Consider the following 115,343-nt stretch of genomic DNA (forward strand, 5'->3'; position numbering starts at 1 on the left):
GGTAATTACGAAAGAAGAAGGTATGCTTAAGAGGGGTGCCGGAGGAGAAGCATTACGACCGGTATTTTCTATTTTAAATCCTGAATTAACAAAGACGCTTCCGGCTTATCAGACAGCCTGCGGCGCAACGGATATTATGGCACATGTATTTGAACGTTATTTTACCAATACGAAAGAAGTAGAAGTGACGGACCGGTTGTGTGAGGCAGTTTTATTAACCATGATCAAAGAAGTGCCCAAAGTAATAGCTGACCCCAATGATTATGAAGCAAGAGCCAATATCATGTGGGCAGGGATGGTAGCCCATAACAATTTAGTTGGTGTCGGACGGGAGCAGGATTGGTCAAGTCATAATATTGAACATGAGCTGTCTGCTTTATATGATTGTGCCCATGGTGCAGGTCTGGCGGTCGTTTTTCCTGCCTGGATGACTTATGTTATGAAACATGATATTAATCGATTTGCCCAGGTCGCTGTAAGAGTATGGGGATGTCATATGGATTTTACTCATCCTGAGGAAACGGCTATGGAGGGGATTCATTGCTTAAAACAATTTTTAACCTCTATTGGAATGCCTGTAACGTTTAAAGAGCTGGGTGCTAAGGAGGAGGATATTCCTGCTTTGGCAGAGAAAATTGGTTTGGAAAAAGACGAGACAATGGGTAGTTTTGTAAAATTAACCACAAAAGATGTTGAAAATATATTATATCTTGCTTTATAGATAAAGATAATCTTTCGATGCCTTTCCCTTAAGCGCTTTATTTTGCACCGGTATTTATTCAAAGAAATGGAGATAAAATGATAAAAAAACAAATGACAGTGGTATTTATCTGTCTTTTTGCCGGGAGTCTGCTGTTTACGGCCTGCCGGAAAGAGGATAAGAATAACCAGGAAAATACAACGGAAGAGACAATTACTGAGACGGTAGCTACAGCGGAACAATCAGAAGAAACGATAGATAACAGTATAGGAGCTGATACAAAAGAGACGGAGGAAGAAACAGAACCCGGAACGGAATCTGAAACAGAAGAGTCTATCAGTGAAAAGGATGCCTTAAAGTACATTCAGGATAAGATAGGGGACAGAGGATACTATTTCGAAGTAGTAGATGATAATTTAGTGTTAGAAGACAAGAACTATTATGTTTACCAAATCAGTGACAGTGATGGGCCGATTGAACCAGACGTATTGGTGAATAAACGGACCGGTGAGCTTTCCTGTTATTACTCAGACGGAAGTACGGCAGCTTTTTCCGAGTATCCTTTATATGTCAAACCGGATACGGATACGGATTCAGATTCAGTTTCATCGGGAGAAATTTCACAGAATGAGGCATTGTCCAAGTTAGGGAAAGTTTCAGCCAAAGACTTAGGTCTTCCGGCAGAGTTATCAGAATATTCTATTATTTTTGATGACTGGACCACAAATATAAACGGTAAAGAGTGTTATGGTATAAACGCTTATGCGAAAGACAAGGAGCGGATGATCAGTATGGGACTATTTTACGTGACCATAGATGGAAGCACCATGTATAAATTTGACAGTTTACTGGATGATTTTGTAGAATTAAAAGAGAAATAAAAAAGCTGCTGAATATTTAAACCGGTGAAACACGCGTTAAGTGTTCCACCACCTTAAATATCCGGCAGCTTTTCAATTTATATCCTGTAGTTTCCATAACGTCAATTCAAATAGATTGTGTTATTATCTATTTTCCAAAAGCCTGATTTAAATCATAGATTATATCATCGATATGTTCAATACCAATAGATAAGCGGATGGTATTTGGTTTGATACCGGAGGCAAGTAATTCTTCTTCTGTCATTTGAGAGTGAGTTGTACTTGCAGGATGAATTACTAAGGATTTAACATCAGCAACATTGGCAAGTAAAGAGAATATCTCTAATCTGTCAATAAAATCCTGTGCATCTTTTGCTCCGCCTTTGATTTCAAATGTAAAGATGGAACCGCCGCCATTGGGAAAATATTTATTGTATAAAGTATGATATGGATTATCCGGTAAGGACGGATGATTTACATATTCTACCTGAGGGTGTGATTTCAGAAAATCTACCACTTTTAATGTATTTTCCACATGACGTTCCACACGAAGGGATAAAGTTTCCAAGCCTTGCAGGAATAGGAAAGAATTGAAAGGACTTAGAGTAGCACCGGTATCCCTAAGAAGAGTAACACGGGCTTTTATAATATAAGCGGCTGCTCCAACAGCACCTGTAAAGCTGATTCCGTGATAACTTGGATTTGGTTCCGTAAGGTATGGGAATTTACCGGAAGCAGCCCAGTCAAATTTACCGGAATCTATAATAACGCCGCCAATGCTTGTTCCATGCCCGCCAATAAATTTCGTAGCGGAATGAACGATAATATCCGCACCGTATTCAATTGGGCGAAAAAGGTATGGTGTTGCAAATGTATTATCAACGATTAATGGAATGCCGTTTTTATGTGCGATATCCGCAACAACCTCGATATCAATAATACTGGAATTAGGATTTCCAAGGCTTTCAATAAAGATTGCTTTCGTATTCGGTAAAATAGCTGCCTCAAAGCTTCCCTCTTCATCTGCATTAACAAAGGTAGTGGCGATTCCGAAATCTTTTAAGGTATGGGCAAATAAATTATAAGTTCCGCCATATATGGTATTGGCTGAAACGATATGATCCCCTGCGTGGGCTATATTCTGGATTGCATATGTAATAGCAGCGGAACCGGAAGCAGTAGCTAATGCTGCGATACCCCCTTCTAAGGCAGCGATACGTTGCTCAAATGCATCAGAGGTAGGATTCATAATACGGGAATAGATATTACCACCCTCCGATAAGTTAAATCGTCCTGCGGCCTGTGCTGAATTTGCAAATACATAAGAAGAAGTCTGATAAATCGGCACGCAGCGGGCATCTGTGGCGGAATCCGGTTTCTCCTGACCTACATGAAGTTGCAGTGTTTCAAATTTTAGATTACGTTTTTCCATAAAAAATACCACCTTTCAGATAATATATAAAACCTATTGGAAAACTATGAAATGAAGTATAATAGAAAATCTTGCCAATGTCAAGAAAAATATGTTAATTTACTTTAATATTTTTCCTGTCATTGGCAAGATTAATTTTTATACAGTCAACCCACCGCTTACGCTACCCTAAGAATGGGGGGACTTACTTGTAAGGTTAAATTACGTAATCATTTCCTGTCAGACTATTTTGTTTATCAACCAGATCTGCTAAAGTTATATTATCCACTACATTATTAATAGCATCATTTAATTTCATCCAGACATCCAAAGTAGCACATTGACTGCTGCGGGTACAAAGATTTGTTTCATCCTCTAAACAGGCAACCGGGGCAAGGCTTCCTTCAATTAAGCGAAGAATTGCGCCAACGGTATATTCTTCCGGGGCTTTTGCAAGACGATAACCGCCTTGCGCACCACGGATGCTTTTTACATATCCGGCCTTACTAAGTTGTGTAATGATCTGTTCCAAATATTTATCAGAAATTTCCTGCCTAGCTGAAATACTTTTAATGGTTATATATTCACCGGTATTATGCATTGCAAGATCTAACATTAACCTTAGGGCATAACGTCCTTTTGTTGAAATCTTCATAAAGACCTCCTTATTAAATAGTATTGGTTAATATTTATATTACCATGGGAATACTATGTTTACAAGTACTAATGCCGAGTTTTACAGTAAAATCACTTATTAGGTAATTGCGAAACTCTAAAGTTTTTTGGATATACCATACAATTAATACAATTTCATAGCTTCAGTTGCCTTTAGGGGCAAAATTCAGCTCTGAAATTGTATTAATTGCATGGCATATAAATACAATAATCTAGTTTCGCAATTACCTGAAATCATTTATATTTGAGAGGGAAAAACCAGCAAGATGTCATGCTATTATTAAAATTTAATGCTAAAAACCAATGTGATTTATTGTATCTTACCTTTTTGTATGATAAAATAGTCCTGTGTTATAATAAAATTAACAGGAGAACATGATAAGAAAGAGCATTATGCCGAGGGAGGCAAAATGAAAAAACTAGTTAAAACAATTCTAATTCTATTATACGTTTCTTCTCTGCTCGGCTGTCAATATAAGGATCGGGATTCCGGGTCTGGTTCTGATCAGACAGAGACGGCTGAAACTGTCGATAATAATGCAATTCCTAAAGATAAAACTCAGGACGTAAAAGAGGAATCAGTCACCGGTGGGACATCGGACGAACCTGCAGATTATAAACCGGTTACCGGAGATAATCTTACTGTTGCTTCCGAATTTGCGAAGGATTTACTGGATGAGAATTTCCCGAAATTGAAACAGGCCTATCAATATGATGAAAAGATGAAAACGGCAATAACTGATGAAGATACAAAAAGACCGTACTATTCTATAATTCTGAATACGGTAAAATGGAAAAAATAAAGGAACCATATTCCTTGTCGGTTGGTGCTTATCAATATATCATGGTACCGGTTACATGTACTATCGGTAATTTTAATTACCAAATCGCTTTTGATGGTAATCACAACATCGTAGGATTTTCATATGAAGAGTATGCTGCAAAAGAACCAATAGAAGATAATTCCATACCGGAAGAAGTTACGGAGACAGAATACAGCTTTAGCAACGATGGATTTGTGATTCCGGGTACTTTTACCACACCCAAAGAGGGCAGCAATTACCCGGTAGTAATTCTGGTACAGGGGTTCGGAGCTTCGGACAGAGATGAAAGTATTTATGAAAATAAACCTTTTCGTGATATTGCATGGGATTTGGCAAAACAGGGTATCGCCAGTTACCGATATGATAAGAGAAGTTACTTGTATAGTGAGCGGATGGCTAAGGACAAAACTGCTACGATAAAGGATGAAATCATTGATGATACAGTTGCAGCAACCCAAATGGTTAAAAAGCTGGAAGAGGTGGATAACTCCCGTATATATATACTGGGACATAGTCTGGGTGGATATGTAATACCCAGGATTGCACAGGAGTTACCGGAGGTTTCCGGTTACATTTTCATGGCTGCACCGGCTGAACATGTAAAGAATTATATATTGGATCAATATAATTACCTTGCTTATCGGGATGAAAATCTGACAAAAGAGGAACAGGAAGAGCAAAAAACACTGCGGAATGATATTGATCTGCTGGATAAACCGAAAGATATTCCGCAAGATAAAATGATATTAGGGGCTTATAAAGACTATTGGATTGATCTGGCTGATTATTATCCGATTAAAGCTGCTAAGAAAATTAAAGTTCCGGTATTGGTTCTTCAAGGTGAAAGAGATTATCAGGTTACAATGAAGCAATATAATAAATGGAAAGATAATTTTGAAGATTCAGATAATTGGATTTTTCATTCTTATGTTGCGTTAAATCATTTTATGATTGCTGGTGCCGGTGAACCAAAATCTGAAGAATACAGGGCAAGGGCACATGTTGATACAAAAGTAACTCAGGATATTACTCAATTCATTAAGGATAGTAAAGAAAAGGATTTAAAATAATATACGACTAAATAAGTTTGTCCAAAATGATTGAATATGAGGTATGAAAATGAATATATGTACTATGTTCTCCTACAAACGCAGTAAATAGTGTATTTTTATATCACATAAAATAAATTTTAGATAAGCTTTTTTAGCATATACAACAGAATGTTATTACAATTAAAGGGCTGTTGTAAAAACTGTTTTAATTAAAATGGTTTTTACAACGGCCCTTTAATTCTTTCTTATGGTTACAGCTTGATTTTGGTCCATTTACCGTTAGAGAATCTAATAAAATTTAAAATTAAACGTAAAAATTGATCTCCGCATAATGCTATCCAGGCACCATACAAACCGAATGAAAGAGGAAAACATAACAGCCAGGTGAGTGTCGGACGTAACAGTGCAACACTGATCATGGAGGTAATGGCAACAAAGACGGTATCTCCTGCACCTCTGAGACAACCGGAGATGATTACCTGGGAAGTCTGGGCATGGGTGGTGAAAGCAATAATCAGCATAATACCCGCACCTAAGGTTATAATAGCTGGATCATTCGTAAATAATGAAACTAAAAAATCCCTGCCGGTGATGAAAAATATAAAGAGAATGGATGATATCAGAAATGCCAGCCGTTGACCCGCCTTTCCATAAATAATTGCCATATCCGGGCGTTTGGCACCAAGGCTTTGCCCTACTAAGGAAGAAGCAGCTACGGAAAAACCATCACCAAAGCAAAAAGACAAATTAAGAATATTTATGCAGATTAAGTGGGCCTCGTATGAAGTTGTTCCTAATTTAGCAACAATTATCGCATAGGCAAAGAAACCGATACGCATAAAAACCTGTTCCACAAATGCGCTTCCGCTTACCTTTGTAATCGGTTCTAATACACGATGGTTAATTCTCCAGGATGCTTTGCTGCGAAGACTTAAAAAAGCACCACCTTTTAGAAGGGTTGTAACTGACATAATGCATGCGGCAATAGCGCCAAGACATGTGGCAATAGCAGCACCTTTTACCCCCAAAGCAGGAAAGAAACCGATACCGTTTATTAATAGGTAATTAAAAGTTATATTTACTATATTAGCAACAATATTCGTCCGCATTGAAATTTTAGTGTTTCCACTTCCACGCTGCGCAGCATTTATTGTAAGATTTAATGCGGTAAAAAATATACTTACCATTAGAACTCGAAAATAATCCAGTGCATCTTTCAGATAGGAAGCTTCAGCACCTGCGAACTTTAAGATAGGAACTGCAAAAATAAAACCCAGAATTGACATAGTAAGGGAAAGAAGTGCACTTAGTATCATGCCGGCTCTTAAAGTGTGATTTGCACCCTCCCGGTCCTGTTGGCCTTTTCTTCGTGCTACAATTGCCGTAATTCCTACATTAAGCGAAAAGATTACTGCTAAAAGAATAAATTTTGGCTGATTGGTTATACCAACAGCAGCAATAGCCCCTTTGCCCAAAGTTCCTACCATCATCGTGTCAACAGAACCAATTAAACCAACTAACAGGGATTCAATCGCAGATGGCCATGCCACGTTAAAGAATTTATGATAGACAATTTTGGATGGAGGAAGGTCACCGGTAACTAATTGGGGTTTAATCATGCCTTTTACTGTGAAAAAATTGATTGTTTGATTAATAAGTTTCATAATAAACCTCTGTCCTATGTATTTATTTTCATCATTTAACCTTACAAGTCAAGTGGACCTAAACATAAATACTAGTATACCATAGAAAAGAAAAGAAACAATGTATTTACTTATACTATTCAATTTTTTTCCATTCTGTGATAAAATATATTTGTTAAATAATTAATATACTATATGTGAACACTTTAAAAGAAAAAGGAGCCTAGGTGTATGAATACTGAGAGTAATCATGTTGAAACGAATGAGCTGGTTTGCAGAAAGCAGGGAGAATTAATTCAAAACATACGCGGAGAAAAACCGGTAAGTGGCTTAAAAGAGGATACATGCAGGCAATTAATCCGGGAAGCTATTCATAGTCTAAAGTTTTCTTATTCTCCTTACTCCGGTTTTAAGGTGGGTGCTGCATTGTTGACAAAGGACTTAAAAATATATACCGGATGTAATATAGAAAATGCGGCTTATTCTCCAACAAACTGTGCCGAACGTACTGCATTCTTTAAAGCCGTAAGTGAGGGAAAAAAGGATTTCCAGGCGATAGCAATCGTTGGAGGTAAAGACGGAATTATTACCGATTATTGTCCGCCTTGCGGAGTATGCCGCCAGGTTATGATGGAGTTTTGTGAGCCGAAGAATTTCTTTGTGATTTTAGCAAAATCAGAGGCAGACTATTGGATCTATAATTTAGAGGATATGATTCCGATGGGATTTGGACCTGGCAATTTAGCACAGGAATAAATGATTCCAACGCGTACGGGAACCGGAGAAACCCGCAAAGCGTGTTTCTTCCGGTTTATATCTTTATTCAATTATTATGATAAAATATAATGCACATTCTAAAATAGGATTATTTTATTAAATACTAAAACAACCGATAAAAAGTACTTGACAAATTAGTCTTTCATAAATATAATGATAAAGTACCTGTTGAAAAGCAGTACGATAATGGGATCTTAGCTCAGCTGGGAGAGCATCTGCCTTACAAGCAGAGGGTCATAGGTTCGAGCCCTATAGGTCCCATTTTTACGAAAAATAATAATAGTTTTCGAAAAAGATATTAATATACCTGGCGAAGTAGCTCAGTTGGCTAGAGCACGCGGTTCATACCCGCGGTGTCGGCGGTTCAAATCCGTCCTTCGCTATCTCAAAAAGATTGTCTACGGCAATCTTTTTTTATCTTAGAAGATATTACATTCCATAAGATATTGCGTCCTATTCGAACCGGAAGAAACACGCTTTGCGGGTTTCTCCGGTTCGCGTGCGCGTTCAAATATTGCAAGCAAGCTTACTAATTCTCACTTTGCTTTCGCCAAAATAAAATCCTCCGAAACTAACATATATAATTATATCTTAATTAGACGAAGCGTATTTTTCATTATGAATTTCTAATATACATCAAAATACGGAGAAGAATAGATCTACTTAGTAAATGATAAAAATTATTGTTTCCTATCTAGATTATTTAAGTTATTATAGTATATAATAGTTTTAACCTATAGTCACTTAATTTTCTCAAATAGGAAAAAGGTAAATTATTTAGGAAAGGATTCCATACTATGATTCTTTTAAGTTTTTATGGTATGGCAATACCGTAATCAAATTTGCGGTATGTAATGGGTATCAATATGAGAATTGGATCAGGATATGATGTGCACCGCCTGGTTAGCGGGCGTGATTTAATCATTGGCGGAGTTAATATACCATATGAAAAGGGCCTTTTAGGACATTCCGATGCGGATGTACTTCTCCACGCAATCATGGATGGATTATTGGGAGCCGCAGCTCTGGGTGATATCGGTAAACATTTTCCCGATACGGAGGAAGCCTATAAGGGAATTTCCAGTATCGAGTTATTAAAAAAAGTCAGAATACTTCTGGAAGACAGGTTTTATATAATAGAGAATATTGACGCTACTATTATTGCGCAAAAACCAAAGATGGCACCTTACATACCTATGATGGTTACAAATATAGCAGCAGCATTAGGTATAGAAGAAAATCAGGTTAATATTAAAGCTACCACGGAGGAGGGGTTGGGATTTACCGGAGAAGGCTTAGGTATCTCGTCTAATGCGGTGTGCTTGCTTACTACGGTTGATAACTACAGGTACGATGATGGTGCAGGCAACATAAGTACCAACAGAGGTTGTGACAGCTGTTCGGGATGCGCCGGCTGTTCGAAAAAGTAATTGCTACGGGAGATAGTATGGAGCAAACATTAGTTAATACTGAATATACAATATTTAATACAATAGATGAAATACAAATATCAGGGAAAAGTTCAGAAGAGATCAGAGAAGACCTACACCGTTTATGGCGGGATTGCTTCGGGGATACAATAGATTATACCAATTTTTATTTCGATTGGAAAGTAAAAGATAATCGTGTTCTGACAGTATATAAGCAGAACAGTATAAGCGCTATGCTGCATCTTAACCCATATACGGTTATGGTAAATAGTAAACCGACACCGTTAAATTATATTGTAGGGGTTGCTACCAGAAAAGAAGACAGACGGCAGGGGTTAATGAAACTGCTGTTGGAAGCTTCTCTTAACCAGATGTATGAAGAACAGATGCCGTTTACTTATTTGATGCCTGCTGCCGAGGCTATTTACCTGCCCTTTGGATTTCGGATTGTATATGAACAGGAACCCTGGAAGGAAAAGCTTATTGAAGCCGCACAAAAGAGAAATACCGGATTGAATTTAAATGAAGCAGAAAAAGATGAATTAAAGGTAGTTAATGTAAAAAGTAATGAGGAAGAAAAAATTTCGGCTCTGACGGAATTTACTAATAGCTTTTTAGCGGGGCATTATAGCATTTATGCAAAACGTTCGCCTTATTATTACAAACGTTTAATCCAGGAGATGAAAAGTGGAAAGGGAAATGTTTTAGTTTGCTTGCTTAAAGATGAAATAATCGGTTATATTGCTTATATGACCGATGGAGGTATTGGAATAGCCGAATGCATTTATGAGAAAGATAAAAAAGAGATATTTATGAAAGCTATTTCATCCGAAATTATAAACAAAAATGATACTGCTGCGACTTCTGAAAATTACTCCAATCCAACTATTATGGCAAGAATCGTAAATTGGAATAATTTTATTAAAAGGATTACGGCAAAAGAAGAATTTACCGTTTATATTAAAGTTGAAGATACCATAATAACAGATAATAACGGTACGTATCAGCTGCAATTTACACCTTGGGGTTGTAATGTTGATTTAACTGACCAACAGCCGGAGCTGACGGCTGATATATCGGACTTAACGAGATTGTTTTTTGGCAGAATGAAAGAAAATGATATTGCGAAACTAAATATTAACGGAGAGCCATTTGAGATTATAAATAAACTTACGAAGATTAACGGATATAAAGATGTTTTTATCAATGATGTTGTGTAAGGGTATTATTTTGAGGTTTGATTACAGGTTCAACCACAAGGCTGAACTGTAATATGACAAAATGAACGGCTGGAAAAATTACTTTACTTCAAGGTTGACATTTTCTTAATTTTGCATAGAATAGATACAGTATTATAAATAAATATAAGAAAAGCGTTGAACAAAAAAGTAGTTCATATGTAAGGCAGCAGAGATAGAATGTCACCGGCTGAAAGCATTCTTTGCCAGAATATAAACGAAGTGCATTTGGGAGCTGATTAGGTGAGGTATTAACTTAGCTTAATCCGGACACAGCCGTTATCTGACATAAGACTGTATAAGGTATTAAAAACCTGATACAAAATAGAGTGGAACCACGGATGAACTTCGTCTCTTACCTGTAAGAGACGGAGTTTTTTTAGCTGTTAAACCATAGGAGGTTGTATTCATGGGCTTTATCGGGTATATTAAAGAAGAAATGCAAATAATAAAAGAAAGAGATCCTGCAATAAAAACACCCTTTGAAGTATTTTTATATCCAAGCTTTCATGCGATTATCAGGTACAGAATTGCACATAAATTATATTTACAAAAGCACTATTTCCTGGCCAGATGGTTTTCACAAAGGACGGTAAGAAAAACCGGAATAGAAATTCATCCGGGAGCAACCATTGGAAAAGGCTTATTTATAGATCATGGACACGGAGTTGTAATTGGTGAGACTGCTATTGTAGGTGATAACGTAACATTATATCAAGGCGTTACGTTAGGAGGAACCGGTAAGGAAAGCGGAAAAAGGCATCCTACCATAGGCAATAACGTGATGATAAGTGCAGGTGCTAAAATATTAGGATCTTTTACGGTAGGTGAAAATTCCAAAATCGGAGCCGGCTCCGTAGTATTATCGGAGGTTCCTCCCAACTCTACGGTTGTAGGTGTACCGGGACGTGTGGTGAAAAGGGATAATGTTAAAATACCGAGGGAAGATATGGATCAGGTACATCTTCCGGATCCGGTTTATAATGATTTGACCGTATTGCAACTGGAAAATAAGAGATTAAAGCATGAATTAAAGCAGGTCTGTGAAAGGCTGCACAAATTAGAAAAATAAGTATTTTTCATACAAACAAGGGACTCAAAGAACAAATGTCTTAGTAGGCAGTAAATCATCTGCCGGCAGATGATTTATACAATGGGAACTAGGTTGAAAGAAAATATAAAAGGAAAGGATGCCATATGCAGATTCTTTCGACCTGTGAAACTTGTTTCACATTTTATTATATGGCAGTAACACAGCTGGCTGCAGATGTGTTATGCAATGGATGTTAAAATGAAAATCTATAATACTTTAAAGAAAAAGAAAGAAGAATTTATACCAATTGAAGAAGGTAAGGTTCGTATGTATGTCTGCGGGCCAACCGTATATAATTATATCCATATAGGAAATGCGAGACCGATTATAGTATTTGATACTGTTAGAAGATATCTTGAATATAAGGGTTATGAGGTTAATTTTGTATCGAATTTTACTGATGTGGATGATAAAATCATTAAAAAAGCCAATGACGAAGGAGTATCTGCTACAGAGATATCCGAACGGTTTATTGATGAATGCCGTAAGGATCAGGATGGCCTAAATGTAAAACCTGCTACTACCAATCCCAAAGCTACGGAAGAAATCGACGGCATGATTGAGATGATAGAGGCTCTGATCCAAAAAGGCAATGCTTATGAGAAAAACGGTACGGTATATTTTAGAACCAGAAGTTTTAAAGATTACGGAAAGTTATCCAAGAAAAATATTGACGATCTGGAAGCAGGAATCAGAATTGCAGTCAGTGATGAAAAAGAAGATCCTATGGATTTCGTTCTTTGGAAACCGAAAAAAGAAGGAGAGCCTTACTGGACCTCACCCTGGAGTGACGGTAGACCAGGCTGGCATATTGAATGTTCCGTCATGAGTAAAAAATATCTTGGAGACCAGATTGACATCCATGCCGGTGGTGAGGATTTAGTATTCCCTCATCATGAAAATGAAATAGCACAAAGTGAAGCCTGCAACGGAAAAGAATTTGCAAGATACTGGATGCATAATGCTTTCTTAAATATTGATAATAAGAAAATGTCAAAATCAGAAGGTAACTTTTTTACCGTAAGGGAAGTCAGCGAAAAATATCCCCTGCAGGTACTTCGTTTCTTCATGTTAAGTGCTCATTACAGAAGTCCTCTTAACTTCAGTAAGGAATTAATGGAAGCTTCTAAGAACGGTTTGGAAAGAATTCTTACCGCTACCTATAATCTGGGCCATCTTCTGGAATCCGCAGAACCCAAAGAATTAGCAGAGGATGAGAAAAATATTCTTGCAGAAGTTGAGAGTTTAAATGATAAATTTGATATGGCGATGGATGATGATTTTAATACGGCCGATGCCATTGCAGCTATATTTGAGATAGTTAAGGCAGCCAATTCAAAAATTACATCGGATAATTCAAAAGAGCTGATTCAAAAAGTTTTAGATAAGATTTTAACGCTAAGTGATATTTTAGGCATTCATGCGAAGAAAAATGAAGAATTGCTGGATGATGAAATTGAGCAGTTAATACAGGACAGACAGAATGCGAGAAAAAGTAAAGATTTTGCGAAAGCCGATGAAATCCGTAACCTTTTATTAGAGAAAGGTATTATTCTGGAAGATACGAGAGAAGGCGTAAGATGGAAAAGAGCTTAGTTGAAAATACATCTGTTCAGGCGGAGAGTAAGGAACCGTTAGCTTTGATCCAGTATATTAAGTCGTACCTGGATTTACCGGATACGGATTTAAAGACCTATTCCCCGCTTACCCTTGCATTTATCGGCGACGTGGTTTATGATTTAATCATACGTACTTTAGTTGTGGAGAATGGTAATGCTCCTGTTAATAAATTGCATAAAAAGTGAGTAATTTGGTAAAAGCTCCCGCTCAAATGGAGCTGTTTCACCATATTGAGGACAAGCTTACCGAAGAAGAGTTAGCTGTATATAAAAGAGGACGTAATGCCAAATCTTTTACTTCTGCCAAAAATGCCAGTATAACTGAATACCGGATTGCTACCGGTTTTGAAGCTTTAATCGGATATCTTTACCTTAATAATGAATTTACACGAATTCTGGAGATAATAAAATCAGGATTAAAATAATTTTGTTTCCCATATGGAGGTTAATTTGGAATGAGATATGAAGAATTTACAATAGAAGGCAGAAATGCAGTACTGGAGGCTTTTCGTTCCGGAAAAACCATAGACAGGCTGTTTATCTTAGATGGATGTCAGGATGGACCAATCAAATCCATAACAAGAGAAGCAAGAAAAGGTGATACGATCATTACTTTCGTAAAAAAGAAAGACTGGATCAGTTGTCCGAATCCGGAAAGCATCAGGGTGTAATAGCATATGCTGCAGCGTATGAATATGCAGAAATAGATGATATGTTAGAAGCAGCCAAAGAAAAGGGAGAACCCCCTTTCTTAATTTTATTAGATAATATAGAAGATCCACATAATCTGGGAGCGATTATCAGGACTGCAAATCAGGCAGGAGCCCACGGGGTAATCATTCCTAAAAGGCGAGCGGTCGGATTAACTGCAACCGTTGCAAAAACATCAGCAGGAGCGATTAATTATACTCCGGTTGCCAAGGTAACCAATTTAGCTGCAACGATAGAAGAACTGAAAGAAAAAGGGCTTTGGTTTGTCTGCGCAGATATGGATGGCGAAATCATGTATAAACTAGGTCTACGTGGTCCTATCGGACTGGTAATTGGAAGCGAAGGAGAAGGGGTTGGCAGATTAATTAAGGAAAAGTGTGATTTTACCGCTAAAATCCCTATGTTTGGCAATATTGATTCCCTGAATGCTTCCGTAGCTGCGGGGGTTTTGGCATATGAAATTGTAAGGCAAAGAATGGGTTGATTTTAACTTAAGAATAACTTACTAGTATAAACAAATAAAGAAAAGAAGCTGTTCAAATAGGTATATATTACGGTGTATGACTTACTACTTAACAGCTTCTTTTTTTTGCGAAAGTAAAGTGAGAATCAGCAAGCTTGCTTGCAATAATTGGATCGCCTAATTTTTATTTTCATTACCGAATTTTTTTAATAAATATCTCTTTTTGTATTTTAATTTGCTGTATTTTCCTACTTTCTGAATTACATTGTAGTTAACAATTCCGCCTACCGCACCAACAATCGGTATACCCTGAATAAACTTGGCAGTTAATAACGAATTGGATAAAACGGAGGAGGTTAATTTCATTTGTTCTTCCAAATCCATATTAGTGCAAATCTGGTGATCCGTTTTATAACCGAAAGAATCGATTTCCTTATTCACTTCTTTTTGTTTCTCTTCTTTGGACAAAGCTCCCCGGATAAGCATTAAGATATACGTTTTTTCAGTCGGAGTATTATAATCAAAGCCATAGCTTAAGGCAACCTCATTAATGGTTTTAATGATTAAAGAGATAAGAATCGGAATATCAGGTAATCCGATTCCAAGAGCACCTAAAACACTGCCCTCCAGCACGGAAAAGGAAGTATTGATAACATTGGAATAATTAGAGGGTTTATCAAGGCGTTTAACGGATTTATTATTGAATTTCCTCTGTATGGCATAATCATTTATTTCAAATTCAAACTGTTTGTTTTCTTTATTATATGTTTTCTCAATATACTCATTCCCTTTTTCAAAAAATAATTTAAAGCTCTTATAGAAAGCCGTTTCTAGGGTATTATTTAATTTCTCCGGTACCTTTTCCTGAATTTTATCTACAAAAGGTAATATTTTATTTTTTAGGAAAGGGATATCCTTAGGGTTTAATATAGTATCTTCTTTCCTATCTAATTTTTTCATTTGTTTCACAAACATTCGGTCCATATCTATGTCCTTTCTAAATCAGATTATTACAATGATTGAAGATATAATTTTATCTTTATGATATTATATACCAATTAAAGCATTTTGTATAACATATATCCCTTTTATGGTATTATAAATTTCATGATCGCCAATTTTAAAACTCTATATAATATGATTCCAGAAAGGATAGTTGATGCAGATATTTTTCAAAGGAATAAAGAAAAGGCCCTATGCATTTGGTGGGCGCACAGGGCAAATTTTGGGATGTTATACTGGGGAAATATAACATCTAAATAATAGCAGAATGTATTTTTATTTGCAATGTGAATATTTACCAGGTGTTATCAAGTTGCAATCAAAGTCGCAGTTCCTGTTGGTGCAGGAGCGGTTATTAACATTTTGACACTTTAGTACAAAAATAAGTCACTGTAGTGGAAGAACTATTTTTGGGTGTATCTATTTCTTAATTGCAGGCTATCAATACAGTAACATCATCAGTTTTTGGATAGGCAGTATCACACGGTAGCTGCCTTTACCATGCAGTAACTTTATTATCGATAACCCCCAAATATACCCCACAGCATCAAAAAAGCACTCATTTCTGAGTGCTAAAATTTTTAATAATCGCCGTAACCCTTGATTTATCTATCTTTTTAACTAAGCTGCCAACGGGAATCGAACCCGTGACCTCCACCTTACCAAGGTGACGCTCTACCGACTGAGCCATGGCAGCACAAACATATGGGTGAATTAAACGAACGATAATAGAATTACCATATGAAGATTAAACAATACATTTATCAACAATGAAAAATAGTATTTAATACAATTCTTTTAAAACTTTGTTTAATTTCAGTTTAATTCTCTGCAGGGCATTATCAATTGACTTTGGCTCTTTTTTTAACTTGTCCGCTATCTGTAAATAAGAGAAGTCAAATAAATATAAATCTAAAACATCTTTTTCAAATTGACTTAAATGCCTTACGAGTTCATATTCTAACATATTAGTACTCTCTTTGTCAATAACTAATTCTTCCGGATTTGAAATTTTATTTTCATACATCAAATCCACTAAGGATTCTTTTTCCTCAAAGTCAGTATTTTCATTGTATGCAGGGGTATATAGAGACACATAAGTATTAAGAGGCAGATTTTTTTTACGGTTGGATGCCTTAATAGCACTGTATATTTGTCTGGAGATGCAAAGATCGGCGAAATTATGAAAAGAATTATCCTTGCCCGGATTATAATCTCTTATGGCTTTATATAGACCGATCATGCCTTCCTGTATTAAATCATCTTTATCACCGCCGATTAAGTAGAGAGCTTTTGCTTTTTTTCTCACCAGATTCTTATAACGGTTTAACATATAATCCATAGCATCCGAGTCGTTGCTGCGAATTAATTCAATAATATCCTCATCAGATAAAGCATCCATTTTTTCCTCAAGCATTGTATCCCACCTTCTATAATTATTTCAGCATGAATATTAACTTTTTAATTACACCTATTTGAAGAGTCATTATACCGTAACCGCCGAGTATACCGGTAATCAAACGGCGGTGATTGGTAGATGATTTGATTTTACAGGCTTGGATAACCCAATCTGTTATCATACATATACAACTGAAAATGGAAAAGACACTGTGAAAACCAAATATTATATAACCGGGGACTGCCAGGAGGTACCCGATTAGCACACCGGTGCATCTTGCACAAATAGGCATCTGATAACCTTTATAAAAGAAACTGCGCTCCGGCATCTGATGGCATCCGGTTCGTTCTCCCAGAGCCATACACTTACACCATAATTGATAACTTTTCTGTGATTGAATGGAATGGTCTGTCTTATTCATAAATTACTTATACCCTGAATTTCCGGCCGCAATGGTTACATATCCAGAATGCTTTTTTGGAAGTATGGCTTTCGCCCATGCCGCATAAGCCGCATAACCATCCGATAGGGCCAAGAATTAAATAACCGCAGCAGCCTTTAAAAAAACCGAACCCTTTTTGGCGGGATTCCACCTCTTCGATAATATGACAATTATCAGAACCACACGAAGGACATCTCATGTTAACACCTTTCTCTTTATAAGAAATTTTCTGCAGGAATACATCGATTAACTACAGTAATCTCTTGTATTATTAAGATATAAATACTATTATATACAGTTTAACATAGGAAACTTTGATTTTCAATAAAGTCACCATTTTATTTTTGAATTCGAAAGGAATAAGTTATAAGTGATTCATATTTTACCATTTTTTATTAATTTAATTAATGAAAACACAAATTTAGATATATATTCATCTAAAATTTAATAAAAATTAAATTTATATTGATTTAATACAGAAATAATGTACAATTATAGTATGAATTTTTAATAAATTTACATAAAAGCCGATAAAGTATTATAAAATAGAAAAATGAGTAATTAAAAAATTAATAAAAATTATTAAATTATTTATGGGAAATTTACACATATACAGGAGAATATGATATGGGGATTAAAGTTAAAGATTTGGCTCATATTTTAAATTTATCATCATCGACAGTATCTTTAGTATTAAATAATAAACCTGGCATTAGTGAAGAAACAAGGGCACGTGTTTTTCAAGCGATTAAAGATTTAGGGTTCGAAGAACTATATGCATCAGAAATAGCGGATAAGAAAAGTTACCTTTTTATGATATATCAGAAAAGTGTAATAGAACCAGGCGGTGATTCCTGTCTATCATCCGGGTTTTCAGAAATTATGGAAGGGGTCCAAAGCCAGATGAAAGCCAGAGGGTTTAATTTGATGATATCTTATATCAATGAAGAATCCATCTTTGCGGAACTGAATAAGGTAAGAAAAGAAAATCTGGAAGGAATTTTGATTCTTGCTACGGATATGTCGGAAAAGCAGATTACTTTTCTGGAGGAGATAAAAATACCGGTTGTTATGATTGATAACTATATGGAACATAAAAAATTTAGCTGTATTACCGTTAATAACGAAAAAGGTGTTTATGAAGCTGTGAAGTACCTGAAAGATATGGGACATAAGAGAATCGGATACTTACATATTAACAACCGCACCATGAATTTTTCAGAACGGTTTTATGGATATTTGAGAGCAATGGAGCTATGCGGGTTATACATAGATCGTGAGGACATTTTTAAGGTAACTGCTTATGGTGAAGAATGGGCTTATCAGGAACTTAAAAATATGTTGAAAAACAGGGAACTGCCAACTGCATTTTTTGCAGATAATGATATTCTGGCAGTATGTGCAATAAGGGTACTGCGGGAATTGGGTTATAAAATACCGGAGGACATCTCAATAGTGGGCTTTGAAAATACGGCACTATCTGAATTAACAGATCCGCCGCTTACCACCATTCACATACCTCAGAATTTAATTGGTATCATTGCTGCTAATACGGTTATAGACACTGGGAAAGAACTGAAAGGCTTGTTAAAAATTGAAGTTGGAACAAGTTTAATTATTCGTAATAGTGTTAAACGATTAAATTTACTTCACGATTAAAGGAGTACTGATTGAATGGATTTATTGAAAAAGTTGAAAATAAAGGACCAGATATTGTTGGCGATGATTATAGGATCGCTGTTATCCAGTGCCGTACTGGGTGTGGCAATCTTTAATATCTCAAAAATTACGATAGAAAATAATTATAAGAATTCTCATACTTATAATCTTCAGGTGTCCAGTAATATTATTGACATCCAGTTAAAAAGCATAATTGAATTGGGAAGAAGTGTTTTAAACAACGACTCCTTTAAAAAAGCCCTGACCGGTGAAGAAAATAATAAAAACGGCAGATATTTTTCCAGCATAAACAGCCTGACGATCAGCCGGACGGTCAGCGAGATTGCTTCCCATGATGTTTTAATAGATGGCATCACAATAATCAATGAAAATGGGAATTTACTCTTTTTCTCGAAGAGAAGTATTCCCAGCGGTTATTATAAATATTATTATTCCAAAGATAATTTCCTGGAAAATGCTTGGATTCAAAAAGCCAGAGAAGCAAAAGGAAAAGAAGTTTTTTACGGCTATAATGTATTAATCCCGGACCAGGAAGGAGATACCATTTCTTATGTGAAAAATCTTATCAATCCCAGAAACGGAAGTTCCATGGGTTTTATGGTTGTAAATATAAGAAAAAAATTATTGGACAAGGCTTTTGGCACATTAAATGAAGGGTATTCCACAAACCGGTACATGATTATTGATGAGAACAGTATTTATCCCAGTGTGTATTTTAACGGGGACCAGTCAGCTAAAAACATCATTCTGGAAGACTATTTAAAGAAAAATACAAGAGGAAAATATTTATTCAGCAGTTACTTAAATGATTCCACAGGCTGGATGGCCGTAAACGTTATTGAAAAAGAAGAGTTAAAACGTGACAGTGCTTATATTGGGGAAGTTATTCTTGTAGTGGTATTTATGTTAATTTTATTAAGTATTTATATATCCAGAATCATATCCAACCAAATCAGCAAACCTTTAAATGTTCTGGAAAGAACCATCGAAGCAGTTGGAGAGGGCCACAGGCATATTGAAGATGAATTTGATAATAGTGAAATTGGTATAATCGGCAATAAATTTAAGGAAATGGTTAACAATAACCTGGAATTAAGGGAACGGCTGTTAAATGCCCAGATAAATGAAAGGGAAGCGGAACTATTACTGCTTCAGGCTCAGATAAATCCCCACTTTTTATATAATACACTGGATTCCCTGTATTTTATGGCGATCATAAAACACGATGATGACATTGCCAAGATGGTACTTGCCCTTTCCAATACCTTTAAGCTGAGTCTGAATAAGGGGGATAAATTTATCTCGGTGCGGGATGAAGTAAGCAGGATAAAAGAATATATGACAATTCAGAATATGCGTTACAATGACAGATTTGAATTGATTCTTGATATTGAGGAAATAAGGGACTATAAAATCATTAATTTTATTCTGCAGCCATTTGTTGAAAATGCCATGTATCATGGTTTGGAAGCGAAAATCGGCAAAGGTTTCATAAAAATTGAAGGAAGACATGAGGAGGGTAATCTGTACTTTAAGATAATAGATAATGGTGTGGGTATGGAAGACCTTTCGGTACTTGATAATGGGTATGGCGTTAAAAATGTAAAAGAACGTATTAAATTATTTTATGGAGACGAATACGGAGTCTCTTTTACCAGTGAACCAAATGTTGGTACAACCGTATCAATTGTGATACGGGCCAGGAATTAGGGGGTAAGACATGTATAAACTAGTGGTAATTGATGATGAATTTATTGTTGTAGAAGGCATCAAAGCTATGATAGCCAGAATGAAGCTTGGGTTTGAAGTTGCTGGTTTTGCCTATGATGGGATTAAGGCGTTGGAAGTGGTTCGGGAAACCAAACCGGACATCGTCATAACAGATATCCGGATTCCAGGTTTGGATGGGCTCTCATTAATTGAAGAAGCAAAAGAATTTCTGCCTAATACCGCATTTATTGTTATCAGCGGCTATACGGAATTTGAATATGCCAGAAGAGCTTTGACCTTGGGAGTAAAGGGATATATTGATAAGCCGATCACCATGGAAAAGATAACGGGGATTTTAGCTTCCATAGAAAAAGAATTTGAGGGCCAAAAGCAGGCTATAAAGGAAGAACAGGAAAAACAAACCTTAAAACAGGCGTTAAATAAACATATGGACCAGTTAATCCATGGAATTATTAAAGAAAGTGCAGATATTGTGAAAGAAGAGGCTGAAAATGTTCTCGGTGATCTGCAAAATCAGAATAATAACATGGATGAATACAAAAATGAATGCTATAAATTTCTCTGTGTATCTTTAGGAGTATTTTTGGAGCAAAAAAAGCAATATGAGCGGGAAACCTTGATATCTTATAAAGATATAGAAGAATTGGCATCTTTTGAGGAAATTAACAGATATGTAAGGGATATTATTTTAAGAATTACAGAAAGGTTGGAAGTTAGTAAATCGGGAAGCGGCCACAGGATCATAAATCAATTACTGGATTATATTAAGCAGCACTATAATAAAGATATCGGATTGAATGAGCTGGCCGACATGGTTAATATGAATCCGGCTTATTTAAGTGTATTATTTAAAGATGAAGTAGGTATGTCTTATATAAAATATTTAACAAAGCAACGCCTTGACCATGCCAAAGAATTATTATTGGATGGTCATAAAGTTATGGAAGTCAGTGAACTGGTTGGATACAATGACTATCACTATTTCTGTAATATTTTTAAAAAGAATTTCGGGCAAAAACCCAATGAATTCAAAGGATGTATAAGAAAAAAGTAATTTACTCGAAAAGTTTTCCGGGAGGATGTTGTGAGTAAAAGTTAGTTATTACTGGCGAGGCGGCATTCGGAATATAAAACGGTCTAGCCCTCGTTAGCAGGAATTCAGGAATTTGATAAGGGCTTGACCGATTCACTGAAAATCTAAAAAAATTATACATTTTACAAAAAATGATGGACTAACAAAAGTTATATAGCTGTGATATTGTATATGTATAGAAAATATTCCGGAAGATTCTATAACAAATAACCAAAAAATATGAAGAAGGATTTTAAGACACAGGGGTCCAAATATGAAGAAACGCTTATTATCAATATTTTTAATTGTGGCTATGGTTGCAGTTATGATTACTGGATGTGGTAAAAAAACAGAGACATCCACAAATGAAACAAACACGAATACTGGAACAGATACCGCAGCTGCAGATACTTCGGCGGAAACTGCCGGCACAACAGACAGCGGTGATAAACAGGTAGCTAAAAAAATCAAAATTTTATCTATCTGGGCAGAGGATAAAGATAATGGTAAATTAATTACCGATTTAACAAAAAAATATATAGCGGAAGTAAATCCGAACTTTGAATATGAATTTGAATTAGTTTCAGCTGATAATTTAAAGCAAAAAATCTCAACTTTAGTTGCTTCTGATGATTTGCCTGACGTATTTGTTTATGAATCAGGTAAACCAATCGTAGAACTTATTGAAGCAGGTAAATTATTAGATGTCGGTAAAGCTCTTGAAGATTTAGGTGTAGCCGATATGTTAGACGAAGGTGCCGTATCCTTACTTAAAACATTATCCGGTACGGATGAATTATATGACTTACCACTTGGTATGAATGTAGAAGGTTTCTGGTATAACAAAGCACTTTTTGAACAAGCAGGCGTAGAAGTTCCTGCTACCTGGGAGGATTTCGAAGCTGCATGTGCAAAATTACAGGCAGCAGGTATCCAGCCTTTAACAGCGGGTGGTGCTGATAAATGGCCGCTTACCCGTTTAATCAATGCTTATGTTATGAGAAGCATGGGAGTTGATGCAATGCAAAAAGCAGCAAATGGGGAAGCTAAATACACAGATCCCGGTTATGTTGCAGCAGCTCAGAAACTTCAGGATTTAGCAGCAAAAGGATATTTTGGTGAGGGTGTAACTACCGTTGATCAGAATACGGCAGGTAATATGTTATTATCCGGCGAAGCAGCAATGTTCTATAACGGAAGCTGGTTTACGGAAGCTCTTACAGCTGATACAAATCCTGCAGGTGCAGATGGAATTGGTTTCTTTAATATCCCGGTTGTAGATGAAACGAAGGGTACAATTACGGAATACTCTATGAACTGTGGTAATATCCTTGCATTAGATAAGGCTAAATACGATGAAGGTACTGCAGGCTGGTTAAAATACATGGTTGAAAATCTTGGTAATGAAGCCATGACACAATTCGGTGCAGTAAAAGGTTATAAATATGATGTAACCGGTGAACTCAGCACATATTCACAAATCGTAGCTGATGAATTAGGAAAAGTTACAAAAGCAAGTACCTGGTTTGAAGCAGCTATGAACAGTGAAACTTCAACAGTAGCACAGGATAATGTCCAGACATTAGTAAACGGAGACAGTTCAGCACAGGATTATATGCAATCCATTCAGGATGCATATGACGGAAGCCAGTATTAATATTAGTCACAAAAACGGAGCAATAGATAAATAAAATGGCTATTGCTCCCATTTTTAAAATGAGCCAAACGGGAAGAAAATCATTCCGAGTTTAAGCAGAAAAGTGGGTAGATAAATGAAAAAAGTATTAGGTAACAAAAAAGCAATTATGTTATTTGTCGTACCGGCGCTGATTTTATATACCGTAATCGTAATTTTACCGGTATTATGGTCAGTATATTATTCCCTGTATGAGGGCACCCCGGGTCTTAAATGGCATTTTGCAGGATTAAAAAATTATGCCAGATTATTTAAGGATAAGAATTTCATTGACGCATTGGTAGTAAATTTAAAATATATAGCAATTGTTATGATAGGACAGGTTGGTTTAGGTTTAGCTTTGGCTTTATTCTTCCGGTTCTGGTTAAAGAATTTTAAAAATGTGGTTCGTACCCTGGTGTTTTTCCCGGTTGTACTTCCTACCGTAGCCGTTGGTCAGTTATTTGTAAAAATATATGAAATTCAACCAAATTACGGTTTATTAAATAGTATCTTGTCTAATATTGGACTTCAGAAATGGGTACAGCCCTGGATTGGTCAGGCCTCCACCGCGCTTGGAGCTTTAAGTGCCATGGATATCTGGGTTGCCATGGGATTTTATTCCGTAATTTTCTACGGAGCACTTCTTGATATTCCTGGCGAAATCATTGAAGCCGCTAAAATTGACGGATGTAACGCAATAAACATGTTTAAGCGTATATTAGCACCATTACTGCGGCCCATTATTCTTACCTGCCTGGTTTTCAGCTTTACCGGTACGGTAAAAATGTTCGAATCTGCATTGGCACTTACCAAAGGCGGCCCGGGTAATGCTACAAGATCTTTATCCATGTATATGTATAATGTTTCCTTTACCTATAGTAAAGTCGGTTATGGAAGTGTAATTGCAGTATTTATATTCTTATTATGTATTATGGGTTCCGGAATCATAAACAGATTTGATAAGAAAGACTAAGAAAACATGGAATTAGTTAAAACATAAGTTTTATAACTATGTATTATTGGAAGAATTTAATCTATGATTGAATATCCGGGAAAGAGGTTTAAATGAAAAAAGGTAAGATAAATATCAAATCCATATTGATTTCTTTATTTACACTGGTTCTTGTAATAATTGAAGTCTACCCCATCTTTTGGATGCTTACTGCTTCTTTAAAGCAGCCTGCAGAATTCGTAAGCAAACCTGCATATGCATTAAATGATGGTTTTTATATTAAAAACTATATAGATGCCTGGACCAGGGGTAATATGGCGGTTTTCTTTAAGAACAGTTTGATTAACACTCTTGTAGCGTTATTATTTATAGTTATATTTTCAGTAACGGTAGGATTTGCCGTAACAAAAATGGATTGGAAATATAAAGATCAAGTTGCAAAATATTTTGGAATGGGTATTATGGTTCCGGTTGCTACGGCCCTGATTCCGCTGTTTCAGATTTATAATAAAATGCATTTAATTAATACCAGAAGCAGCTTAATTATCGCCTACGTAGCTTTTGGATTGTCACTCTCCATATATCTGGTTACCGGTTTCTTAAGGTCATTGCCGGATGAAATATTGGAGGCAGCAGTTGTTGATGGCTGCGGTATTTATAAATTAATGTGGACCATCGTAGTTCCTTTAATGAAAAATGCCATAGTTACCGTATTAGTGCTTCAGTTTTTCTTTAAATGGAATGACTTAATCTTTTCCATGACTTTTATTAATGATACTAAATTAAAAACAATACAAACCGGTTTGTTATATTTCCAGGATGAATTCGGAGCGAAGAACTGGGGAGCGATTTTTGCCTCCGTATCCATGAGTGTTATACCTATGCTGATTGTTTATATGATTTTAAATAAAGCAGTTATTGAGGGTATGACAGCGGGTGCTGTGAAAGGCTGATACTTTAGCTTATAGTTTAATCTGGTTAAGGGAAAATATTAGAAAAGGTAAGCCACACTTCTTCCTTTAACCATTTGCGGGTGGTAGTAAACCATTCGTATAGGATGTGGCTGCATAGGTATAGTTATGAAAGAATATCAAGAAAATATCAGAAAATTTATCAATGATACTATTCCCATGGTATTAAAACATCCGGTAAGCTTTATTAAATACCCGTTCATCGATCCGGGGTCGGTTTATGACGGTAACGTATGGGATTGGGATACATACTGGTCTGTATATGGATTGCTGAATTTAATGGACAACGAATCCGACCCATGCCTGAGGGAGAAAATAATTGAACATGCAAAGGGAAATATTTATAACTTTTTAGATCATCAGCTGGAAGACGGTTATATTCCTATGATGATAGAAGTTGGAAAATGGAAAGAACCTTACTTGAATATGAAACACAAAGAAGGGGTTCTTATGAATATGCATAAACCGTTTCTTTGCAACCAGATCTGCTTAATCAGTGATTATATCAAAGATTATGGCTGGATAAAGAAAAGTATAAGTAAATTGGAAAAATATTTTGAATGTTATTATAAGAATTATTTCTTTACAAACTGCGGACTTTTTGTATGGTGTGATGACATTATGATCGGTATGGATAATGACCCGGCTTCCTTTGGCAGACCCAAGTTCTCCACTGCCAACATATTCTTAAACAGTTTTATGGTAACGGAATTAAAAGCTATGGCAAAGATATTAAAGTCCCAAGGTGCTGAGAAATGTAAAGTACTTGAATATCAAAAGAAAGCAGAAGAACTTGTGAAAGCGATTCAGGAGGAATGCTGGGATAAAAGAGATCAGTTTTTTTATTCCGTGGATGTGGATATTAAAACCAGAAAATTTGACTGGTTCCATGAGGGATTGGGGTATTCTGGAAAACCCTTCCTATTAAAATACGTGTCTGGTCCGGATTTCTTCCCATGTGGGCAGGATTTGCAACAAAAGAGCAGGCAGAGGTTTTAGTAAAACATATATTTGATGAAGCTACTTTTAATAGTGAATACGGAGTTGCAACTCTTGCTAAAGACGAGAAAATGTTTGATCTATCCGTAACCAACAATCCCTCCAATTGGTTAGGACCTATTTGGCTGGTAGCAAATTATATTGTTTTCAGAGGATTATTAAATTACGGCTATGAAAAAGAAGCGAGATTACTTTGCGATAGAACTCTTACTCTTCTGGGAAAGGATTTAGAAAAAACAGGAAGCCTTCATGAATACTATAATCCTTATACGGGAGAGCCAATCATGAACAGCGGATTTATAAATTGGAATATACTTGTCCTTAATATGATAGATGAATTAAATGGAAAAAGGCCGATGAAAGAGACAATTGAAAAATAATCATATAAAAATTAAGGGCTGCATGTTATAGGAAGCAGCCCGATTTTGTGGCAGGAATATTAAGTAAAGATAATTGCGAAATGAGATCATTGAAATTATATGGTATATTCAGAAAATTATATCGTTTCGCAATAATGTTTTATTTGAAAAGGAAGTGAAAATAATGGAGCAAGTAATTAAAAAAGAAGTTGAAAAATGGGGTGTATTTGAAATTTCTCTAAAAGGGAATTCTGAAGGAAACCCATTTACAGATTATAACATCGGTGGAACTTTTACAAACGATAATGAAACGAAAACAGTTGACGGCTTTTATGACGGAGACAGTACTTATATCGTAAGATTTATGCCGTCTTTTGAGGGGAATACAAGTTTACCATTAAAGGAACTTTTTCTAAGGAAATATATCGGGGAAGTTTTACCGTGACTCCTCCTGAGGCAGAAAACCACGGACCGGTTCGCGTTGCCGCCAAGTACCATTTTACCTACGAGGACGGAACTCCTTATTATTCTATCGGCACTACCTGTTATGCATGGACTCATCAGCCACTCCCTATGCAGGAACAAACCCTGGAAACCTTAAAGGCAAGCCCTTTTAATAAAATCCGGTTCTGCATTTTCCCGAAACATTACGATTATAACCTGTATGAACCATTAACTTATCCCTATGAGGGAACACCGTGTGATATCTCTGAATTATCCAAAGATAATTTCATGGAGTATAAACCGGATAACAATGGAAATAAATGGGATTTTAAAAGGTTTAACCCTGAACATTTCCAGATTATAGAGAACAGAATAAAAGATTTGATGAAACTTGGAATCGAAGCGGATCTAATCTTGATGCATCCTTATGACAGGTGGGGATTTTCAGAAATGGAGACGGAAAGTAGTGCTTTGTATATAAAATATGTTGTGGCGCGGTTTTCCGCTTACCGTAATGTATGGTGGTCCCTGGCAAATGAGTACGATCTGTGTGAGAAAAAGAGCATAAAAGACTGGGAGGATTATGCCCATATTATATGTGAAAAAGATCCTTATCACAGACTACGTTCCATTCATAACTGTAAAGCTATTTATGATTTTACAAGGCCCTGGGTAACCCACTGCAGTATACAAAGGACGGAAATCTATCTTTCTGCTGTTAATACCAAAGCCTGGAGAGAGCAATACGGCAAACCGGTGGTGTTAGATGAAGTAGGATACGAAGGAGATATTAATTATTCCTGGGGTAATCTTACCGCCGAAGAGCTGGTAAGGCAATTCTGGACAGCCACAGTGCGAGGCGGTTACTGCGGCCATGGGGAAACCTACATGAATTCAAATGATAAATTATGGTGGTCTCACGGTGGAGTTCTTTACGGAGAAGCTGCCTCAAGACTTAAATTCCTCCATGATATCCTGTGCCAGGTGCCGGGTCTTGGTCTGGAACCCGCAGATATTAAAAAATGGGAGGAAAATAGTGCTACGGCAGCACATCCCGGATTCCGGAATAAATATTATTTATTCTATACCGGACATACCCGTCCCAGCTTTAAAGAATTTGAATTTGAACCAGGTAAGAGCTACAAGGTAGAAGTAATCGACACCTGGAATATGACTATAGAGGATAGAGGAGTTTATGCCGGAAAGTTCCGTATCTTTCTCCCAAGCCGTGAATATATGGCACTTCGTATTCAGGAGATATCGGTTTAGGTATTGTATGAACTATTACATATGATTCCGTAAAGCGGTGTTATATTGGGAAGAGTGAAAGAAAATTTGGAAAAGAAGGATGCCACATGTGTATTCTTTCACTCATTTATATAAGTGGCAATATCGCAGACAGCCTGTGATATGCGATGGGTTTAAATATGATAAAAGAATTTCAAAATCCCTCCAATCAATTCCGGCCCATTCCTTTCTGGTCCTGGAATGACAAATTGGAAAAGGAAGAGCTGCAATATCAGATAGAGGAAATGAAAAAAGCCGGTTTGGGCGGATATTTTATGCATGCCAGATCCGGTTTAAAAGTGGAGTATTTAAGTGAAGAATGGTTTGAGTGTATTAAGACCGGTATAGATAAAGGAAAAGAAGTTGGGCTTGATGTATGGGTCTATGATGAAGAGGGATGGCCTAGCGGTTTTGCCGGAGGTATCGTTCCCGCCCTTTCCTCTGATTATCACGCAAAGTTTATGACAATGGAAAGTCATAATACTACCGAAACCATAGAAAAAGAAGCTATGATTGCCCTGTATCTCTATGATACCAAGTATAATTCCTATAAAAGAATGGATTTAAATGAGAATTATATCTGCCAGGCGGGAGAAGAATTATTAGCTATCCGAAGACATACCAATCCCTATTATATCGATACCATGAATAAAAGGGCAGTGGAGGCTTTCTTAAAATGTACTCATGATGTATATTACGAAAGATTCGGTGAAGATTTTGGCAGTTACATCAAAGGTTTTTTTACCGATGAACCCAGACTTACCTGTAATAATTTCGGTGATCTTGCCTGGTCCGATGACATGAACAGCGAATTTATTAAAAAATATGGTTATGATATACGGGATCATATTCCGGCATTATACAAGAAATTTACGAATTATGAAAAATACCGTTATGACTTCTGGGAATTAGTCAGCGAAATGTTTGTACAGAATTATATGAAAACAATATACGACTGGTGTGAGGAGCACAGGTGTAAAGCAACAGGGCATATTATGATGGAAGAGAGCATTTTCAGCCAGATGACCAGTACCGCCGGAGTTATGCCGTTTTATGAATATCTTCATGTACCCGGAATCGACTGGTTAAGAAGAACCATATCTTCCCCTGTCATCGGCAAACAGGTTGGCTCCGTAGCCTGCCAGCTTGGAAAGAAACAGGTTTTGACCGAATCCTTTGCTTTATGTGGATGGAATGTATCTTTTGAAGAATTAAAGTGGATAGCAGAGTGGCAGTTTGTAAATGGAGTAAATCAGATCTGCCAGCATTTGCAGGCGTATACCATAAAAGGTTCCCGTAAGAGGGATTATCCGCCGTCTTTATTCATACAGCAGACCTGGTGGAAAGAATATAAGCAGTTTAATGACTATCTGGCAAGGTTATGTGTTGCCTTATCGGAAGGAAACCAGACTGCGGATGTTGTATTGTTACATCCTATGCGCAGCGGTTACATTGCATTTGACGGTACCAGAACCGAAGAAATCATAGCACTGGATAACGCTTTTACCCAAGTTTCTGAAATTTTATCGGGAAATCATATCAGTTATCATTATGGTGATGAAACCATAATGAAAAGGCATGGAAAAGTGGAGAAAGACCGCTTTGTTATTGGAGATACCTCCTACCGGACCGTCATTTTACCCCATATGTACGCCATTGATGCCAACACGGTAAAATTACTTCTTACCTTTATAAAAAACGGAGGAACCGTATTCAGTCTGGGTGCTTTCCCAACCTTTACCAATGGTAAACCGGAAGAATTGGTTTTATTAGAGGCTAAAATAAGAAAAGCTTCCATAGATAATATCCGTGATCTGATGATACAGGAAAACCTGGTGACTCTCAGTATTACGGAAAAGGAAAAGGAAGTACAAAGTATAACCTACCAACAGCGTGAAACGGAAAACGGAACCTTACTGTTTATGGTAAATCATAACCAGGCGGATTCGTATCACACGAATATTACGGTATTCGGGAAAAACGCCAAAGTAACAAGGTTAATTGCAGAATCCGGTGAAACGGAAGAAGTTACGCATCATACCATAGATGGAAATACCTGCTTTTCCCTTACGTTCCAGCCGATGCAGTCCTATCTTATCACTCTTACGGAGGATACGAAAGACCTGGAAAATGAACTGGAATATATTAAAGAAGAAAAGGACGTCCAATTAGTGAATTTAGGCAGTTTTTGGGACGTAGACCGGATGGATTTAAACTCCATGACCTTAGACTGTTGTACTTACCGCATAGACGGCGGGGAATTAAACGGACCGGTTCCGGTAATTAAATTGCAGAATATAGTAATGGACTTACAGAGGCCCTGTGATGTGGAATTGTATTTTCATTTTAACTTAAACATGGATTTAAATAAAAATAAAGAGTTTTATGCCGTAGTCGAGGATGCTTCTATTTACTCCATTCAGGTTAACGGAAAGTCCATAGTATATGAAGTTATCGGTTATTGGAAAGACAAGACTTTCAAAAAGATAAACATTAAACCGGCTATTAAAAATGGAAAAAATGAAATAGTATTAAAAACTACTTTTAAGCAGCCGCAGAAAGTTTATGATGTACTTTACGGCAAAAACGTTTATGAGACAGAAAAGAATAAAATAACCTATGATATTGAACTGGAAAGTATCTATTTATTAGGTGATTTTGGCGTAATAAGTGAATCTACTTATAAGCCGCTTGAAAGAAATGCCATGATTACCGACGGGCCTTTTACTATCATAGATCAGCCGGTAAGTTTTGAAACAAATGAATTCACCAAAAGCGGCCTGACTTTCTTTGCGGGCGAATTAGAATTAAGCCAATGGATTTCTATCGCTTTCCAAAAGGGTAAAAGAACCGTGTTAAACTTTCCCAAGCAAAAAGCACCTCTTATCCAAATCTACATAAATGATAAGTTAGTGAAACATTCCTTATGGGCACCTTACAAAGCCGACATTACTGATTACGTTATAGAGGGGAAAAATAAGATTGTATTAAAATTATTTGCTTCCAACCGTAATCTGCTGGGACCACATCACCACATAGACGGAGAGTGCTATAATGTAGGACCGGAAAGTTTTACCGGTAAATGGAGCTGGGTAGAACGTAAGTCGGAAGCGGATGCAACGGAGATATTAGACAGGACCAAAAATTATTGGACGGATTCCTACTGTTTCGTAGAATTTGGCTTTGGCAGGTAATTGCGAAATGTTTTCTGAATGCATTCTGCAATTAATACGAATTCGAAAGCTTCAGTGGCTTTTAGGGCCAGATCCAGCTTTAGAATTGTGTTAATTGCATGGTATATAAATAACAATAATCCTGCTTCGCAATTACTTAATAAAAAAGGAGGAAGCGAAATGGAATACATATTACTGAAAGAGATGATACATAAATATGAAAATCCAAAATATGAGGCTGTACAGATTAAAAAATTACTGGCGAAAGAGATAACAAAGTTTAATAAAAAATTATTGTTTTGGACGATGACCCTACCGGAGTTCAAACGGTTCATGATACTTATGTTTTTACCGATTGGTCCGTGGACAGCATTCGTAAAGGGTTTGAGGCACCAAAACCCGTATTCTATCTTTTAACCAATTCAAGAAGCTTAACAGAAAGCCAGACCATAAAAGTCCATATGGAAATTGCAGATAATATCATGACTGTTTCGGGGGAGACCGGACAGGAATTTCTTATTATCAGCCGTGGAGATTCCACCCTTCGGGGGCATTTCCCTTTAGAAACCCAGGTACTAAAAGACCGGATTGAAGAGAAAACGGGAAAGAAAACAGATGGGGAAATACTATTTCCATTTTTCAAAGAAGGCGGCCGGTTTACCATAGACGACATTCATTATGTTAATTACGAGGGCAAGCTGGTACCGGCAGGTGAAACAGAGTTTGCGAAAGATAAAACCTTTGGATATACGAAATCTGACTTAAGTGAATATGTTGAGGAGAAAACCGGGGGAAATTATAAGGCCGTCTCAGTGGTAAGTATAAGTCTTCAAAGCCTTAGAAACCTGGAAATTGAATATATTGTACAACAGCTTTTAGCGGTAAAAGATTTTAATAAGGTTATCGTAAACGCCCTGGACTATCAGGATGTGGAAGTTTTCTGCATTGCTCTCTACAGAGTGCTGAATATGGGTAAGAATTTTATGTTTCGAACAGCTGCTTCTTTTATAAAAGTAATGGGCGGTTTTACGGAGAAACCGTTTTTAACCGGAAGAGATATGATAAAAAACGAAGTGAAACACGGCGGAATTATCGTTGTAGGATCCCATACGTCAAAAACCACGGAACAGCTGAATGAATTAAGAGGGTTGGAAGCCATAACTTTTATTGAATTCGATTCCGATTTGGTACTTCAGGATAAATTAGAGGAAGAAGTAGACCGCGTTGTACAAAAGGCTGAATTACTGATTAAAGATGGTAAAACCGCAGTTGTTTATACAAAACGTACCTTACTTGTTTTGGAGAATGATACACCTAAGGAAGCACTGCTTCGCTCTGTTAAAATTTCGGAAGCTGTCCAGGCTCTTGTGGGAAGATTATCGGTACAACCAAGTTTTGTAATTGCAAAAGGAGGAATTACTTCCAGCGATATCGGAGTTAAAGCTTTGCTGGTAAAAAAAGCTCTCGTATTAGGACAGGTTAAACCAGGCATCCCGGTCTGGGAAACAGACGCAACCAGTAAATTTCCGGGTATTCCGTATATTATTTTCCCGGGAAATGTAGGCAATAAGGAGACACTGAAAGAAGTGGTACAAACATTGGGAATAGTCTGGCAAAAACATGCTAGCCATTAGAAGAAAGGAGTTTTTATGAAATTATGTACTTTGCATACCACGGATAAATTTATGGAATTAATGTCCGATCCGTTTACCAAACCGTTTTTAAAAGAACATCCTGAGATTGAACAAATGGATATTACGGACAGTTCTCTCATTAAGGAAACCCAGTCAGCAGGATATGCCACACCGGCAGTAGCAAGAAGAATGTACCAATATATGATGTGTGCCGCAGATGCCGGCGCCGATGTTATTCTGGTGACCTGCACTTCCGTCAACACGGTTACGAAAACAATTAGAAATATGATTCCCATTCCGGTTATCAGTATTGAAGAACCGGTGGCTGAAATGGCAGTAAAATCCGGTGGAAAAATCGGCATCCTCTCCTCTCTTGCAACCAGCGCTGAGCCGGTGAAGCAGACCATACTAGAGAAAGCAGCTTTGGCCGGCGTGGAAGCAGAGGTAAAGATCCAGGTGGCGGATGGTGCTTTTGAAGCCTTAATGGATGGTAACCGTGCACTCCATGATGATAAGGTTAGGGAAGCACTGGATAAGTTGGTAAATGAAGTGGATGTGGTTGTATTTGCTCAGATATCCATGGCTTTGGTGGAGCATCCGGAATATAAAATACCGGTGCTGAAATTCGGACGTTTAAGTTATGAAGCTGCAAGAGAAGCTATGTTACAATCAAAATAGATGCAGATAACAGGTTGAGAAATGAATTTGTTAACTGTTAAACGAGTATCATAACGAAAATTTGATATTCAGGAAAGAGGTTTATTATGAGAAAAGTTATTATTTCTTTAGCACCTATTCCGGGACCTGCTGCACCGGTTCATATAGAAGCGATTGCAGAGGATGTAGCAAAGAGTATCGATGCAGGTGCGGGAATGTGCCATATACATTGTAAGGACATGGAGGGTGTACTTACACCGGATATCGCAGTTATTACAGAATTGTTTGAATCCATTACCCGTAAAAGGGATGTGGTAGTCCAAGCCTCTACCGGCGGCATTTCCAATATGACTATTAAGGAGAGATGTAATCCTTTAAATTATCGTAAGGTAGAAAGCGCATCCTTAAACGGGGGTACCACGAATTTAGGGGAAGCAGTTTATATCAATTCCTTTGATGATATCCGCTACCTCGCCAAGGTGTGTTATGAAAAAAATATATTGCCTGAGATTGAAGTATTTGATATCGGAATGATAAATAACGTCAATCTGGTGAGACAGGGAACTCCGTTCCATGATCCTGTACTTTTTAATCTGGTATTTGGGCATATGGGAGGAATGCAGCCCACAATAGAAGCGCTGACTGCTTTTCGTTCCTTTGTACCTCAGGATTGTTTATGGGGGGTTACTCATTTTGGCAGGGATAATTGGACATTTCTTGCAGCAGCGATTGCCATGGGAGCAACAGTGGTAAGGATTGGTTTTGAAGACAGTCCTTATCTGGATGAGAATACCGATGCAGAATATAATTATCAGGTAGTGGAGAAACTGGTACATCTGATACGGGTTATGGGCTTAGAACCTGCTACTCCAAAAGAAACCAGAGATATATTGCGTATTGCACCCATAGAATCATTATCCTAAAGCACCCGCTTCAACTATGAGCAGTACCCCCGGCCAGGCCGCAGTTAAATAAAATTGGACACAAAATTGAATCTAGATTCACCGTATTCATCAGTTATTATTTGAGAGCCTTTTGATACTCGAATCCTATTAGATAAAGATATAGGTAATTGGGAAACTATATAGTTTTTTGAATATACCATACAAATTGATACTTGTTTCATAGCTTCAGTTGCCCTCTGGGACAGATTTGGCTCTGAAATTATATTAATTGCATGGTGTATAGATATAATAGTGAAGTTTCGCAATTACTTAAGATAAAGATAGAAAAGGAGAGAAAATAAATTATGCCGATCAATAAGAATAAAAATGTTCCGGATACCCTTGATTTAGCTGGGAGAGCGGGAATCGCCTTAAATGCAATGATAGGTGTTGCCGATGAGGATAAAGGATATATTCCGTTTTTCAGCGGATTCTTCGCATCTGATCCTGCATGGATGAGCCATGGTAACTGGGATTATGGTTCCAGCCATGGACGTTTGGTAGATTCCATGACCCTGGTCAGAGCTATGACAGGGACAGAAGAAGGAAGAGAAATCGAAAATCATTATAAGGAAAACCTGCTTTCTTTCTTTCGTAAAGATGGCTTAAGTTATCGTTATAATAATTTTTCTGAAGAATTTGTGAAGTCATGTGATGCTGAATTTGAAGACAGTGCTTCCATGATCGACCAGAGAGCCGTATTGCTAGGGCTTACAACCTGGTTCATCGATACGGAAGAAGAAGCTATAAAACATCGTGCGGACCAGCATGTTGCGGCATTAAAGAGAATAGCACGAAAAGAAAGAACCTCCTGGTATTACCCTGCGTCGGAGTATACGGAACACGGGTGGCCATCCTTTGATGCCGTGGTTACCAGACTCTGCCCGGACCCTTGCGCTATGTGGGGAAGACAGGTAAATCCCTTAATTCGTTATCACCAGATAACAGGAAATCAGGATGCGCTGGAATTATGCGAAAACTTTGTATCCAATATCGTTTACAGAAGCGGTGCATTTGGCGAAGACGGTAGTTGGAATGCAGGGCTTGGATACCGTAACGGACATTTTCATACCCGTATGGGAACCATTGCTTCTTTAGCCAGATATGCGGAATTTACTCATGATGCATTTTTAATGAACTGGGTAAAACGCTGTTACGACTGGGGGCTGTCAAAATGCACGTCATTTGGCTGGACACCCGGTGATTTAGAGGATCAGGGATACGAACATGAAACCTGTACTTTAGTAGACGCAATCGGTACAGCCATTACCCTGGCGAAAAACGGATATCCGGAATATTGGGGCAAGGCAGAGAGATTTTTACGTAATCAGCTTACCGAAGCCCAGCTCCTTGATACAAGCTGGATTAAGCAGTCTGACACGAAAGAGAATGATATTTTACAGGAAAAAACTTATTACAAAGTGGCAGACAGATTAAGGGGTGCTTTTGCCGGTTATTCCGCACCAAATGATTTTGTTTACAGCGGGTTAAAAGGCCGTGGCCATATTATGGATGTTCAGGTTTGCTGTGTTGCTTCCGGTGCCAGAGGACTTTATAACGGCTGGAATAATATCGTTACGGAAGAAAGAGGCAGAGTAAGTGTGAATATGCTTCTAAATAAAGCCTCCAAATGGGTGGATGTATACAGTTATCTTCCTCATGAAGGTAAAGTTGAACTTACAGCCAAAACAGATATGAAAGAATTATGTATAAGAATTCCGGAGTATGTGCCTTACGGAGCAGTTACCGTAAAGAGAAGTACAGGCGGCGAAGAAAAGAGTATAAATGCCAGACAACTCCCATGGGTTAAAAACTGCTTCATAAAACTTCAAGATGTAAGACAGGATGAAGAAATTGAGGTGCAGTTCCCGGTTATTATGAGAAAGACAATCGAAACAGCTGTGGATGATGTATATGAAACGAATTGGGCAGGAGATAATGTAATCAGCATATCGCCAAGCGGAGTATATTATCCTCTTTATAAAGATATTAAACTTCTGGATAAAGTACCAAAAAGAAAAGTCCCTCTCTATATGGGAAGTACAAAGGATTTTGATTAGTATTACCGGGGTTGCCCTTAGATAAGGAATATGGGCTATTGCAAGATATTTTATAATTTTGCAATAGCCTTTTATATTAGAACAATTAAATCAATTTTAAGGCAGATTTGATTTTAGTTTAACTGATTTACCATATTTACATATTACCCTGAGACTCCCTGTTGGTTTTGGAATAAACACAACCGCAGTAATCCTGACGGTAAAGCTGATATTCTCTGGAAAGTTCAATGGAACGTTTATAACCGTTTTTTTTCTTAAAATCAGCAATCAGGTAAGGGGTATCATATTTCTGAGCCAATTTCTCGCCAATCTCATTCAATTTGGCCGCATTTTTATGAGGACTGATGGAAAGGGTAGTGGTGAAATAATCATAAGCCTTATTTTTGGCCAGTTTGGCTGTTTCTGTGAGGCGAAGTTCATAACAACGAAAACACCGTTCACTGCCTTCCGGGGATGTTTCTAAATCTTTTGCTATTTTATAGAAACGTTCAGGTTCGTAGTTGCCCTGAAGAAAATCAATAGGATTTTTAACCGGTAATTCGCGGATCAGGCGCTGTTGTTCTTCAATACGCCTTTGATACTCTTCTTCAAATGATATATTTGGATTATAATAATATATGGTAATATGAAAGAACTGGGACAAATATTCCAATACATAACTGCTGCAGGGAGCACAGCAGCTGTGTAATAACAGCCTGGGGGTTTTATTATCTTTAACCAGTTCAGAAATAAGCTTATCCAATTCTTTTTGATAATTTCTCTGTATATCCATAACGGACCTCCATGTTGGTTGTATAAAAACAGGTAACTATATAAATATAATTTTTTCAAGTAATTTTTCAAATATTTTATAAAATTAAAAATTTTACTTGATTTTTGTCTCAGAATATTATATTATATATCTACTGTGAAAATCAACAGATATTTCGCAGGGTAACAATCGAGGCGTGGCTCAGCTTGGCTAGAGCGCTGTGTTAGGGACGCAGAGGTCGCAAGTTCAAATCTTGTCGCCTCGATTTTTTATGTAAAGAGATAAGCAGAGAGCGACAGGGCAGATTAGAACCCGTTCAAATCTTGTCGCCTCGATTTTTTATGTAAAGAAATAATCAGAGAGCGACAGGGCAGATTAGAACGATAGAATTATTTTAATTCTGTCGTTTTTTTTATGTAAGAGAGCTTGTATGAATAGAATCAAAATATTAGGCATATAAACTAGTACAACGTTCTGGAATTAAAGCAGGTATTTAGCAAATGTTGTTACTATTATTTTAGACTATTCATGGAAGCTTTCTTTTATATTATATAAATAATATAACGTTGGGAACTTATAACCTTGTAACTATTGGAACTAACCGGAAATCCGGTTAATACAGTAATTCCCAATAATGTTCCGTAACATGATACCGTAGGTTACACTGCAGCCTTCTATTTTGAATAATTGCCATACAGGAATAGACAATTACGGGAAGACCGGCAAAATGATCCTCCTTTGACGAGAGAATGCTTTCTATTTTAATATTATTATCATCACCGTACAGGTCTTTATATTGGAAATATAATGGTTTAATTTTTCCTGCAGGATTAAATGCAGCGATAACTCCAGTTTCCAGTTTGGAGTAAAGAATGCCGCTTTGTGAATTAGCAGATGGAAAATCAACGGAATACGAAGTATTAAACATAACGATTATCCCTCAATTCTAAAAAAAGAACATTTGTTCGAAAGTTTCAAAATCATTATACCGAAACTATAAAAGCAAGTCAAGGGGGAATCAAAGTGAAATTAAAAATAATTTTCAAGAAAATGGTTTGCTAAAATTGAAAACAATATTCAACAAGAGTTGACATTGTAAGGCCAGGGAGTTATAATAAACTCAAAAGGAAATGATAATTATTCTCAATAAGAAATTATTGGAAAGGTGAACAGTTTATGACTCTTAAAGATGGACAGATTGGACATAGTTATGTTGTAAAAGATTTAAAATTAGATACACAGGTAAGACGAAGACTGGAAGCATTAGGGTTAATAGGCGGCACCAGAATACAGCTTTTGAATCAGAATACGGACGGTGCAGTTGTATTCAAAGTCAGAGGAACCAGGCTGGCAATTGGGAATAAGATTGCGGAAGCCATCTTTATCGAGGAGGCAGCCGGATGAAAGAAGAATTACAGGTGGGATTTGTAGGAAACCCAAATTGCGGAAAAACCACTCTTTTTAATGCTTATACCGGAGCCAAGCTTAAAGTAGCGAATTGGCCAGGGGTAACAGTTGAGAAAAAAGAAGGTGTTTTTCGATTTCATAATCATAAATATAAACTGGTAGATCTGCCCGGTACTTATAGTTTAACCTCTTATACCATGGAAGAAAAGCTGACGAGACAATATATCTTAGGTAATGATGTAGATGTTATTATTGATGTTGCGGATGCTTCCAGCTTAGAGAGAAATTTATATTTAACCCTGCAATTAATAGAATTAGGGAAACCTGTAGTATTAGCTTTAAATATGATGGACATTGTAGAGGAGCGGGGAATGGAAATTGACCTCCACCGGCTGCCTGAAATGTTAGGAATACCGGTTATTCCTGTTTCCGCCAGAAAGAAAACCGGTCTTGATATCTTAATGCATGCAGTTGCTCATCATGTATCAAAAGAAAAAGATAATAATCTGGAACATCATCATGGTAAACGGATAACAGAACAAGATTCTCCCGCAAATAAAAAGCATAAAGAATTGACCGTTGTTTATTCGGATGAGCTAGAATATAAAATTTATAAAATTTGTAAAATATTAAAAGAAAAATACCCCAATATGAATAACGTAAGATGGCATGCCATTAAGTTCTTAGAGCAGGATACAGAGATTATGAAACAGTACCCGGTGAATTTGGGCAGACTTGTGGAGCGTAGTTATGAAACGGATATCATTAACCAGAAATATGATTTTATAGAGGAAATCATTGAAGAAGTTCTGGTAAATAAAAATAAAAAAGTGGAAGCAACAGATAAGGCAGATAAAATACTTACCAATAAATATCTCGGAATGCCAATTTTTCTTTTTATTATGGCAATGGTCTTTTTTTTAACATTCACAATAGGGGATGCGTTAAAAGGCATATTTGAAATAGTATTAAATGGATTCTCCGATATAGTACTTAGATTCTTAACGGTAACCGGAACAGGTGATGTGCTGACTTCTCTGATTGTTGATGGAATTATAGCGGGAGTAGGCGGTATTTTAACCTTTTTGCCTAATATCTTTATTTTATTTCTGGCTTTGGCATTTTTAGAAGACAGTGGTTATATGTCCCGGGTTGCCTATGTCATGAATAGCCTGATGGGTAAAATCGGTTTATCCGGAAGAGCCTTTATTCCTATGCTGCTTGGATTTGGATGTACGGTGCCGGCAGTAATGGCTTCCCGTACTTTAGAAAATGTAAAGGACAGAAGACGTACCATCATGATTACGCCCTTTATGTCCTGTAGTGCTAAGATACCTATTTATGTGTTAATATCCAGTATGTTTTTTGAAAAATATGCTACCCTTGCTGCATTTTCCATGTATATAATCGGGTTAATTCTTGGTATTCTTACTGCTTATCTAATGAATAAATTGGATAGTAACAAAAATCAGGATAAGGTCATAAATACATTACTGATTGAATTACCTGAGTATAAAGCACCCAACGGAAGAACCATATTAATCTATGTATGGGATAAAGTAAAAGACTATCTTACAAAGGCTGGGACCACTATATTTCTTGCTTCCATTATAATATGGTTTATTCTGAATTTTGGTTTTCATGGCATGGTAGAGGATATGTCGGAAAGTTTTGGAGCTATACTCGGCAGGTATTTAGTCCCTGTGTTACGCCCGGCAGGTTTGGGTTTGTGGCAGGTAGCAGTGGCCTTAATATCAGGCCTTGCGGCAAAGGAAGTTGTTGTATCCAGTTTCAGTGTGCTGTTTGGCATTACCAATATTAATTCGGCAGAGGGGATGAATAGTTTGGTACAGATACTAAAACCAGCCGGTTTCGGAGCATTAAATGCCTATGCTTTAATGATTTTCAGTTTATTATATACACCTTGTGCGGCGGCCATGGGTGTAATTGCAAGAGAATTAAAGTCAGTAAAATGGACCTTGTTCACAATATTTTTCCAGCTGATTATTGCATGGCTGGCAGCGGTTCTGGTCTTTCAGGTAGGAAGTCTGTTGTTGTAGAAAGGAGCAGAGTATGCCATATATTATAGGTGGATTAATTGTAATCTATGCGGGTTACGTTATTTATAAGAAAGTAAAAGCGGTAAAAGCAGGAAAGTTTTGCAGCTGCGGCTGCGGCGACTGCCCTTCTAAAATAAAATGTATGGATGAAAAATAAACGTAAAGTGCAGGTACTTCTATGAATTTTAAAGATAAAGTAGTTGTAATTACAGGCGGTGCAGGTGGAATCGGAAAAAGGATGACAGAAGAATTTATGGCAGCAGGATCTAAAGTTGCTGTTATTGACTTAGCTGCTGATGGTGTAAATCCGGACTTTTTTTATCAGGGTGACATAGCTGACGAGGCTGTTCTTACCCGTTTTGTTTCAGCGGTTATTAATAAGTATGGTAAAATTGATTATCTGATTAATAATGCCTGCTTAAGCCGTAAAGGAATACTTTCCGGATGTAGTTTTGATGACTTTAATTATGTGTTAAGAGTTGGGGTGACAGCTCCATATATATTGACGAAACTCTTTTTAGATTATTTTAAAGAAAAGGGTGCTGTTGTAAATATATCCTCGTCCAGAGCTTTCATGTCCCAGGCGGATACGGAAAGTTACACAGCTGCCAAAGGTGGAATTTCGGCGTTAACCCATGCTTTAGCTGTAAGTCTTGCAGGAAGAGTACGGGTTAATTCCATCGCGCCGGGATGGATTGATACAACAGAGAGCAAATGGAGTGAGGAAGACGAAAAACAGCATCCGGTAAAACGGATCGGTAATCCTTTAGATATTGTAAAAACAGTTATGTTTCTTTGCAGTGAAGACAGTGGTTTTATAGACGGAGAAAATATAACCGTTGATGGGGGAATGACCAAACTTATGATTTATCATAATGAGAACGGCTGGAAATATGAAGAATTTTGAGTCGGGGGAATATCTGCAAGTACCAGTTTCATAGCTTAACCGTTTAAAGAATCAATTAGGTATCCATATCACCTGAATTTAACAGCATAGATGATTAAAAATGGCCGAAGTCCGGAATTATCGGGCTTACGGCCTTAACTTTTTCTTGGAAATCCTTAAGTGCTTATAACCGAATAGATAATAATTATGCTGCAGGCGGCTGTATTCGGTTTTACTTAAACTTAAGGCATCTGTTTTATACTGTATTTTTACATTCACTTCTAACTATCCTGCTATGATCAGAGCGACGACCAGTAATTTTATTAAACTTCTAAGTTACATATCAATATACTCCTTTAAAAAGCAATAGATTCGGGCCATATCAAAGCATAGGTATCAGCCTGTGGAAAATAAAATAATTTATTTTAACAAACTATGTGAATTTATCACATAAAATTGAGTAATTATGACACCGATATCATAATTAAATCATCTAAATATCAGAATTTATCCAAATATTAGGAACTTTGAAGTAAAAATTAATAAATACTCCATGTTTTCCCTTGACAAATTGGAAAATATTACATATAATTACCATATATTTATGACATCGATATCACAAGGAGGATAAATTTATGTACGACGGTCTATCAAATAACATTGGTAATTTACATTTGCTTTCAAATGCGTTAACACGTTCAATCAGTCCAGAGAATTTTATGGGGGAAAAAGGTAAGGGCGGAATGTGTGAACTTAAAGATGGTTCAGCAAAACACGCTGCCCGTGACCTTGGAAAGGCATGGAAAGTTAATCCGTATATTAGTATTAAAGCGGGTGAGATTTTTGAAATTGCGAATATTGACGGACCAGGTGCAATCCAACATATATGGATGACACCGACAGGAAAGTGGAGGAATACAATTATTCGTTTTTATTGGGACAACTTAGAGAAACCATCGGTAGAATGCCCGGTGGGCGATTTCTTCTGCAGTGGCTGGCAAAATTATTTTCCTGTTTCGACACTTGCTGTTTGTGTTAATCCGGGCAGTGCATTCAACTGCTATTGGACAATGCCTTTCAGAGAAAATTGCCGTATAACGCTTGAGAACAGAGCTGAAGAAGATGTAGTTTACTACTATCAAATTGACTACACCCTCACAGAGGTACCGGAGGATGCAGCTTATTTTCATGCACAGTTCAGACGTGTTAATCCATTGCCGTACAAGGATGTTTATACAATTCTTGACGGTGTAAAAGGAAAAGGCCACTATGTTGGAACATATATGGCATGGGGCGTGAATAATAACGGATGGTGGGGCGAAGGCGAAATTAAATTCTTTATGGATGGAGACACCGAATACCCAACAATCTGCGGAACAGGTACAGAGGATTATTTCTGTGGCTCCTATGATTTTGAGGATCCGTATACACATGATAAATACTTGGATTTTACAACACCTTACGGTGGTTTCTATGAGGTCGGAAGAGACGAACTCTATAAGAGTCAGAAAAGATTTGGAATGTACAGATTCCACATCACAGACCCTATCCGCTTTAATAATGACTTAAAAGTAACAATTCAGGCATTGGGCTGGAGAGAAGGAGGCAGATATCTTCCGCTTCAGGATGATATTTCTTCTGTTGCTTTCTGGTATCAAACAATTCCTGCAGCAACATTCCCTCCAATTGGAGATAAAGATTTTCTAGAGATAGTATAACTTATCGGAAATTGTTTTTCAAATTTCCGATAAAAGGCGCTGTTTTTGCGCCGTGCATCCGACTATAGGAACACGATTTTGTTCCTATAGTATAACTTATCGGAAATTGTCTTTCAAATTTCCGATAAAAGGGGCTGTTTTTGCGCCGTGCATCCGACTATAGGAACACGTTCTTGTTCCTATAGTATAACTTATCGGAAATTGTTTTTCAAATTTCCGATAAAAGGCGCCGTTTTTGCGCCGTGCATCCGACTATAGGAACACGTTCTTGTTCCTATAGTATAACTTATCGGAAATTGTTTTTCAAATTTCCGATAAAAGGCGCTGTTATTGCGCCGTGCATCCGACTATAGGAACACGTTCTTGTTCCTATAGTATAACTTATCGGAAATTGTTTTTCAAATTTCCGATAAAAGGCGCTGTTTTTGCGCCGTGCATCCGACTATAGGAACACGTTCTTGTTCCTATAGTATAACTTATCGGAAATTGTTTTTCAAATTTCCGATAAAAGGCGCTGTTTTTGCGCCGTGCATCCGACTATAGGAACACGTTCTTGTTCCTATAGTATAACTTCGAATATTGCCGCCCTGGTTAAAACTGGCATCGATTGCAGAAAAACTATGGTTGATAAAAATACTCCATCTGCTGTGGAAATGTTTAAATGGAAATCGGCAAAAAAGAAAATCCGGAACCGTATAATTGTTGCGGCCGGATAATATAACGATTACCGGGGAAGCGCTTGGCTTCCTGGAAACAGAAATCCCAGCCCGGTAACAATACATAAAGTGGTATTCAGGCGGAACACCTGGAAAGTTGCGAGATTATGAAAAATAAACATCGTTTATTCAACTGTGTTATTTATGTTAGTGTTTTTGTTTTAATTATACTGATACTATTTGTTGGTGACTTTTGGTTACACGGTAAGGTTAAAATCGATTGCTTTGTATATGATCCATGCGGAGGGTGTTTTGCGGATAACATTCCATGCAAACCCTGTAAAGTTGTGTTGGAGATGGAACAATTTCTTTATAACAAGGTTGATGAGCTTGGGTTGAGAGAAGTATCTGATATAAATGTATATAATACAATGAATGACACCCAAAAGAACTTGCTTAACGGGAGAGTCCAAACGGAACCTGAGGTGGAATACCCTGTGCTGTTTGTTAACGATACGGCATTGTTTGGATGGAACCAGATCAATACGGGCATTGATAAACTGTTGTTAAAAACAGCAAGAGTAAAACCCTCTTTTTTTGTTAAAGCAGACAATTCAAGCAATGAATCTTTTCTTCAGGAGCAAACAAAAAAACCGCTTGCCGTTTATTTTAAGATGGAAGACTGCAGATCTTGTAAAAAGACAGAAGAATATTTAGCTGGGAAGGACAATTTTAATGGATTATGTGAGATAGTGACATACAATCTTGATAGTGCGGATACGATGAGGTTATTTGAAGAGTACTGTAAAAAATATGGTGTGAATTCAAAAACTGCAGGCGCTCCCATAATATTTATTGGAGATGCTGCTTTAGAGGGATTTGAAGAAATAGATACTTTTTTGGAAGTTTATATTGAGAATGGTTATGGTTCAAAAACATGTATTATTAAAGCGAAAAACGAGAAATAATTGATAATTGTGTTGCCGGTATCAAAGTGTTTCTTTGCCGAACTATGCATTTTCTGAAATAGTTTGTAGTGCATAAGCGTTTACATACATAGTTCATTAGAACCGCAGTCACAAAATAGCCACGTTCATTGGAAACAAACAGTTGTTTCTTAAAAATATATCATAGTATGGAATGAAGATCCATGTTATATGTATGAAAGCTGGGGATAACTGGAGGTTTCTTGAAAATAAATCTATTATCAAAAATATGAGGAGGAACGGTTATGAAAAAGAGTATACTAAAAAAAGCCCAGTCTGCACTTTTGATTTTCTGCATGTTATTCAGCTTAACAGCCTGCGGCGGCGCGGAAAGTACTTCATCGGAATCAGGTAAGAGCGAGGCATCTGACAGCGATTCCAAACCGGTATCAACGGATGGAAAAATGACAGATGTCGGAACCCCAAGAAGTGAGACATTGATTGTTGATATTCTCAGCGGCCGTATAGCCAATCCGGATTTGTACAATCCATATGTCCCCGGCAACGTACCGATGGATGCGGGCGTGCATCAGTTAATACATGGATATTTATGGGAAATTGACACGGTAAAGGGTGAGCAGTATCCTGACCTGGCTGCTACTATGCCTGAGCAGGTTGAAGGCAAGGAGAATACCTATACATTTAAGATGAAAGAAAATCTTAAATGGTCGGATGGTGAGGCTCTTGACGCTCACGATGTAGCATTTACATTTAATATGCTTCTGGAGAGCAAAGAGTTAGCTTTTGGTGCAGTTGTAAGAGAAACAGTTGTATCTTGTCAGGCTCTCGACGATTTAACGGTTGAAATTGTAACGCATAATCCGGAACCCAAGCTCTCTCAGAAATTCGGTGTTACTATTTTTGGTAACGGTCTCTGCATTGTTCCCGAGCATGTTTGGAAGAATGAGAATCCTGCGACATTTACAGATTCCAATCCTTTAAGCTCAGGCCCATACATTCTTAAGGATAAGGATCCTCAGGGATATTGGTTCCTCTATGAAAAGAGAGAGGATTGGAAGAATACGGCAGTTGGTCAAACGGTTGGTGAGCCTGGACCGAAATATATTCTCTTTAAGAGCTTCGGTACGGAAGAAAAGAGAATTATGGCTGCTATTTCAAATGAAATTGATGTTCTTCAGGATATTACACCTGAGAGCTGGGAGATTTTGAGAAAGAAGAACACAGAGAGCATGGCATGGTATTCGGGATTCCCCTATGCTGATACTAACGACCCATGCGAGCGTGGGATTGGCTTTAACTGCTCAGACCCGATTTATGGAAACGTTAATGTACGTTGGGCACTTGCGCTTGCAACAGATATTAAGAGTGTTTCTCTTGCTACTTTCAGCGGCATGCTCAGAGTATCACCTTTACAGTTGCCTCCTACGGATGTTCTTATGGATACCTACCATAAGCCGATGGTAGACTGGCTCAAAGCATTCACACTTGAAGATGGTTACAAGCCATTTGATGATAGCTACGCTAAGGAAATTGTTGAGGTTTTGAAGCAACAAGGTATGGAAGGCTTACCTGAGACGGAACAAGATATTATTGATGTGTTCGGAGTTGGCTGGTGGAAGTATGATGTTGAACAGGCAGCAAAAATGCTTAACAAAGAAGGTTTCACAAAGAAAGATGACACTTGGTATAAGCCGGACGGAAGCGTTTGGGAAATGTCCATTTTAGCACCGGCTGATTTTGAAATCCAGTCTATGAGACTTGCCTTTGCAGTTGCCGATTCATGGAATAAGTTTGGTATTAAGGTTACAGTTGTTCAGCAAGATGCAGCCACATTCTGGAATAATGAGGCGACAGGTAATTTTGAGGCCGGTTCCTATTGGCCGGCTTGTGGAATTATGCCTGATAGCTCTGTAAACATGGAGCACTGGAACAGCAAGTATATAGTTCCGACAGGTGAGCAGGCTCCGGGTAACCGTTACCGTTGGGGCGGCGAGACGAATGATAAAGTTACAGAAAAACTTAACGAACTCATGCAACTGCCTTCTGATGACCCAAAGGTTATTGACGGCGTTACAGAGATTTGCAAGCTTTTTGTAGAAGAATTACCATTCATTCCTATGTTCGGAACCTCTAAATTCGTACCGGTTACAACACATTATTGGACTGGGTTCCAAACTGCAGAAAACGACTTTGAAGGACCTTGGTGGTGGTGGTCACAGTTTAAATATTATACCCCACATTTGAAACCAACAGGTAATTAAGTGAAAGTCCGCCAGGGTGGCTGTACTGGCGGACTGTTTTATCTTATCTCTTAGGAAAGTTCGTCCTATGAGCTAAAAATACTCCGCGGGATGCGCGTGTACACACATAAGGATAATATCCTTTGGGAAATTGTCACTTAAGTGACAGCGCGTCAGCGCCAGAGTCTGGCAAGCCAGACTCTTTCTTATAGGAAATTGTGTGATTGGAGGCTGTTTATGAAATTTTTAAAATTTTTATGCTCCCGGTTAGTTACATTTATATTTGTAATAATATTGGGAATGACAGCAGTGTTTTTAATTCCCAGGTTTATGCCGTCTGATCCTGTTGAAGCTATGCTAGGTCAAATGACAAGTAAATCAAACTCTATGGACATGGCGGCTATTGATGCAATGCGTAAGACCTTGAATGAAAATTTCGGACTTGAGGGTACCCTGGGTGAACAGTATTTGGGATATATGAAAAGAGTTATTTTTACTCAGGATTTCGGTCCTTCCCTTACAATGTATCCGGTTCCGGTCAAAGATTTAATTGCGAATTCTTTGCCATGGACACTGGGTCTTTTGGGAATTTCAACAATTATATCGTGGTTGATCGGTAATAGTATTGGATTACTTGCAGGGATTAGAAAGGATAAAACATACTCTAAAATACTTGAGGGGATAGCTATATGTATATATCCGATTCCTTACTACATATTTGCTTTAACACTTATAATGCTGTTCGCCTATATTTTCCCTATATTCCCGTTAAGTGCTAATTTCAATGTATCAGGCTTTTCATGGGAAAATGTAAAGACCATTATTTGGAATTCCTTGCTTCCTGCACTTTCTCTTATATTAACAGGTACCGGCTGGTGGGTTATATCCATGACCACACTTTCCCGTAATACCAATGAAGAGGATTTTGTTGCATTTGCAAGAATGAAAGGATTAAGCGAGAGAAAAGTTATCGGAAGATATGTTTTGCCAAACACAATTCTTCCGCAAATTACCATGCTTGCATTACAAATTGGGACAATTTTTAACGGCGCATTGATAACAGAGATTCTATTTAACTATCCTGGCATAGGTTCTCTTATTTACAGAGGAATTTTACAGGCCGATTATAACCTGATTATGGGAACGATTACTATTTCAATTTTTGCGGTTACAACTACAACATTGATTGTTGACCTGCTGTATCCGTTTATTGATCCCAGAGTCAGGTACAATTAGGAGGGGTAGTATGAAAAATTGGAATTTCAGATTGAAACTAGGTGTGGGTTTACTGAGTATGTTTTTGGTTATTGGCTTCGTTTTTCCGCTTTTTTATTCGGGAGATGTGACAGATTGGAATGCATATCCAACTAATCTTAAACCAAGTATGGAACATTTTTTAGGTACTAACAGCTTGGGTCAAGACATTTTCTGGCTGTTATGCAGATCTATTCAGAATTCATTTCTGATTGGTTTGTTTGTTGCATTTTTTTCAACTCTTATTGGTGTTCTTATGGGACTTGCTGCCGGATTTAAGGGAGGAATTATAGATAGAATAGTTATGTTGATTGCCGATACCTTTATTGTTATCCCGTCGCTGCCAATTCTTATTTTGCTGGGAAGCTTAACAAAAGGCAGTGCATCCTTGTTCCTTATAGGCGGCGTTCTTATTGTTTTTAACTGGCCCTGGCCGGCACGGCAAGTGCGCTCCATGGGATTAAGCTTAAGGGAAAGGGATTACATCAGTACAGCAAAATTTTCCGGAGAAAGCACGATCCGTATATTGGTTAAAGAAATATTTCCGTTTGTTAAGGATTGGTCGATTGGTAACTTTATCAATACGATTCTCGTCGCTATTGCTTCTGAATCCGGACTCGCAGTGATCGGAATGTCAAGTAACAGCAATGCAACATTAGGCACAATGATTTACTGGGCAAACCAGCATCAAGCGATGCTTGGCGGTAAGTGGATCTGGATTGGCGCACCTGTTGTTGCTATTTGCTTTATTTTTATCGGCCTGTTCCTGTTCATGACAGGACAGCAGCAATATTCCGCATTAAGGAGGGGCAAATAATGTTGGAACTTAATCATGTCAGTGCACGCTATAATATGCTTACCAGCTTTGTTAATGCAGTTGATGATGTAAATTTTAAAGTTGAAAATGATGAAATATTTGGAATAGCAGGAGAATCCGGTTGTGGTAAATCTACATTGCTTAAGGTTATGTATGACTTGTTGAATTATCCTCTTGAAATTTCCGGCGGCTTTGTAAGGCTTTATAAAGGTAATTCCGAAACAGATTATGTGGAAAGCGGAAAACTTAAGGACTGTTGGTGGAAAGAAATTTCCTATGTTCCCCAAGGCGCAATGCACGTTATGAATCCGGTTGCTAACATTGAAAATCAGTTCTTTGATACTGTAAGCCGCGGGTACCATGTAAAAATGACTAAAAAGCAGATAAGAGAAAAAGTTGCAGCTTATTTGGAAGATCTGGAACTTTCACCGGATGTGCTGAAAGCTTATCCTCATCAGCTTTCCGGAGGCATGCGCCAACGTGTTTTAATTGCACTTGCTACATTCTTAAATCCCGGTGTAATATTGGCGGATGAACCAACAACTGCGTTGGATGTTGTTGTTCAAAAGGACATTCTTACAATGCTTATGTCGGTACAAAAAAGAATGATGAACTCTATGGTGATAGTTTCACACGATATGGGTGTTCATTATCAGGTTACAAAGCGTATGGGCATTATGTATGCCGGACAGATGATTGAAATTGGACCTACGGATGAAATATTTGGTAACCCGAAGCATCCTTATACAAAAATGTTAATAGGTGCACTTCCTAAGGTTGGTGATAACAGCCAAAAGGAAGGTATACCGGGAACTCCGCCAAGCCTTAAAAATCCTCCGGATGGATGTCGTTTTGCCGACAGATGTAAGTATGCTGCCAATGAATGCCGCAATATCAGACCTCGGACGGTTCAAGTAGGGGAAAAGCATTTTGCCGCATGTTTATTACTGGAACAAGCTTCGGGAGGTAGTGAATAATGGAAACTAAAAATATACTTGAAATAAGCCATCTTAACCGTGAATTCCGGATTGGTGGTATGATTTTGGGAAATAAAATTATGGCAGTTGATGATGTTTCATTAAAAATGCCATCTGATGAATCCTGGATTATGAGTATCGTTGGTGAGTCAGGAAGCGGTAAGACAACTCTTGCAAAAATGATATTAGGTCTGCTGGATATCTCCGGCGGGAATATTATTTTGGATGGAAAAAGCATCAACTATCACATGAAGCATAAAAAAGAGTTTTATCGGATTGTTCAGCCTATTTTTCAAAATCCGTTTACTAATTTTAGTATGAAGCGGACAGTAGACTGCTATCTATATGAAACAGCGTTGAATATGGATATGGCAAAAAACAAAGATGATGCGAAAGAGGTTATTACTGATACCTTAAAAAAAGTTGGATTGAGCTATGATCAGGTTAAGAATAAGTACCCGAACCAATTCTCCGGTGGTGAGTTGCAACGTATTTCTATTGCCCGTGCACTTATCACGAAGCCGAAAATTATAGTTGCGGATGAGCCGGTTGCCATGATAGATGCATCATTACGAATGAATATAGTTAATATATTTAAAAATCTGAAAGAGGAGTACGGTGTCAGCTTTATATATATTACACATGATCTTTCAACAGCATATTACGTTAGTGATTATATTGCCACAATGTATAAGGGCAGCATGATTGAATTCGGAAAAGCCAGAGAGGTTTTGGAGAATCCTGGTCATCCATATACGGAGCTTCTTCTTGAGTCTATCCCTAAGGTTGGAGCAAAGTGGAGCGGCAAGGACAGACCTCACATGGAGGATGCGGAAAATAAAATAATGAATGGTGTGGGTTGTAAATTTGCTAAAAGATGCCCTTATGCAAAAGATGTATGCTTTCAAAAATCTCTGTCGATGGTAAAATTGAACGAAAGTCATAAAACTTTATGCATTAAGCAGAACAATTATAAAGTTGATTGATAAAAAAGGCAGGGAGACAGGATGAAAATAGAAGTATATTTAAAAAAGATTGTTAGAATTAGTGTTCTGTGTATAGTCATATTAACAGTTACTTTCTTAGTTGTTTTGGCACATAAACCAAGTACAAGAAAGACAAATGGGGTGAAACTCCTGAATTTCTCTACCGGTGAAAAATTACAAGGATATACGGTGTGGGATTCACAGGGAAAGGAGATTGATATTTCTGATATTACAGGGAAAGAAACTCTTGTGGTCTTTGCGATGAAGGGATGTAAAGATTGTATTGCCGATTTTGACGCCTATCGCATTCTCTTCTCTCTTTATAACAGTGAAAATTTTTCCGTTGTGTTTGTGTGGGATGATAAAATTCCGCAGGAGCAGCTTGATAAGATGAATATTCCTCCGGAAGATTCATTTTCCGCAAAAGGAAAATATAAATTTACAGATTGGGTGCCAAGCTATTATTTTATAGATGAAAACGCTATGATTACGGCACAAACCACTAAGATTTCTGAGGTTGCAGAGCTTTTGCCCCAAACAACTGTAAATGCTGATAACATGATGTCTTTGTCCGGCGGTGTTCCAATTCTGTTGGGTGTGAGCGGTTGCGGAGCGTGTAAAAAGGCAACGGAGACGCTGGAACAAGATGGAACCGACTATTTATATTTTCTGCAAGGCGAAAAGTTGAATGAAGATACTGATGAAAATATATTTATTGATACAGAGAAGCTGATATCAAAAGCTTTTAATATTAAAGAATATCCTGTATACATTTATGTGGATTCTGCTGGGAATGTGGTAATTGAGGAAAAATAACTGCAGACAGAGTACTACAGCCTGTGTAATGTCAATTTCCAATTACTTGTGAAGTCTGCGCAGGAATACCATAGTATTGCAGGTTTTTTAACCTTACAAGTAAGTCCCCACGCTTCTTAGCGTATCGGACCAGAATATTGGCTTTGACTTAATATTGCCCAACCCATAGATTCTAAAGATGGGATTTGGGCATTTTTTATCTCATAAAAAAGTTCGTCTTATGAGATAAAACCCTCAGAGGAATGTGTATGGATGTGTACCTCGCTAAAAGACAGTATATTGCTACGAGGTATGTTCTGACGCGATAGTGTCGGCGAGCCGGCACTTTGTTTTATCATTTAAATACCCGGGTATGGACAAGCGTGTTATAATATAAAGTATTAGGTGTGTTGCCAGATATTTTAGAAAAGTCAGAAAAAATGGAAGGGGTGTTGTGTATTGACCACTATTTATGATATTGCAGATAAAACAGGGTTGTCCGCTTCCACTGTTGCCAGAGCATTGAATGGAAGTGGGTATTGTAGCGATAAAGCTAAAAAAAAGGTGTTTGCTGCAGCGGAAGAATTAGGTTACGTTCCTTATCAGGCAGCTAAAACCCTTAAAAGTAGTATAACGAATAAGATTATGTTTTGTATTCCTGATATCATGAATCCATATTACTTTGATATGATTAAAGGAGTAACACAGACATTGGAAGATTACAACTACAATATTCTTCTGGCTTATACTATGCATAGTCCTGAAAAAGAATTGGAGATTCTCAATTCGTTAAAAGGGCGTTATGTGGATGGTCTGATTTTTGGTTCGTTTGACTACAATCCTACGTTGATCGAAGCGATTAAAGATACGGGATTGCCTACCGCTATAACGAGTTTCTATGAGAATTCGGAATATCATAATTATTATGATTGCATCTATGCGAATCAATCGCGTGCGGCTTGGATTGCAACACATCATTGCATTGAGAATGGCCATACCCGAATTGCATTTTTGGGAGGCGACCCTAAAGAACAAAATACGAAAGAACGTTTTGAGGGTTATTGCAGGGCACTGGAAGAATCCGGGATTCCTGTCGATAACACTCTGATTATTAATGCGAATTTTACAAGGGAGCTTGCCTTGCAAAAATTCCAGCAATTTATTAGAAATGATGGTAAATGTACCGCAGTTGTGGCTTGTAATGACTTGATGGGTATAGGATGCATGAATGCTTGCAGTATGCTTGGGCTTAAAGTGCCGGATGATATTTCTATTGTATCTTTGGATAATACCGAATATTGCTTATGTACCAATCCGCCAATGACATCGGTTGATATGATGCAGGGTAAAGTTGGAACTGAGGCAGCAAGGCTTGTAATGGATAGAATTTTAAATAAGCGTAGTTACCGAACAGATATCGTATTTTCTCCGGAAATTATAAAACGGGAATCCGTTAAAAAAATAACATTATGATCTTTTTATCCAAGTGCTCCGGCGAGTGAATTACTTACTCCTGAATAATGTGGAATATTGGAGTGTAGTTTCCGCTTTCTGGAACATCAGGAAGATTTAAAACTTGTTATTCCTTTCATTTCATTGGTTCTTATATAAGTAATTCCAACTTTTTCTTGCATTCTGCCTCGTAATGATTTGATTCTGTTTTCCATTTCCCGCATGGTTTCTGACAGACTATTGAATATCTTTCAATGCTTTTTTATCTACCCTTCTAAGATTATCAGAAAAGATAAAGAAAATTTAAAAATAAAAAAGGAAATATGCAGGTTTGGTAGAATATTAATAATATAGGGTTTATTTTATACGGAAAGGGGAATGAAAAAGATGAATATTCAAAGTGAATTGGTTAATTTTCAGAAAAAGATCAATATGCGCCAAAAGCTGGAACAAAGAGAACATGAATATTTAAGCCCTTATGCTGCATTCAGTGACAGTTCCAGTGGAAGAGATATTTATGAGGAACCCTGTGATATTCGCCCCATTTACCAGAGAGACCGGGACAGAATCCTCCATTCCAAATCTTTTCGCAGATTAAAACATAAAACCCAGGTATTTTTAGCTCCTGAGGGAGATCATTACCGTACAAGATTAACGCATACGCTGGAAGTATCCCAGAATGCAAGAACCATCGCAAGAGCCTTACGTCTAAATGAGGATCTGGCAGAGGCTATTGCATTGGGACATGATTTGGGACACACCCCTTTTGGACATGCTGGAGAACGTGCCCTGAACCATATCTGCCCGGAGGGATTTGAACATCATATTCAAAGCATTAGGATAGTGGAATTATTGGAAAATCACGGGAAAGGTTTAAACCTTACCAAAGAAGTCAGGGATGGCATACTAAACCATCAAACGAAAGGTTGCCCGAGTACACTGGAAGGAAAGATAGTCCGACTGTCGGATAAAATTGCTTATATCAATCATGATATTGATGATGCCATCCGGGGTCACATCATTACGGAGGAAGACATTCCAAATGAATATACGGATATTTTGGGTCACAGCCCAAGAGAAAGACTGAATACCATCATACACGATATCGTAAGTCATAGTGAAGATACCGATGAGATTACCATGTCACCTGAGATAGAAGAGGCGATGTTTGAGATGCGAAAATATATGTTTCGTAGTGTATATACCAATCCTGTAGCAAAAGGAGAGGAACAGAAAGCAGAAGCAATGCTGATACACCTGTTTGAGTATTATATTAAGAATTTAGAGCTTCTTCCGGAGGAGTATCTGTATATGATGGAGAGCAAAGGGGAGACGGCAACCAGGGTGGTATGTGATTATATAGCCGGTATGACGGACCGCTATGCGGTGGCAAAATTTACGGAATTATCCATACCCAGATCCTGGAGTATTTATTAAGGTTTCTGAATATATTCGCCGGTAACAAAACCATATTTGTATAGACGTTTAGATATTTAAATATATAGGGGGGATTATTTGTGTTTGAAAAGGAAGAAATACTTCACGGAGGTAATGTCAATAATGTTGTGAGGATCGGAAATACCGTTCACCGTTCTGTAAACTGGAGCCCGTATGTGCATGAACTGCTTCTATATTTAGAAAAACAAGGTTTTGACGGGGCACCCAAGTTTATCGGTATTGATGAGAAAGGCTGTGAAATATTATCTTATATTGAGGGAGAGGTTTCTGGAAATGATTATCCTGATTTTAAGCCTTATATATGGTCTGAAGACTCACTTATAAGATGTGCACAACTATTACGGCGATATCATGATGCAGTTCAGGGGTTTATTGGAATTTCGGACTATTATACAAATGAAGAACACAATGCTGTACCTGGGAAATGGGAGAATGAAGTAGTCTGCCATAATGATGCTGCACTTTATAACATCGTTTTTAAAGATGAAGTACCGGTAGCTCTCATCGATTTTGACCTGGCCAAACCAGGCCCGCGTATTTGGGATATCGTATATATGCTTTATACATCAGTACCTCTAGCGAGTTTTGCCATCGATTACAATACTGGTAAATCAATTCCTTATAACCCGGAATTACACGCAGCGGACCGAACTCGCAGGATTTCCCTTTTCATGGATGCTTACGGTATAAAAATACCTCATAATATCAAGGAATGGACCATAAGCCGTATTAAGGCTTTATGTGATACTCTTACAATTGGCGCTGCAAATGGTAACGAAGCTTACCGGAAGATGATTGATGAGGGGCATTTGGCACACTATAAGTGGGAAATAATTTTCTTAAAAGAACATTTTAAAGATTGGATGGAATAAAATATGCAAAATTGTAAAATTATTTTAATTTTAATTTTTTAAAATATCTTATAAAAATACAAAAGTTTCAGTGACCTTTGGGATCGGATTTAGCTTTTGTATTTTGTCAATTTTGCATGGTATATAGATACAATATTGGAGTTTCAGCAATTACTTATATAGAAAAATACAAGAAAGGAGAGTTCCATTGTTTTATCCTGAAGAATTAGTAGAAGAAATCAGAATGAAAAATGACATTGTGGACGTTATCGGTTCCTATGTCAAGCTTCAGAAAAAAGGCGGCAGCCATATGGGGCTCTGCCCGTTTCATAATGAGAAATCTCCATCTTTTGCCGTCAGCGGTGCAAAACAGATGTATCATTGTTTTGGCTGCGGCGTGGGTGGAAATGTATTTACATTTATTATGGAATATGAAAATTATACTTTTGTGGAAGCTTTAAAGTTTTTAGCAGGCAGGGTGGGGGTAAACCTTCCCGAAGCAGAGTATAGTGAAGAAGCAAAAAAGCAGGCAGGGCTAAAGAACAGACTGCTTGAAATCAATAAAGAAGCTGCCAAGTATTTTTATTATCAATTGAAATCGGAACGTGGACAAGCAGCTTACGGGTATTTAACAAACAGGGAAATCTCCGATGATACCATAAAACAATTTGGGTTAGGGTATTCCAATAAAACCGGAGATGACTTATATCAATACCTAAAACACTTAGGATATGAGGACAGTATTTTAAGGGAATCCGGTTTGATCAGTTTTGATGAAAAGAAAAAAGTATATGATAAATTCTGGAACCGGGTAATGTATCCGATTATGGATGTAAATAACCGGGTAATCGGTTTCGGCGGACGTGTTATGGGTGAGGGAACACCGAAATACCTTAACTCACCGGAGACAAAACTTTTTGATAAAAGCCGGAATTTGTACGGACTTAATTTTGCAAGGGTTTCCAGAAAACCGAACATGATAATCTGTGAGGGTTATATGGATGTGATCGCTTTGCATCAGGCAGGATTTACCAATGCCGTAGCTTCTCTGGGAACGGCGTTCACAGGACTTCAGGCTAACCTGTTAAAGAGATATACCAATGAAGTATTATTAACCTACGATAGTGATGATGCGGGAATAAAAGCGGCGTTAAGGGCAATTCCCATCTTAAAGGAAGCCGGTTTGACTGCCAAGGTTGTTGATATGAAACCTTATAAGGATCCGGATGAATTTATCAAAGCACTGGGTGCGGAAGAATTTAAGAAACGAATGGAAACTGCCAGGAATGCTTTCTTATTTGAAATAGAGATTTTAGAACGGGATTATGATTTGAGTGATCCGGAGCAGAAAACCAGGTTTTTTAACGAAACGGCTAAGAAAATGCTGGTGTTTACGGAAGAAATAGAAAGGAATAACTATATTGAAGCAGTGGCTTCCAAGTATTTGGTAGGTTTTGAAAATCTGAAAAAATTAGTTAATCGTTATGGTGCACAGATAGTGGTAGGGCAGAATGACCAGCCTAAGGAACGAAGAACGGATGGGGGAAGACAAAAAAACGTTCCTGAGGATGGAATCCGGCAGTCCCAGAAAATACTCCTTACCTGGTTAATAGAAGATACGAAAATATTTGATAAGATAAAAGGTATTATAAGTCCTGATGATTTTACAGAGCAATTATATCAGCAGGTAGCCGGGATGTTGTTTGAACAATATGAAACAGAACATGTTGTGACACCGGCTAAAATAATCAACCGTTTTGAAAGCAAAGAAGAACAGAATGAAGCAGCCTCCCTTTTTAATATGGAGATGCGGGGAGAAATGAGTGAGTCTGAGCGGAAAAAAGCATTGGAAGAAACCGTAATGCGTATCAAGAAGAACAGTTTGGATGCACAGAGTAAAAAAGCCATAGAAAATAATGATATTCAGGCACTTCAGATTATTATCAGGGAACAGGCAGACTTACAGAAATTGCATATTTCTTTTAATGATGGTTAGAATACTAGTATCTATTTAACGGTTAATTCTAAAGGAGGATGGATAAATAATGGATGAGAGCATGGTTAAATTTTCGGAAAAACTAAAAGAGCTTTTGGTTTTTGCCAAGAAAAAAAAGAACGTCCTTGAATTTCAGGAAATAAATGATTTCTTTGTCGATTTTGATATGGACCCTACTATGGTTGAGAGAATATATGAATTTCTTGAGGCTAATAATGTGGATGTACTTCGAATAACAGATGAAGAAGATGATATCATATTAGAGGATGATGAAGACTTAGAAGAAATTGATTTCTCCATACCGGAGGGAATCAGTATTGATGACCCTGTAAGAATGTATTTAAAAGAAATCGGAAAAGTACCGCTGCTTAGTGCAGACGATGAGATTGAACTGGCAAGAAGAATGAAAGTCGGAGATGCAGATGCCAAAAAACGGTTAGCTGAAGCAAACCTTCGTCTGGTTGTCAGTATAGCAAAGCGTTATGTAGGCAGGGGTATGATGTTTTTGGATCTTATACAGGAAGGTAACTTAGGTCTGATTAAGGCTGTTGAAAAATTTGATTATACAAAAGGTTTTAAGTTCAGTACTTATGCTACCTGGTGGATCAGACAGGCCATAACCAGAGCGATTGCCGATCAGGCAAGAACTATTCGTATTCCGGTGCATATGGTAGAAACCATCAATAAATTAATCCGTGTTCAAAGACAGCTCCTTCAGGAATTAGGCAGGGAACCATCTCCGGAAGAAGTGGCGGTTGAAATGAATATACCGGTGGAAAGGGTAAGAGAAATTCAAAAGATTTCCCAGGAACCGGTTTCGTTGGAAACACCTATCGGTGAAGAAGAAGACAGTCACTTGGGTGATTTTATACAGGATGATAATGTTCCGGTACCGGCGGATGCGGCTGCATTTACCTTGTTAAAAGAGCAACTAATTGATGTACTGGGTACTTTAACGGACAGGGAACAGAAAGTTCTAAGGCTCCGTTTCGGTTTAGATGATGGACGAGCCCGTACCTTGGAAGAAGTGGGTAAGGAATTTAACGTAACAAGGGAACGAATCCGCCAAATTGAAGCGAAGGCATTGCGTAAGTTAAGACATCCAAGCCGAAGCCGTAAGTTAAAGGATTATTTGGAATAACTTTGCATAAAATGAACAGAAGAAAGAGGATATCATGCAATTATCAAAGCGTTTAAAGGCAGTTGCAGATACTGTTACGATAGGAAACAGGGTTGCTGATGTAGGATGCGACCATGCCTACATATCCATATATCTCATCAAAAATAACATAGCTCCGAATGTAATTGCAATGGATATAAACAAAGGTCCCTTGCAACGGGCTAAAGAGAATATTACAAACCTTGGATTTAATAAAAATATTCAGACCCGACTATCAGACGGATTACAAAAACTGGAACCGGGAGAAGCAGACACCATACTGATAGCCGGAATGGGCGGAGCCCTTATGATTAAAATATTGGATGAAGGCATGAAAGCAGTAGAAAAAAGTACCGAGTTGATTCTACAACCCCAATCGGAAATTAATCTGGTTCGTAAGTTTTTACACCGTATTGGTTATGATATAAAAAAAGAACAAATGGTAAAAGAGGACGGAAAGTATTATTTTATCCTAAAAGCAGTGCCTGAACCCCATATAACCGATTATAAACGGGAAGTATTTTACCAATACGGCAAATTATTATTGGAACAACAAGAACCGCTTATGATGGAATATTTAGAACGGGAAAATAGAATCCGTGGCGATGTAAAGACGGAACTATTACTTAACCCAACCGAAAAAGCTCTGGAACGTTTAGGTGAGGTTAATCAGGAGATTGCATATATTGAAGAAGCATTAACTTATTTTAAATAATCTCTGGAGGTCTTTTTATGCAGGAAATGATTCAGGCAGAAATAAACGGTAACATTAAGGAATATCCGAAAGGCACTTCCTTGCTTGAAATCAGTAAGGAGTATCAAAAGGATTTTAAGAATGATATCATATTGGCTTTTGTAAATGGCCGGTTAAGAGAATTGCAGAAAACGGTAGAGAAAGGATGCAAAATCCGTTTTGTAACTACTGCGGAAGACGCAGGACATAAAACATATAACAGGGGATTAACATTAGTTATGTTAAAGGCGATTTACAGTGTAATTGGCTCCCCCAATATCCGAAAAATATCCATAGAGTATTCTGTGGGAAACGGACTTTACTGCCAGACAGATACAAAAGAACCCATTTCAAAAGAACAGTGTCTTGCAATTAAAGAGAAGATGAAATCCTTAATTGACAAGGATCTTCCGATTACCAAAAAGTCAATTGGTACGGCGGATGCCATTGAATTATTTAAGCAATATGGAATGTATGATAAAGAAAAATTATTCCGGTACCGCAGGGTGTCCAAAGCCAATATCTACAATTTAGAGGGCTTTGAAGATTATTATTATGGTTTTATGCCTCCAAGTACAGGATATTTAAAATATTTTGACCTTTTTCCATATGATGACGGCCTTATGCTCATATTACCGGAAAAAAGCAATCCCAGCATATTGGAGCCTTTTAAAACCCAGGATAAGCTATTTCGAACATTAAAGGAGTCAAACCGCTGGTCCCAGGCCATGGGAATTGATACGGTAGGGGCATTAAATGATGCGATTGTTGATGGAAAAATAAATGATATTATTCTGACCCAGGAAGCATTACAGGAGATGAAAATCGGTGAGATAGCGGAAATGATTAAAACATCAGGGAAGAAACTGGTTATGATCGCCGGTCCGTCTTCTTCCGGTAAAACTACATTCTCTTACCGTTTATCCATACAGCTTAAAACTCATGGTTTAAATCCCCATCCAATAGCAGTGGACGATTATTTTGTAGAAAGAGAAAATACACCCTTGGACGAGGAAGGAAAACCTAATTATGAATCCCTGGATGCGATTGATCTGGAAGCATTTAATAAAAACATGACGGATCTATTGCAGGGAAAAACAGTGGAACTGCCGAGTTTTAACTTTAAAACCGGACACCGGGAATATAAAGGCAACTATAAAACCTTAGGTCCGAATGATATATTAGTGATTGAAGGAATTCATGGTTTAAATGATAAGCTTTCCTACAGCCTTCCGAGAGAGAAAAAATTCAAAATTTATATCAGTGCCTTAACCTCCCTTAATATCGATGAGCATAATCGGATTCCGACGACGGATTTAAGGTTACTCAGAAGAATGGTCCGGGATTCCAGAACCAGAGGTGCCTCCGGTCAGAAAACCATTAGTATGTGGCCTTCTGTTAGGCGTGGCGAGGAGCAGAATATCTTCCCATTCCAGGAAGATGCAGATGTATTTTTTAATTCCGCTTTAATTTATGAACTTGCTGTTTTAAAACAATATGCCGAACCTGTTTTATTTGGTATCGACAGGGAATCCGAAGAGTATGTGGAAGCGAAAAGGCTGCTTAAATTTCTGGATTATTTTTTGGGAGTTAACAGTGAAACCGTTCCGCAGAATTCAATCTTAAAAGAATTTATCGGCGGAAGCTGTTTTAAAGTTTAATATGAAAATATTTCTTTCTACCTTAGTATTTACTTTCATAGTTTTTCATGTTAAAATGTCATTCTGTGAGTAGCACAGATGATCGCGCCTATTAGCTGCCGAAAGGCCTTAGGTGAGGAAAGTCCGAGCTTCATAGGGCAGAGTGCCGGATAACGTCCGGTAGAGGCGACTCTAAGGATAGTGCAACAGAAATATACCGCCTGTTTTCTATTATGGATGCAGGTAAGGTTGGAAGGGTGGAGTAAGAGACCACCGCCTGGTTGGTAACAACCAGGGCATATGTAAACCCCACTCGAAGCAAGACCGAATTTAAAGCGATACGGCTGCCCGTCGTGCTTTAGGGTAGGTCGCGATTTGCATAAAAGGTTATCTGCCCTGGCAGATGACTTAAGCAAATGAGCCATATGGCAACATGTGGCAAAGATAGATGATCATTTAATACAGAACTCGGCTTATAGTGCTGCTCATTTAAAAAGGTTTAAACACTGCTCTTTCGGGTAGTGTTTTTTTTATGTAACAGGAATTCAGTAAATTTCCTGTAAAAAGCAATCCGTGCAGGATGCGTAGGGATACGCAAGAGGATAATACCCTTTGGGAAGATTGTCACTGAAGTGACAGCACGTGGGCGCTAGTGTCCTGCAAGCCGGATGCTGGTATGTAATCCGTTTGAAATTGTCAGAATACTGATAGGGAATAACAAGGTTTTGTAAGAAAAAAGTAAAGATTTTTATAAATAGATATGCTAGTATGAAATTAGTTAAAATAATACAGAAAATCAGGATATAAATTCCTATTTATAAGATATCTGATTTAAGATTTCTGCCTTGTTTTTGTAGAATTATCATTGATAGATATTATCAAATCAGATACAATATAAGTGAAAAAACGACAAAACCGTTCTTATATAAATGATAGAAAGGATGACAGGTATTATGGAACAGACCAGTATATTGGTAGTAGATGATGACAGGGAGATAGCTGAACTTGTTGAGATACATTTGGTCAGTGACGGATATAAGGTATTTAAGGCTTTTAATGCAAAAGAAGGTTTTGAAATACTGGAAAAGGAAGATATTAAATTAATTATTTTAGACATTATGATGCCGGGCATTGACGGTTTAAATATGTGCAAAACCATTCGTAATACCAGCACCATTCCCATTATAATGTTAAGTGCCAAATCAGCAGATATTGATAAGATCATAGGACTTAGCACCGGTGCCGATGATTATGTAATTAAGCCTTTTAATCCGCTGGAATTAACGGCACGCGTGAAATCCCAGCTGAGGCGTTATACCAAGTTTAATCCCAATTCCCATGAAGATAAAGCCGATAAAGAAATCATTGTAAATCATTTGGTCATTAATAAAGATGACCACCGTGTAACCGCCTATGAAAAAGAAGTAAAATTAACCCCCATAGAATTTGACATCCTCTACCTGCTCGCCAGTAATCCCGGCAGAGTATTCAGTACGGATGAGATATTTGAGAGAGTATGGAATGAGAAGATGTATGAAGCCAATAATACGGTTATGGTTCATATCCGCAGATTGCGTGAGAAAATTGAGATGGATTCCCGCAATGCACAAATCATAAAAACTGTTTGGGGAGTTGGATACAAAATTGAAAAATAGTATATTTAAAAGCTTCCGTTTTGAAATAGTTTTATATAGCCTTCTGAGTCTGGTATACACCATCCTTTCGGAAGCGGCCTTATTTTTTTGCATATATCTGGTTTATCATACCCTGGGCGGCGGTGAAACAAAGCTGCTGAATGGTCAGGTTGGTAACAGTGTGAATAATAATCTTATGGATAACGGAGTCTCCTTAAACCGTTATCAGTTAAATGATATGCAGAACTCTGCCATGAATCAGTCTCTTCCGGTGGGAAAAGGGTTTATTTTTGTCGTGGTAAGTATAGCCTTAATTGCAGGTGTGGTATTATTTACTACTTATTTTTTGCTGCTCACCCGAAAGTTTGGTACCTATCTTGAAAAGATAGCCGGAGGTATATCCGTTATATCATCCGGAGATTTCGACACCCAGATAGATATTAATAATGATGATGAGTTTGGGTTTATAGCATCTAAATTAAACCAGATGGCAGAAGATATTAAGCTGTTAATTGAAAATGAAAGGAAAAGTGAATATACCAAAAATGAATTAATCACCAGCGTCGCCCATGACCTGAGAACTCCGCTGACCTCTATTATTGGGTATCTGGAACTGGTTTCCGATAAAGATAAATTAACACCTGAAGTGAAGCAGCATTATGTGGAAATTGCATACAGTAAATCCAAAAGGCTGGAAAAGCTTATTGAAGATTTATTTGCCTATACGAATTTCAGCTTCGGAGAGGTTACTTTGGAGCTATCTGAGATTGATATGGTCAAATTCATCAATCAATTGCTGGACGAGTTTTATCCCAGCTTTCAGGAATATGAACTGGAGTATGAATTTAACACCAATCTAACCACCGCAAGTGTTATTGCAGACGGCAATCTGCTGGCCAGGGCATTTGCAAACCTGATCAGTAATGCAATTAAATACGGCAAGGACGGAAAAAGTGTTAAGTTAAAATTAACTAAAGTTGATAATAAGATTATTGTATCCGTGACGAATTACGGTAAACTAATTCCACAGAAAGATTTACAGAATATATTTGAACGTTTTTACCGGGTAGAGGGTTCCAGATCCAGCGAAACAGGAGGAACCGGTTTAGGACTTGCTATAGCAAAAAGTATTATCGGAATGCACGGAGGGACCATTAACGTCAGAAGTGATTTTGAGGGGACTGTTTTTGAAGTGGCATTGGATGAGAAGAAGGAAGGCATGGAAAGATGAAGAATGGCTTGCACAATAACGGTATAAAACAAAATCTTAAGTCTTATAGTAAGAGAATTAAGCCATTAATAGCGGTAATATTGTTGTTGCTTATTTTTAAATATATTTTTAGTATACAGATGTTACTGCCGTCTAACCTGGCTGTATGGATGAATGCCAATAAGATTCCTGTTGCCGCCGCTGCAGTGAATAAGGATTCCGACACTTCAGGCAGTTCAAAAATGGCCATGGAGGTGAAATACGGATATAATCAGTATGTAAAGTATGGCCGTTATATGAATGTAACAGTTACGATAGCGAATCATGGGAAAGATTTTGAAGGATGGTTGCAGGTTATTGTACCAAAAGCAAAAAATAATGCGGCATACCGCAAAGAAGTGATTGTTCCAGCACAAAAATCTGAAGAATTATCGGTAGCTCTTCCGGTAATGGATGATACAGGTTTATTGCAAGTAAAAATCTTAGATAAAAGTAACAATACAGTTGTAGAAAATGAGTATGATTTAAAAATCGGGAATTATGAAAAACTGGCTTATATCGGTATTTTAAGTGATGCGGAAGATGAGCTGGAATACATGAATCTGTTTGGTACAAGAACGTTTTATCTGAATGAAAATAACTTATCGGATGATTATCTTGGACTTGATTTGCTTGATGTTTTGATAATAAATCATTATGATACCAGCCGATTGCGGGATATGCAAATTAAAGCCATTAAAAAATGGGTCATGAACGGAGGCACCTTAGTTGTTGGTACCGGTGAATATGCCAATGAAACCTTGACAAAATTAAGCCCGATCTGTTCTGTGGAAAGTAATGGTAACGAAATAGATAAGGAGATAAGCTTTGGTATGGACCGGTTATCTCTTCAGGAATTAAAACAGGATATCATGGATTATGAGGAGGAAAGAAAGGTTTTTCTGGAGATGATCAAAGATCGGAATGATATGCTCACGGCATACGGCAGCAAACCCATACCTATTGATAATTCTGTTTTTGAGAGATGGACAAAGGATGATATGAAACAACTTCAATTAGAAACAATCAGGAAGCATATCATGAATGTGTCCATGACCGGCAGTTCCACCATTATATCGGAAGACAATATAAAACTAATGCAAAGCAGTGCATTAGGATTGGGTAAAATACAGTTGTTTAGTTTTGATTTGGGGCTGAAAAAAGGAAAGCAGACATTAGGACTTTCGATACTCAATGAAATATATAAGAATATGAGTAATTCCAAACTGACTCAGTTAGATGAAGAATACTATGGTTCGTATTCTAATTATGGGATTTTGAACAGTATGTCCTTTGCGGATGTGAAAAAGATACCTAAGGCCGGCAGATACATGGTTATTTTAGGTATTTATATCTTGATCATCGGACCTGTGACTTTTATTCTGTTAAGGAGATTGGATAAAAGAAGTCTTACCTGGGCAGTTGTGCCTCTTATGGCTCTGGTATTTACTTTATTAGTATATTCTATTGGCTCTGACACAAGAATTAATACCCCTTATATTGGATACGTAAAACTCCTTAACTTCGAGGACGATAATAAAGTAAATGAAGAACTGTATTTTTCACTGACTGCTCCTTATAACCATAATTACAGCCTGTCCATTGACGGTAATTACGATGTATCGGAATTGAGGGGGAATGATGATAACAGTTATTTATATGACTATAAGAGAGATAAGATTTATTTTGATAATTATATAACTTCTATCAATTACGGCACCCGTGATACTACATTGGAAGTTAATAATAATCCTGCATTTTCCCCCGTATATTATCAGTGGGAGGATTCGTATGAAGCGGAGGATAAGCTGACCTATGATATTCATTATGTGGGTGATAAGGTATATGGAACCGTAACCAATGGTTTTAATTTTGACTTAACAAATGCAATGCTTACAAGTGATGGTTATGTAATTAATATAGGAGAAATCCGTAAAGGGCAGACAATATCCCTGGAGGGTAAGGATGCAATCTTTATGACAACCAGAGATGAACTTTATAATACGGATATTATTAACCGGATAGCGGGAGGTACTGGTGATGTAAAGGATAATACACCGGAAGTTAACCGTATATCTAATGTATTGTATTATCTGACGGAAAATAATCTATTAAATAGTCAGCATAACAGCTGTATTATTGGTTTTGTAAATAATGCTGCAACAGGGGCAGATAGTCAGCAGGATCTGTTAAATAAACTGGCTGGAAAGATGGAAGCTTACGGTACTACTGCAGTGAAGCTGCCTGTAGAAATAGATTATACTGCCGGCAACAAAGTGTTTGTACCATCCATTGACCCTTATGTGGTAGTGTCGGAAGGATATTACGATAAATATTATCAGTCCCGCTATTTAAATAATGACAGTATGACGATAAAATACCATCTCCCGGATAATGATCATGTCGTATCCTTTGAATATTTATCGAAAAGGAACCAGGATAGCAGCAGTGATTATTTAAGTGCTTTTGATGGAAGTATTTATTTCCTTAATATTAACACCGGTAACTTTGATGAAGTATTTAGGGCTGGTGCAGGCAGCAGTGTCACCGATATTAATAATTACCTGACGGACCAAAATACAATAACTGTCCGTTATAGTACGAAAATGTCCTTAAAAGGTTATCAGATGGTATTACCTTATATTTCGTATTGGAAGGAGGCGGATTCCAATGTTGAACATTAAAAATCTAACCAAAACCTATGGTAAATTTATCGCACTGGATAATTTAAAGATGGAAATAAAAAAAGGTGAAATTTTTGGCTTTGTGGGGCCTAATGGTGCGGGTAAAACTACTACAATGCGGATTATAGCCGGATTACTTAAATCTGATTCCGGAGAAGTTTTTGTAGATGGGATAAATGCAAGAACAAATTTAAAAGAATTGAAAAATAAGATAGGTTATATGCCGGATTTTTTCGGAGTTTATGACAACTTAAAAGCGTTGGAATATATGGAATTTTATGCTTCCATCTATGGAATTACCGGAAATAAAGCCAGGCGGTTGTGTCTGGAATTAATGGACTTGGTCCGATTATCCGATCAGGCAGATAGTTATGTGGACGAAATGTCCAGGGGAATGAAGCAGCGCTTATGTTTAGCCAGAAGTATGGTTCATGATCCGGAGTTACTGATTTTAGATGAACCAGCTTCGGGATTAGATCCCAGGGCACGCGTTGAAATGAAAGAAATCTTACGGGAACTTCATGATAAAGGAAAAACCATACTGATCAGTTCTCATATTTTACCTGAGTTAGCGCAGCTGTGCAGTAATATTGGTATTATAGAAAAAGGAAAAATGGTTTTAAGCGGTACGGTTGAGGAAATATTATCCATAAGAGGTGTTGCAAGTCCTATTGTTATGAAATTTACAGCAAATCAGGAAAAAGCCGTAGAAGTATTAAAACAGAATCCTTTAGTTCAGAACATTATTATAAGAGATAACAGTATATCCATTCTGTTTAAAGGAAAGGAAGCAGAGGAAGCAAATATTCTTGCTGCTATGATAGGCAACGGTGCTCTGCTCTCCTCCTTTGCAAGAGAAGAAAGTAATCTGGAATCCCTTTTTATGCAAATAACAACTAAGGAAGAATAGAAAGTTGAAAGAAAATATAATTTATGAAAGGAATGCCACAATCTGATTCTTTCAACTTATATGTTTTGTGGCAGTATCGCGAGCAGGCTTGCGATATGCAATGGGTATAAAAATGAGAATAAATCCGGTATACCAAAAGGAATTAAAAACAAGTGTGCGAAGTTTTCGAACCGCTTTAATTTTATTTGGTTATAATGGCATTCTTGCTTTATTTGGATTGTTTGCTTTTTATGTAACTTTTGAATATGACAGCAGATATGGCGGAACTGTGGATTATGCTGCGATTTTACGGATTTATGCAATTATCACGGCTGCGGAGTTTGGTCTTGTTCTTTTTACGGTTCCGGCTCTGACGGCAGCATCGATATCTTCTGAAAGAGAAAAGCAAACTCTGGAGATTCTGCTTACGACAAAATTAACGCCATTTCAGATTATTCTGGGTAAACTGGCGTCCTCGATCAGTATGATAATTTTACTGGCATTCTCGAGCCTCCCTATATTAGCTATTGTTTTTACGATTGGCAGTGTTACCCTAAAGGATTTTACAGAATTTATGCTGTTAATAGTATCAACCGCAATTTTTATCGGCAGTATTGGAATCTTTTTCTCCACCTTATTAAAAAAAACCACATCGGCAACAGTCTCTACGTATGGAGTTTTAATGGTCCTTGGGTTAGGCACTCTTGCTGTCCTTTGGGCAATAAGAATCATAGTGGAGATTAAGATGAATCAGCTCTCCGCCGGAGCAATATACAAGCCGGATCCGGATATTGGAAATTGGATATTAATTCTGTTAATGAATCCCGCTGTTACTTTCCTTTCCATGATAGAAGCCCAGATTGGCACCGGCTCCCGGGTGACCGATTTTTTTGGTCATTTTGGAACTATATCCGTGAATATCCAAAGGTATTGGTTTTTTATCAGTATTATTTTGCAATTAGTGGTTTCGTTTATTTTACTGGGCTGTTCGGCAAAATTACTGGATCCGCTTCAGGAAAGATGTTGCAAAAAGAAAAGACGGAGATAATATTAAAATAAGATATAAGAAAAATACAAACAAAAACAAAAGATTAAAAAACATTTTTAATAAGATATAATAGTAGGATGATCTAGTATTATTTTTAGGTATAAAATTAGCCACCGGCCCTGATATTAGGATTGTCCGGTGGCTTCATTTTGAAATATGAAAATGGAAGAAGAATAATATAGTTTTATTATAACACATTATCTAAAAAAAGGTAGCGTTTTTTTAATTATTTTAAAAAAATATTTATTTAGCTATTTTTGTATAACTATAAGTCATAATTGCGGAGCTTTTTTGATATTCTCACTGCATGATAGATTCTTGCGTATTCAATTTCATTTATTTCAGTGATATAGTTTTCGGGAAACTCTTTTATAATTCCTTTTTCTCTCATTAATCTGGCTGCTTTATTATATGCAATTGCAGCTTCTATCTCGGTTGGGTACCGTCCTATAATATAATCACCGTTTATATGTATTTTGGCAGTATAGACAGGCAGGCCTTTCCGAAAGGATTTTGTAACGCCATGGTAGCGATTGATAATTTCAATGTTTCCATATCTGTAATCGGTATTGTCGCCATTTGCAAACCGATAGTCCCGCCCGGAAACAGCATAATTTTTTATTCCATAACGTGATAATATGGTAACCTGCATACCATAATCTGATACAAACAAATGACCGCCCCGCTTCATTATCTTATGATGTGCATAATAAAACAGATCATCAATGTCAAACTTTAAGAGTATCTTCTTATTAATATAGTAAATAAAATAGTTCTTTTTTATATAAATGGGATTCCTAAAATAAATACCGTTATCCCTAAAATTTATCAGAATAACCCATTTGTCAAAAGTCAAAATCTCATTTTCTTCATAGCGTTCAATATTATATCCTATATCCCCCAAAATAGTGCCGGCAGTCAGGTATGCTTTGTTTGCCAAATTCTCAAAAGGATAACTGCCTAAACTAATATGTTTATTCTTAAATGTTATGGAAGCTCGGTAATAAACTTCTCCGCTTTTTTTTACTGCTTTTAATACACCTGGTAGTGACGGCAAGTTACAACTCCCCCTGTTTTTCGATTTTTCTTTCCTTTTTTTAATTACAACATAACGGAGATTTTATGTCAATAGAATCAAAAAATATAACTTATGGGAAGATACTTCCTATATTCTATTCGAATAGAAAATAAGAAACGTTTAGAGAGATTCAAAATACCATAAAATAGCTTTTATTTCTTAGGTCTAAAGCCGGTTTTAACTTCAAAACAAATGTTACGCATATATTACATAAATATTAATAATATATAATGTTTATTATTCAGAAAAATCTACTAGAATCAACACATTTTGCGAAAAATTTAAAAAAAGTTATAACAAAATGTATAAAGTAAAAATTAGGTGTGAAAAATAGTTAATAAATAGTTAACATTTCGTTAAAATAATTTTGTGCAATATCTATAAAAACATGGCAATAAAATTCCAACTATTTATGCATAAAGATAATCAATGGTAAAACATGGCAAAATAATTGTGTTGTATCTTCCAAAAATGAGACGGACTTATTGACAGCCAAAAGCGAGATGATATAATGCATGATAAGCGCTTAAAATAGATTACCATTATTTAACATTTTAAGACGCTGGTAAAACTCCAAGTATATTACGGAGGTATAATAAAAAAGAAAAGAGGATGTATGTATGCTAAAAATACACTCGTTTCTTCAAAGGGTTAGAAAGCCGATTAGCAAATTAATACCTGCAAACTTCGGCAAATGTAAGACAAGCATGGTAGTAATTGCTTATACTATGGTCACTGTTTTATTTTTACTTAGCCCAGACTATATCTACGGAACAGGTAATGATAGTGCTACATCTTATGCAAGAGCTGAGATTACACACAATACTTCCAAGGAAATAGAAGAAGGAACAGCTAATGAAGCAATAGTACGAATCAATCAAAACAATTTAGATAATCAATTCATACTATTTAATTTTACCGCAAAGGATCCTTTGATGGGGTTTTATGGACTGGACGTCGGGCACTTATTTCCGGAAGGAAGATTAGAATCAAACTTTGAACAAGCAGATGCAGCTGCAATTGAAAAGGTTGATAGCAGTTCAACCAAGGAAAAAAAAGAACAAGAAACCGCTAGTACTGTTAACAGCACAGTAAAAGATACTTTGGATAATGATAATTCTCAAATAGAATTAAAAGATGATAAATCAAAGGATGCGGAAAAAACAACTAAAATTTTAAAGGCTAAAGATACAAAACTAAAAGAAACAAAATCAAAAAAATCTGAGAAATCGGTAAAAGATTCAAACGATACCAAAAAATCTGATAAACAAAAAAAGAAAAATATGTAATTAACCTATCGGATGATGATATTGAAATCCTGGAACGAATCGTAGAAGCCGAAGCTACAGGAGAAGATATGAAAGGTAAAATACTGGTAGCCAATGTAATCTTAAACCGTGTAAAAGATGATGATTTCCCGGATACCATTAAGGGAGTTGTATTCCAAAAAGATGGCGGAACCTATCAATTTTCCCCAATCAAGGACAATCGTTATTGGTCGGTAAAGGTTTCTAAAGATACTGTTAAGGCAGTTGACCGAGTAATGCAGGGTGAAGATTATTCCAAAGGTGCTCTTTATTTCTCTGCAAGGTCAAGAGCAGATAAAAACAGTATGCGGTGGTTTGACAGTCATCTGGATTTTTTGTTTCAATACGGAGGTCATGAGTTCTTTAAGTAAGAGGTATGAATAGTCTCACGAAGTCATGCGGGCCGAAAGCCTTGGATACGAGGTTTGAGAAGAATTGCAAAAGACGCTGATCTTCGGGATTTATTCCCATAATTTAACATAAGCAGGCTTGAATTTCTCCATTGGCCCTAATAGGCAATAATGGGTGAAAATTCAAGCCTGCTTATTTTAATCAAACTATTGTACATGAAATAGAAACATGTTATAATACAGAAAATTTAAACAAAATAATTAATAATTATAATATGACAAAGGAATGAACCATATGAATCTTATGTATCAAAGCACCCGCAGTAACAGCGAACCTATAACAGCATCTCAGGCTATATTAAAAGGATTGGCAGATGACGGAGGATTATATATACCGGTAACTGTTCCAAAATTTGAAGTTCCGTTAAGTCGGCTGGGAAAAATGACTTATCAGGAAACTGCATATGAAGTTATGAAATTATTTTTCACGGATTTTACGGAAGAAGAATTAAAAAACTGTATCAACCGTGCTTACGACGAAAAATTCGATACAAAAGAAATTGCACCCTTAGTAAAAGCGGACGGTGCTTTTTATCTGGAATTATTTCATGGCGCAACGATAGCTTTTAAAGATATGGCACTTTCTATACTGCCTCATTTACTGACAACTGCAGCAAAAAAGAATCAGGTAAAAGATGAAATTGTTATATTAACAGCTACTTCCGGTGATACGGGGAAAGCTGCCCTGGCAGGTTTTGCTGACGTAGAGGGTACAAAGATTATTGTATTTTATCCCAAGGACGGAGTAAGTCCGATACAGGAAAAACAGATGGTAACCCAGAAAGGGGATAATACCTTTGTAATCGGTATACGGGGTAATTTTGATGATGCACAGAACGGTGTAAAAGCCATGTTTAACAATAAACAGCTTGCAGCAGATTTAAAAGCAAAAGGTTATCAATTCTCCTCTGCAAACTCCATTAACATCGGACGATTAGTACCCCAGATCGTTTATTATATCTATGCATACGGAAGACTTGTAGAAAACGGGGAAGTGAAAGCGGGTGAGAAAATTAACGTTGTAGTACCTACCGGTAACTTCGGTAATATTTTAGCTGCTTATTATGCAAAAACAATGGGACTTCCGGTTAATAAATTAATATGTGCATCCAATGAGAACAAAGTTTTATTCGACTTCTTCCAGACCGGTATTTACAACAGAAACCGTGATTTTATCCTGACATCGTCTCCGTCCATGGATATTTTAATCTCCAGCAATTTAGAGAGACTGATCTATCAGGTTGCAGACAGGGACGCTGATAGGAATCTTGCCATGATGAAATCCTTAAGTACAAAGGGCGAATATGCCATTACGGATGAAATGAAAGCTAATATGGCTGATTTTGTCGGTGGATATGCATCGGAAAAAGAAACGGCAGAAACAATTAAGAAGTTATACGAATTAACCGGGTATGTGATTGACACACATACTGCGGTAGCCGCCAGTGTATATAAAAACTATACCCGGCAAACAGCGGATGATCATAAGAGTATAATTGCATCAACGGCAAGTCCTTATAAGTTTACACGCAGTGTTATGAATGCTATAGATGGCAGCTATGATTCCAAAACTGATTTTCAATTGGTTGATGAATTAAGCAAACTGTCAAATACGGCAGTTCCGCAGGCAATCGAAGAAATCCGTTCCGCTGATGTTTTGCATAATACGGTTTGTGATAAAGATAAAATGCAGGAGACGGTGGAAAAGATTTTGAGGTAGCGGCCGTAAAATGTTTATTATGCAATTGAGGTATACTTAATGGTGTAATGGTGATTTGATTAAATTATAACTGTTATATTAGAGGAGCAATAAAAGCTCCATTTAAGCAGTAATAAAAAATGCTATATATAATATACTGAATAGGCCCGATTCCAGCGTAGATTGGAATTGGGCTTTTTATATCTACAATTTTGCATTATGGTGGCAGGATTCTTTTAAACGCTTTTACTACATTCTGCCTATACAGCAGTTTTATGTACAACAAGAGGAATTTAGTTAATAGTATTGAGATTCATTTTAGTTTCTTAAAGATTTTAAAATATTTATAGATAGTATACTGATATCATTAAAATCATAGTATTATTTATGATGATTTATCTCTTCCTCTTTAAAGAATGAAAGGATTTAATAAGGACATTATCATAAGGATAGCAAGTACTGTAGTTATTGTGGTATCACCTAACTAGTTCTTCCCGGAACTAGTGTTAATGTGTTAAAATTAACATCCAATTTTTTTACTAACACCAATTTATATTTATAATTTAAATATACTTTTAATTTAAATATACTTTAGGAAAAGTACTGCTATAAAAGGAATGTACATAGTAATTAATAAGTTAATTTAATAACTGAATCTATTAACGTTTAAGTTTGTTCCAGAATATCTATAAATGGTCGGTTCTAATTTACTTGTTAATTTATATATTTTATAGCCTGGCTAATTACACAATGTACCATATTCGATTGTATAATGTTTTAAATAACAAATATATTACAAAAAAATAAACTGAATATGACAAAACCATGACATAAATTTGACACATTCAAAGTGCATTATATAAGCAAGTCAGACAGATGCTGAACAGAATTAAACAACAAATGTTCTCTTTCTAATGACTGGAGTATAATCAATTCAATACAGATATAACATAAGAACAGGGTGTAATTTATCTAATGTATCTGGGAGTAAAACCCAAATTTCTGACTCATAAAGTCGTTTGTAAAAATCGCCGGAATGTGTCAAAAATAAGGCAAAACTCGGGGTATACAACCGTTTCTATCGGTTATAAAAAAAGTAAAATAATAGATAAAAGGACTTGACCTTTTGTTTGATTATTGTTATAATCAACTTGTTATTGGAATGATTATATTTGACAAAAATATAATACCAAACCAAACCTATATTTTAAGGAGGAAGAAAGAATATGAGGAAAAATTTCTTTAAAAAGAAATTAGCCACCACTGTTGCTTTAGCAATGGTAGTTGCAAGCTTAACAGTACCTTCATCTGCACAAGCTGCCGTAGCTACTAAAATTGTTAAACAAGGTGGAGCAGCAGCACCAACAGTTTTATATGTTGGTGATAAGGGCACAGATTACGGTCTGAGCAAAACATTCAAGGGCAATACATATGCCTGGACAACAAGCAATTCCGCAATTGCTACAATTTCAAAAGCTGGTGTAGTTACAGCTAAAGCACCTGGAACAGTTACAATTAAATGTACTGCAAGAGATTCCAAGGGTAAATGGCTTAAAGCTTTCACTCAGAAGTTAACTATCAATCTTCGTGCAACAAGCATCGATGTTAATGCTGAAGATTTTGAATTAGCAATGGGCGAATCAAAAGATTTAAATGCAGTTAAAACTCCTGCTAAGTCAACAGATGCTGTTAGATACTACTCAGATAACACTGCAGTAGCTACAGTAGATGCTAAGACAGGTGTTGTTAAAGCTGTAGGTGTTGGTGAAGCTACAATCACAGTTTACTCTAAAGCAACTTATAAGAGTGCAACTGCAAGCAAATACAACAAAACTGATTCTGTAAAAGTAACTGTTAAAGATGGTATCCAAGCTGTTAAACAAACAGTTTCTAATGCTTTAGAAGTAACTTTTGCAACAGACCAAAGTGGTAAAGTAACTGACAGCAACCTTGTTATTACTGATGCTGATGGTGTAAAACAAACAATCGATGATATTTCATTCTCTTCAGATGGCAAGACAGCAACTGTAAAAACTTACCTTGATTTTGAAGATGGCGTAGTTTACAAAGTAGCTTATGATAATACTGAAAAATCTTTTACAGCTAGTGTTGGTGCACCTACATCTGTTGTATTAAAAGCTAAGACTGTTCAATATGACAAAGCTACAGATCTTGATTATGCAGCTTATGATAAGAACGGTGTTGATGTATCTTCCAAAGTAGATTGGGAAGATGATGTTGATTTTGATTACGAAGATTCAGATGCAGAAATCGAATGGAACAGTGATGATTCTGTATATGAAATCACAGTATTTGATTATCCTAAGTCAGTTGATGTTGAAATGACATATGACTATTATGATGAAGATAAGAATGATAACACTGAATTTACAAGCAAAGCTACTATTAAATCAGTAGAAGAACTTGCTAGTACAGCTTCCAATCTTGAATATACTTTATCAGATGATGACTCTTACACAGATATCGACTGGGAAGATGATTTAAATTCTACAATTCCTGCAGACGCTGATTCTTACAGATTGTTTATTAAAGGTGAAAATCAGGACGGTGATGATATCTATGAATGGAATTTTGATAAATTCGTATCTACTAACGATGATATCATTACTGTAAGTTATGATCAAGATGATAAAGACGTTAAAGGCAATCCTGTATATGTATATCCGGTTAAAGCTGGTACAGCATATATCAAAGCAACCTATGGTGATACTTCCAAGACTTTCAAGGTAGTTGTTGGTGATGAACCAGAAGCAAAATCTATATCCGTTGATGACAGCACAATAGAATTATATGATTCATTCTTAGGCGATGAAAACGGTACAGAAGTTGAACTTACTGTTAAAGATCAGTATGGTAACGAAGTTAATTATGATGATTTTGATGATATTGAAGAACCAGAACACAGATCCGGTAGTTCAGCTGATATCATCAGCACAAGAATTACTGATGACAATAAGGTATTATTCTATCTTTCAGATGACTGCGACAAGAATGTCAAAGGTATGAAAGAAGGCAATAACACTTATAGAATCGATATAGCTGGTAAAACTGCTAGTGTTACGGTTAAAGTTGTTGATGTAAATATGGCTAATGATACTGTTAAGAGAGTTGAATTAATTGGTGCTGATACATCAAAAGATGTTAAAGTTGATACTTCTAAGACAGATGTTGATGATGTTCTTAAAGATGTTAAATTCACAGTATATGGTATCAACAGTGATGGCGATAGAATCCCTATGGCAGCTGGTACCAATTATGAATTCTCATTAACTCTTGATGGCGATAAATTAGCAAACTCTGCTAAATACGCAGAAAAAGGATTCGCATTTAATTCAGCTGCTAACGTAGCTACATTTGCAGCAGTTTCATACAATGATGAAACAGGCGTAGTTAGCCAGGCTGCAGTTGGTACTTACAAGATTAAAGTTGTAGCTAAGACTGCTGGTGGTTCTACAATTGATGATGCAACTACTTCATTAAAGGTTACTAATACTCAGTCTGCTGCTTCCGTATCACAGGATAAGACAACAGTTGATGTTAATGATTTTGATGGAACAATTAAAGGACTTATCGGAGAAGCATTTAGCTTTGACTATAAGGATATGGATTTAGACGAAGATGATCTGTATAGCGCTCAGGTAGTTATCGGAAATACTAAATACGATAACGAACCAGATACACTTGCTGAAGATGTAGCAGCTGGTAAGAGTGTTCAGGTTAAGAAGATAACCCTTAAGATTAATTCTGGAAATGGTTATTCTATCTTAGTTGATAAAGATGTTAACAAGAACGTTAAAGTAACTGATTAATTAGATTTCTTGTTAAAAAGGTTCTAACCCGTAAGGGTTAGAACCTTTTTTTGATATTTTAGTTTTTTTCTATACATCTTAAGAATCCTTAATAATTCTTGCATATTCCCCCAATTATGTTAAAATCCTCTTTAGTGGAAAGCTAAAATCCAGGAGGAATTCTATAATGAATGAATATAAGGTGAGTATTATTGTTCCTGTTTATAATGTGGAAAAATATCTGACTCAGTGTATGGAAAGCTTAGTAAACCAGACTTTAAAGGATATTGAAATTATAGTAGTGAACGATGGTAGCCCTGATAATAGCATAAAAATACTAGAAAAATATGAAAAGAAATACCCCGATAAAGTCAAAGTCTTTACTACGGAGAATCGGGGGGTAAGTCATGCCCGTAATTATGGATTGGACCGTGTTGAAGGCGATTATATTATGTTTGTTGACAGTGATGATTTTATAGAGCTTGATATGGCAGAGAAACTTTATACCAAAGCGATAAAGGATCATAATGATTTAGTTATGTGTGCCAGATACAATGTTTATGAAGTGGAAGGAAAAACAGAGTTAAAGCGTAAAGTGATGAATATATTCTCCATGAATCAGAATTTTCGTATGGAAGATAGGAAGTTTGAGTTGGTACATGCTTCTCCATTCCCATGGGACAAGCTTTTTAAACGTACTTTACTGTATGATATTCGTTTTCCTGAGGGAATACGCTTTGAAGATTTAGTATTAGCTTTTGAAGCAGCTGCAACAGCAGAAAGTATTGGTGTTGTTCCGGAACCACTTTACAATTACCGTAAGACCACACAGGTTGGTTTCCTGAATAGTTTTTCAGAAGCAACGAAAGATATTGTCAAAGCATTTACATTATTATTTGAATTCATGAAAGAGCATGATTTGTTTGATACGTTCCATGATGAGTTGGAATATATCTGTACCCGTCATTTCTTTTTCCGTTACGAGTCTTTTTATTCCGATGCAAAAAAAGGACAGTTACAACTTAAGAAAGAAATTATTAATCAGACACAGGATTTTTTGGATAAAGAAATACCTAACTGGCCCAAGAATCATTATTTAAATTACACAGCGGGACCCGCACTAAAAAAACACTTAAACTATTATATTGACCGTAATAAAACCATTAAGTATGTAACGTTAAGGGAACGTATCCCATCAAAAGTATACAATTTGCTATTTAAACTGAATGGATTAAAAGATAAGTTTGTTAATAAATGGAGAAAATTTGTTAAGACTAAAAAGAAGATGGCTGCTATTAGAAAAAAAATTCGTAAATTACGAATTTTTAAATTATTTAATAAGCCGTTGGACTTAAAATATACAAAGTATTATGAAACTTTAGCTGTGAATGATAAGTTGATTCTGTTTGAATCAAAACACGGTGATGATTTAGCAGGTAATATTTTTAATATGATTTTGGAAACCGGAAGAGATAAATATAAGGACTTCCGTATTTTACTGGTACTAAGAAAAGAACTATTTGATACCTATAGAAAATTGCTTCAGAACTATAATATTAATCACGTAACTTTTGTTGAATTACATTCCAATGAATATTTACGTGCTTTAGCTGCTGCCAAATACCTGGTTACAGATACCAGTTTACCGCCATACTATATTAAGAAGCCGGAGCAAGTATATTTAAATACCTGGCATGGGACGCCATTAAAAGCTATGGGGCGAATCGTTCCGGACAGAGAATATGCTCTGGGTAATGTTCAGAGAAACTTTAATATAGCAGATTATTTACTATACCAAAATGAATTTTCCAAAGATATCTTTTTAAAAGATTATATGTTAGATAAAATTTATGAAGGCAAGGTTTTATTATCCGGTTACCCAAGAAATTCATCCTTTTTCCGTAAGTCGAGAAGAGATATTATAAGGAAAGAATGCGGCTTAGAGGGGATGCAGGTTATTGTTTATATGCCTACCTGGAGAGGTTTATTGCATAAGAAACAATCGAAAGCTCAGGTAGAGAAGATATTTGGTTACTTAGCACACTTAGACCACAAATTAACTAAGAACCAGGTATTGTATGTTAAATTACATCCATTTGTTAAAAAAAGTATAAATTACAGTCAGTTATTACACATTAGGGAATTTCCAAGCGATTATGAGACCTATGATTTCTTAAATGCAAGTGATATGTTAATCACGGATTATTCCAGTATCATGTTTGATTATGCTGTTTCGAAAAAGAAAATCATCTTGTTTACTTATGACAGAGAAGAATATCTGGGAGACCGTGGCATCTATATTGGTTTGGATGAGATGGATTTGCCTAAGGTTGATACTGTGGATGAACTGGTTGCTGAAATTAACAAAGAGGAGTATGCATATCCTAAATTTTATGAGCAGTTCTGCAGCCTTGATTCGGCTGATACTGCAAAAAATGTATGTGATACTGTATTCTTGAATGAAGAAAATAAGGTAAAGACAGAAGTATATAAAAAGGGTAATAAAAACAATATTCTTGTTTTTGTGAAGTCGCTTAAAAATAATGAGGAAGATCATCAATTTATTGATAGAATGAACCGGTTGGCTGTTCACAAAAGTAACTTTTATCTCCATTTTAAAGCCGGTGCAATGAAAAAATCCTCCAAAATGTTATCCTTATTAGATAAAGAAATCGGTTATATTCCTTTATCTCCCGGCAGAAATTATACTATGTCTGAATATATTGCATTTACTTTAACATTCCGCTTTGGAATCGAGAATACATACACAAAGAACAAGCTGAAAAGTTTAGCTAAGCGGGAAAAACAGAAATTTTTTGGCGATACCAACTTTGAGTATGTGATTAATTATTCCGGTATGGATCTTATGCTTCTCCATGTATTTGATGTATTTCAAGGCAAGAAAATATACTATTTCCAAGACTTTAATTTAAAAAAGTATAACAATTCGAAGAAATACCGCAGGAACGTTCAATATGCATTAAGGAATTTAATTAATTATAATCTTATTATAGTTCCTCCTTCTATGAAACAATTAAGCGAAATTAATACACTAAAGAATAAGGTTCTAATTTTAGATAATGAAGAATCAATTACAATTGACAGAATATTAAAGGAGGTGAAATAGCGTGAAGGCTGGCGTTATTACTTTTCATAGTGCCCACAATTTCGGTGCGACCTTACAGACCTGGGCTCTTCAGAAAGTTCTTAAAAATTATAAGATTGAAGCCTCAGTTATTAATTATCATCCAAGTATTATAGATGATTTATATAATCCTTTAAAAGGAAAATATGGCTTGGAAAAAAGCATAGCCAAACTAAAACTTCGCTACAAAAATCCAAGAAGCTTACAAAGATATCAAAATTATATCAGCTTCATAAAGAAGAATTTTAACTTATTAGGTGATTTCTCTACTTATGAAGAGCTTAAAACAGCAGACTTAGGGTTAGATGCTTATATTGTAGGCAGCGATCAGGTCTGGAACAGTGAGCATATTGGCGGTTTTGATCCTGCTTATTTTCTCGATTTCGTAAAACCGGGTCCTTTAAAGATTTCTTATGCGGCCAGTATAGGCAGGGATTATATATTGCCGGTATATCATGACCAGATAAAAAACAGCCTTAAGAGCTTTACCTCTATTTCAGTGAGAGAAAAAAGTGCGAAAAAACCTGTGAAAGCACTTGCGAAAAAGGAAGTGGATGTTGTTTTAGACCCTACCTTACTTTTACCGAGAGAAGAGTATGAAGAAATTAAAACAAATCCAAAAATTAAAGAAAAGTATATATTTGTATATATGATGGAAAATAATCCGGATGTGATTGCATTTGCAAATAAAGTTTCGACTGCAACCGGTTTACCAATTGTACAGAGGCGACCGAATAAAATTTTTAAAAACGAAATCGCTTCCTGCTATACATCTGCCCCAGGAGATTTCCTGGGTTTAATTGAAAATGCAGAATACGTAATTACAAACTCCTTTCATGGGACTGTATTTTCTATTATATATGAAACACCATTTGTATCAATGTTACATTCCAATACTGGAAGCAGAACCGTTGACTTATTAAAGTCTTTAAATTTGGATTCTCATTTATTAAATTCTGCATCGGATTTTACGGATTTTTCTCTGTTCCGTATAGAAAATCCGGAGAAGTTAAGGAAAAGAATATTGGATTTAAGACAGAGTTCTTTGTTATTTTTATTAGATGCATTAAGGAATAACGACCGACAAAAAGTAGTTGCTTGTCCAACGCAAATCAAAAAACATGAGTGTTATGGCTGCTATGCCTGCAAAGAAATATGCCCGGTTAACGCTATTGTAATGGAAGAAGATAAGGAAGGTTTCCGCTATCCGGTAGTGGATGAAGATAAATGTATTGATTGTGGAGCTTGTAATAAGGCTTGTATCCGTAAGACAAATAAGATAATTGAGTATAAAGAAAACTATCCAAAAGTTTATTCTGTCATGAATAAACAGGAAGAAGTCCGTATGAAGAGTTCCTCCGGCGCAATCTTTCCTGAGCTTGCAAGATATGTCATTGAACAGAAAAAGGGATATGTTGTCGGCGTAAAATACGATAAGGATATGAAAGTTGTATCCTCTATCGCAGATAATATGGAAGAAGTAAAGGCTTTTTATGGATCCAAATATGTTAAGAGTGATTTTGAAGGCATCTATCCAAGAATCAAACAGTTACTGAATGAGAATCAGACCGTATTATATTCCGGTTTGCCTTGTGAGTGTGCAGCACTTCGATCTTATTTAAAAAAGGATTATGAAAATTTACTTATTTGTGAGATCTTGTGTCATGCGGCTCCATCTCCGAAGATTTTTGCACAGTATCTGGATTATTTAAAGAACAAATACAAATCCCGAGTAGTTAATCTTACATTCCGAAATAAAAATACGGGATGGTTAATCCACAAATGCAGTATGATTATTGAATTTGAAAACGGAAAGAATTTAACAGTAAATTCAAGAAAAAATAATTATTTCCGCGCATTTTTGAATGATTTTATCTCCAGGCCTAGTTGCAGTTCCTGTGAATATACCTACAAAAACCGGGTTGGTGATATAACAATCGGTGACTTCTGGGGAATTAAGGATATAGATCCATCCATGTTTGATGATAAAGGTGTAAGCTTAATAACTATTAATGATGAAAAAGGCAGTATTATGTGGGATAATATCAAAGAGAATTTCACCTATAAGGAAAGTGATATGACTACAGCCTTTAAGAAAAATCATAACAAACCGAGTCCGTTCAAGCTGGAACGTATGGACATATTCGATCGGTTAGATAAAGACCCTATCGATAATTTACTATATGAATACAATGATTTAAAAAGTAAGTAAAGAAAAGTATCTTCACACGAAAAAACTTATGAAAGAGTACTGAGAGTACTCTTTCATAAGTTGAATCCTCTATTATCGAGCCGTTTATGCGGTATATGAGGAAACTATAAGAAAGTACTTTGAAAAGATCAAAATTCTTATGAAGAATTTGTGAATTTAAAATCCGAAATTATTAAAACTGTATGACTTTACAGTAATGATTTCATTTTGAACTTTTCATTCGTTATATGAAATGATGATCTTAACAGACAACAGGTGGGAAGTATATACTAATTTTTAAGAGAAAAGTCAGGTGATTCTTAAATCATCTCATGAACTGGTCTGTTCATAACGGAATATGCCCAGGTAAAACAAAATATGAATACTTAATTTTGATTGTTATGTCTAATTTAAAGACAGAGACATAAAAATGATAGTTTTATATCATGATTGAAAGCTTGTAAAACAGATAAATTAAAATGTTCGTTTATTAATCAGGTAATTAACAAAAAAATATAACCATTTATCATATTCTGTATTTACAGGCAGATAGGAGTAAAATTGAAAAAATATATTAGTAATTTTACAAAATATAGATTTTTATTAGGTGAGCTGGTTAAAAAAGGCATCACATTAAAATATAGAAGATCTTATTTGGGAATACTTTGGACTTTAATCGAACCCTTATTAACTATGATCGTTTTAACCATAGTGTTTGGTACCTTATTTGGAAATGAAGACAGAACGTTTCCGGTTTATATCTTATCCGGAAGACTTCTATATTCATTTTTCTCAAACAGTACAAAAGTAGCTATGAAATCCATCCGGACACATAGCGGTATGATTAAGAAAGTATATGTTCCTAAATATATGTATCCGTTATCAAGTATACTGACGGATTATATTATATTTTTAATTTCATTAATAATATTAGTATTAGTTGGTATTATTTTAAGAGTTGAACCGACCTTTTATTTATTCCAGGCCGTTATACCATTGGTTTTAATGCCAGTTATGGCTTACGGAATCGGTTTAATACTGGCTACTTTATCGGTATTCTTCCGTGACTTAGAATATATCTGGTCCGTTGCTTTAATGATGGTTATGTATACATCAGCTATCTTTTACAGACCTGCTAAAATTATAGATGCCGGTTATGGATGGTTATTAGAAATTAATCCTCTCTATTCTATCGTGATCAATTTCAGAAATTCCATATTTGGTATGCCGTTGGATCAAAGAGCATTTTCACTGTCCTTATTATACAGTTTCGGCTTTTTAATCATCGGTACAATTATGTTTCTTAAGAAACAAGATGAATTTATCCTTCACGTATAGTTTTATACTGCCTTAACATATGGTTTCTGGTAAAATAAAAGTATCGTGTTCAGGTTATAAACATAAAAAGGAGTCATACTATGGAAAAACCTGTTGTAGAAGTAAAACATGTAAGTATGCGATTTAACCTATCTTCTCAGAAGGTAGATAATCTGAAAGAATATTTTATTAAATTAGTTAGAAAAGAATTGAAATATAATGAGTTCTGGGCATTAAAAAATGTAAATCTAAAAGTAAATAAAGGAGACCGTTTAGGAATATTAGGTTTAAACGGTGCCGGTAAAAGTACTTTACTTAAAATAATAGCGGGTGTTTTAAAACCCACGGAAGGTTCCGTAACCGTAAAGGGGAAAATCGCTCCTCTGTTGGAACTTGGTGCCGGTTTCGAGCCGGAATATACCGGAGCTGAAAATATCTACTTATATGGGGCAGTTTTAGGATATCCCAGAGAATTTATAGCTGAAAAATATAATGAAATTATTGAATTTTCAGAGCTTGGTAAATTCATTGACGTACCGCTTAAAAATTATTCCTCCGGTATGAAATCAAGGCTCGGCTTTGCTATTGCAACTGTCGTGGAACCGGATGTATTAATCTTAGATGAAGTTCTGGCTGTTGGTGATGCCAAGTTTAAGAAAAAATGCGAGGCAAAAATTCAGTCTATGTTCGACAAAGGGGTTACCGTTTTATTTGTATCCCACTCCTTACCACAGGTACAAAAGATCTGTAATAAGGCAATATTACTGGAACACGGTAAGATTATTGCAAATGGAGGTATTGAGGAAGTCAGTGCGATATATGAGGAGAAGACGAAGTAGATTCATGATAGGATTGTTGAATATAGTAGTAAGTGAATTTATCAAAGTTACCTCATCAGTTAAGCGTGATAAAGATTGCTGTCCAAGTGTTGGGCAGCATTTTTTTTTGCAGCTTTCAAGTTTTTTTCATATATTTCATCGGTATCCTTATGAATATATTACATTATAAACTTTTTTTAGCATAATAGCCATGTGATAAGCAAAAACATTCATAAGTTGATACCGACCCGTATAATACTTTCCATAATACAATTTCGTATTTAAAATCCCTTAGAATCTTTCCGTTCAAAATATCTTGTGTTATATCAGTAAAGCAGTTTTTTAAATCAAAAAGTCGATGGCATTGTGATTCATTTCTACAGCAGCATTAAGTGTGACTAAGACAATTTAATTATTTGGGCGGTCACTTATCATAAATGAAAACAGGACATCTATCATATCAACCCTGGAGTCACTGAGGTATAACTCATTTATTTGGGGATTTAAGATATAAATACCCCCCAGTGATAAGCAATGAATTTATTTCCATTGTTTTACTCTGGGGGTAACATACCTGTTAGACAGCTTTATTAACTTAGACAATTAATTCTCAGCATTTATCTTTAGTTTTAAATTAATAGCTACTCCTATACCGATTAATACCCAGAACACTGGTGCTACGGTGATAGTAGAGTCATTTGTTAAACCGGCTATCATATAACCGATGGTACCAATAAATATGGATACACCTGCCTGAGAATAGAAATTATTAAAAGTCCCCTTCCAGTAAAGTTTTATACTTGATATAAAATATAATAAATAAAATACCAGGAGAGCAATAAGAGATACGACACCGGATTGAACGCCTATCTGTAAATACAAATTATGAGGCCTAGTAACCAATTGACCGTCAAAACCATAATTATGCAGGTTAACGTAATCTTGTTGTGGAAAAGCGAAAACAAAGGTATCGGCTCCGGAACCAAGCAGTACATATTTCTTTAATAAGGGAATCGTTCGTGACCATAGATAGCCTCTTCCTGTTGCAAAATTTTCGTAACCTTTAAAAAATGTTGAATCAGCTGTTTTAATTTTATCAAATTTGCCTTTACCGTTCAAATAGTAGAAAGTGTTATCTCCTAACTGATTGGTGAAAATCCAATCCTTACCATCAATATTAACTTTTAAACAGACTATATTATCATATATTGCAGGAGTCACAGAAATACCCGTGAACCTGGGATCCGAAATCATGAAACTACCGGTATCAGATACAGTGTAGGGGATAACTTCACTATTTGTATCTTCTAAAATTACAGTAATGCTTTTATCACTGGTATCTGTATTTACTTTTAAAATATTATCTATATACGTAATTAAAAGAACATCTTCAGTTTTGATATCCGTTAAAGCAGAAGTAGTTTTAGGAACATTAAAAATCGTGTTAACAGTATTTGTTATGGCTGTGTATTTAACAGCTCCCAATATTAGAATTCCAGCAATACATACGCCTATAACAGCAAATGTAACCTTTGATTTACGAAAGATATACTTTCGGAATAAAACTAAAATAAAAACAATAGCAAAGGAAAGACTGATTAAACTTGTTTTGGACTGGGAACCAATTAAACTGATTGCTAATCCGACTAATGCAGTTATGTAAAGAGTAATTTGACTTTTCTTTTTTTCTAAAATCGCTAAGCCTAGAAGAATTGGAGCGATTAACGAAGCATAGACACCCACATAATTGGGATTATATAGAGTCAGATAAACCCGGTTGGCTCCGAAGTTAAATTTTAATCCTAATTCATTCCAATATTTCCGTGGTAATACCAGATATTTTGCTAAATCGGTAGTTATAAAATCATGTCCTGTAACTTGGGACAAACCTAATAAGCTAAATACTAAAATTCCAATTAACAGATATTTAAATATAAACCGGATATCATCTTCCGTTTTAATAAATAGAAAAGCGTAATATACGATCAGGCAGTAACCCAGTAGTACAAAAACAGATTCAAATTGTTCATAAATACCGCTTAAACCAAAGGATAAATGAGCAGAGAACAAAGTAGATATTAACGCAAGTAAACCATAAATGAATATTGGGATCAACATTTTTGAAAATTGTAAGGAGCTTTTATCCTGATATACTTTGTAAATGATCATCAATATCATGATAGAACAAACGATAAGAAAAAATACCTGTTTAAAATATAAAAATGCGTCAAACCAGGATGTTTCATTCGTAAACCAATTATATTTTGATAAACCCGGATCGTATTCATGAAACCGCATGATAAAAGGCAGAATAGCGGCAATGAATACTAAAGGCAGTAAATATAATTTATTGTCCTGATTATTAAAGGTTTTTGATTTTGAAGCAGCAGGGGATTGCTTCTTGTTATATTGTGAAGCTTTCATAGTTGGTCTCCTTAATAATTATTTTAGATTGTCCTATTTATACATTTTAATATTTATCATCTGTATTTACAAGTAATAAATAAAAATTGCAAATTCAGATTATTAAATAGTAAGAATCTTAAGAAAAAAGCAAAAAGTTTGTCAATAATATGAAAGATTTATAAATGACTTGTATTAGTTAGTCATATTAATTATAATATTAATTATAGTAAAGAAATGGTGGTAGTGACCTATGTACATAAAGTATTTTAAGGGAGTTTTAGACCTTACATTGTCTCTTTTGGCAGTCATATTATTATCCTGGCTATTTGTAATTTTAATAATTGTTATAAAATTGACATCAAAAGGGCCTGTTTTCTTTAAGCAAAGACGAATCGGGAAGAAAAGGCGGGAATTTAACATATTAAAATTTCGAACGATGCGGATCGATGCTCCAAAGGATACTCCAACCCATCTGCTTAGCAATCCGGAGCAATACATAACCCCAGTTGGTAAGTTTTTAAGAAAGACAAGTTTGGATGAATTACCTCAATTATTTAATATTATAAAAGGTGATATGTCCATTGTTGGACCAAGGCCTGCCTTATGGAATCAATATGATTTAATAGAAGAACGGGATAAGTATGGTGCAAATGATATAAGACCGGGACTTACGGGCTGGGCGCAAATCAATGGCAGAGATGAACTACCCATTAAGATAAAGGCTGAATTGGATGGAGAATACATAAAAAGATTGAGTTTTCTGTTTGATGTAAGATGTATATTGCGGACCGCCTACAGTGTCATTAAGCATGATGGAGTAAAAGAGGGATCTGCAGAAGTCAGGGAATGATTTTTATATAATAGAAATATTTAAATATAATAAGTTTAGCTTATATTAAATTCTCCTCGCAGGAGTTCTTACCGCTTAGATTTTGTAAACACTACGTTACAAAGAACAAGAAAAGATGGTTCTCATTTACCTGATGATAATATTGAAAGGAAGTTGGATATTATGAAGAAAGTTCTTGTAATCGGTGCCCACAGTTATATCGGTCAAAAATTCAAGGAATATGTATCAGCCAATGATTTAAAAGATTTAAGCGTTGATATGGTCAGTGCTTCCGACGGAACCTGGAGAAAAGTTGAGTTCACAGGGTATGATTCAGTCTTACACCTTTCAGGAATTGTACATAGAAAAGAAAAAAAGAGTATGGAAGCTATTTATTATGAAGTAAATCATAAGCTGGCAGTAGAAATTGCTAATAGAGCAAAGATAAGTCATGTAAAACAATTTATATTTATGAGTACAGCTGCAGTTTATGGATCCTATACAGGGTGTATTACAAAAAATACATTGCCTAATCCTACTACTTTTTATGGTAAATCTAAGCTGGCAGCTGAGCAGGATATAATTCAGTTACAGGATGATGAATTTAAAGTAGCTATTGTACGCCCACCAATGGTATATGGAGAGGGGTGCAAGGGTAATTATCCGAGGTTAGTTAAACTGGCGAAATATACTCCGATATTCCCGGACTTTCATAATAAGAGAAGTATGATACATATTAATACATTATTAGAGTATATAGCGCAATTATTAAGATATGAGAATTATGGGTATTTTCATCCACAAGACAAAAAATATGGGGATACTTGTAAAATTGTTTTGACTATTCGTGATAAAATGGGTAAAAAAACTTTTTTAATCAAAAATTTTATTATTCTAGTTATATTATTAAAACTACGTATTAATATAGTTGAAAAGATTTTTGGTGATTTTTATTACAGTATGAATATGGAGTAGAAATAGCATTGCGAGTTATCACTTATAATAATTTTGTATTTTATAGAGGTGTTTATGAAAAAAGCATTAATAATAACTACAGTCAGTGGTTTTGTACCGCAATTTGAGATGAATAATGTAAGAATTCTGCAGTCCCTGGGATATGAGGTACATTATGCGACTAATTATAATATACCTGTTTATGGAAAAGACAATCATCGATTAGACAATACTGGAATTATAAGACATCAAATTAATTTTGTGAGATCACCATTTGATATCATTAGTAATCTAAAAGCATATAAGCAATTAAAAACATTAATGAATATAGAAAGGTTTGATTTGGTTCACTGTCACACACCGATGGGAGGAGTATTAGGAAGGGTAGCAGCTAATGCTACAAAGACTACTCCTGTAATATATACTGCACATGGATTTCATTTCTTTAAAGGGGCTACATTCACCAATTGGTTATTCTATTATCCCGTAGAAAAGTTGCTAGCACAAATAACTGATGTTATAATCACAATTAATAAAGAAGATTACGTAAATGCAAAAAAGTTTAAATTAAGACAGAATGGAACAGTAGAATATATAAAAGGTATTGGAATTAATACAGAAATAGGTTATAATAGAAAAGTCATTAAACTGGAAAAATGCGAAGAACTGGGAGTCAGCAATGACTCTTTTCTTCTAACAAGTGTTGGAGAGCTGATTAAGAGAAAAAATCATATAGTAATAATTAAGGCACTTGCAAAACTTAAAAATATGAATATTACATATTTAATTTGCGGTACTGGTTCTTTAGAAAATTATTTAAAACATGTTGTGAATAAACTGAAATTGGAAAACCAAGTAATATTTGCAGGTTATAGGAATGATATTAGTGAAATACTTCAAATAACTGACTGCTTTGTTTTTCCGTCATTACAGGAAGGACTACCAGTTGCTTTGTTGGAGGCTATGGCTATGGGATTACCAGTTATTTGTTCAAAAATACGTGGTAATATTGATCTAATAGATAATGGGGGTGGAGAATTAGTCAATGCTTCTGATGTTAATGGATTTGCTCAGGCTTTTAATAAAATGTTAAATAATAAGGAGAAACTAAGTACTTATGGATTGTATAATAGACATAGGATTAAGGATTATGATATAAATATGGTTAGTGAGAAAATGAAAAATATTTACATTGGGATAATGAATAGAAGTTGACGAGTGATTAGATTACGGGAGGGTATTGTGAAGAAAGTTCAAATCCTATTATCTTCATATAATGGGGAAAAGTTTATAAAAAAACAGATAGATAGTATTTTACAACAAGATTTTAAAGAATTAAGTATACTTATTAGAGATGATGGTTCAAGTGATAGAACTATCGATATCATAAAAGAATATTCCTTATTACACAAAAATATAAAGTTTTATACAGGAAAAAATATAGGTGCACAGAATAGTTTTTTTAACCTACTAGAAAATGCTGATCAAACATGCGATTATTATGCATTAGCAGATCAAGATGATATTTGGAAAAATAATAAGGTTAGTAAAGCAATAGATGAACTAGATAAATACGATAATAACTTTCCAGTTTTATATAGTAGTGATGTTACTTTAGTAAATGAGCAATTAAAAATTATTAAAAATAAAATTAGAAATTATCATGTCTCACCATCATTTGGTAATGCATTAGTGGAAAACATATGTATTGGTTGTACACTAGTTTTAAATAAAAAATTACTTGATTTAATAACTAATAATATACCTCATTTTTCATATATGCACGATTGGTGGATATATATAGTAGCATCATATTTTGGTACTATCATATTTGATTATAATTCTTATGTTTTTTATCGGCAACATTCAAATAATGCTATAGGAACATATACAAATTTTTATTCAAAAATTTATAAAAGAGTAAAAAATGTAAAAAAAATAGAGGACTTATTTTGCAACAGGCAAATGAATTTATGAATATATATGACATAAATAATCATGTATTAAACGATTTAATTAGCTATAAATCTAATTTTAGAAATCAAATAAGATTAGTTTTTTCTAAATATATATATAGACAAAATAAGTTTGATAATTTTATTTTTAAATGTTTATTTCTGATAAGATATATTTAACTTATAAAGGATAACTTATGAAAATTTTATATTTTGCTCCAATTGCATATAATGGATTAAAACAAAGGCCGCAACATATTGCAGAATTACTTTCTTTTAATAATGAAATTTGGTATATAGAACCTACAATTAGTATAATGAAATATTTATTAAAAGGAGGTAGAAATTATAAACTAGAACAATATGATCAAAATCCAAACTTACATATTATAAAATTAGATGGGAGATTTACAGCTCATATAAGTTTGCAATACTTGGATTTTCTGAATTTAAATATATTATCTGAATATTTACAATTGAGAAGATTAATAAATGAATGTGATATTATTTGGGTTGGCTATAGTGGTTGGTATAATTTAATATCTAAACTGAAAAATAAAAAAATAATTTATGATAAAATGGATGATGATGCTAATTTAACTTTAAATAAATTATTAAAAAGGTTAATCTTAAAAGTTGAACCTAAATTAATTAAAAAGGCTGATATTATATTTGTAACAGCAATAAAGTTTTATCAGGAGATATCTTCAAAAAGAGATAATGTTTATTATATACCTAATGCCTTTAATAAAAATATAGAAGTAAATAATAATATATTATTTGAAAATAATACTAATACTTCCGAAAAAAAAGTTTTTGGATATATTGGTACATTAGCTCATTGGTTTGATATAAAAGCCATAAATACTATATTAGAAGCAGATATTACTCATTATGTTTATCTAGTAGGCCCATGTCAGATAGCCAAGATAAATCATGAAAGAGTTAAATACTTTGGCGTAGTTGATAAAACGGAAATTGGCAAATATATTAATTTCTTTGACATATGTCTATTTCCTTTTCTAAATAATAAATTATTAAATACAATTGATCCTGTTAAAATATATGAGTACTTAGCATTAAATAAACCTGTAATTGCCATTAACAGTATAGAGACAAATAAATTTGGACAATTAATTCATACATATAGAGACTATAATGAATTAAGAAAATTATCCAAAACTAAACTTGATCTTCCCTTTAATTTTAAATCTGATTATGATAAATTTTTTGTGGAGAACACATGGGAAAAAAGAGTAAATGATATTCTTAAGATATTAGATAAATAAAATATAATACAAGTTAAGGAGGAAATGATATAATCTACATATATCATATAATTATTTATGAAAAAAGTTATGCTTATATTTGGAACTCGACCGGAAGCAATTAAAATGTGTCCGTTAGTAAAAGAACTAAAAAAGAGAAAAAATATACAAACCATTGTATGTGTTACAGGTCAACATAGACAAATGCTGGATCAAGTATTAGATGCATTTAATGTTACACCTGACTATGATCTTGCAATTATGAAAGACAAGCAGACTTTATTTGATGTAACAATTGGAGTATTAAGTAATATAAAACCTATTTTAGAAAAGGAACATCCCGATATAGTACTCGTACATGGGGATACATCAACAACTTTTGTTACTTCATTAGCGTGTTTTTATTTAAATATCCCAGTGGGTCATGTTGAAGCAGGTTTAAGAACATATAATTTATATTCTCCATATCCTGAAGAATTTAACCGCCAAGCAACAAGTATAATAGCAAAATATAATTTTGCTCCAACTGAATTGTCTAAAAATAATTTGTTAAATGAAGGAAAAGCAGAAGAGACTATTTTCGTGACAGGTAATACAGCTATAGATGCTTTAAAGACAACTGTTAAAAATACTTATAGCCATAAAGAATTAGAATGGGTATCAAATAGTAGATTAATTTTATTAACAGCTCATAGAAGAGAAAATCTTGGAGAACCATTATATAATATGTTTAGAGCAATTAAACGCATTGTTAATGAATTTAATAATATAAAAGTAATATATCCAATACATATGAATCCATTAGTGCGAAATGCTGCAAATGATATTTTAGGTAATCATGAACGAATTCATATTATAGAACCACTTGATGTATTAGATTTTCATAATTTTATAGCAAGATCGTATTTAATTCTTACAGACAGTGGTGGTATTCAAGAAGAAGCACCTTCATTAGGTAAGCCAGTATTAGTCATGAGAGATACTACAGAACGTCCTGAAGGTATTAAAGCTGGTACTTTAAAGCTTGTAGGAACTAATGAGGAAATGATATATAATGAATTTAAAAATTTATTAATTAATGATATAGAGTATATTAAAATGAGTAAAGCTTCAAATCCGTACGGAGATGGTTTTGCATGTAAAAGAATAGCAGATATACTAGAAGATGCTATGATTAACTAAATATTAAGAAAGGTTAAATAGTAGTGAAAACTTTAAAGGAATTATTTTCATATAGAGAAATGATTTATAGTTTAGTACGAAAAGATTTAAGAGGTAGATATAAAGGATCAATGTTAGGCTTTTTATGGACTTTTATAAATCCTCTACTACAATTAATTATATATACTATAGTTTTTTCTGTTATACTTAAGGGAGGTATAGATAAGTTTTATCTGTTTTTATTTGTAGCGTTAGTGCCTTGGATTTTTTTTAGTTCTGCTGTTACTGGTGGTGCAACATCCATTATTTCTCAACAAGATATGATAAAAAAAATATATTTTCCAAGGCAAGTAATGCCTATTGCGTATGTTACTAGTTCATTTGTAAATATGTTGTTTACATTTATTGTTATATTATTTGTATTAATTTTTTCGGGAGTAGGCATAAATTTAAGAGCATTTTTATATTTACCTATAATTATGATTATAGAATTTATATTGGCCTTAGGAATTGCTATGTTATCATCTTCTTTAACTGTTTATTTTAGAGATTTGGAACATATTCTAAATATTATTGTAATGGCGTGGATGTATTTAACTCCTATAATGTATCCTATTGATATTGTACCAGAGAATTATAAAACTATGTTTAATTTAAACCCAATGACACCAATTATAATAGCATATAGAGATATATTATATTATAAAAGAATTCCACAATTAAATACTTTATTACATGGTTTTATTTTAGGTATTATAATTTTACTATTAGGAATTTTAATATTTGCTAAGTTACAAAAAAAGTTTGCGGAGGAATTGTAACATGCAGAAAGAGAATTCTATAATCGTTAAAGATGTTACAAAAGATTTTAAAGTTTTTTATGATAAAGGGAATAGCTTAAAAGAAAAATTATTATTTAAAAACAGAAATAAATATGAAAATCGACATGTACTAAAAGGCATAAGTTTTAATGTTCATAAAGGTGAAGCTATTGGATTAATAGGTAAAAATGGATGTGGTAAAAGTACACTATTAAAATTATTAAGTAGAATAATTTACCCAAATAAGGGATCAATTCAAATTGATGGTAGAGTATCAAGTTTAATTGAATTAGGAGCAGGTTTCCATCCAGATATGAGTGGAAGAGAGAATATTTATACGAATGCATCTATATTTGGATTAGATAGAAAAGAAATTAATAATAGATTAGATGATATTATAAAATTTTCTGAATTACAAGATTTTTTAGATAACCCTGTTCGTACTTATTCTTCAGGGATGTATATGAGATTGGCTTTTTCTGTTGCGATAAATGTTGATGCCGATATATTATTAATAGATGAGATATTAGCAGTAGGTGATGTTAGTTTTCAAAAGAAATGTTTTGAAAAATTAAAAGAAATAAAAGCGAAAGGTACAACAATTGTTATAGTATCGCATTCATTAGGCCAGATTGAACAAATTTGTGATAGAACAATTTGGATAGATAATGGCTTAATTAAGGAAGAAGGTATTCCTAAATTTGTTCATGAAAATTACTTAGCAGCAATGGAAGAAAAAAGACTTGATAACTATGTAAATGATTATAATCAAAAATTATCAAATGATTTAGAGGAAAGACCAGATTTTTGTGATCCAAATTATGTTAGAACAGGAAATAAATTTGTAGAAATAATTGATGTTAAATTATTAAATAAAAATTACGAACAATCAACTATTTTTAAGACTGGTGATAAAATTATTATTAAAATTTTTTATAAAAGAAATAAAGATAATATACAAGGTAATTTTGGCGTTGGAATTAATAGAGATGATGGAGTATATTGTTATGGTACAAGCACTTTAATCGAAAACGATAAAATGATAGATATTAATGAAAAAGGTGTCGTATCAATGATTATTGAAAATAATATTTTATTACCAGCTAAATATATATTAGATGTAGCTATTCATTCTTATGATGAAATTGCATATGATAGAATCCATCATGTAATGGAGTTTCAAGTTCTGCCTAATAAGAAAGATTTTGGGGTTTCAAGGATAGAAAATATTTGGTATATTGATGAAATTGAATAATTTAGAAAATTAGGAGATCAATATGATAAATAATGAAGAATACTGGAATAATATATTTAAAAAAGAAAAGAATGATAATAAAAGGGAAATGCAAACCAGTTTTTTTGGTAATTTAGCAATAAGTAATTTACCAAGATGGATTATTGAAGATATTGAATTTAATTCCATGATTATCTGTGACGTAGGATGTGCTGAAGGAGATGCTACATATTTACTATCAAATGAATTTAAAAATAATAAAGTAATTGGTATTGATTTTTCATCAGAAGCAATTAAAATTGCCAGAGACAAATACCATGATATTTGTTTTGAGGTAGGTGATATTAGAAATATTAATGAACAATACGATGTTACTTTTTCTTCAAATATGTTAGAACATTTTTATAATTATAAAGATATTTTAGAAAAACTCATTAAAATATCAAATAAATATTGCATATTATTATTACCCTTTAGAGAATATTATACAATTAAAGAACATCACACATATTTCGATTTTCAATCATTTCCATTTGAATTTGAAGATTATATGGTTTGCTATTTTAAAGTAATGACTATGCAAGGAGAAGATGTTAATTATTGGTTTGGAGAACAAATTCTGATAGTTTATGCCAAAAAAGATAATCTTAAAACTAAAAATATTTCTTTAAGAAATTTTTATAATGGTTATATAGAAGAAAGAACAAAGATAATAATGGATTATGATGAAAAGATTAATTCCTTAAATAAAAAACTATTAGAAGCTGACAATAATTTCAAAAAAGAATCACAAGACAAAAATGAAATAAAAAGCGAATTATTAAAAAGTAAAGATATTATAACGGAGACGCAATGTAAAATAGATAACCAGCTTATTGAAATTAGTAATTTAGTAAATATATTAGGGCATACAAATCACGAACTAGTGGATGCAAAAGAACAATTAACAAATATAGTAAAAGACAAAGAAATACTTAATGAAAACAATAAAATATTACTAAGTGAAAATAGTGAATTAAAGGGATTAATTAATAATTTATATTTAGAAAAAGAAAACATCAATAGTGCTATAAATAACATTATAATAACACAAAATTCTAAAAGCTATAAATTATCATTATTATTCAAAAGATTTTTAAGCCAATTTATAAAGGGCAATGAAAAAAAAGATTTTATCAAATGGTTATTCGGGAGATTGTCTAAAAAGTATATGGGTTCTAAATGGTTAAAAGAATTTGATCATCTAGAAATTGCAAAATTAGCTTTAAATAGGGAATCCACATTTGATATAAATAGTATTACTTATAAAATGGAGAAAAATATCAAAAATTCTAGGCAAGTATTTATATTTGCATCTGTTCCATATTATGATGTAGGGGGAGGACAAAGATCCGCACAATTAGCAAAAACGTTTAATAATATGGGATATGAAGTATATTATATCTACGGATTTCATTCATCTGAAACCGAAATAAAAGAAATGTTTATTCCCGCTATTATGCATGAACATATCGATAAAATTAATATTCAAGATATAAAAGATATATTAAAGAAAGAAGCAATATTTATATTTGAAATTCCATATGAGTCATTTGAACCTTATCTTGATTTTGCCCAAAAATATAATTGTTATACTATTTACGAACATATAGATAATTGGGGGACAAGTTTAGGGTGTTTATTCTATAATGAGACTGTATTTAAAAGGTTTTTGTTAAAAGCAGACCTTTTAACTGTTACAGCTAGATTACTGGGGGAAAAATTAAAAGAACAAACTAATAATTCTTATATATATTCTGCTAATGCTGTTAATTCAGAACTATTTGAACCTTTAAAAGAATATAACCAACCTAAAGATTTAATAAAAGGCAAGAACAAAACACTATTGTATTTTGGTTCATTGTGGGGAGAGTGGTTTGATTGGGAAAAAATAGAATATATTTCACAAAAATGTAAAGATTGCGAAATTAACTTAATAGGAGATTACGGACCTATACAAGATAAAGTTAAAAAGATGGAAAAAAATGTACATTTCCTAGGAATTAAAAATCAAGCTGAATTACCAGCGTACTTAATGTATTCAGACATAGCGCTATTACCATTTAAAAATTGTGAAATAGGAAAATATGTATCGCCTTTAAAAATATTTGAGTATATAGCCATGAATAAACTAGTATTATCAACACCTTTGGATGATATAAAGGGTTACCCTAATACAATATGTACAGATGATAAAGAAGAATGGGTTAAAGTAATTTATTCTGAATATAAGATCGTAGATAGTAACAGTTTCATTTTAAATAATAATTGGTATGCTAGATGTAATCAGTTGCTTGATAAAGCATCATCAAAAGAAATTGTAGAAGAATCTATTTCAGTCATTGTATTAAATCATAATAATAAAAAAGTAATTGGTAGATGTGTAAACTCTTTGTTAAATCATATTAAAAGATATAATTACGAAATAGTGATCGTTGATAATAATAGTCATGACGGATCTTACGAGTATTTAGATGAGAATTTCGGTAATACTATTAAACTAATTAAGAATGAGTTAAATGGATGTTCATCGGGGCGAAATATTGGTGTAAAAAATTCCACTGGAAAATATATATGCTTTTTGGATAGTGATCAATGGGTAATTAGTGACAGGTGGTTAGATACTGCTATTAATATATTAAAGAATGAATTGTTTATTGGTGCTGTAAGTTGGAATGCTGGATGGTTTGAGCCGGGAAAAACGACTGGTCCGATCGTTGATTATCAGCCCAATAGGGCAATTGATAGCAGTAAAATATTATATCGAAATGATATAGCTTATCTAGCTACAAGTGGTATGGTGTTAGAACGTAAATTATTTGAAGAAATTGGTGGATTTGATGAATATTATGATCCTACATGTTTTGAAGATACAGATATTTCTTTAAAAGTCAGACATGCAGGGTATGAATTAGCATATTGTCCCTATATGTCAATAATGCATTTACCTCATCAAACTACACAATCAGGAAGTTCAGGTCATTCAAAGCTGATGGAAAGGAATGGTAAATATTTTATAGATAAATGGACTAAAATAGATAAAAATCTTTTAGAATATTATCTATAAATTGGATGTTGACAATGAAATTTACAATTAAACAAAAGATAATTATAGACTTACTTATATCTGCAGCAGTTACAATAATATTAACTTGCACTATTTTAAATTCTTTATATTATGTTGATAGATCTAATTCTAAACTAATGATAACAGCATTAGGTAGTAAAAATGGAGAATCAACAGCATCAGAAGTAAGGATTCATGAGATTTCTTTAAACAATAACAAAGTTGATTTTAATAGTTTAAAGTTACCACAAGAATGGAAAGTCAATGGAGAATATTTAAATTATTATGGAATAAATCAACCAGTATCATTTATATTAGATTTAAAGGATATAAAAGTAATAGATATATTATTTGCAAAATCTAGCGATGCGGGTAAAGTAAAACTTCAAATAGATAGTCATGAAGAGACTATTGATTTATATGAAAATATTTCATGGGATGAGTATCATTGGATATATAAAACTAATAAAGTTTTTAAGCCATTTTCTAGAATTTATTTTTTAATACCTCAATTTTTTATTATATTTATAGTTGTTTCAAAATTAAATAATAAAGAATTTTTATTAAAGTGTAAATTGTTTTGCTCTAAGAAAAATTTAATTAAATACTTTATAATTGCTTTAATAGTTAATATCTTTTTTATCTACCTTTATTGTTAAACAAAAATTCATTAGTTATTAATTTAATTTTTATGAGTTTTATAATATCAGTATTACTAAATAATTTAATTGTAAAAAAATCAAAAAAATTAGTTTTTTTAACCTTTTTAACATTTGTACTGTTATTTATAACAAATTTTTATTATTACTCTCAATTTAATTTAATTGCTATATCTAAAAGTGATTATGTTAACCTAAACTTTATTATAATTATATATTTTATATTGTTAATAGATGATAAAAATACTTTTATAGGCATACTTACAAAAAACAAAAAATGGCTTTATATTTGTAGCTTTATAATGTTACCTGTTTATTCATATTTAATACTAGAATATTTATCTAATGTATTAATTTTAATATTAATTATAGATATATAATCTTAAATATAATTATTTATATTATATTTTATTGCACTATATATTTATTATGTTTTAAAATAAAAATAACGATAATAATTACAAATATTTTAATTTATGCTATAGGAGTTATAAACAATTTTATTTTCAAATTTAGAAATAATCCAATAATGCCTAGCGACTTTTTTTCAATAAAAACTGCACTTAGTGTTTCTGATAATTATAAATTTAATCTTAATAAACAAATATTGGTTTCGACTATTTTATTGTTTTTTTTAATTATGTTTATTATAAAAGTGCCTTTATATTTTAATAAAAAGATAAAAATAATTAATATCTCTAAATACATTTGTTTATATATGATATCTTTATTTTTTATTATGTTTATATTCTTTAAAACCAACTTTACTAGTAAATATATAAATATTAATTTAGATTTATATCAATCTCAAAATACATATAATGAGACAGGAACTCTTCTGGGTTTTATGTTGAATCTAAAAGCTGCGCAAATCAGTAGACCAACAAATTACTCATTAAGTAATATCAAGGATGAATTATCTAACTATAATAATAAAAGTAAAGGGAGAAATTTAAAACCTAATATTATCGTAATCATGAATGAAGCATTTTCTGACCTTCAAGTAATAAATAAATTTAAAACCAGCGAAGACTATTTACCATTTTTTAGATCACTTACTGAAAATACAATAAGGGGAAATCTTTATGTTTCAGTCTATGGTGGTTCAACAGCAAATACTGAATATGAGTTTTTATCAGGGAATTCAATTTCCTTTTTACCATATGGAAGCGTTCCATATCAACAATACATGAAAGGAAACATAGATTCTTTATGCACAATATTAAAACATCAAGGCTATACGAATATAGCAATACATCCTTATTTTAGTACTGGATATCGTAGAAATATAGTCTATCCTTTTATTGGTTTTGATAAATTTATTACAATAGAAGACTTTGAGAATCCATCTTTAATAAGAAATTATATAAGTGATAAAGAAAGTTTTAAAAAGATAATTGAAAAATTTAAATCAAAAAAAAGTAATGAAAAATTATTTATTTTCAATGTAACAATGCAAAATCATGGGGGATATGGAAATTATGATTTTGAACATACGATTAAATTATTAGATAAAGATAATTTTTCTGATGTTGAAGAATATTTAACATTAATTAAGGAATCGGATAATGCTTTTAAATACTTAATAAATTATTTTTCAGGTCAAAAAGAACCAACAATTATTCTAATGTTTGGTGATCATCAACCCAGATTAAATGATAAATTTTATGAGTACTTGTATAATAAAAAATTAACAGATCTTACACTAGCAGAAATGCAAAAACGTTATATAGTGCCATTTGTAATATGGGCAAATTATGATATAAACGAAGAAAATGTGAATAAAATAAGTGCAAATTATCTTTCATCTTATCTATTAAAAACAATAGGTTTTGACCTACCAGCTTATAACCAATATTTATTGCAATTATATAACAAAATACCTGTCATAAATACATTAGGTTTCATTGATTCTAATGGAAATGATTATTATAATGGACAAGATTCATTTTACAAAGATAATATAGAAACATATAATTCAATAGAATATAATAATATATTTGACAAAAAACATAGATTTGATTGGGCTTTTAAGCTGAATTGAAAACATTATGCATTAAACTAATATTAGATTTTACCTTATTCGAGGTATTCAATTATAAAAAATTGAATAATCTTGATGAATTTGAGCCAGCTGTCCAAATTTAGAAATTGTTAAAAACTATCTTGCTGAGAAAAGTACATCAGACATAATGGAATTAGTTTTGAAAAACATGGTAGTTTGAATTATACGGACCTCTGGCTCAGCTTATAAGTTAAGAATATTCAAACACGGAATGAAGAATACAAATAAACTATTAAAAGCCACAATATAGTTCTTTATTTACTACTATTTATTAAGAGGTACAATTGTGAAAAAAATATTATTTATCTTTAATCCAATTGCAGGAAAACTAAAGATAAAACGGAAACTCTTTGATATAATTGATCTAATTACAAAGAATGGATATCAAGTTATTACTTATCCTACTCAATGCAGTGGGGATGCAATTAACATTATTACTAAGAACGATGAAAATTATGATTTTATATTATGCAGTGGTGGGGATGGAACGTTAAGTGAGGTAGTAACAGGTATTATGAACAGTTCAAATAGTATCCCAATTGGGTATATACCTACGGGTTCAACAAATGATTTTGCCTTGAGTCTGAAATTAAGTCGGAATATTTTAAGAGCAACGCAAATAATTTTGAATGGTTATTTAATGCCAATTGATATAGGAAAATTTAATAGTAAATATTTCGTATATGTTGCTGCGTTTGGAGCATTTACGGATGTACCATATAGAACACCACAAAAATATAAAAATATAGTTGGGTATCTTGCTTATTTATTAGAAAGTATAAAAAGAATATCTGATTTAAAAACAAAACATATTCAATTAAAATATGATGAAAAAGTGATAGAAGATGATTTTATAATTGGATTAATTACTAATTCATTATTTATTGGTGGATTTAAAAATATATATAATGAAAATGTAGGTTTAAGTGATGGAATGTTTGAGGTTCTGTTGATTAAAATGCCAAATAATATATTTGAGTTTCAAGCTATATTGAGTTCATTAATAAATGTAGAAATTAATGAAAATTACATGTACTATTTTCAGACTAGTAACTTAATCATTAATTCTGACAAGATGGAATGGACATTAGACGGTGAATATGGTGGAACATATGATCATGTTAAGATTAACAATATAAATAATGCCGTACAAATATTTTATGATAATTAGAATATTAATTTTATGTATAAAATGGTACAAAGGAGAATGTAATGGAATCGGGTAAACGTTTATATTTTTTTGATAATATTAAAGCCATATTAATTATTCTAGTTGTTATAGGACATTTATTGGAACAATTTATTTATTTGCCAGTTAACAAGTATTTCTATGTTTTGATATATTCTTTTCATATGCCTCTGTTTATATTTATTTCTGGGTATTTTTCAGGATTTAATACATCGAAGCTATTAAAGCGTTTAGTAATACCTTATGTTGTATTTCAATTATTATATTTACTGTTCAATAATTTTGTATTAAAAAATGAAACAGTATATACTTTGACAACTCCTTATTGGCTTCTGTGGTATTTACTTTCATGTTTTTTTTGGAATGTTATCATTTTATTTATTAAAAAGGTTAATTTAATGATTGTTTTTATTTCTTTCATAATTGGATTAATTATAGGTCTGGACAATACTGTTAATTATTATTTTAGCTTGTCAAGAACATTAGTATTTTTACCATTTTACCTGTTAGGATATTATTGTAAAAGTATTAACTATAGTCTTGATAACTTAAGGAAAAATAAAACATTAACGGCGACTATATCTGCAATAACTATAGTTGCAGCCTTTTTTGTTTATTTAAAAATAGATAAAATAAATCATATATGGTTTTATAATTCAATGAGTTATAGTCAGGCAAGTAGTAATATGCTTATACGTTTTATGATATATTTAATTGCTATATTATTTTCGCTTATGGTAATTATATTGGCACCTAAAAATAAAATTATAATTTTAACGAATATAGGGGTTAATTGCTTTACAATATTTTTATTTCATGGATTTATCGTAAAATATTTAGTAAAAGTTCAATTATACAAATATTTACCTAATACTTTTACAGTATGGATTTTCATAATTATAGTAACTATAATTAGTACTTTGTTATTAACATCTAAATCAATAACTAAAATCATGAGTGTAATTGTCAAATTCTAGATACTTAATTAAATCTGTTGCCCTGTTTTTGCGGACGATTATTTGTCATTATTCCTTATTTTTTATATTAATGGCATACTGCCAGAAATTCTAAGAGGCTGTTGCACTAAATATATATATTCCGACCTTGTTAATCCATTGCATGACTAGTTAGAACTAACCTCACGGAGACTGTACCACTGGTTACTAATTGTTAATACTTGGAATTACCATAGCTAATAGATTGAATCAACCCACTCTTTGGACTACATGGGATCCTGATTATTATAGAAAAACTTAATATAGGTATCAAAGCCGGATTGCCGCTATAGCGTGCTGCCAAGTTTGACAGGATGTGGCTACACAGGAATTTGTTATATGGTTTTAGTGAACTTACCATGTACGCGAAATAATCATTGCTGCAGGAGTACGTTCGCTGATACTTTGTAGGTGCAGTTCCCAAAGGAAAGGAATAAGATTTTAGTCATTCGGTAGAGCAGGGCGTCCAATTCTGCGATAGACTATTCCATTACGAGAAAATATCCCTTGAATGGGATAATTCCTATACAAGAAGAGATCAGTTCCGTCTTCATGTTGTTGTCAAAAAAAAAGTCCCAAAAATGTCGGAGAAAATTCCCCGCCTATTTTATTTCTTTTACTATGGAAATTGAACCGATAATTAGATTTATTTCCCCAGTATTTTTTATTATGCTATATCCAGTCGGGATCGTATTTTGACACTTCTTCTGTTATCAATCCACTAATATCATCCAATAACCGTTCATTTTTTATTTCAAGCTCATTTATTCTGTAAGCGCTTAATAAGATAATGCCTTTTAAATCGTAACCGTCAAACAAGAAAGTGGATTTTCAATGCATTATGTTTATGAGATAATCACTTAAATTACTATTACAAGTATTTTGAGCCTCTCAAAATACGGATAGGAGGATTTTAAGTGACGACACAAGAAGTAAAGAATCATTATAGTTTACAGAAATGGTCTTCCATTATTCAAGAGTGCACAACCAGTGGACTTCCAGTCAGACAGTGGTGTCAACAAAACAGCATTCTTGAGGGGAGTTATTACTACTGGTTAAGAAAAATACGCATAAAGACATTAGAATCCCTTCCTGCAGTCACAACAGAAAATGCAATTCAGCCCGTTCACCAGGAGAATACTGTTTTTGCTAGACTTTCAGTTCCTCAGAGAACTATGACTGCGGATGTTTCTCTGTCTGTAAATGGAGTTGATATTGGAATTAATAACACCGCTACAGCTGAATTAATCCATTCGGTTTTATTGGAGATAAAACAACTATGTTAGGTGATATCTCACGAGCTGAGCATATCTACCTTGCCTGTGGATATACTGATATGAGAAAATCAATCGCTGGCCTGGCTGCTACGGTACAACAGAACTTTAAGCTGGATCCTCTTTCCAATAGTCTGTTCCTTTTTTGCGGAAGGAAATGCAACCGAATAAAAGTACTCTATTGGGAAGGCGATGGTTTTGTTCTACTATATAAGCGTTTGGAAAATGGAAGTTTTCAATGGCCACGGACACAAGAGGAAGTGTTGAGACTCTCACCACAGGAATTTCGTTGGCTCCTCGAAGGACTATCTATAAAACAGCCGAAAGCAGTACAAAAAGTGAATCCAAAACAAGTACTATAAAGTGCCGAAAAGTCCTATAATTGCTGGATTTCTTGGCACTTTTGTGGTATAATAAGGATAGTAAATATATAAGGAAGCTATCATTTATGGGAAACACAGATCAGGTTAAACTGCTTGAAAAACGCATCACAGAGCTAGAAAAGGAAAACCTTATTCTTCAGGAACAGGTTACTTTCCTGACCCGTAAACTCTATGGTAATAAATCAGAGCAGACATCATCTCTTGGTATCGAGGGACAGATGTCTATTTTTGATGAAGCTGAAACGCTTTCGGATACCAATGCTCCGGAACCAGATATGAAAGAGGTCGCGTCCTATCGACGTAAAAGGTTTCCAGGTCAGAGGGAAGAGTTATTAAAAGACATCCCTCATGAAAAAAAGCTCTGCACTCTTGCGGAAGAAGACCGTTTCTGTGAAAAATGTGGTAACTCCCTTTATTCGGTTGGAGAAGAATTCGTTCGTACCGAGATTGAATTCATACCAGCAAAAGTACGTGTCATTGATTACTATCGTGAAACATTTGAATGCCGTAACTGTAGGAAAAGTGGAGAATTGTATATGGAAAAATCGCCAATGCCTGATCCGGTTATACAGCACTCTTATGCATCCCCTTCTACAGTAGCTTGGGTAATTCATCAAAAGTATGAATTGGCAGTTCCGTTATACCGACAGGAAAATGAATGGGAGGCTCTTGGCGTAAGTATAAGCCGTGCTACCATGTCAAACTGGATAATAATCTGTTATCGAGACTGGCTATCACCAATCGTAAAGCTTTTGCATGAAAAACTTCTTACTCAGAATTATCTGCACATCGATGAGACGCCAGTACAGGTACTGAATTGTTATTACTGCTGTCCTATGTCCAAAAACAGACGGGAACTTTTGTCCGTCAGCTACCGGAATTACTGCCGACTGAGCTTATCGATTACCTCAGTCGGCTTTCTTTTTTTCTATCCATCGTGTTCGATATTTCTATGTTTTTCGGTACATTCAAACTTCATTTTCTGTACTTCTTAGGAAAATTCACCCTCAAGAACCAGTTTTACTGCATGATCATCAATAATTCGTTTCCTGGATTGGCTTCCATAGAGCAGAAGGCTGGTGCATACTTTATCTATGATTCTGGCTGTTCCGGCACTATACTGATGGATGGCATCCATAGCGGCTTCAGTAAAGACTTCACCGGTGCTTCCGGCATACTTCATCTGATGACGGATATAGGTTCCCGTTTGGGAACGGTCATAGTGATTCAGTACGCTCTGAATATCAATTCGCTGGCGAATTGCAGTGTAAGCCTGCAGCTGAAGTTTCTGCCACAGTTCCGTCTGTCCCGTTAATATCAGCCCCATTGGGCTGACCGAATCAAGCTTTACATTCAGTAAAAAGCGTATCTCTTCCAGCATTTCACGGCTTAGCAGATGGCATTCATCACAAACACAGACCGGCTGGATTCCATGAACCGCTTTCATAATCTCGATTTCCGTATGAAGCTGTCTTTTAGCATCCCCACGGTTATACTTTGCTTGAAATCCCATCTGCTCCAGCAGAATACGGTAAAAGTTCCTTGGTGTCAGTTTGGAATCCGAAATATATAGAAACTTGAACTGATTGTGATTCAGGTCATTACTGAACTTACGCAGAATCGTTGTCTTACCGGTGCCGCAGTCACCGGTAAGTACAGCAAAAAGCTGGCGTTCTGCCACATAATTGAGCCGGTTCAAGATTTCTGTGAGTTCCTGCGGCATATATAAGGCATCTGTTGGAATACTTCTGGAAAAAGGGGGTGCAGTCAGTTCATAGAACGCTTCAAACATTACCATCACCTCGGTCTTTCTGCTCTGTTTTCATTCCAGTAAAAGAGATTGCGGTCTTTCGTATCATCTGACGCTCCTTATTTTTCTGTGCCGCCGCTTTTAGGAGTCTTGATTCCTTTACGGGAACTGCATTCCGATATTCCGGTAATTTCGGACGTTCTCCGGAATGGCTTCCGATTTTTAATGGAACTGCCGTACAGGAGGGCATTCCGTTACACTCGATCGTAACCTTAGAAATATCAGCGGCGTCATAAACCACCTCTACCTCCTTATGTATCATAGAAAGGCCAAGCTCAACCTCGTATTTCTGTCCCAGGAAACTGATACAGCCGCTTTTGTCCACCTTTCTTGTTTCACAGGCCAGAAAGGCATCCGCTATCGCCTCAGCAGACAGAAATTTAAGTTCATGACGGTCTGATTGATATGCTTCGTAAGGGATTTCCCATGTAAGGAACTGTGTGCCTTATGAAGATAGCATTCCTCCATCCATACCTGATACAGCCGGTTCAGTTCTTCCAGATTTTTCGGCTTCGCAAGCTGTGCTTCCCGAAGAAAGGAATCTACCGTCTGGTTGTACCTTTCCTGCTTGCCTTTCCCTTCCGGCGAATACGGACGCGCATAGAGAAGCCGGATTCCAAGCTTTCCGCAGGCTCTCTGCATCCAGTGTGTCCGGTATTGCTTGCCATTATCGAAATAGACCGAATCCGGGGCACCATACTTAAGTAATGCTTTTCGGAAGCAATCCTGAACAATCTTCTGATCCAGTGTCGGATAGAATTCGGAATGTAAAATATGTCTGGTACAGTCATCCAGAAAACAAACCATATACGTTGGCTTCCCATCCACATAAATCCCATATTTAATATCACTCTGCCACAGATAATTACGCCACGGCTTCTGAAACCTTCTGGCTCCGGTTACACTGTTTGTGTAAGTCCGCATCTGACGGCTGGAATACCCACGGTAGTTTAACTGGTCCTGCAGGGTGCTCCTTCGTAAAAATCCCGGCTCCGCTTTACCTTCCCACTCCAGAATGCGTATGAGTTCTGTAATACTTCTTTTCGGAACTTCTCTCCGGAGTGCAATGGCTTCCTGTATCACCTCTTCCGGAATAATGGAATTACCACCACGTCCTGGACTCTGGGGTTTTAATCCCTCAAAGCCTTTTTCCTTATAATCATTTAAATATCTTCTTATGGTGCGCTCTGACAAACCGGTCTGGATACTGATTTCTTCCTTTAATAACTGCCGTTTCTCCTTATCCAGTGTGGTATCCATAAGTGGTGCAATGATTTTCAGTCGGTTGGCCGCGATTTCCTCGCTTCTTTTGTTTTCCATGATAATGATCTCCTTATTTTTTTGATAAGGGTATCCTAACAAAGCGTTGGAAAGGAATCTACGCAGAACGGGTATGTAACCACCGGCCGGAATTTACGAGATACCGGACAAGCTTTTTCAGCCAGCCGTTAAAACCGGAACTGTTATTTAAGCGAAACAGGAGGCATTGTATTTCTTTGCTTAATGCTTCCTCATAATCATAAAGAAAAGTCAGGGATAGCAAGGTATTTTTAAAGTAGTTACGGAGCAAGAAAAACCATATCTTGAGGCGTTTGGCGGTACTGAGTTCACAGGGATAGTCATCTTTCTGTTCTTTGGAAGGCGAGATAATAAGTTCTACGGTTTCCGAACTGTACCGTTTGTAAGGGACTATTATGTCTGGTAACTCATGATGAATTTTTCCACAGCCAGGACAGCGGAGTCTACGGATAATCAATACTTTTTTCTCGCCACTGTATTCGATCAGTCCTCGCTTACGGCTTCCTATTACCGTTAATTTTGCCTCACAATCAGGGCAAGGAATGGTTTCTCTGCTCCTCACATAAAAAATCATTTGAGGTCTTGTCATCCAAGAAATAGTTCGATATAATAATCATGGTGTTTGAGGGCATTCCCGATCGCTGTGTTGGTAGCACAGTTATCATTAAGGGAATGCTTTCTTTCTGTCGTTTTATGGTCATTATACTCGACAATTCATGGACAGGCAAGTTCGGTAGCTTTCGGAAAAATCTCAATGTCAAAAACACTGAATGAATCCGGGAGAAAAAATACCACAGATTCTTACATGTGGGTATACAGTTCTATTAAAAGCTGTGAGCAGCCGATAAGACTGTTTGAATACCAGCCGGGAAGAAGTGGGAAATATCCACAAGAATTCTTGAAAGACTATACTGGTTTTATCCATACGGATGCCTATAAAGGCTATGAAAAAGTATCCGGTATCACCAGATGCCTTTGCTGGTCTCACTTGAGGCGATATTTTGTGGATGCCCTGCCAAAGGATATAAATAGCCTGGAGGCAACGATTCCATCCCAGGCAATCGGATATATAAATAAGCTCTTCGAAATCGAAAAGAAACTAGAGATTCTTTCCCCAGAAGGGAGAAAAGAACAGCGTCTGATACAGGAAAAATCTGTACTGGATGCCTTTTGGTCGTGGTCAGAGACCACTGCCACTGGAATTCTACCGAAATCGAAGCTAGGTCAGGCATTTCAATATGCTGCAAATCAGAAAGAAGGTTTGATGAATTATCTTCTTGATGGAAACTGTAGTATTTCCAATAACTTAGCCGAGAACAGCATCCGTCCATTTACCATTGGTCGGAATTATGTGTTCAATAAAGTTATGTGCTTTTAATAGCTAATGCTATTATGGTTTTGTCACTAAGTAATATTACAAAAGGAGGCAAACCATGAATCAACGATCGATTGAGACCTTTTCTGCATTCCTTAAAACAAAAGGATATGCTGAACAAACAATTCATAGTTATTCCAAAGCATTGGAAATCGTTTCTGATACTTGGGATACTGATGATCCGAATGTACTTTATGAGCACATAAACAGTACATTGAAAACACTAGAACCAACCCTGAAGACTTCAACCATGCATAACATTAGAGCCGCCGCCAGACAGTTCTTTTTTTTAAAAACAGGAACCATCTACAAGGATTATGTTCAAAAAACGAATACACAATCAGGCTATGCTGACATTTTAAATGATTTTTTCATTTATTCTACTGAATTCAAACGTATTACATCTGAATCTACTAAGTCTGAATGCCAGCATATAAAAGCATTTCTGTGCTATCTTGGAGATACAACATATGAATCTCTTTCAAAACTAAAAGCACATGATATAAGAGATTACGTATGCATTGCGTTTCAAGACTTAACTACGTCAAGTATCGGCAGATATGTTACTTCTCTGCGAAATTTCTTCCGATTCCTTGAATATAAAGGGTATCCAATAAACGAGTCTCTGATTGAACTTCCTTTAGCACCAGCAGATTGGGCGAAAGGGAAAGTCCCAGTTGTTCTAACAAAAGATGAAGAAAAAAGGCTTCGGGATCATCATCCCGTAAATCAAAAGAACGATAATCGGAATAGGATCATCATCTTGTTAATGTTGGATCTCGGTATGCGTTGTTCTGAAGTAGCGAACCTGAAACTTACAGATATTTCATGGAGTAAAGGAACTATAAAACTTCATGATACAAAAAATGCTCATGACAGAGAGCTTCCACTCCCAAGTAGTTTAGGTCATATGATAGAAATATATATCCTATCTGAAAGACCTAAAGTAAAAATAGATATGTTGTTCATTCGTAAATATCTTCACAGCTACCTTCCGATGAATCTAGGCTGTGTTCGTCGTGTTGTTAGGGAAGCCTTTCAAAAAGAAAATATCTCTGGCTGGTGGAAAGGCTCACACGCGTTACGCCGTACAGCCGCCTCTCATATTTATAACAGTGGCATTGGACTGAAACTTACAGCCGATCTTCTTGGTCACGAATCAATTGATTCAACTACTGCTTATGTGAAAGTTGATTTTGATTCTCTTCGAAGCGTTGCTGTTTCCTGGCCGGGAGGTGATTCTAATGAATGAAAACAGAATTTCAAGGCAGCTAATCGAATATCTTGAATATAAACACAGTCTTGGATTTAAACTTGAACATGAAGAAGGCGTCCTGAAAAACTTTGTCAGATATACGTTAGATTATGATTACGATGGGCCATTAACAAGAGATATTGTGCTCCAGTGGATTTCAAATGGCAAGCCTTCAGACAAAACCAGAGGCAGGAAGATTGAAGCAATACGACCTTTCTCCAAGTATGCTACAACATTTGATGACCAGGCAGAAGCCATATATGACCTGATCTATAAAAATGTCCATGACAGACCAGTCCCTTATATTTATACAAAAGGTGAAGTGCTTCAGCTGATGAAACGTTGTAAAACGCTTTATTCTCCCGACGGGATCCGAGCCAAAACAATCGAAATAATCATTGGCTTATTGTGGTCAACAGGACTGCGCCCATCGGAACCAATCCATTTGATAATAAGCGATGTGGATCTCTCAGTGGTGTTCTTTGTATTCGAAATACAAAGTTTTCAAAAGGACGGTTTGTCCCGATAACGGAATCTGTGGTGCAGAAACTAACTGATTATAAGTCCTGGATTGAAAGCAAGATAGGGCTTCGATCTTTGGATGACGCCTTCTTTTATAATACAGGCGGCACTCCAATCAGCCTCAGGTCTGTCGAGGATGCTTTTAAATTAATCCGAAGATGCATTAATGCAGAACCTGTTGGATATAAAAATGTCAGATTGTATGATTTCAGACATACAATGGCTTGTAATACAATACAGAGATGGACGGAACAAGGTATTGATGTTAATGCCAATCTGCATGTGCTATCTACTTATTTAGGCCATGTAAAACCAGCGGACACTTACTGGTATCTTTCTGCTACACCTGGAATGCTCGAGCTTGGCTGCTCAAAGTATGAAGAAATGTTCGGAGGTGATCAGGATGAAAGCTGACCTTCCAACATTTCAGGCACTATTGCAGAATTATTTCCTACGGCGATTAATACAACAGCGCAAGGTTTCCGGTCAAACCGTAAATTCTTATAGAGATACGTTTCGAATATACATCACGTTCCTTTCTGAAAAGTATAACATTAACGCAGTTTCTGTAAAACTTGAATATTTTGACCTTGAGTATATTCAGGCATTCTGTGAATATCTGGAGAACAAAAGAGGTAATAAAGGTGTAACTATCAACAATCGTCTTGCTGCGATTCGCTCATTTATGGAATATGTGGCTGAAATTGAGCCAGAATACAGTGGAATTGTTAAGCGTTCACTCATGGTTCCCATGCAAAAACATGAGATTCCGACCATGGACTTTATTTCTAAAGATGAATTCCAGGCAATGGAGGACACTTGTGATACATCTACTCCTTTAGGTTCAAGAGATAAACTGATGCTATTGATCCTTTATAATTCAGGAACCAGGGTATCTGAAATGCTGTCCTTAAAATACTCTGATGTAAAGGACGCAGATCTTCCGGGACGTACCTGCATTAAGATACACGGTAAAGGAAGAAAAGAACGTATCGTTCCGTTGTGGAAAAATACGGCCGAATATCTGGCAAAATATATATCTGCAAATGCTATTAAAGAGGATGATGCAATCTTTAATAATAAAAATGGAGACAACCTTACTAGGTCGGGAGTAAGGTTCCGGATCAATAAGATTGTAAAAGCAGCATCTAAAGCAGCACCAACACTTCGGGAAAAGAATATCACTCCGCATACGTTCAGACATTCGGTTGCAATGAATCTCCTAAGAGCCGGAGTCGATATATCAACCATAGCAATCTGGCTGGGACACACAAGTATCGAAACAACCCACAAATATATGGTTGCCGATATAGAGCTAAAAGAAAAGCCATGGAGCAAGCTGGAACTGCAGGAGATTCATCATTTTGGTATAAGCCGTCAAATGATATCCTTGCTTTCTTAAATGCGTTATAATTTATGTGCTGTTAAGCTGCAGTGATTTATGATGAAGCACTCCGATATAAGTCATTGCAGCACATAACTTTATTGAACACATAATTCCGATTATGTGCTTTAGCGCATAAACGAAAAAACTGGTTGTTTTCAGGAAGCCCTAAAGGAGCTGAGGCCAGTGCAGCGTATATAGCTTGATTGAAACTGCGAAAGCAAATGGTATCAATGCTTATAAATATATACAGTTTATTTTAAGTGATATTCCTGGTACGGCTTTTCTTCAATATCCTGAATTTTTGGAAGATTACATGCCATGGGATCCTATGATTCAAAAGATATGTCGCTAATAGCCAACCTTTAAGAATAGCAGAAGGTTGGCTATTTTTATCGACACTGACTTATTTGACGGTTACGATTAAGAATCTAAGACATTAAGAATACTAAGACATTAAGAATCTAAGATATTAAGAATACTTAGATACGATTACTGTGGCAATCTTTAGGCATGTAAAAATAATAAAAGTAAAAAAATCTGACCGCTGATTTTATCGGTCAGATTTTTTTTAATTTAAATAAAAATAAACCCCCTGCAATTCTGGTGCACTAAGTCCAAATGGATATGAATAGTTTAATATAATAAATATAAATGTAATTTTCATTTAGTTTTTGCACCAAAAAATCGGAGGTAAATATTTTATGAAAATATTAAAGTGGATTTAGTACTGTTACGGTGTACTTTTAGAAATTACTTATTACTCATATTCAACAGCTTCTGTTTCAGTTCATTTTCAATACGGTTTAATTCAACTTCTGCTTCTTTTCTCTTTTGGCGGCCTTCTGTCTGGATACGAAGTACTTCATCCAGAGTGGAAATTAAGGATTCGTTGGTAGCCTTAAGTGTTTCGATATCTACGATGCCTCGTTCCGATTCTTTGGCTGTTTCAATGGTTGCCATCTTGAGGGTAGCCGCATTTTTCTTAAGTAATTCATTGGTCATATCGGTTACTTCTCTCTGGGCTCTTGCAGCCTGGCCGGAGTGGGCAACACCCAGGGCAAGGACCATCTGGCTCTTCCAAAGAGGTATGGTATTTACAATGGTGGATTGTATTTTCTCTGCCATCATGGTATCATTCCCCTGGACCAGGCGAATCTGGGGAGCCATCTGAATGGAGATCATTCTGGTTAATTCCAGGTCATGTATTTTCTTTTCAAACCGGTTTATAATAGCCGTTAGGTCATTAACAGCCTGTGCATCTTCGGGAAGACCGGTTCTACTTGACTTTTCAACCAGTTTTGGAAGTTCTTCGTTCTGAACCTGGGACAGTTTCTTTTTACCGGCTAAAATGTACATGGAGAGTTCTTTGAAATAGGTTTTATTTATTTCATACATTTTATCTAACATTGCTACGTCTTTTAGTAACTGTATCTGATGACTTTCCAGTACCTGGCAGATTTTATTGACATTTACTTCTGCCTTATCATATTTAGCTTTCATGGCGGTAATTTTATTGGAGGTTTTCTTAAATAATCCTAAAAAACCTTTTTCATCCGTTTCACTATCAAAACTCTTCAGTTCCAATACGACGGAGGAAAGCATCTCACCAATTTCGCCTAAATCTTTTGTTTTTACGTTATTGAGAGCAGATTCGGAAAAATCTGCAATTTTTTTCTGAGCTCCTACACCGTACTGCAGGATAAGGCTTGATTGGGTTAAATCGATTTTTCCTGCAAAATCATTTACCATCTTCTGCTCTTCCGGAGACAGTGTACTTTCATCAAATTCCACAGCCACCGGTTTTGCCGGCTCCTGATTTGCTAACTTAGTTTCTGATGTTTCTTCACCGAAGGGGTCAAAGGTTAAGATTGGTGCTTCGTTTTTAGCAGTTCATCATTCATAATAATACCATTGTATAACACATCGGTTCGCAGATGTGTTACTGCCACATTCAATAGAATCAGATATCATGTCTTCTATTGTTAAAATAAAAGGCAGAAAGAATCGATTGTGGCATTCCTTTCTCATTTATATTTTCTTTCAACCCTTCTTTTAACTTACACACTTACTGTAAGCTGAGGTAGTACCTTAAAAATTATTAAAAATGTTTTAATAAAGTGTAATAAATTTCTAATTGGCCCTGAATTAATTTAAAGAATACGGATTAAGTTAAAATTGATTCAAATAGGCTAAAGTTCTTTCGAAGAACTCTATAATGAAATCATAGTTATTTCACTTTAAAATCTTCCTTTGTCAGTCCTTCCTGGGCAAGCATGGTTTCTAATACAGATATGTCGGTAGAGACATCCATTGCCGCATCTTCAAAAAGGCTGTCCAATAATTTTTCAAATGCAA

General features: G+C 35.3%; 91 protein-coding genes, 4 tRNA genes, 1 other RNA gene, 6 pseudogenes and 1 other annotated feature (2 of these 103 running past the window's edge). Of the genes and pseudogenes, 84 read left to right on the plus strand and 18 right to left on the minus strand.

What is annotated here, in order from left to right; translation table 11 throughout:
- Nucleotides 1–721, plus strand: partial view of an iron-containing alcohol dehydrogenase gene (locus Ana3638_RS09565; RefSeq protein ID WP_161837823.1) — the 3' portion only. 449 nt of this gene lie to the left of the window's left edge; the window shows 721 of its 1,170 coding nt (coding positions 450–1,170); its start codon lies beyond the left edge, outside the window; the stop codon is at nucleotides 719–721.
- Nucleotides 722–798: 77 nt separating this feature from the next.
- On the plus strand, nucleotides 799–1,581 hold the full coding sequence (locus tag Ana3638_RS09570) for a hypothetical protein (protein ID WP_161837824.1): 783 nt from the start codon (nucleotides 799–801) through the stop codon (nucleotides 1,579–1,581).
- 127 nt (nucleotides 1,582–1,708) lie between these two features.
- Here the strand turns inward: Ana3638_RS09570 and Ana3638_RS09575 are convergent, their stop codons facing one another.
- Nucleotides 1,709–2,992 carry an O-acetylhomoserine aminocarboxypropyltransferase/cysteine synthase family protein gene (locus tag Ana3638_RS09575; RefSeq protein ID WP_161837825.1) on the minus strand — a complete coding sequence of 428 codons (1,284 nt, stop codon included), beginning with the start codon at nucleotides 2,990–2,992 and terminating at the stop codon, nucleotides 1,709–1,711.
- Between the two features lie 196 nt (nucleotides 2,993–3,188).
- Complete coding sequence (locus Ana3638_RS09580; RefSeq protein ID WP_161837826.1) at nucleotides 3,189–3,626, minus strand: RrF2 family transcriptional regulator; 438 nt, start codon at nucleotides 3,624–3,626, stop codon at nucleotides 3,189–3,191.
- A 430-nt stretch (nucleotides 3,627–4,056) separates the two neighbouring features.
- Here Ana3638_RS09580 and Ana3638_RS09585 point away from each other — a divergent pair, with 430 nt between their 5' ends.
- Both Ana3638_RS09585 and Ana3638_RS09590 read left to right on the plus strand, forming a co-directional pair.
- Nucleotides 4,057–4,449 carry a hypothetical protein gene (locus tag Ana3638_RS09585; RefSeq protein WP_161837827.1) on the plus strand — a complete coding sequence of 131 codons (393 nt, stop codon included), beginning with the start codon at nucleotides 4,057–4,059 and terminating at the stop codon, nucleotides 4,447–4,449.
- The gene (locus tag Ana3638_RS09590; protein ID WP_161837828.1) at nucleotides 4,437–5,540 is read left to right on the plus strand and encodes an alpha/beta hydrolase family protein; all 1,104 of its coding nucleotides are present in this window, start codon (nucleotides 4,437–4,439) and stop codon (nucleotides 5,538–5,540) included. Before Ana3638_RS09585 ends, Ana3638_RS09590 begins: the two co-directional genes overlap by 13 nt.
- 233 nt (nucleotides 5,541–5,773) lie before the next feature.
- On the opposite strand, the gene Ana3638_RS09595 is transcribed toward Ana3638_RS09590, so the two are convergent.
- Nucleotides 5,774–7,186: an MATE family efflux transporter gene (locus Ana3638_RS09595; RefSeq protein WP_202621593.1), complete on the minus strand. Its 1,413-nt coding sequence runs from the start codon at nucleotides 7,184–7,186 to the stop codon at nucleotides 5,774–5,776.
- A 210-nt stretch (nucleotides 7,187–7,396) separates the two neighbouring features.
- Here Ana3638_RS09595 and Ana3638_RS09600 point away from each other — a divergent pair, with 210 nt between their 5' ends.
- The 9 genes and pseudogenes from Ana3638_RS09600 (at nucleotide 7,397) to rlmB (ending at nucleotide 14,517) form a co-directional block, all read left to right on the plus strand.
- A complete protein-coding gene (locus Ana3638_RS09600) occupies nucleotides 7,397–7,921 on the plus strand; it encodes a cytidine deaminase (protein WP_161837829.1) in 525 nt (174 codons plus the stop codon).
- A gap of 209 nt (nucleotides 7,922–8,130) precedes the next feature.
- Nucleotides 8,131–8,203, plus strand: a tRNA-Val gene (locus Ana3638_RS09605).
- A gap of 48 nt (nucleotides 8,204–8,251) precedes the next feature.
- Nucleotides 8,252–8,325: transfer RNA gene (locus Ana3638_RS09610), tRNA-Met, on the plus strand.
- Nucleotides 8,326–8,808: 483 nt separating this feature from the next.
- A complete protein-coding gene (gene ispF / locus Ana3638_RS09615) occupies nucleotides 8,809–9,372 on the plus strand; it encodes a 2-C-methyl-D-erythritol 2,4-cyclodiphosphate synthase (protein ID WP_161837830.1) in 564 nt (187 codons plus the stop codon).
- 17 nt (nucleotides 9,373–9,389) lie between these two features.
- Nucleotides 9,390–10,592 carry a GNAT family N-acetyltransferase gene (locus Ana3638_RS09620; protein WP_161837831.1) on the plus strand — a complete coding sequence of 401 codons (1,203 nt, stop codon included), beginning with the start codon at nucleotides 9,390–9,392 and terminating at the stop codon, nucleotides 10,590–10,592.
- Nucleotides 10,593–10,739: 147 nt separating this feature from the next.
- Nucleotides 10,740–10,969: a binding site (T-box leader), on the plus strand.
- A gap of 50 nt (nucleotides 10,970–11,019) precedes the next feature.
- Nucleotides 11,020–11,682, plus strand: a complete 663-nt coding sequence (gene epsC / locus Ana3638_RS09625; RefSeq protein WP_161837832.1) for a serine O-acetyltransferase EpsC — start codon at nucleotides 11,020–11,022, stop codon at nucleotides 11,680–11,682.
- A 219-nt stretch (nucleotides 11,683–11,901) separates the two neighbouring features.
- Nucleotides 11,902–13,299, plus strand: a complete 1,398-nt coding sequence (gene cysS, locus Ana3638_RS09630; protein WP_161840506.1) for a cysteine--tRNA ligase — start codon at nucleotides 11,902–11,904, stop codon at nucleotides 13,297–13,299.
- Nucleotides 13,284–13,747: pseudogene (locus Ana3638_RS26750) on the plus strand (Mini-ribonuclease 3). The gene cysS and the pseudogene Ana3638_RS26750 overlap by 16 nt, the downstream one beginning before the upstream one ends.
- A 30-nt stretch (nucleotides 13,748–13,777) precedes the next feature.
- Nucleotides 13,778–14,517: pseudogene (gene rlmB, locus Ana3638_RS09640) on the plus strand (23S rRNA (guanosine(2251)-2'-O)-methyltransferase RlmB).
- A gap of 156 nt (nucleotides 14,518–14,673) precedes the next feature.
- Here rlmB and Ana3638_RS09645 read toward each other — a convergent pair.
- The 5 genes from Ana3638_RS09645 to Ana3638_RS09665 form a co-directional block, all read right to left on the minus strand.
- Entirely contained in the window at nucleotides 14,674–15,480 is an 807-nt protein-coding gene (locus Ana3638_RS09645) for an EcsC family protein (RefSeq protein ID WP_161837833.1), read from the minus strand.
- Nucleotides 15,481–16,122: 642 nt separating this feature from the next.
- Nucleotides 16,123–16,195: transfer RNA gene (locus Ana3638_RS09650), tRNA-Thr, on the minus strand.
- Between the two features lie 87 nt (nucleotides 16,196–16,282).
- Complete coding sequence (sigH, locus tag Ana3638_RS09655) at nucleotides 16,283–16,915, minus strand: RNA polymerase sporulation sigma factor SigH (RefSeq protein ID WP_161837834.1); 633 nt, start codon at nucleotides 16,913–16,915, stop codon at nucleotides 16,283–16,285.
- A 19-nt stretch (nucleotides 16,916–16,934) separates the two neighbouring features.
- The gene (locus tag Ana3638_RS09660) at nucleotides 16,935–17,318 is read right to left on the minus strand and encodes a DUF2085 domain-containing protein (RefSeq protein WP_246240948.1); all 384 of its coding nucleotides are present in this window, start codon (nucleotides 17,316–17,318) and stop codon (nucleotides 16,935–16,937) included.
- 7 nt (nucleotides 17,319–17,325) lie between these two features.
- Nucleotides 17,326–17,538, minus strand: a complete 213-nt coding sequence (locus Ana3638_RS09665; protein ID WP_161837835.1) for a hypothetical protein — start codon at nucleotides 17,536–17,538, stop codon at nucleotides 17,326–17,328.
- A 428-nt stretch (nucleotides 17,539–17,966) separates the two neighbouring features.
- Between Ana3638_RS09665 and Ana3638_RS09670 the strand changes: the two genes are divergently transcribed.
- The 15 genes and pseudogenes from Ana3638_RS09670 to Ana3638_RS09730 all read left to right on the plus strand — a co-directional run bounded on the left by Ana3638_RS09670 (nucleotide 17,967) and on the right by Ana3638_RS09730 (nucleotide 36,980).
- Nucleotides 17,967–18,998, plus strand: coding sequence for a LacI family DNA-binding transcriptional regulator (locus Ana3638_RS09670; protein WP_161837836.1), 1,032 nt, complete (start codon nucleotides 17,967–17,969; stop codon nucleotides 18,996–18,998).
- A 15-nt stretch (nucleotides 18,999–19,013) separates the two neighbouring features.
- Nucleotides 19,014–20,729 carry a sensor histidine kinase gene (locus tag Ana3638_RS09675; RefSeq protein ID WP_161837837.1) on the plus strand — a complete coding sequence of 572 codons (1,716 nt, stop codon included), beginning with the start codon at nucleotides 19,014–19,016 and terminating at the stop codon, nucleotides 20,727–20,729.
- A 10-nt stretch (nucleotides 20,730–20,739) separates the two neighbouring features.
- Nucleotides 20,740–21,804 (plus strand): response regulator transcription factor, encoded by a 1,065-nt coding sequence (locus Ana3638_RS09680; protein ID WP_161837838.1) that lies wholly within the window; start codon nucleotides 20,740–20,742, stop codon nucleotides 21,802–21,804.
- Between the two features lie 292 nt (nucleotides 21,805–22,096).
- Nucleotides 22,097–23,479, plus strand: coding sequence for an extracellular solute-binding protein (locus tag Ana3638_RS09685; protein ID WP_161837839.1), 1,383 nt, complete (start codon nucleotides 22,097–22,099; stop codon nucleotides 23,477–23,479).
- 115 nt (nucleotides 23,480–23,594) lie between these two features.
- Nucleotides 23,595–24,473: a carbohydrate ABC transporter permease gene (locus tag Ana3638_RS09690; protein ID WP_161837840.1), complete on the plus strand. Its 879-nt coding sequence runs from the start codon at nucleotides 23,595–23,597 to the stop codon at nucleotides 24,471–24,473.
- A 92-nt stretch (nucleotides 24,474–24,565) separates the two neighbouring features.
- A complete protein-coding gene (locus tag Ana3638_RS09695) occupies nucleotides 24,566–25,405 on the plus strand; it encodes a carbohydrate ABC transporter permease (RefSeq protein WP_161837841.1) in 840 nt (279 codons plus the stop codon).
- Between the two features lie 126 nt (nucleotides 25,406–25,531).
- A complete protein-coding gene (locus tag Ana3638_RS09700) occupies nucleotides 25,532–26,422 on the plus strand; it encodes an MGH1-like glycoside hydrolase domain-containing protein (protein ID WP_246240951.1) in 891 nt (296 codons plus the stop codon).
- Nucleotides 26,380–26,802: an MGH1-like glycoside hydrolase domain-containing protein gene (locus Ana3638_RS25065; RefSeq protein ID WP_246240953.1), complete on the plus strand. Its 423-nt coding sequence runs from the start codon at nucleotides 26,380–26,382 to the stop codon at nucleotides 26,800–26,802. The genes Ana3638_RS09700 and Ana3638_RS25065 overlap by 43 nt, the downstream gene beginning before the upstream one ends.
- A 163-nt stretch (nucleotides 26,803–26,965) precedes the next feature.
- Nucleotides 26,966–27,226 carry a DUF5060 domain-containing protein gene (locus Ana3638_RS26200; RefSeq protein ID WP_330587962.1) on the plus strand — a complete coding sequence of 87 codons (261 nt, stop codon included), beginning with the start codon at nucleotides 26,966–26,968 and terminating at the stop codon, nucleotides 27,224–27,226.
- Nucleotides 27,223–28,494, plus strand: coding sequence for a DUF5605 domain-containing protein (locus tag Ana3638_RS09705; RefSeq protein ID WP_330587963.1), 1,272 nt, complete (start codon nucleotides 27,223–27,225; stop codon nucleotides 28,492–28,494). The genes Ana3638_RS26200 and Ana3638_RS09705 overlap by 4 nt, the downstream gene beginning before the upstream one ends.
- Before the next feature lie 158 nt (nucleotides 28,495–28,652).
- Nucleotides 28,653–31,706, plus strand: a complete 3,054-nt coding sequence (locus Ana3638_RS09710; protein WP_161837842.1) for a glycosyl hydrolase — start codon at nucleotides 28,653–28,655, stop codon at nucleotides 31,704–31,706.
- Nucleotides 31,707–31,865: 159 nt separating this feature from the next.
- Nucleotides 31,866–33,319, plus strand: a pseudogene (locus tag Ana3638_RS09715) (four-carbon acid sugar kinase family protein).
- 15 nt (nucleotides 33,320–33,334) lie between these two features.
- Complete coding sequence (locus Ana3638_RS09720) at nucleotides 33,335–33,997, plus strand: aspartate/glutamate racemase family protein (RefSeq protein ID WP_161837843.1); 663 nt, start codon at nucleotides 33,335–33,337, stop codon at nucleotides 33,995–33,997.
- A gap of 86 nt (nucleotides 33,998–34,083) precedes the next feature.
- The gene (locus Ana3638_RS09725; protein ID WP_161837844.1) at nucleotides 34,084–34,899 is read left to right on the plus strand and encodes a BKACE family enzyme; all 816 of its coding nucleotides are present in this window, start codon (nucleotides 34,084–34,086) and stop codon (nucleotides 34,897–34,899) included.
- Between the two features lie 326 nt (nucleotides 34,900–35,225).
- On the plus strand, nucleotides 35,226–36,980 hold the full coding sequence (locus tag Ana3638_RS09730) for a hypothetical protein (RefSeq protein ID WP_161837845.1): 1,755 nt from the start codon (nucleotides 35,226–35,228) through the stop codon (nucleotides 36,978–36,980).
- 136 nt (nucleotides 36,981–37,116) lie between these two features.
- On the opposite strand, the gene Ana3638_RS09735 is transcribed toward Ana3638_RS09730, so the two are convergent.
- Nucleotides 37,117–37,752: an epoxyqueuosine reductase QueH gene (locus Ana3638_RS09735; protein WP_161837846.1), complete on the minus strand. Its 636-nt coding sequence runs from the start codon at nucleotides 37,750–37,752 to the stop codon at nucleotides 37,117–37,119.
- Between the two features lie 169 nt (nucleotides 37,753–37,921).
- On the opposite strand from Ana3638_RS09735, the gene Ana3638_RS09740 reads away from it, so the two are divergent.
- Nucleotides 37,922–37,996 (plus strand) — tRNA-Pro (locus Ana3638_RS09740).
- Between the two features lie 348 nt (nucleotides 37,997–38,344).
- Here the strand turns inward: Ana3638_RS09740 and Ana3638_RS09745 are convergent.
- A complete protein-coding gene (locus tag Ana3638_RS09745; RefSeq protein WP_161837847.1) occupies nucleotides 38,345–38,659 on the minus strand; it encodes a hypothetical protein in 315 nt (104 codons plus the stop codon).
- Nucleotides 38,660–38,907: 248 nt separating this feature from the next.
- On the opposite strand from Ana3638_RS09745, the gene Ana3638_RS09750 reads away from it, so the two are divergent.
- The 25 genes from Ana3638_RS09750 to Ana3638_RS09870 all read left to right on the plus strand — a co-directional run bounded on the left by Ana3638_RS09750 (nucleotide 38,908) and on the right by Ana3638_RS09870 (nucleotide 69,267).
- Nucleotides 38,908–39,135 carry a FeoA family protein gene (locus Ana3638_RS09750; RefSeq protein WP_161837848.1) on the plus strand — a complete coding sequence of 76 codons (228 nt, stop codon included), beginning with the start codon at nucleotides 38,908–38,910 and terminating at the stop codon, nucleotides 39,133–39,135.
- Nucleotides 39,132–41,198 carry a ferrous iron transport protein B gene (feoB, locus tag Ana3638_RS09755; protein WP_161837849.1) on the plus strand — a complete coding sequence of 689 codons (2,067 nt, stop codon included), beginning with the start codon at nucleotides 39,132–39,134 and terminating at the stop codon, nucleotides 41,196–41,198. Before Ana3638_RS09750 ends, feoB begins: the two co-directional genes overlap by 4 nt.
- Nucleotides 41,199–41,211: 13 nt before the next feature.
- Complete coding sequence (locus Ana3638_RS09760) at nucleotides 41,212–41,355, plus strand: FeoB-associated Cys-rich membrane protein (protein ID WP_161837850.1); 144 nt, start codon at nucleotides 41,212–41,214, stop codon at nucleotides 41,353–41,355.
- Between the two features lie 21 nt (nucleotides 41,356–41,376).
- Complete coding sequence (locus tag Ana3638_RS09765) at nucleotides 41,377–42,105, plus strand: SDR family oxidoreductase (protein WP_161837851.1); 729 nt, start codon at nucleotides 41,377–41,379, stop codon at nucleotides 42,103–42,105.
- Nucleotides 42,106–42,719: 614 nt separating this feature from the next.
- Nucleotides 42,720–43,802 carry a glycoside hydrolase family 172 protein gene (locus Ana3638_RS09770; protein ID WP_161837852.1) on the plus strand — a complete coding sequence of 361 codons (1,083 nt, stop codon included), beginning with the start codon at nucleotides 42,720–42,722 and terminating at the stop codon, nucleotides 43,800–43,802.
- Between the two features lie 823 nt (nucleotides 43,803–44,625).
- On the plus strand, nucleotides 44,626–45,426 hold the full coding sequence (locus Ana3638_RS09775) for a hypothetical protein (protein ID WP_161837853.1): 801 nt from the start codon (nucleotides 44,626–44,628) through the stop codon (nucleotides 45,424–45,426).
- A gap of 263 nt (nucleotides 45,427–45,689) precedes the next feature.
- Nucleotides 45,690–47,666, plus strand: a complete 1,977-nt coding sequence (locus tag Ana3638_RS09780; protein WP_161837854.1) for an ABC transporter substrate-binding protein — start codon at nucleotides 45,690–45,692, stop codon at nucleotides 47,664–47,666.
- A 216-nt stretch (nucleotides 47,667–47,882) separates the two neighbouring features.
- A complete protein-coding gene (locus Ana3638_RS09785; RefSeq protein ID WP_161837855.1) occupies nucleotides 47,883–48,881 on the plus strand; it encodes an ABC transporter permease in 999 nt (332 codons plus the stop codon).
- Between the two features lie 10 nt (nucleotides 48,882–48,891).
- Nucleotides 48,892–49,716 carry an ABC transporter permease gene (locus Ana3638_RS09790; RefSeq protein WP_161837856.1) on the plus strand — a complete coding sequence of 275 codons (825 nt, stop codon included), beginning with the start codon at nucleotides 48,892–48,894 and terminating at the stop codon, nucleotides 49,714–49,716.
- Entirely contained in the window at nucleotides 49,716–50,693 is a 978-nt protein-coding gene (locus Ana3638_RS09795) for an ABC transporter ATP-binding protein (RefSeq protein ID WP_161837857.1), read from the plus strand. The genes Ana3638_RS09790 and Ana3638_RS09795 overlap by 1 nt, the downstream gene beginning before the upstream one ends.
- Nucleotides 50,693–51,679, plus strand: a complete 987-nt coding sequence (locus tag Ana3638_RS09800; RefSeq protein WP_161837858.1) for an ABC transporter ATP-binding protein — start codon at nucleotides 50,693–50,695, stop codon at nucleotides 51,677–51,679. The genes Ana3638_RS09795 and Ana3638_RS09800 overlap by 1 nt, the downstream gene beginning before the upstream one ends.
- Nucleotides 51,680–51,700: 21 nt before the next feature.
- Nucleotides 51,701–52,495 carry a hypothetical protein gene (locus Ana3638_RS09805; RefSeq protein WP_161837859.1) on the plus strand — a complete coding sequence of 265 codons (795 nt, stop codon included), beginning with the start codon at nucleotides 51,701–51,703 and terminating at the stop codon, nucleotides 52,493–52,495.
- A 438-nt stretch (nucleotides 52,496–52,933) separates the two neighbouring features.
- Entirely contained in the window at nucleotides 52,934–53,947 is a 1,014-nt protein-coding gene (locus Ana3638_RS09810) for a LacI family DNA-binding transcriptional regulator (protein WP_161837860.1), read from the plus strand.
- Between the two features lie 357 nt (nucleotides 53,948–54,304).
- The gene (locus Ana3638_RS09815) at nucleotides 54,305–55,363 is read left to right on the plus strand and encodes a deoxyguanosinetriphosphate triphosphohydrolase (RefSeq protein WP_330587966.1); all 1,059 of its coding nucleotides are present in this window, start codon (nucleotides 54,305–54,307) and stop codon (nucleotides 55,361–55,363) included.
- Nucleotides 55,364–55,443: 80 nt separating this feature from the next.
- Entirely contained in the window at nucleotides 55,444–56,256 is an 813-nt protein-coding gene (locus Ana3638_RS09820) for a phosphotransferase (protein WP_161837861.1), read from the plus strand.
- A 187-nt stretch (nucleotides 56,257–56,443) separates the two neighbouring features.
- Nucleotides 56,444–58,231: a DNA primase gene (gene dnaG, locus Ana3638_RS09825; protein ID WP_161837862.1), complete on the plus strand. Its 1,788-nt coding sequence runs from the start codon at nucleotides 56,444–56,446 to the stop codon at nucleotides 58,229–58,231.
- Between the two features lie 49 nt (nucleotides 58,232–58,280).
- The gene (rpoD, locus tag Ana3638_RS09830; protein WP_161837863.1) at nucleotides 58,281–59,372 is read left to right on the plus strand and encodes an RNA polymerase sigma factor RpoD; all 1,092 of its coding nucleotides are present in this window, start codon (nucleotides 58,281–58,283) and stop codon (nucleotides 59,370–59,372) included.
- 34 nt (nucleotides 59,373–59,406) lie between these two features.
- On the plus strand, nucleotides 59,407–60,105 hold the full coding sequence (locus Ana3638_RS09835; RefSeq protein WP_161837864.1) for a tRNA (adenine(22)-N(1))-methyltransferase: 699 nt from the start codon (nucleotides 59,407–59,409) through the stop codon (nucleotides 60,103–60,105).
- 26 nt (nucleotides 60,106–60,131) lie between these two features.
- Entirely contained in the window at nucleotides 60,132–61,784 is a 1,653-nt protein-coding gene (locus Ana3638_RS09840; protein WP_161840509.1) for a nucleoside kinase, read from the plus strand.
- 66 nt (nucleotides 61,785–61,850) lie between these two features.
- Nucleotides 61,851–62,255: RNase P RNA component class A (gene rnpB, locus Ana3638_RS09845), an RNA gene on the plus strand.
- 461 nt (nucleotides 62,256–62,716) lie between these two features.
- The gene (locus Ana3638_RS09850; RefSeq protein ID WP_161837865.1) at nucleotides 62,717–63,418 is read left to right on the plus strand and encodes a response regulator transcription factor; all 702 of its coding nucleotides are present in this window, start codon (nucleotides 62,717–62,719) and stop codon (nucleotides 63,416–63,418) included.
- Nucleotides 63,408–64,628, plus strand: coding sequence for a sensor histidine kinase (locus Ana3638_RS09855; RefSeq protein WP_161837866.1), 1,221 nt, complete (start codon nucleotides 63,408–63,410; stop codon nucleotides 64,626–64,628). Before Ana3638_RS09850 ends, Ana3638_RS09855 begins: the two co-directional genes overlap by 11 nt.
- A complete protein-coding gene (locus tag Ana3638_RS09860; RefSeq protein ID WP_161837867.1) occupies nucleotides 64,625–67,330 on the plus strand; it encodes a hypothetical protein in 2,706 nt (901 codons plus the stop codon). The genes Ana3638_RS09855 and Ana3638_RS09860 overlap by 4 nt, the downstream gene beginning before the upstream one ends.
- The gene (locus Ana3638_RS09865) at nucleotides 67,317–68,240 is read left to right on the plus strand and encodes an ABC transporter ATP-binding protein (RefSeq protein WP_161837868.1); all 924 of its coding nucleotides are present in this window, start codon (nucleotides 67,317–67,319) and stop codon (nucleotides 68,238–68,240) included. The genes Ana3638_RS09860 and Ana3638_RS09865 overlap by 14 nt, the downstream gene beginning before the upstream one ends.
- 100 nt (nucleotides 68,241–68,340) lie before the next feature.
- Nucleotides 68,341–69,267, plus strand: coding sequence for an ABC transporter permease (locus tag Ana3638_RS09870; protein ID WP_161837869.1), 927 nt, complete (start codon nucleotides 68,341–68,343; stop codon nucleotides 69,265–69,267).
- Between the two features lie 265 nt (nucleotides 69,268–69,532).
- Here Ana3638_RS09870 and Ana3638_RS09875 read toward each other — a convergent pair whose 3' ends face one another.
- Nucleotides 69,533–70,324, minus strand: a complete 792-nt coding sequence (locus Ana3638_RS09875; protein ID WP_161837870.1) for a hypothetical protein — start codon at nucleotides 70,322–70,324, stop codon at nucleotides 69,533–69,535.
- Nucleotides 70,325–70,965: 641 nt separating this feature from the next.
- On the opposite strand from Ana3638_RS09875, the gene Ana3638_RS09880 reads away from it, so the two are divergent.
- The 8 genes from Ana3638_RS09880 (at nucleotide 70,966) to Ana3638_RS09915 (ending at nucleotide 85,062) form a co-directional block, all read left to right on the plus strand.
- The gene (locus tag Ana3638_RS09880) at nucleotides 70,966–71,634 is read left to right on the plus strand and encodes a hypothetical protein (protein ID WP_161837871.1); all 669 of its coding nucleotides are present in this window, start codon (nucleotides 70,966–70,968) and stop codon (nucleotides 71,632–71,634) included.
- Between the two features lie 68 nt (nucleotides 71,635–71,702).
- The gene (locus Ana3638_RS09885; RefSeq protein WP_161837872.1) at nucleotides 71,703–72,023 is read left to right on the plus strand and encodes a cell wall hydrolase; all 321 of its coding nucleotides are present in this window, start codon (nucleotides 71,703–71,705) and stop codon (nucleotides 72,021–72,023) included.
- A 274-nt stretch (nucleotides 72,024–72,297) separates the two neighbouring features.
- The gene (thrC, locus tag Ana3638_RS09890; protein ID WP_161837873.1) at nucleotides 72,298–73,782 is read left to right on the plus strand and encodes a threonine synthase; all 1,485 of its coding nucleotides are present in this window, start codon (nucleotides 72,298–72,300) and stop codon (nucleotides 73,780–73,782) included.
- A 1,205-nt stretch (nucleotides 73,783–74,987) separates the two neighbouring features.
- A complete protein-coding gene (locus Ana3638_RS09895) occupies nucleotides 74,988–77,591 on the plus strand; it encodes an Ig-like domain-containing protein (RefSeq protein WP_161837874.1) in 2,604 nt (867 codons plus the stop codon).
- Between the two features lie 166 nt (nucleotides 77,592–77,757).
- Nucleotides 77,758–80,697 (plus strand): bifunctional glycosyltransferase/CDP-glycerol:glycerophosphate glycerophosphotransferase, encoded by a 2,940-nt coding sequence (locus Ana3638_RS09900; RefSeq protein ID WP_161837875.1) that lies wholly within the window; start codon nucleotides 77,758–77,760, stop codon nucleotides 80,695–80,697.
- A gap of 1 nt (nucleotide 80,698) precedes the next feature.
- Complete coding sequence (locus Ana3638_RS09905; RefSeq protein WP_161837876.1) at nucleotides 80,699–82,927, plus strand: polysaccharide pyruvyl transferase family protein; 2,229 nt, start codon at nucleotides 80,699–80,701, stop codon at nucleotides 82,925–82,927.
- A gap of 540 nt (nucleotides 82,928–83,467) precedes the next feature.
- Nucleotides 83,468–84,244 (plus strand): ABC transporter permease, encoded by a 777-nt coding sequence (locus tag Ana3638_RS09910; protein WP_161837877.1) that lies wholly within the window; start codon nucleotides 83,468–83,470, stop codon nucleotides 84,242–84,244.
- 80 nt (nucleotides 84,245–84,324) lie between these two features.
- Nucleotides 84,325–85,062: an ABC transporter ATP-binding protein gene (locus Ana3638_RS09915; protein ID WP_161837878.1), complete on the plus strand. Its 738-nt coding sequence runs from the start codon at nucleotides 84,325–84,327 to the stop codon at nucleotides 85,060–85,062.
- 582 nt (nucleotides 85,063–85,644) lie between these two features.
- Here the strand turns inward: Ana3638_RS09915 and Ana3638_RS09920 are convergent.
- Nucleotides 85,645–87,465: an O-antigen ligase family protein gene (locus tag Ana3638_RS09920; protein WP_161837879.1), complete on the minus strand. Its 1,821-nt coding sequence runs from the start codon at nucleotides 87,463–87,465 to the stop codon at nucleotides 85,645–85,647.
- A gap of 232 nt (nucleotides 87,466–87,697) precedes the next feature.
- Between Ana3638_RS09920 and Ana3638_RS09925 the strand changes: the two genes are divergently transcribed.
- The 16 genes and pseudogenes from Ana3638_RS09925 to Ana3638_RS10000 all read left to right on the plus strand — a co-directional run.
- Complete coding sequence (locus tag Ana3638_RS09925) at nucleotides 87,698–88,297, plus strand: sugar transferase (RefSeq protein ID WP_161837880.1); 600 nt, start codon at nucleotides 87,698–87,700, stop codon at nucleotides 88,295–88,297.
- 162 nt (nucleotides 88,298–88,459) lie between these two features.
- The gene (locus Ana3638_RS09930; RefSeq protein ID WP_161837881.1) at nucleotides 88,460–89,251 is read left to right on the plus strand and encodes an NAD-dependent epimerase/dehydratase family protein; all 792 of its coding nucleotides are present in this window, start codon (nucleotides 88,460–88,462) and stop codon (nucleotides 89,249–89,251) included.
- Nucleotides 89,252–89,305: 54 nt separating this feature from the next.
- Nucleotides 89,306–90,445 carry a glycosyltransferase family 4 protein gene (locus tag Ana3638_RS09935; RefSeq protein ID WP_161837882.1) on the plus strand — a complete coding sequence of 380 codons (1,140 nt, stop codon included), beginning with the start codon at nucleotides 89,306–89,308 and terminating at the stop codon, nucleotides 90,443–90,445.
- A gap of 27 nt (nucleotides 90,446–90,472) precedes the next feature.
- Nucleotides 90,473–91,207, plus strand: a complete 735-nt coding sequence (locus Ana3638_RS09940) for a glycosyltransferase family 2 protein (RefSeq protein WP_161837883.1) — start codon at nucleotides 90,473–90,475, stop codon at nucleotides 91,205–91,207.
- 175 nt (nucleotides 91,208–91,382) lie between these two features.
- A complete protein-coding gene (locus Ana3638_RS09945; protein WP_161837884.1) occupies nucleotides 91,383–92,474 on the plus strand; it encodes a glycosyltransferase family protein in 1,092 nt (363 codons plus the stop codon).
- A gap of 57 nt (nucleotides 92,475–92,531) precedes the next feature.
- Nucleotides 92,532–93,635: a non-hydrolyzing UDP-N-acetylglucosamine 2-epimerase gene (gene wecB / locus Ana3638_RS09950; RefSeq protein WP_161837885.1), complete on the plus strand. Its 1,104-nt coding sequence runs from the start codon at nucleotides 92,532–92,534 to the stop codon at nucleotides 93,633–93,635.
- A 23-nt stretch (nucleotides 93,636–93,658) separates the two neighbouring features.
- Nucleotides 93,659–94,435, plus strand: a complete 777-nt coding sequence (locus Ana3638_RS09955; RefSeq protein ID WP_161837886.1) for an ABC transporter permease — start codon at nucleotides 93,659–93,661, stop codon at nucleotides 94,433–94,435.
- 1 nt (nucleotide 94,436) lies between these two features.
- A complete protein-coding gene (locus Ana3638_RS09960; protein ID WP_161837887.1) occupies nucleotides 94,437–95,690 on the plus strand; it encodes an ABC transporter ATP-binding protein in 1,254 nt (417 codons plus the stop codon).
- Between the two features lie 22 nt (nucleotides 95,691–95,712).
- The gene (locus Ana3638_RS09965; protein WP_161837888.1) at nucleotides 95,713–98,775 is read left to right on the plus strand and encodes a glycosyltransferase; all 3,063 of its coding nucleotides are present in this window, start codon (nucleotides 95,713–95,715) and stop codon (nucleotides 98,773–98,775) included.
- Between the two features lie 14 nt (nucleotides 98,776–98,789).
- Nucleotides 98,790–99,434 carry a hypothetical protein gene (locus Ana3638_RS09970; RefSeq protein WP_161837889.1) on the plus strand — a complete coding sequence of 215 codons (645 nt, stop codon included), beginning with the start codon at nucleotides 98,790–98,792 and terminating at the stop codon, nucleotides 99,432–99,434.
- Nucleotides 99,435–99,963: 529 nt separating this feature from the next.
- The gene (locus Ana3638_RS09975; RefSeq protein WP_161837890.1) at nucleotides 99,964–101,478 is read left to right on the plus strand and encodes an LTA synthase family protein; all 1,515 of its coding nucleotides are present in this window, start codon (nucleotides 99,964–99,966) and stop codon (nucleotides 101,476–101,478) included.
- Between the two features lie 307 nt (nucleotides 101,479–101,785).
- Nucleotides 101,786–102,670 (plus strand): diacylglycerol/lipid kinase family protein, encoded by an 885-nt coding sequence (locus Ana3638_RS09980; protein ID WP_246240956.1) that lies wholly within the window; start codon nucleotides 101,786–101,788, stop codon nucleotides 102,668–102,670.
- A 41-nt stretch (nucleotides 102,671–102,711) separates the two neighbouring features.
- The gene (locus tag Ana3638_RS09985) at nucleotides 102,712–103,665 is read left to right on the plus strand and encodes an acyltransferase family protein (RefSeq protein WP_161837891.1); all 954 of its coding nucleotides are present in this window, start codon (nucleotides 102,712–102,714) and stop codon (nucleotides 103,663–103,665) included.
- Nucleotides 103,666–104,600: 935 nt separating this feature from the next.
- The gene (tnpA, locus tag Ana3638_RS09990) at nucleotides 104,601–104,969 is read left to right on the plus strand and encodes an IS66 family insertion sequence element accessory protein TnpA (protein ID WP_161837892.1); all 369 of its coding nucleotides are present in this window, start codon (nucleotides 104,601–104,603) and stop codon (nucleotides 104,967–104,969) included.
- Nucleotides 104,963–105,319 carry an IS66 family insertion sequence element accessory protein TnpB gene (gene tnpB / locus Ana3638_RS09995; RefSeq protein ID WP_161837893.1) on the plus strand — a complete coding sequence of 119 codons (357 nt, stop codon included), beginning with the start codon at nucleotides 104,963–104,965 and terminating at the stop codon, nucleotides 105,317–105,319. The genes tnpA and tnpB overlap by 7 nt, the downstream gene beginning before the upstream one ends.
- Before the next feature lie 86 nt (nucleotides 105,320–105,405).
- Nucleotides 105,406–106,158 (plus strand): annotated as a pseudogene (locus Ana3638_RS10000) (transposase); the annotation flags it as partial.
- A 173-nt stretch (nucleotides 106,159–106,331) separates the two neighbouring features.
- Here Ana3638_RS10000 and Ana3638_RS10005 read toward each other — a convergent pair.
- From Ana3638_RS10005 to Ana3638_RS10015, 4 genes are read right to left on the minus strand one after another with little or no spacing between them, the layout of a single operon-like run.
- Nucleotides 106,332–107,132 carry an ExeA family protein gene (locus tag Ana3638_RS10005; RefSeq protein WP_161837029.1) on the minus strand — a complete coding sequence of 267 codons (801 nt, stop codon included), beginning with the start codon at nucleotides 107,130–107,132 and terminating at the stop codon, nucleotides 106,332–106,334.
- Nucleotides 107,125–107,571 (minus strand): Mu transposase C-terminal domain-containing protein, encoded by a 447-nt coding sequence (locus Ana3638_RS25070; protein ID WP_330588029.1) that lies wholly within the window; start codon nucleotides 107,569–107,571, stop codon nucleotides 107,125–107,127. The genes Ana3638_RS10005 and Ana3638_RS25070 overlap by 8 nt, the downstream gene beginning before the upstream one ends.
- Nucleotides 107,508–108,470, minus strand: a complete 963-nt coding sequence (locus Ana3638_RS10010) for a DDE-type integrase/transposase/recombinase (protein WP_246240961.1) — start codon at nucleotides 108,468–108,470, stop codon at nucleotides 107,508–107,510. Before Ana3638_RS10010 ends, Ana3638_RS25070 begins: the two co-directional genes overlap by 64 nt.
- Nucleotides 108,471–108,528: 58 nt before the next feature.
- Nucleotides 108,529–109,023 (minus strand): DUF6431 domain-containing protein, encoded by a 495-nt coding sequence (locus tag Ana3638_RS10015; protein WP_161837894.1) that lies wholly within the window; start codon nucleotides 109,021–109,023, stop codon nucleotides 108,529–108,531.
- Nucleotides 109,024–109,209: 186 nt separating this feature from the next.
- Here Ana3638_RS10015 and tnpC point away from each other — a divergent pair.
- The 6 genes and pseudogenes from tnpC to Ana3638_RS10040 form a co-directional block, all read left to right on the plus strand.
- A pseudogene (gene tnpC, locus Ana3638_RS10020) lies at nucleotides 109,210–109,809 on the plus strand (IS66 family transposase); the annotation flags it as partial.
- A gap of 73 nt (nucleotides 109,810–109,882) precedes the next feature.
- Complete coding sequence (locus tag Ana3638_RS10025; protein ID WP_161837895.1) at nucleotides 109,883–111,076, plus strand: tyrosine-type recombinase/integrase; 1,194 nt, start codon at nucleotides 109,883–109,885, stop codon at nucleotides 111,074–111,076.
- Nucleotides 111,069–111,608: a hypothetical protein gene (locus Ana3638_RS25075; RefSeq protein WP_246240963.1), complete on the plus strand. Its 540-nt coding sequence runs from the start codon at nucleotides 111,069–111,071 to the stop codon at nucleotides 111,606–111,608. Before Ana3638_RS10025 ends, Ana3638_RS25075 begins: the two co-directional genes overlap by 8 nt.
- On the plus strand, nucleotides 111,605–112,015 hold the full coding sequence (locus Ana3638_RS10030; RefSeq protein WP_246241107.1) for a site-specific integrase: 411 nt from the start codon (nucleotides 111,605–111,607) through the stop codon (nucleotides 112,013–112,015). The genes Ana3638_RS25075 and Ana3638_RS10030 overlap by 4 nt, the downstream gene beginning before the upstream one ends.
- Nucleotides 112,005–113,003, plus strand: a complete 999-nt coding sequence (locus Ana3638_RS10035) for a tyrosine-type recombinase/integrase (RefSeq protein ID WP_161837897.1) — start codon at nucleotides 112,005–112,007, stop codon at nucleotides 113,001–113,003. The genes Ana3638_RS10030 and Ana3638_RS10035 overlap by 11 nt, the downstream gene beginning before the upstream one ends.
- 122 nt (nucleotides 113,004–113,125) lie before the next feature.
- Nucleotides 113,126–113,340, plus strand: a pseudogene (locus Ana3638_RS10040) (transposase domain-containing protein); the annotation flags it as partial.
- A gap of 398 nt (nucleotides 113,341–113,738) precedes the next feature.
- Here the strand turns inward: Ana3638_RS10040 and Ana3638_RS10045 are convergent.
- Both Ana3638_RS10045 and Ana3638_RS10050 read right to left on the minus strand, forming a co-directional pair.
- A complete protein-coding gene (locus Ana3638_RS10045) occupies nucleotides 113,739–114,737 on the minus strand; it encodes a toxic anion resistance protein (protein ID WP_408609518.1) in 999 nt (332 codons plus the stop codon).
- A gap of 478 nt (nucleotides 114,738–115,215) precedes the next feature.
- Nucleotides 115,216–115,343 carry the 3' portion of a 5-bromo-4-chloroindolyl phosphate hydrolysis family protein gene (locus Ana3638_RS10050; RefSeq protein WP_161837898.1) on the minus strand. It continues 1,228 nt past the right edge of the window, so the window shows 128 of its 1,356 coding nt (coding positions 1,229–1,356); the start codon falls outside the window, past its right edge; its stop codon occupies nucleotides 115,216–115,218.

Source organism: Anaerocolumna sedimenticola, assembly GCF_009931695.1.
GTDB classification, from domain to species: Bacteria; Bacillota; Clostridia; order Lachnospirales; family Lachnospiraceae; genus Anaerocolumna; species Anaerocolumna sedimenticola.

Coding starts and splice junctions, on each gene's coding strand:
- Ana3638_RS09570 (WP_161837824.1), top strand. CDS start 799: ATGATAAAAAAACAAATGACAGTGGTATTTATCTGTCTTTTTGCCGGG.
- Ana3638_RS09575 (WP_161837825.1), bottom strand. CDS start 2,992: ATGGAAAAACGTAATCTAAAATTTGAAACACTGCAACTTCATGTAGGT.
- Ana3638_RS09580 (WP_161837826.1), bottom strand. CDS start 3,626: ATGAAGATTTCAACAAAAGGACGTTATGCCCTAAGGTTAATGTTAGAT.
- Ana3638_RS09585 (WP_161837827.1), top strand. CDS start 4,057: ATGAAAAAACTAGTTAAAACAATTCTAATTCTATTATACGTTTCTTCT.
- Ana3638_RS09590 (WP_161837828.1), top strand. CDS start 4,437: ATGGAAAAAATAAAGGAACCATATTCCTTGTCGGTTGGTGCTTATCAA.
- Ana3638_RS09595 (WP_202621593.1), bottom strand. CDS start 7,186: ATGAAACTTATTAATCAAACAATCAATTTTTTCACAGTAAAAGGCATG.
- Ana3638_RS09600 (WP_161837829.1), top strand. CDS start 7,397: ATGAATACTGAGAGTAATCATGTTGAAACGAATGAGCTGGTTTGCAGA.
- ispF (WP_161837830.1), top strand. CDS start 8,809: ATGAGAATTGGATCAGGATATGATGTGCACCGCCTGGTTAGCGGGCGT.
- Ana3638_RS09620 (WP_161837831.1), top strand. CDS start 9,390: ATGGAGCAAACATTAGTTAATACTGAATATACAATATTTAATACAATA.
- epsC (WP_161837832.1), top strand. CDS start 11,020: ATGGGCTTTATCGGGTATATTAAAGAAGAAATGCAAATAATAAAAGAA.
- cysS (WP_161840506.1), top strand. CDS start 11,902: ATGAAAATCTATAATACTTTAAAGAAAAAGAAAGAAGAATTTATACCA.
- Ana3638_RS09645 (WP_161837833.1), bottom strand. CDS start 15,480: ATGGACCGAATGTTTGTGAAACAAATGAAAAAATTAGATAGGAAAGAA.
- sigH (WP_161837834.1), bottom strand. CDS start 16,915: ATGCTTGAGGAAAAAATGGATGCTTTATCTGATGAGGATATTATTGAA.
- Ana3638_RS09660 (WP_246240948.1), bottom strand. CDS start 17,318: ATGAATAAGACAGACCATTCCATTCAATCACAGAAAAGTTATCAATTA.
- Ana3638_RS09665 (WP_161837835.1), bottom strand. CDS start 17,538: ATGAGATGTCCTTCGTGTGGTTCTGATAATTGTCATATTATCGAAGAG.
- Ana3638_RS09670 (WP_161837836.1), top strand. CDS start 17,967: ATGGGGATTAAAGTTAAAGATTTGGCTCATATTTTAAATTTATCATCA.
- Ana3638_RS09675 (WP_161837837.1), top strand. CDS start 19,014: ATGGATTTATTGAAAAAGTTGAAAATAAAGGACCAGATATTGTTGGCG.
- Ana3638_RS09680 (WP_161837838.1), top strand. CDS start 20,740: ATGTATAAACTAGTGGTAATTGATGATGAATTTATTGTTGTAGAAGGC.
- Ana3638_RS09685 (WP_161837839.1), top strand. CDS start 22,097: ATGAAGAAACGCTTATTATCAATATTTTTAATTGTGGCTATGGTTGCA.
- Ana3638_RS09690 (WP_161837840.1), top strand. CDS start 23,595: ATGAAAAAAGTATTAGGTAACAAAAAAGCAATTATGTTATTTGTCGTA.
- Ana3638_RS09695 (WP_161837841.1), top strand. CDS start 24,566: ATGAAAAAAGGTAAGATAAATATCAAATCCATATTGATTTCTTTATTT.
- Ana3638_RS09700 (WP_246240951.1), top strand. CDS start 25,532: ATGAAAGAATATCAAGAAAATATCAGAAAATTTATCAATGATACTATT.
- Ana3638_RS25065 (WP_246240953.1), top strand. CDS start 26,380: ATGTGGGCAGGATTTGCAACAAAAGAGCAGGCAGAGGTTTTAGTAAAA.
- Ana3638_RS26200 (WP_330587962.1), top strand. CDS start 26,966: ATGGAGCAAGTAATTAAAAAAGAAGTTGAAAAATGGGGTGTATTTGAA.
- Ana3638_RS09710 (WP_161837842.1), top strand. CDS start 28,653: ATGATAAAAGAATTTCAAAATCCCTCCAATCAATTCCGGCCCATTCCT.
- Ana3638_RS09720 (WP_161837843.1), top strand. CDS start 33,335: ATGAAATTATGTACTTTGCATACCACGGATAAATTTATGGAATTAATG.
- Ana3638_RS09725 (WP_161837844.1), top strand. CDS start 34,084: ATGAGAAAAGTTATTATTTCTTTAGCACCTATTCCGGGACCTGCTGCA.
- Ana3638_RS09730 (WP_161837845.1), top strand. CDS start 35,226: ATGCCGATCAATAAGAATAAAAATGTTCCGGATACCCTTGATTTAGCT.
- Ana3638_RS09735 (WP_161837846.1), bottom strand. CDS start 37,752: ATGGATATACAGAGAAATTATCAAAAAGAATTGGATAAGCTTATTTCT.
- Ana3638_RS09745 (WP_161837847.1), bottom strand. CDS start 38,659: ATGTTTAATACTTCGTATTCCGTTGATTTTCCATCTGCTAATTCACAA.
- Ana3638_RS09750 (WP_161837848.1), top strand. CDS start 38,908: ATGACTCTTAAAGATGGACAGATTGGACATAGTTATGTTGTAAAAGAT.
- feoB (WP_161837849.1), top strand. CDS start 39,132: ATGAAAGAAGAATTACAGGTGGGATTTGTAGGAAACCCAAATTGCGGA.
- Ana3638_RS09760 (WP_161837850.1), top strand. CDS start 41,212: ATGCCATATATTATAGGTGGATTAATTGTAATCTATGCGGGTTACGTT.
- Ana3638_RS09765 (WP_161837851.1), top strand. CDS start 41,377: ATGAATTTTAAAGATAAAGTAGTTGTAATTACAGGCGGTGCAGGTGGA.
- Ana3638_RS09770 (WP_161837852.1), top strand. CDS start 42,720: ATGTACGACGGTCTATCAAATAACATTGGTAATTTACATTTGCTTTCA.
- Ana3638_RS09775 (WP_161837853.1), top strand. CDS start 44,626: ATGAAAAATAAACATCGTTTATTCAACTGTGTTATTTATGTTAGTGTT.
- Ana3638_RS09780 (WP_161837854.1), top strand. CDS start 45,690: ATGAAAAAGAGTATACTAAAAAAAGCCCAGTCTGCACTTTTGATTTTC.
- Ana3638_RS09785 (WP_161837855.1), top strand. CDS start 47,883: ATGAAATTTTTAAAATTTTTATGCTCCCGGTTAGTTACATTTATATTT.
- Ana3638_RS09790 (WP_161837856.1), top strand. CDS start 48,892: ATGAAAAATTGGAATTTCAGATTGAAACTAGGTGTGGGTTTACTGAGT.
- Ana3638_RS09795 (WP_161837857.1), top strand. CDS start 49,716: ATGTTGGAACTTAATCATGTCAGTGCACGCTATAATATGCTTACCAGC.
- Ana3638_RS09800 (WP_161837858.1), top strand. CDS start 50,693: ATGGAAACTAAAAATATACTTGAAATAAGCCATCTTAACCGTGAATTC.
- Ana3638_RS09805 (WP_161837859.1), top strand. CDS start 51,701: ATGAAAATAGAAGTATATTTAAAAAAGATTGTTAGAATTAGTGTTCTG.
- Ana3638_RS09815 (WP_330587966.1), top strand. CDS start 54,305: ATGAAAAAGATGAATATTCAAAGTGAATTGGTTAATTTTCAGAAAAAG.
- rpoD (WP_161837863.1), top strand. CDS start 58,281: ATGGATGAGAGCATGGTTAAATTTTCGGAAAAACTAAAAGAGCTTTTG.
- Ana3638_RS09835 (WP_161837864.1), top strand. CDS start 59,407: ATGCAATTATCAAAGCGTTTAAAGGCAGTTGCAGATACTGTTACGATA.
- Ana3638_RS09840 (WP_161840509.1), top strand. CDS start 60,132: ATGATTCAGGCAGAAATAAACGGTAACATTAAGGAATATCCGAAAGGC.
- Ana3638_RS09850 (WP_161837865.1), top strand. CDS start 62,717: ATGGAACAGACCAGTATATTGGTAGTAGATGATGACAGGGAGATAGCT.
- Ana3638_RS09860 (WP_161837867.1), top strand. CDS start 64,625: ATGAAGAATGGCTTGCACAATAACGGTATAAAACAAAATCTTAAGTCT.
- Ana3638_RS09865 (WP_161837868.1), top strand. CDS start 67,317: ATGTTGAACATTAAAAATCTAACCAAAACCTATGGTAAATTTATCGCA.
- Ana3638_RS09870 (WP_161837869.1), top strand. CDS start 68,341: ATGGGTATAAAAATGAGAATAAATCCGGTATACCAAAAGGAATTAAAA.
- Ana3638_RS09880 (WP_161837871.1), top strand. CDS start 70,966: ATGCTAAAAATACACTCGTTTCTTCAAAGGGTTAGAAAGCCGATTAGC.
- Ana3638_RS09885 (WP_161837872.1), top strand. CDS start 71,703: ATGAAAGGTAAAATACTGGTAGCCAATGTAATCTTAAACCGTGTAAAA.
- thrC (WP_161837873.1), top strand. CDS start 72,298: ATGAATCTTATGTATCAAAGCACCCGCAGTAACAGCGAACCTATAACA.
- Ana3638_RS09895 (WP_161837874.1), top strand. CDS start 74,988: ATGAGGAAAAATTTCTTTAAAAAGAAATTAGCCACCACTGTTGCTTTA.
- Ana3638_RS09900 (WP_161837875.1), top strand. CDS start 77,758: ATGAATGAATATAAGGTGAGTATTATTGTTCCTGTTTATAATGTGGAA.
- Ana3638_RS09915 (WP_161837878.1), top strand. CDS start 84,325: ATGGAAAAACCTGTTGTAGAAGTAAAACATGTAAGTATGCGATTTAAC.
- Ana3638_RS09920 (WP_161837879.1), bottom strand. CDS start 87,465: ATGAAAGCTTCACAATATAACAAGAAGCAATCCCCTGCTGCTTCAAAA.
- Ana3638_RS09925 (WP_161837880.1), top strand. CDS start 87,698: ATGTACATAAAGTATTTTAAGGGAGTTTTAGACCTTACATTGTCTCTT.
- Ana3638_RS09930 (WP_161837881.1), top strand. CDS start 88,460: ATGAAGAAAGTTCTTGTAATCGGTGCCCACAGTTATATCGGTCAAAAA.
- Ana3638_RS09935 (WP_161837882.1), top strand. CDS start 89,306: ATGAAAAAAGCATTAATAATAACTACAGTCAGTGGTTTTGTACCGCAA.
- Ana3638_RS09945 (WP_161837884.1), top strand. CDS start 91,383: ATGAAAATTTTATATTTTGCTCCAATTGCATATAATGGATTAAAACAA.
- wecB (WP_161837885.1), top strand. CDS start 92,532: ATGAAAAAAGTTATGCTTATATTTGGAACTCGACCGGAAGCAATTAAA.
- Ana3638_RS09960 (WP_161837887.1), top strand. CDS start 94,437: ATGCAGAAAGAGAATTCTATAATCGTTAAAGATGTTACAAAAGATTTT.
- Ana3638_RS09965 (WP_161837888.1), top strand. CDS start 95,713: ATGATAAATAATGAAGAATACTGGAATAATATATTTAAAAAAGAAAAG.
- Ana3638_RS09970 (WP_161837889.1), top strand. CDS start 98,790: ATGAAATTTACAATTAAACAAAAGATAATTATAGACTTACTTATATCT.
- Ana3638_RS09975 (WP_161837890.1), top strand. CDS start 99,964: ATGCCTAGCGACTTTTTTTCAATAAAAACTGCACTTAGTGTTTCTGAT.
- Ana3638_RS09985 (WP_161837891.1), top strand. CDS start 102,712: ATGGAATCGGGTAAACGTTTATATTTTTTTGATAATATTAAAGCCATA.
- tnpB (WP_161837893.1), top strand. CDS start 104,963: ATGTTAGGTGATATCTCACGAGCTGAGCATATCTACCTTGCCTGTGGA.
- Ana3638_RS10005 (WP_161837029.1), bottom strand. CDS start 107,132: ATGTTTGAAGCGTTCTATGAACTGACTGCACCCCCTTTTTCCAGAAGT.
- Ana3638_RS10010 (WP_246240961.1), bottom strand. CDS start 108,470: ATGGAAAACAAAAGAAGCGAGGAAATCGCGGCCAACCGACTGAAAATC.
- Ana3638_RS10015 (WP_161837894.1), bottom strand. CDS start 109,023: ATGATTTTTTATGTGAGGAGCAGAGAAACCATTCCTTGCCCTGATTGT.
- Ana3638_RS10025 (WP_161837895.1), top strand. CDS start 109,883: ATGAATCAACGATCGATTGAGACCTTTTCTGCATTCCTTAAAACAAAA.
- Ana3638_RS25075 (WP_246240963.1), top strand. CDS start 111,069: ATGAATGAAAACAGAATTTCAAGGCAGCTAATCGAATATCTTGAATAT.
- Ana3638_RS10035 (WP_161837897.1), top strand. CDS start 112,005: ATGAAAGCTGACCTTCCAACATTTCAGGCACTATTGCAGAATTATTTC.
- Ana3638_RS10045 (WP_408609518.1), bottom strand. CDS start 114,737: ATGGTAAATGATTTTGCAGGAAAAATCGATTTAACCCAATCAAGCCTT.